General features: G+C 60.7%; 93 protein-coding genes. 39 read left to right on the forward strand and 54 right to left on the reverse strand.

The window, feature by feature from the left end; all coding sequences use genetic code 11:
- Positions 1 to 143: 143 nt before the first annotated feature.
- Together QIW53_RS22355 and QIW53_RS22360 are read right to left on the reverse strand one after the other, a co-directional pair.
- Complete coding sequence (locus QIW53_RS22355) at positions 144 to 839, reverse strand: RES family NAD+ phosphorylase (protein ID WP_371051756.1); 696 nt, start codon at positions 837 to 839, stop codon at positions 144 to 146.
- The gene (locus tag QIW53_RS22360) at positions 833 to 1237 is read right to left on the reverse strand and encodes an antitoxin Xre-like helix-turn-helix domain-containing protein (protein WP_371051757.1); all 405 of its coding nucleotides are present in this window, start codon (positions 1235 to 1237) and stop codon (positions 833 to 835) included. Before QIW53_RS22360 ends, QIW53_RS22355 begins: the two co-directional genes overlap by 7 nt.
- 121 nt (positions 1238 to 1358) lie before the next feature.
- On the opposite strand from QIW53_RS22360, the gene QIW53_RS22365 reads away from it, so the two are divergent.
- Complete coding sequence (locus tag QIW53_RS22365; RefSeq protein ID WP_371051758.1) at positions 1359 to 1748, forward strand: GFA family protein; 390 nt, start codon at positions 1359 to 1361, stop codon at positions 1746 to 1748.
- A 4-nt stretch (positions 1749 to 1752) separates the two neighbouring features.
- Here the strand turns inward: QIW53_RS22365 and QIW53_RS22370 are convergent, their stop codons facing one another.
- Positions 1753 to 2928: a GGDEF domain-containing protein gene (locus tag QIW53_RS22370; RefSeq protein WP_371051759.1), complete on the reverse strand. Its 1176-nt coding sequence runs from the start codon at positions 2926 to 2928 to the stop codon at positions 1753 to 1755.
- 214 nt (positions 2929 to 3142) lie between these two features.
- Between QIW53_RS22370 and QIW53_RS22375 the strand changes: the two genes are divergently transcribed.
- Both QIW53_RS22375 and QIW53_RS22380 read left to right on the forward strand, forming a co-directional pair.
- The gene (locus QIW53_RS22375; RefSeq protein WP_371051760.1) at positions 3143 to 3622 is read left to right on the forward strand and encodes a VOC family protein; all 480 of its coding nucleotides are present in this window, start codon (positions 3143 to 3145) and stop codon (positions 3620 to 3622) included.
- 191 nt (positions 3623 to 3813) lie between these two features.
- Entirely contained in the window at positions 3814 to 6714 is a 2901-nt protein-coding gene (locus QIW53_RS22380) for a sensor domain-containing phosphodiesterase (RefSeq protein WP_371051761.1), read from the forward strand.
- Between the two features lie 89 nt (positions 6715 to 6803).
- Here the strand turns inward: QIW53_RS22380 and yghU are convergent, their stop codons facing one another.
- The 3 genes from yghU to QIW53_RS22395 form a co-directional block, all read right to left on the reverse strand.
- The gene (yghU, locus tag QIW53_RS22385; protein WP_371051762.1) at positions 6804 to 7643 is read right to left on the reverse strand and encodes a glutathione-dependent disulfide-bond oxidoreductase; all 840 of its coding nucleotides are present in this window, start codon (positions 7641 to 7643) and stop codon (positions 6804 to 6806) included.
- A gap of 135 nt (positions 7644 to 7778) precedes the next feature.
- The gene (locus tag QIW53_RS22390) at positions 7779 to 8762 is read right to left on the reverse strand and encodes a quinone oxidoreductase family protein (protein WP_371051763.1); all 984 of its coding nucleotides are present in this window, start codon (positions 8760 to 8762) and stop codon (positions 7779 to 7781) included.
- 38 nt (positions 8763 to 8800) lie between these two features.
- The gene (locus QIW53_RS22395; protein WP_371051764.1) at positions 8801 to 9247 is read right to left on the reverse strand and encodes a hypothetical protein; all 447 of its coding nucleotides are present in this window, start codon (positions 9245 to 9247) and stop codon (positions 8801 to 8803) included.
- Between the two features lie 238 nt (positions 9248 to 9485).
- Between QIW53_RS22395 and QIW53_RS22400 the strand changes: the two genes are divergently transcribed.
- On the forward strand, positions 9486 to 10940 hold the full coding sequence (locus tag QIW53_RS22400; protein WP_371051765.1) for a sensor histidine kinase: 1455 nt from the start codon (positions 9486 to 9488) through the stop codon (positions 10938 to 10940).
- 45 nt (positions 10941 to 10985) lie between these two features.
- Here the strand turns inward: QIW53_RS22400 and QIW53_RS22405 are convergent, their stop codons facing one another.
- Positions 10986 to 11840, reverse strand: a complete 855-nt coding sequence (locus QIW53_RS22405; protein WP_371051766.1) for a hypothetical protein — start codon at positions 11838 to 11840, stop codon at positions 10986 to 10988.
- 297 nt (positions 11841 to 12137) lie between these two features.
- On the opposite strand from QIW53_RS22405, the gene QIW53_RS22410 reads away from it, so the two are divergent.
- Positions 12138 to 12404 (forward strand): ParD-like family protein, encoded by a 267-nt coding sequence (locus QIW53_RS22410; protein ID WP_371051767.1) that lies wholly within the window; start codon positions 12138 to 12140, stop codon positions 12402 to 12404.
- Positions 12401 to 13189, forward strand: coding sequence for a type I methionyl aminopeptidase (gene map / locus QIW53_RS22415; RefSeq protein ID WP_371051768.1), 789 nt, complete (start codon positions 12401 to 12403; stop codon positions 13187 to 13189). The genes QIW53_RS22410 and map overlap by 4 nt, the downstream gene beginning before the upstream one ends.
- On the opposite strand, the gene QIW53_RS22420 is transcribed toward map, so the two are convergent.
- Positions 13182 to 14003: a helix-turn-helix transcriptional regulator gene (locus QIW53_RS22420; RefSeq protein WP_371051840.1), complete on the reverse strand. Its 822-nt coding sequence runs from the start codon at positions 14001 to 14003 to the stop codon at positions 13182 to 13184. The genes map and QIW53_RS22420 overlap by 8 nt on opposite strands.
- A 96-nt stretch (positions 14004 to 14099) precedes the next feature.
- Between QIW53_RS22420 and QIW53_RS22425 the strand changes: the two genes are divergently transcribed.
- The gene (locus QIW53_RS22425; RefSeq protein WP_371051769.1) at positions 14100 to 15056 is read left to right on the forward strand and encodes a threonine dehydratase; all 957 of its coding nucleotides are present in this window, start codon (positions 14100 to 14102) and stop codon (positions 15054 to 15056) included.
- Positions 15057 to 15177: 121 nt separating this feature from the next.
- Here the strand turns inward: QIW53_RS22425 and QIW53_RS22430 are convergent, their stop codons facing one another.
- The 5 genes from QIW53_RS22430 to QIW53_RS22450 all read right to left on the reverse strand — a co-directional run bounded on the left by QIW53_RS22430 (position 15178) and on the right by QIW53_RS22450 (position 19102).
- Positions 15178 to 15513: a hypothetical protein gene (locus QIW53_RS22430; RefSeq protein ID WP_371051770.1), complete on the reverse strand. Its 336-nt coding sequence runs from the start codon at positions 15511 to 15513 to the stop codon at positions 15178 to 15180.
- A 16-nt stretch (positions 15514 to 15529) separates the two neighbouring features.
- Complete coding sequence (locus QIW53_RS22435; RefSeq protein WP_371051771.1) at positions 15530 to 16087, reverse strand: SCO family protein; 558 nt, start codon at positions 16085 to 16087, stop codon at positions 15530 to 15532.
- Positions 16088 to 16090: 3 nt separating this feature from the next.
- Positions 16091 to 17227 (reverse strand): hypothetical protein, encoded by a 1137-nt coding sequence (locus QIW53_RS22440; protein ID WP_371051772.1) that lies wholly within the window; start codon positions 17225 to 17227, stop codon positions 16091 to 16093.
- A gap of 13 nt (positions 17228 to 17240) precedes the next feature.
- Positions 17241 to 18776: a multicopper oxidase family protein gene (locus QIW53_RS22445; RefSeq protein WP_371051773.1), complete on the reverse strand. Its 1536-nt coding sequence runs from the start codon at positions 18774 to 18776 to the stop codon at positions 17241 to 17243.
- A gap of 89 nt (positions 18777 to 18865) precedes the next feature.
- A complete protein-coding gene (locus QIW53_RS22450) occupies positions 18866 to 19102 on the reverse strand; it encodes a hypothetical protein (RefSeq protein WP_371051774.1) in 237 nt (78 codons plus the stop codon).
- 66 nt (positions 19103 to 19168) lie between these two features.
- Between QIW53_RS22450 and QIW53_RS22455 the strand changes: the two genes are divergently transcribed.
- A complete protein-coding gene (locus QIW53_RS22455; protein WP_371051775.1) occupies positions 19169 to 19558 on the forward strand; it encodes a hypothetical protein in 390 nt (129 codons plus the stop codon).
- On the opposite strand, the gene QIW53_RS22460 is transcribed toward QIW53_RS22455, so the two are convergent.
- The 3 genes from QIW53_RS22460 to QIW53_RS22470 form a co-directional block, all read right to left on the reverse strand.
- Complete coding sequence (locus QIW53_RS22460) at positions 19555 to 20010, reverse strand: glycine zipper 2TM domain-containing protein (protein ID WP_371051776.1); 456 nt, start codon at positions 20008 to 20010, stop codon at positions 19555 to 19557. The genes QIW53_RS22455 and QIW53_RS22460 overlap by 4 nt on opposite strands.
- Positions 20011 to 20260: 250 nt before the next feature.
- Positions 20261 to 21259 (reverse strand): NADP-dependent oxidoreductase, encoded by a 999-nt coding sequence (locus tag QIW53_RS22465; RefSeq protein WP_371051777.1) that lies wholly within the window; start codon positions 21257 to 21259, stop codon positions 20261 to 20263.
- Positions 21260 to 21415: 156 nt separating this feature from the next.
- The gene (locus QIW53_RS22470; RefSeq protein WP_371051778.1) at positions 21416 to 22204 is read right to left on the reverse strand and encodes an SDR family NAD(P)-dependent oxidoreductase; all 789 of its coding nucleotides are present in this window, start codon (positions 22202 to 22204) and stop codon (positions 21416 to 21418) included.
- A gap of 207 nt (positions 22205 to 22411) precedes the next feature.
- On the opposite strand from QIW53_RS22470, the gene QIW53_RS22475 reads away from it, so the two are divergent.
- Together QIW53_RS22475 and QIW53_RS22480 are read left to right on the forward strand one after the other, a co-directional pair.
- Positions 22412 to 22999 (forward strand): TetR/AcrR family transcriptional regulator, encoded by a 588-nt coding sequence (locus QIW53_RS22475; RefSeq protein WP_371051779.1) that lies wholly within the window; start codon positions 22412 to 22414, stop codon positions 22997 to 22999.
- A gap of 104 nt (positions 23000 to 23103) precedes the next feature.
- Entirely contained in the window at positions 23104 to 24324 is a 1221-nt protein-coding gene (locus QIW53_RS22480) for an MFS transporter (protein WP_371051780.1), read from the forward strand.
- Between the two features lie 71 nt (positions 24325 to 24395).
- Here QIW53_RS22480 and QIW53_RS22485 read toward each other — a convergent pair whose 3' ends face one another.
- The 4 genes from QIW53_RS22485 to msrA form a co-directional block, all read right to left on the reverse strand.
- The gene (locus QIW53_RS22485) at positions 24396 to 24644 is read right to left on the reverse strand and encodes a hypothetical protein (RefSeq protein WP_192304048.1); all 249 of its coding nucleotides are present in this window, start codon (positions 24642 to 24644) and stop codon (positions 24396 to 24398) included.
- Positions 24645 to 24795: 151 nt separating this feature from the next.
- Complete coding sequence (locus QIW53_RS22490; protein ID WP_371051781.1) at positions 24796 to 25779, reverse strand: quinone oxidoreductase family protein; 984 nt, start codon at positions 25777 to 25779, stop codon at positions 24796 to 24798.
- A gap of 53 nt (positions 25780 to 25832) precedes the next feature.
- Positions 25833 to 26399: a TetR/AcrR family transcriptional regulator gene (locus QIW53_RS22495; protein WP_192304044.1), complete on the reverse strand. Its 567-nt coding sequence runs from the start codon at positions 26397 to 26399 to the stop codon at positions 25833 to 25835.
- A gap of 240 nt (positions 26400 to 26639) precedes the next feature.
- Positions 26640 to 27146 (reverse strand): peptide-methionine (S)-S-oxide reductase MsrA, encoded by a 507-nt coding sequence (msrA, locus tag QIW53_RS22500; RefSeq protein ID WP_371051782.1) that lies wholly within the window; start codon positions 27144 to 27146, stop codon positions 26640 to 26642.
- Positions 27147 to 27285: 139 nt separating this feature from the next.
- Between msrA and QIW53_RS22505 the strand changes: the two genes are divergently transcribed.
- The 3 genes from QIW53_RS22505 to QIW53_RS22515 all read left to right on the forward strand — a co-directional run bounded on the left by QIW53_RS22505 (position 27286) and on the right by QIW53_RS22515 (position 28984).
- Positions 27286 to 27588, forward strand: a complete 303-nt coding sequence (locus tag QIW53_RS22505) for an ArsR/SmtB family transcription factor (protein WP_371051783.1) — start codon at positions 27286 to 27288, stop codon at positions 27586 to 27588.
- 63 nt (positions 27589 to 27651) lie between these two features.
- The gene (locus QIW53_RS22510; protein ID WP_371051784.1) at positions 27652 to 28626 is read left to right on the forward strand and encodes a zinc-dependent alcohol dehydrogenase family protein; all 975 of its coding nucleotides are present in this window, start codon (positions 27652 to 27654) and stop codon (positions 28624 to 28626) included.
- 43 nt (positions 28627 to 28669) lie between these two features.
- Positions 28670 to 28984 (forward strand): antibiotic biosynthesis monooxygenase family protein, encoded by a 315-nt coding sequence (locus tag QIW53_RS22515; protein ID WP_371051785.1) that lies wholly within the window; start codon positions 28670 to 28672, stop codon positions 28982 to 28984.
- Between the two features lie 58 nt (positions 28985 to 29042).
- On the opposite strand, the gene QIW53_RS22520 is transcribed toward QIW53_RS22515, so the two are convergent.
- From QIW53_RS22520 to QIW53_RS22530, 3 genes are read right to left on the reverse strand one after another with little or no spacing between them, the layout of a single operon-like run.
- The gene (locus QIW53_RS22520) at positions 29043 to 30629 is read right to left on the reverse strand and encodes an aldehyde dehydrogenase (NADP(+)) (protein ID WP_371051786.1); all 1587 of its coding nucleotides are present in this window, start codon (positions 30627 to 30629) and stop codon (positions 29043 to 29045) included.
- Between the two features lie 17 nt (positions 30630 to 30646).
- Positions 30647 to 31864 (reverse strand): fumarylacetoacetate hydrolase family protein, encoded by a 1218-nt coding sequence (locus QIW53_RS22525; protein ID WP_192304032.1) that lies wholly within the window; start codon positions 31862 to 31864, stop codon positions 30647 to 30649.
- A gap of 28 nt (positions 31865 to 31892) precedes the next feature.
- Complete coding sequence (locus tag QIW53_RS22530) at positions 31893 to 33677, reverse strand: IlvD/Edd family dehydratase (RefSeq protein WP_371051787.1); 1785 nt, start codon at positions 33675 to 33677, stop codon at positions 31893 to 31895.
- A gap of 246 nt (positions 33678 to 33923) precedes the next feature.
- On the opposite strand from QIW53_RS22530, the gene QIW53_RS22535 reads away from it, so the two are divergent.
- Both QIW53_RS22535 and QIW53_RS22540 read left to right on the forward strand, forming a co-directional pair.
- Positions 33924 to 34961, forward strand: a complete 1038-nt coding sequence (locus QIW53_RS22535; RefSeq protein WP_371051788.1) for a LacI family DNA-binding transcriptional regulator — start codon at positions 33924 to 33926, stop codon at positions 34959 to 34961.
- Between the two features lie 185 nt (positions 34962 to 35146).
- Positions 35147 to 36499, forward strand: coding sequence for an MFS transporter (locus tag QIW53_RS22540; RefSeq protein WP_201190560.1), 1353 nt, complete (start codon positions 35147 to 35149; stop codon positions 36497 to 36499).
- Between the two features lie 96 nt (positions 36500 to 36595).
- On the opposite strand, the gene QIW53_RS22545 is transcribed toward QIW53_RS22540, so the two are convergent.
- Positions 36596 to 36985 (reverse strand): AraC family transcriptional regulator, encoded by a 390-nt coding sequence (locus QIW53_RS22545; protein WP_371051789.1) that lies wholly within the window; start codon positions 36983 to 36985, stop codon positions 36596 to 36598.
- Positions 36986 to 37212: 227 nt separating this feature from the next.
- On the opposite strand from QIW53_RS22545, the gene QIW53_RS22550 reads away from it, so the two are divergent.
- Entirely contained in the window at positions 37213 to 37674 is a 462-nt protein-coding gene (locus QIW53_RS22550; protein WP_371051790.1) for a Rid family hydrolase, read from the forward strand.
- A 20-nt stretch (positions 37675 to 37694) separates the two neighbouring features.
- On the opposite strand, the gene QIW53_RS22555 is transcribed toward QIW53_RS22550, so the two are convergent.
- The 4 genes from QIW53_RS22555 to QIW53_RS22570 all read right to left on the reverse strand — a co-directional run bounded on the left by QIW53_RS22555 (position 37695) and on the right by QIW53_RS22570 (position 40264).
- On the reverse strand, positions 37695 to 38630 hold the full coding sequence (locus QIW53_RS22555; RefSeq protein ID WP_371051841.1) for a LysR family transcriptional regulator: 936 nt from the start codon (positions 38628 to 38630) through the stop codon (positions 37695 to 37697).
- Positions 38631 to 38870: 240 nt separating this feature from the next.
- On the reverse strand, positions 38871 to 39320 hold the full coding sequence (locus QIW53_RS22560) for a carboxymuconolactone decarboxylase family protein (RefSeq protein ID WP_371051791.1): 450 nt from the start codon (positions 39318 to 39320) through the stop codon (positions 38871 to 38873).
- Entirely contained in the window at positions 39269 to 39757 is a 489-nt protein-coding gene (locus tag QIW53_RS22565; protein WP_371051792.1) for a hypothetical protein, read from the reverse strand. The genes QIW53_RS22560 and QIW53_RS22565 overlap by 52 nt, the downstream gene beginning before the upstream one ends.
- Positions 39758 to 39811: 54 nt before the next feature.
- Entirely contained in the window at positions 39812 to 40264 is a 453-nt protein-coding gene (locus QIW53_RS22570; RefSeq protein ID WP_371051842.1) for an FAD-dependent oxidoreductase, read from the reverse strand.
- Positions 40265 to 40383: 119 nt separating this feature from the next.
- On the opposite strand from QIW53_RS22570, the gene QIW53_RS22575 reads away from it, so the two are divergent.
- Positions 40384 to 41874 carry a sensor histidine kinase gene (locus QIW53_RS22575; RefSeq protein WP_371051793.1) on the forward strand — a complete coding sequence of 497 codons (1491 nt, stop codon included), beginning with the start codon at positions 40384 to 40386 and terminating at the stop codon, positions 41872 to 41874.
- Positions 41875 to 41947: 73 nt separating this feature from the next.
- Here QIW53_RS22575 and QIW53_RS22580 read toward each other — a convergent pair whose 3' ends face one another.
- Positions 41948 to 42487, reverse strand: coding sequence for a YbhB/YbcL family Raf kinase inhibitor-like protein (locus QIW53_RS22580; protein WP_371051794.1), 540 nt, complete (start codon positions 42485 to 42487; stop codon positions 41948 to 41950).
- A gap of 544 nt (positions 42488 to 43031) precedes the next feature.
- Between QIW53_RS22580 and QIW53_RS22585 the strand changes: the two genes are divergently transcribed.
- The 3 genes from QIW53_RS22585 to arsH all read left to right on the forward strand — a co-directional run bounded on the left by QIW53_RS22585 (position 43032) and on the right by arsH (position 44653).
- The gene (locus tag QIW53_RS22585) at positions 43032 to 43379 is read left to right on the forward strand and encodes a metalloregulator ArsR/SmtB family transcription factor (protein ID WP_371051795.1); all 348 of its coding nucleotides are present in this window, start codon (positions 43032 to 43034) and stop codon (positions 43377 to 43379) included.
- Between the two features lie 89 nt (positions 43380 to 43468).
- Positions 43469 to 43939 carry an arsenate reductase ArsC gene (locus tag QIW53_RS22590; RefSeq protein ID WP_371051796.1) on the forward strand — a complete coding sequence of 157 codons (471 nt, stop codon included), beginning with the start codon at positions 43469 to 43471 and terminating at the stop codon, positions 43937 to 43939.
- Between the two features lie 12 nt (positions 43940 to 43951).
- On the forward strand, positions 43952 to 44653 hold the full coding sequence (gene arsH / locus QIW53_RS22595) for an arsenical resistance protein ArsH (RefSeq protein ID WP_371051797.1): 702 nt from the start codon (positions 43952 to 43954) through the stop codon (positions 44651 to 44653).
- A 104-nt stretch (positions 44654 to 44757) separates the two neighbouring features.
- On the opposite strand, the gene QIW53_RS22600 is transcribed toward arsH, so the two are convergent.
- Positions 44758 to 45711, reverse strand: coding sequence for an enoyl-CoA hydratase/isomerase family protein (locus QIW53_RS22600; RefSeq protein ID WP_371051798.1), 954 nt, complete (start codon positions 45709 to 45711; stop codon positions 44758 to 44760).
- A gap of 241 nt (positions 45712 to 45952) precedes the next feature.
- On the opposite strand from QIW53_RS22600, the gene QIW53_RS22605 reads away from it, so the two are divergent.
- Positions 45953 to 46339 (forward strand): DUF1254 domain-containing protein, encoded by a 387-nt coding sequence (locus QIW53_RS22605; RefSeq protein WP_371051799.1) that lies wholly within the window; start codon positions 45953 to 45955, stop codon positions 46337 to 46339.
- Positions 46340 to 46718: 379 nt separating this feature from the next.
- Here QIW53_RS22605 and QIW53_RS22610 read toward each other — a convergent pair whose 3' ends face one another.
- The 4 genes from QIW53_RS22610 to QIW53_RS22625 all read right to left on the reverse strand — a co-directional run bounded on the left by QIW53_RS22610 (position 46719) and on the right by QIW53_RS22625 (position 49734).
- On the reverse strand, positions 46719 to 47090 hold the full coding sequence (locus QIW53_RS22610; RefSeq protein ID WP_371051800.1) for a hypothetical protein: 372 nt from the start codon (positions 47088 to 47090) through the stop codon (positions 46719 to 46721).
- 189 nt (positions 47091 to 47279) lie between these two features.
- A complete protein-coding gene (locus QIW53_RS22615; RefSeq protein WP_371051801.1) occupies positions 47280 to 48221 on the reverse strand; it encodes a hypothetical protein in 942 nt (313 codons plus the stop codon).
- Positions 48222 to 48362: 141 nt separating this feature from the next.
- Positions 48363 to 48827, reverse strand: a complete 465-nt coding sequence (locus QIW53_RS22620) for a response regulator transcription factor (RefSeq protein WP_371051802.1) — start codon at positions 48825 to 48827, stop codon at positions 48363 to 48365.
- A 610-nt stretch (positions 48828 to 49437) separates the two neighbouring features.
- Complete coding sequence (locus tag QIW53_RS22625) at positions 49438 to 49734, reverse strand: hypothetical protein (RefSeq protein ID WP_371051803.1); 297 nt, start codon at positions 49732 to 49734, stop codon at positions 49438 to 49440.
- Between the two features lie 151 nt (positions 49735 to 49885).
- Between QIW53_RS22625 and QIW53_RS22630 the strand changes: the two genes are divergently transcribed.
- A complete protein-coding gene (locus QIW53_RS22630; protein WP_371051804.1) occupies positions 49886 to 51631 on the forward strand; it encodes an MOSC domain-containing protein in 1746 nt (581 codons plus the stop codon).
- A gap of 83 nt (positions 51632 to 51714) precedes the next feature.
- Here QIW53_RS22630 and QIW53_RS22635 read toward each other — a convergent pair whose 3' ends face one another.
- Together QIW53_RS22635 and QIW53_RS22640 are read right to left on the reverse strand one after the other, a co-directional pair.
- Positions 51715 to 52056, reverse strand: coding sequence for a hypothetical protein (locus QIW53_RS22635; RefSeq protein WP_371051805.1), 342 nt, complete (start codon positions 52054 to 52056; stop codon positions 51715 to 51717).
- Between the two features lie 285 nt (positions 52057 to 52341).
- Positions 52342 to 53118: a nuclease-related domain-containing protein gene (locus QIW53_RS22640; RefSeq protein ID WP_371051806.1), complete on the reverse strand. Its 777-nt coding sequence runs from the start codon at positions 53116 to 53118 to the stop codon at positions 52342 to 52344.
- 425 nt (positions 53119 to 53543) lie between these two features.
- Between QIW53_RS22640 and QIW53_RS22645 the strand changes: the two genes are divergently transcribed.
- Positions 53544 to 55256 (forward strand): ATP-dependent nuclease, encoded by a 1713-nt coding sequence (locus tag QIW53_RS22645; protein ID WP_371051807.1) that lies wholly within the window; start codon positions 53544 to 53546, stop codon positions 55254 to 55256.
- 235 nt (positions 55257 to 55491) lie between these two features.
- Here QIW53_RS22645 and QIW53_RS22650 read toward each other — a convergent pair whose 3' ends face one another.
- Complete coding sequence (locus QIW53_RS22650; protein ID WP_371051808.1) at positions 55492 to 55764, reverse strand: hypothetical protein; 273 nt, start codon at positions 55762 to 55764, stop codon at positions 55492 to 55494.
- Positions 55765 to 56208: 444 nt separating this feature from the next.
- On the opposite strand from QIW53_RS22650, the gene QIW53_RS22655 reads away from it, so the two are divergent.
- The 7 genes from QIW53_RS22655 to QIW53_RS22685 all read left to right on the forward strand — a co-directional run bounded on the left by QIW53_RS22655 (position 56209) and on the right by QIW53_RS22685 (position 62140).
- Positions 56209 to 57567, forward strand: coding sequence for an MATE family efflux transporter (locus QIW53_RS22655; RefSeq protein ID WP_371051809.1), 1359 nt, complete (start codon positions 56209 to 56211; stop codon positions 57565 to 57567).
- A gap of 136 nt (positions 57568 to 57703) precedes the next feature.
- Positions 57704 to 58675 (forward strand): alpha/beta fold hydrolase, encoded by a 972-nt coding sequence (locus QIW53_RS22660; RefSeq protein WP_371051810.1) that lies wholly within the window; start codon positions 57704 to 57706, stop codon positions 58673 to 58675.
- Positions 58676 to 58848: 173 nt separating this feature from the next.
- Positions 58849 to 59301, forward strand: a complete 453-nt coding sequence (locus tag QIW53_RS22665; RefSeq protein ID WP_371051811.1) for an Ohr family peroxiredoxin — start codon at positions 58849 to 58851, stop codon at positions 59299 to 59301.
- Between the two features lie 171 nt (positions 59302 to 59472).
- Positions 59473 to 59934, forward strand: coding sequence for a MarR family winged helix-turn-helix transcriptional regulator (locus QIW53_RS22670; protein ID WP_192303959.1), 462 nt, complete (start codon positions 59473 to 59475; stop codon positions 59932 to 59934).
- A 42-nt stretch (positions 59935 to 59976) separates the two neighbouring features.
- Positions 59977 to 60546, forward strand: coding sequence for a YceI family protein (locus QIW53_RS22675; RefSeq protein WP_371051812.1), 570 nt, complete (start codon positions 59977 to 59979; stop codon positions 60544 to 60546).
- 95 nt (positions 60547 to 60641) lie between these two features.
- Complete coding sequence (locus tag QIW53_RS22680) at positions 60642 to 61184, forward strand: sigma-70 family RNA polymerase sigma factor (protein ID WP_371051813.1); 543 nt, start codon at positions 60642 to 60644, stop codon at positions 61182 to 61184.
- A 26-nt stretch (positions 61185 to 61210) separates the two neighbouring features.
- Complete coding sequence (locus QIW53_RS22685) at positions 61211 to 62140, forward strand: FecR family protein (RefSeq protein WP_371051843.1); 930 nt, start codon at positions 61211 to 61213, stop codon at positions 62138 to 62140.
- 127 nt (positions 62141 to 62267) lie between these two features.
- Here QIW53_RS22685 and QIW53_RS22690 read toward each other — a convergent pair whose 3' ends face one another.
- The 4 genes from QIW53_RS22690 to QIW53_RS22705 form a co-directional block, all read right to left on the reverse strand.
- Entirely contained in the window at positions 62268 to 63671 is a 1404-nt protein-coding gene (locus tag QIW53_RS22690) for a heavy metal sensor histidine kinase (protein WP_371051814.1), read from the reverse strand.
- Positions 63668 to 64339 (reverse strand): heavy metal response regulator transcription factor, encoded by a 672-nt coding sequence (locus QIW53_RS22695; protein ID WP_371051815.1) that lies wholly within the window; start codon positions 64337 to 64339, stop codon positions 63668 to 63670. Before QIW53_RS22695 ends, QIW53_RS22690 begins: the two co-directional genes overlap by 4 nt.
- Positions 64340 to 64378: 39 nt before the next feature.
- Positions 64379 to 64636: a DUF2790 domain-containing protein gene (locus QIW53_RS22700; RefSeq protein WP_371051816.1), complete on the reverse strand. Its 258-nt coding sequence runs from the start codon at positions 64634 to 64636 to the stop codon at positions 64379 to 64381.
- A gap of 122 nt (positions 64637 to 64758) precedes the next feature.
- Entirely contained in the window at positions 64759 to 65529 is a 771-nt protein-coding gene (locus QIW53_RS22705) for an alpha/beta hydrolase (RefSeq protein WP_371051817.1), read from the reverse strand.
- A gap of 194 nt (positions 65530 to 65723) precedes the next feature.
- Between QIW53_RS22705 and QIW53_RS22710 the strand changes: the two genes are divergently transcribed.
- The gene (locus tag QIW53_RS22710) at positions 65724 to 65945 is read left to right on the forward strand and encodes a hypothetical protein (RefSeq protein ID WP_371051818.1); all 222 of its coding nucleotides are present in this window, start codon (positions 65724 to 65726) and stop codon (positions 65943 to 65945) included.
- A gap of 9 nt (positions 65946 to 65954) precedes the next feature.
- On the opposite strand, the gene chrA is transcribed toward QIW53_RS22710, so the two are convergent.
- Complete coding sequence (gene chrA, locus QIW53_RS22715) at positions 65955 to 67163, reverse strand: chromate efflux transporter (protein WP_371051819.1); 1209 nt, start codon at positions 67161 to 67163, stop codon at positions 65955 to 65957.
- A 371-nt stretch (positions 67164 to 67534) separates the two neighbouring features.
- Here chrA and QIW53_RS22720 point away from each other — a divergent pair, with 371 nt between their 5' ends.
- Positions 67535 to 68533, forward strand: coding sequence for a bile acid:sodium symporter family protein (locus QIW53_RS22720; protein WP_371051820.1), 999 nt, complete (start codon positions 67535 to 67537; stop codon positions 68531 to 68533).
- Between the two features lie 7 nt (positions 68534 to 68540).
- Here QIW53_RS22720 and QIW53_RS22725 read toward each other — a convergent pair whose 3' ends face one another.
- Positions 68541 to 70106, reverse strand: coding sequence for an aldehyde dehydrogenase (NADP(+)) (locus QIW53_RS22725; RefSeq protein ID WP_371051821.1), 1566 nt, complete (start codon positions 70104 to 70106; stop codon positions 68541 to 68543).
- A 4-nt stretch (positions 70107 to 70110) separates the two neighbouring features.
- The gene (locus QIW53_RS22730; RefSeq protein ID WP_371051822.1) at positions 70111 to 70740 is read right to left on the reverse strand and encodes an isochorismatase family cysteine hydrolase; all 630 of its coding nucleotides are present in this window, start codon (positions 70738 to 70740) and stop codon (positions 70111 to 70113) included.
- Positions 70741 to 70840: 100 nt separating this feature from the next.
- Between QIW53_RS22730 and QIW53_RS22735 the strand changes: the two genes are divergently transcribed.
- Both QIW53_RS22735 and QIW53_RS22740 read left to right on the forward strand, forming a co-directional pair.
- The gene (locus tag QIW53_RS22735; protein WP_371051823.1) at positions 70841 to 71362 is read left to right on the forward strand and encodes a winged helix-turn-helix transcriptional regulator; all 522 of its coding nucleotides are present in this window, start codon (positions 70841 to 70843) and stop codon (positions 71360 to 71362) included.
- Between the two features lie 97 nt (positions 71363 to 71459).
- Positions 71460 to 72020: a nucleotidyltransferase family protein gene (locus QIW53_RS22740; protein ID WP_371051824.1), complete on the forward strand. Its 561-nt coding sequence runs from the start codon at positions 71460 to 71462 to the stop codon at positions 72018 to 72020.
- A gap of 48 nt (positions 72021 to 72068) precedes the next feature.
- Here QIW53_RS22740 and QIW53_RS22745 read toward each other — a convergent pair whose 3' ends face one another.
- Complete coding sequence (locus QIW53_RS22745) at positions 72069 to 72500, reverse strand: nuclear transport factor 2 family protein (protein ID WP_371051825.1); 432 nt, start codon at positions 72498 to 72500, stop codon at positions 72069 to 72071.
- 158 nt (positions 72501 to 72658) lie between these two features.
- Here QIW53_RS22745 and QIW53_RS22750 point away from each other — a divergent pair, with 158 nt between their 5' ends.
- Positions 72659 to 73402, forward strand: a complete 744-nt coding sequence (locus tag QIW53_RS22750; protein ID WP_371051826.1) for a DUF72 domain-containing protein — start codon at positions 72659 to 72661, stop codon at positions 73400 to 73402.
- A gap of 10 nt (positions 73403 to 73412) precedes the next feature.
- Here QIW53_RS22750 and ilvD read toward each other — a convergent pair whose 3' ends face one another.
- Positions 73413 to 75095, reverse strand: a complete 1683-nt coding sequence (ilvD, locus tag QIW53_RS22755; protein WP_371051827.1) for a dihydroxy-acid dehydratase — start codon at positions 75093 to 75095, stop codon at positions 73413 to 73415.
- 379 nt (positions 75096 to 75474) lie between these two features.
- Here ilvD and mqo point away from each other — a divergent pair, with 379 nt between their 5' ends.
- From mqo to QIW53_RS22770, 3 genes are all read left to right on the forward strand, one after another.
- Positions 75475 to 77118: a malate dehydrogenase (quinone) gene (mqo, locus tag QIW53_RS22760; protein WP_371051828.1), complete on the forward strand. Its 1644-nt coding sequence runs from the start codon at positions 75475 to 75477 to the stop codon at positions 77116 to 77118.
- Between the two features lie 499 nt (positions 77119 to 77617).
- Positions 77618 to 78772, forward strand: a complete 1155-nt coding sequence (locus QIW53_RS22765) for a hypothetical protein (RefSeq protein ID WP_371051829.1) — start codon at positions 77618 to 77620, stop codon at positions 78770 to 78772.
- Positions 78773 to 78822: 50 nt separating this feature from the next.
- The gene (locus tag QIW53_RS22770; protein ID WP_371051830.1) at positions 78823 to 79941 is read left to right on the forward strand and encodes a glycosyltransferase 61 family protein; all 1119 of its coding nucleotides are present in this window, start codon (positions 78823 to 78825) and stop codon (positions 79939 to 79941) included.
- A gap of 52 nt (positions 79942 to 79993) precedes the next feature.
- Here the strand turns inward: QIW53_RS22770 and QIW53_RS22775 are convergent, their stop codons facing one another.
- The 3 genes from QIW53_RS22775 to QIW53_RS22785 form a co-directional block, all read right to left on the reverse strand.
- Complete coding sequence (locus QIW53_RS22775; RefSeq protein WP_371051831.1) at positions 79994 to 81385, reverse strand: DHA2 family efflux MFS transporter permease subunit; 1392 nt, start codon at positions 81383 to 81385, stop codon at positions 79994 to 79996.
- Between the two features lie 316 nt (positions 81386 to 81701).
- Positions 81702 to 82745 carry an LLM class flavin-dependent oxidoreductase gene (locus tag QIW53_RS22780; protein ID WP_371051832.1) on the reverse strand — a complete coding sequence of 348 codons (1044 nt, stop codon included), beginning with the start codon at positions 82743 to 82745 and terminating at the stop codon, positions 81702 to 81704.
- Between the two features lie 245 nt (positions 82746 to 82990).
- A complete protein-coding gene (locus QIW53_RS22785; protein WP_371051833.1) occupies positions 82991 to 83476 on the reverse strand; it encodes a flavin reductase family protein in 486 nt (161 codons plus the stop codon).
- Between the two features lie 323 nt (positions 83477 to 83799).
- On the opposite strand from QIW53_RS22785, the gene QIW53_RS22790 reads away from it, so the two are divergent.
- Positions 83800 to 85209 (forward strand): purine-cytosine permease family protein, encoded by a 1410-nt coding sequence (locus QIW53_RS22790; protein WP_371051834.1) that lies wholly within the window; start codon positions 83800 to 83802, stop codon positions 85207 to 85209.
- A gap of 6 nt (positions 85210 to 85215) precedes the next feature.
- Here the strand turns inward: QIW53_RS22790 and QIW53_RS22795 are convergent, their stop codons facing one another.
- The 5 genes from QIW53_RS22795 to QIW53_RS22815 form a co-directional block, all read right to left on the reverse strand.
- Positions 85216 to 86193 carry a TerC family protein gene (locus QIW53_RS22795; RefSeq protein WP_371051835.1) on the reverse strand — a complete coding sequence of 326 codons (978 nt, stop codon included), beginning with the start codon at positions 86191 to 86193 and terminating at the stop codon, positions 85216 to 85218.
- A gap of 296 nt (positions 86194 to 86489) precedes the next feature.
- Positions 86490 to 87644 (reverse strand): ABC transporter ATP-binding protein, encoded by a 1155-nt coding sequence (locus QIW53_RS22800; protein WP_371051836.1) that lies wholly within the window; start codon positions 87642 to 87644, stop codon positions 86490 to 86492.
- A gap of 16 nt (positions 87645 to 87660) precedes the next feature.
- The gene (locus QIW53_RS22805; protein ID WP_371051837.1) at positions 87661 to 88470 is read right to left on the reverse strand and encodes an ABC transporter permease; all 810 of its coding nucleotides are present in this window, start codon (positions 88468 to 88470) and stop codon (positions 87661 to 87663) included.
- Positions 88471 to 88476: 6 nt separating this feature from the next.
- Entirely contained in the window at positions 88477 to 89415 is a 939-nt protein-coding gene (locus tag QIW53_RS22810) for an ABC transporter permease (RefSeq protein ID WP_371051838.1), read from the reverse strand.
- The gene (locus tag QIW53_RS22815) at positions 89412 to 90437 is read right to left on the reverse strand and encodes an ABC transporter substrate-binding protein (protein WP_371051839.1); all 1026 of its coding nucleotides are present in this window, start codon (positions 90435 to 90437) and stop codon (positions 89412 to 89414) included. Before QIW53_RS22815 ends, QIW53_RS22810 begins: the two co-directional genes overlap by 4 nt.
- Positions 90438 to 90710: the final 273 nt, after the last annotated feature.

Here is a 90710-nt window from a genome sequence, read left to right on the forward strand (position 1 = left end):
GGATGATTTGGCGTTTCATGGTGGTGTGCTCCGGGGTGTTATTGGTTGGTATGGGTGTGATGTTACGCCCCGGAATTATTAAGAGAACTTCATTGAACTGATGGTGACTATCGATGGCGGTAATGTCGCTCGCTCCTACAGGATCAATGTGCTTCGCTGATCTGGCTCACGCTGGTCATCTGCCCGTTCCAGACCATCTCGTAATGTGCCGCCTGGATAACCGACACCACCGGCCGGGGCGTCATCAGCGCCCAGCAATGACGGCCGGCGTTGCGCACCGAGTGGTAGCGCAGACCCGGACACTTGGCCTCCCTGACTTTTTTCCCCAGACGCCGGGCAGCGGTGTAGTCGTCGGGATCGTAAACCGGATCGCTCAGGGCAATCCCGGTCGCGTCTTTCATCCCGGCCTGGATGAACGAGCAGGACAGCCCACGAAAGACGAACCGCTCGTAGTTCAGGCGCGGGACTTTCGACCAGTACAGGCTCTGGTGATGTTTCACCTCGGCCAGCGCGGTTTCCAGGGTGTCCGCCAGGTACAGCACGCCAAAGCTGCCATCGCTGAAGCGCGAACCCGCCGGGTTGACGTGGGTAAAGGGCGCTGTCGCGTAGGAACAGCCGGGAATGCCGAAGGGGATCTCACTGCGCCGGATCAACTCCAGTCGACCGACCTCGTTTTCCAGCCTGGGGTTGGTCAGTGCCTGGATCTGGTACAGCACCTCGAAGGCGTCGGCGTCCGCCACATCGTCGAACAACGCCACCGGCGGGAATTTCGAGTTGACCAGTCGGTAGGCCTGCAATGTCTGGTCGGGCAGGGCTGGCAGCTCGCCCAGCTTCACCATTGCGCGCCCCGCAGCACGTCGATGCGGCGGAAGGTTTCGTACAGCGAAATCATGTCGCCCTGGGCCATGATCTCGAGTGGTGAGCGACCATTGAAGAATTCGTTGTCGTTGGCCATCGACGGGAAGCCGTAGACGTTTTCCGGGTTGTCGAACACCAGTCGCAGGGCGGCGTGGATGTTCAGCACGAAACTGATGCGCTGCATCTGGTCGGCGTCCAGTGCTACGGCCCAATCGGGATCCTGCTGACGCGCGCGGGTGTAGGTGCTGCGGGAAATGCGCAGGATGCGGCAGGCCTGCTCACTGGAGGCGCGCCATTTGTCGAGGATGCCAACGGCAGCCCGCAGGCCCGTGACGCACTGGCTTTTACTGAACGCAGAGGGTTGGAGGGCAACGGCCATGTCTGAACCTCAATTTGAGTCTGTAGATTCAAATTAAGTCATACAGTGTCTGTAGATCAAGTTCGTTCGACCAACGGACGGCGGCTATGGTTAAACTGTCCAATGTCAAAGGAGGTGCGTCATGCAACGGTTCACCGGCGGGTGCCTGTGCGGCAATGTGCGGATCCAGGCCTCGGGGCCACCTTATCGAGTCGGGTTGTGCCACTGCCTCGATTGCCGCAAGCACCACGGCGCGCTGTTTCACGCGTCGGCGATTTTCCCGCAGGCGGCGGTGACGATCCAGGGCGAAACGCACGACTACGCCGGGCGCTTCTTTTGTCCGCGCTGTGGCTCATCGGTGTTCTCGCGCACCGATGACGAAGTCGAAGTGAACCTGGGAAGCCTGGACGCCCCTGACCAACTGACGCCGACCTACGAAAGCTGGATCAGCCGTCGCGAAACCTGGCTGCCGCCGTTTGCGCTCAGCCGTCGCTACGAGCACGACCGTGAGGGCAAGGGCCGCGAGGAGTAGGGCGTCAGTGGCGCTGCAGTTCGGCGCCGGCCAGGGTCCGATCCACCAGACTCAGGCTGTCACGGCCGCCCCGTTTGGATTCGTAGAGTGCCGCATCGCTCTGCTCGATCAGGGCTGCAAGGCTCGCCGGCGGGTGGTTGAACAGGTTGGCGCCGATGCTCAGGGTGACCGGCTCCGGCGTGACGAACGCCTGCGCGGCTGCTCGATGAAAGCTTTCACGCAAGGTGCTGGCCAGCCTGATGATGCACGCATTGGAGGCGTTGTTGAGCAGGATCACGAACTCGTCACCGCCCAGGCGAGCTGCCAGCGCGCCCTCGGGCAATTCCAAGCGGATCATTTCGCTCAGCGAGATCAGCAACCGGTCGCCGGCGGTATGGCCGTACAGGTCGTTGACCAGTTTGAAGTTGTCGATATCGATCAGCAGCAGCGCTCCGGGTCGCACGCTCGACACCTCCTCCAGCAGGCGCGGTGCCCGCACCTCGAGGGCACGACGGTTGTACAGGGCGGTCAGCGGATCGCGTGCGGCCAGTCGCGCGATGCGTTTTTCCCGACGGTAGCGCTCGGTGCCGGTCATCGACAGGGCGATCAGCATGACCGCCATCGCGCCCTCGACCAGCGAGATCTGAATGATTTCGCCACGCAAGGACGCCAGATCGATCAGCGTGCCGGGAATCACCACCGAGATCGCCTTGGCCGTATAGAACGCGCCGTGGGTCAGCAGCACGAACCGCAGTTGCACCGCGCCCACGCTCAGGGAGCGGCCATGGGGGCGCAGCAGGAAGCTGGCCCTGAGGGTCGGCAGGGCCACCAGCAGAGAGTTGGCCACCAGCATGATCTTCGACCACGACGGTTCATCCGGCAGCAACAACATGGCCGCCCAGGCAACGAACATCAGATACCAGCCCCGGGACAGGCGCACCTCGGTAAACCGCGCCACCCCGAGCAGGAACAGGAAGTGGGCGGTGATCAGCAGGCCGTTGGCGAACCAGATGCCGATCAGCAACATGCCGCTGACCCGCAGCAGGGCGAGGGTCGAACCCACGGAAATGGTCGCAAACCCTGCGCTCCAGAACAGCAGTGAAGGTTCACGGACGCTGCGCCACTCGATCGCCAGGTACAGGGCGGCCGCCGCTGCGAGGGCGACGGTGATGGTCAACATCGTTATAGGGTCGAGCGCCATAAACTGCTGGTATACCTGAATGGGTCAAAAAGGGGGGATTGTAAGGGTTCGCAACGATTTTTCGCAGCGCTGGTCATCGGTTGTTGCAATGTAGCGGGGTCAGCTGTCGCCACGCTGTCGCAACCTTCGCAAACAACTGAATGCGACCTTGGGCGCTCGCCGGCTCCAGCCCTTGGCTAGACTCAAGGGTTCAACCCATGGCCGGAGAATTGCCATGCAGCCCAGGAACACGATTTGCTTGTGGTACGAGCGCGATGCACTCGATGCCGCGACCTTTTACGCCAACACCTTCCCTGACAGCTCGGTGGACGCCGTGCACCAGGCGCCCGGCGATTATCCTGCGGGCAAACAGGGCGATGTGCTGACGGTGGAGTTCACCGTGATGGGCCTTCCCTGTCTCGGTTTGAACGGCGGACCCGGAACCCCGCACAACGGCGCGTTTTCATTCCAGGTGGCGACAGACGATCAGCAGGAGACGGACCGTTTATGGGACGCCATTGTCAACAATGGAGGCCAGGCCATTGCCTGCGGCTGGTGCCGGGATAAATGGGGTTTGTCGTGGCAGATCACGCCGCGCGTGCTTTCGGCGGCGATCATCGATCCCGACCCTGCGGCGGCCAAACGCGCGTTCGAGGCCATGATGACCATGGTCAAGATCGACATCGCCGCCATCGAGAAGGCCGTGAAGGGTTGAGGCGAAATTTTGCGGGAACCGTGGCCGATCTGGGCGATGCTCCACAAATAACAGGTTCAACGCGGCGTGCTAAATGGCAAAGCGAATAAAACCATTGATAAAACCACCGATAACCTTTAAACGGAAAGCTCACCGGCACTTCGCTGGCATCCGGTAAGTGGGTATCGCCAGTTTTGGCTCAGGGAGGGCAGATGAGTTTTCGTCCATTGACCGGCATCCCTCTGCAATCCGATGGCGGCGACGTCGCAGCCTCGGCGTTGGAAGGGGATTCGGATAGCGTCGGCAAGGCCCGCGCTGGCAACCAGGACAGGATCGAGCATTTGCTGGACGCGGCGCGCCGCTGGCCTCATACCACCGCGTGGGTGGTGTACCGTGCCGGAGAACAAATGCACCTGGTCGGGCAGGGCGATCCCCGGGTGCATTGGCCCTCCAGCGTGGCCAATGAAGACTTCGACGCCTTTTGCCGGGATTGGCGCCTGCAACGCTGGCCGACCGGCAGGGGCGAAAGTGAGCTGGGTTGGCTGCTCGCGCCCTGCGATGACGTCGCAGCCCCGGCGCTTGCGGAGTTTGCCCAGCGCCTGGGCATGCAGTTGCAGGCCGACACCCTGGCCCGGGCACAGAATACTCAGCGGGTGCTGTACGAAATAACCTACCTGGCCAGTTCGACCCGCGACCGTTCGGTGTTTCTGGTCGGGGTGCACCAACTGCTGGCCAGCCTGATCGACGCCGAGAACTTCTACCTCGCGCTGTACGACCCGCACACTCATAAAATCGACTACCCCTATTACGTCGACATCATCGACGTCGATGCGCTGGAGTCGGAGAACTACGAATACCTCGATCCCTCGCACCTGTCGTTGACCGGCCAGGTGTTGACGTCCGGCCAACCGCTACTGATCGATGCCGCCGGGATTCTTGCGGCGCAAGCCGAGGGACGCTTCTTCTGCGTGGGTGACCGTCCGGAATTCTGGATGGGTGCTCCGCTGAAAAATGCCTCCGATGAAGTGTTCGGCATGCTCGCCATGCAGGTCTACGATGTATCAAGGACCTACAGCGCCGAAGACCGCGCCTTGTTCCTGGTGGTGGCGCGTCACGTGGCGATGGCGCTGGACCGGCTCCTGCACCGCGAGGATCTGGAGCAGACGGTGATGCGCCGGACCCTGGAGCTGTCGGCGGTCAACGATGCCCTGCGCCAGGAAGTGGCGGATCGCGAGCGCGCCGAACATCTGCAGAGCGCGCTGTTCCAGATCGCCGAACTGTCGAGCCAACCCGGCGACATGGCCGAGTTTTTCCAGACCCTGCACGGTATCGTCGGTGATCTGCTGTTTGCCCAGAACTTCTACATTGCGCTGTTCGACGACGCGACCACGCAGGTGACCTTTCCGTATTACGTCGACGAGCGTCAGACCACGTGCCCGCTGCCCAGGCGTGGGCGCCGGGGCTTCACCGAATACGTGATCCGCCAGCGTCGTCCCTGCCTGATCGACTCCGACGATGCCGACCGACTGGCGGCGCAGGGTGAAATCGAGATCGATGAGTCGGTTCGATCCCATTCGTGGCTCGGCATTCCGCTGTTCGATGGTGACCTGGTGCGCGGCGTGCTGGCGGTGCAGAGCTACACCTCGAGGGTCAGCTACACCCAGCGCGATCAGGAACTGCTGACGTTCGTCTCGCGGCACATCGACACCGCGTTGTCGCGTCGCACCGCCGCCGAAGCGATCCACTCCGCCAACCTCAAACTGGAGGCACGGGTGCAGAGCCGCACCCGTGAGCTCGACCACGCGAATGCCAAGCTTCAACACGAAAACTCCCACGATGCGCTGACCGGGCTGCCCAACCGCACCTACCTGCAACAGCGCCTCAACCTGGCCTGGACGCGGTTCGACCGCGAAGGCGGGCACCTGGCGGTGATGTTCATCGACCTCGATCGTTTCAAGATGGTCAACGACAGCCTGGGGCACCATTTTGGCGACCTGCTGCTGATGCAGGCGGCTCACCGTTTGCGCAGTTGCCTGCGTGAAGCCGACATGCTCGCGCGTCTGGGCGGCGACGAATTCGCGGTGCTCGCCCCGGAAGCGCCGCTGGAGGTGGTGAGCGAAATCGCCGAGCGGATCCTGCTGGCGTTCGACCTGCCGTTCTTCATCAACGGCCATGAGGTGTTTTCCTCTTGCAGCATCGGCATTGTCAGCGCCGACAGCCAGTTTCATCTCGAACCCGCCGACCTGTTGCGCGATGCCGATGCGGCGATGTACCGGGTCAAGAGCGCCGGCCGTGACAGCTATGCGGTTTTCAACCAGGAAGTGCGCCGTGAGGTCTCGGACCTGGTGGAGCGCGAAGGAGCCTTGCGCAACGCGCTCAAGCGCACCGACGAACTGCTGCCGTACTTCCAGCCGATCGTCAGCGTCGACACGGGTGAACTGCTGGCGCTCGAAGCGTTGATTCGCTGGCATCAGCCGGGTGGTCGAGTGATCGCGCCCGGCGAGTTCCTGCCGGATGTCGAGGGCCTGCGCCTGATCGGGCGCCTGGACCTGTACATGCTCACCAGCATTGCCCTGATCCTTGCCCAGCCCGAGCATGCCCATTGGCCGCCGGTGCACGTCAACTGCTCCAGCTACAGCATGACCCGCCCGGATTTCGCCCGGGATGTGCTGGCCCTGCTGGCCCAGCACGGGGTCGAGCCGTCGCGGATCTGCCTGGAATTGACCGAGGGTGCCCTGGTGGCCGAGCCAGCCATTGCCCGACTGACCATGCAGCAACTGGCGGACAACGGCATGTCGGTGGTGCTCGATGATTTCGGCGCCGGGTTCTCGTCCCTGAGTTACGTGCACCAATACCGTTTCAGCGGCTTGAAGATCGACAAGTCGTTCATCCTGGAACTGACCACCAGCGCCCGCAGCCGCGCCATCGTCCGGGCGATCGTGCGCATGGCCGAATCCCTGGACCTGAGCGTGGTGGCCGAAGGTGTCGAGGATGAAGAAAGCCTGATCCTGCTACGCGAAATGGGCGCCGGGCAGGCACAGGGTTATTACTTCTCCAAGCCGATGGGGCTGGAGGCGCTGATGGCCACGTCGTTGTTGAGTGGACGCTGTTGAACAGCGTCCGACACCATTCCCTGTAGGAGCGAGCATGCTCGCGATGGAGGCAGGCGCACCACGGAGAGTCAGGCCGCCCTCCAAAGCGGTCAATCCAGATCCTGCGCCTGATGCCGCTCAGGCACCTGGCTGGCCTCGTCGCCCCAGGTGCGGTTGACCCGCTGGCCCCGGATGACGGCGGGCCGCTGGGCAATGTCCTCGGCCCAGCGCTGCACATGCGTGTACTCGTGGGCCGCGAGGAATTCGGCGGCCGAGTAGACGTTGTTGCGCACCAGTTGGCCGTACCACGGCCAGACCGCGATGTCGGCGATGGTGTAGCGGTCACCGGCCAGGTAACGGCTTTCTGCCAGGCGCCGGTCGAGCACGTCCAGCTGACGTTTGGCCTCCATGGTGAAGCGATTGATTGCGTATTCGAATTTCTCCGGCGCGTAGGCGTAGAAATGGCCGAAGCCGCCGCCCAGGTAGGGCGCCGAACCCATTTGCCAGAACAGCCAGTTCAGGGTTTCGGTGCGCCCGGCAGGATCGGTCGGCAGCAAGGCGCCGAATTTTTCCGCCAGGTACAGCAGGATCGAGCCGGACTCGAACACCCGGACGGGTGGCTCCACGCTACGGTCCAGCAATGCCGGAATTTTCGAGTTGGGGTTGATCTCGACGAAACCACTGGAGAACTGGTCGCCTTCGCCAATGCGGATCAGCCACGCATCGTATTCGGCGTCGCTGTGCCCAAGCGCCAGCAGCTCTTCCAGCATGATGGTGACTTTCACGCCATTGGGCGTCGCCAGTGAATAGAGTTGCAACGGCTGTTTGCCGATCGGCAATGACTTGTCATGCGTAGGGCCGGCAGTCGGCCGGTTGATGCTGGCGAACTGGCCGCCGGAAGGTGCTTCGTGTTTCCAGACCTTGGGAGGATCGTAGGGCACTTTGCTCATGAACAGACCTCATCGTTAGCGGGTTGCGATTGGTTGGACCGCAAAGGACAACGGATGACTTCATGATGACACAAGGCATGACGGCGGGGCGATGGCGACACCGGGTACACCGGGGTCGCCGCCGGGCGCGTGCTGTCAGATGACCAGCACGGCGGCCCCTGTGGTGCGACGTTCTTCAAGATCGCGATGGGCCTGGACCAGTTGCTCGAACGGATAAACCTTGTCCGGTTCAACAGCGATCACACCTGTCTCGATGGCGTGGAACAAATCGGCAGCGGCGCTCGCCAGTTCCGGTGCGGTGGCGACGAAGACCGGCAGCACGGGCCAGGTCAGCTTCAGGGAGCGGGGGGCCAGTTCGAAGGGGTCGACCAGTGGCGGGTTGCCGGATGCCTTGCCGAACACCACCAATGTTCCTTTGGGCTGCAGAACCGCCAGAGAGTCCACGAACGTGTCCTTTCCGACCGAATCGAACACGGCCTTGACGCCGACCCCGCCGGTCATTTCCATCACGCGATCCTTGAAGTTCTCGTGCCGGTAGTTGATCACGTACTTGCATCCCGCCGCGCGAGCCACCTCGGCTTTTTCATCGGTCGAGACCGTTCCGATCACCTGGATGCCCAAGGCCTTGGCCCATTGGCTGAAAATCTTGCCGACGCCACCGGCCGCCGCGTGGTACAGCACGGTGTCACCAGGTGACAAATCAATGATTTCCTTGAGCAGATAACGTGCGGTCAGGCCCTTGAGGAAACTCGCGGCGGCCTGCTGGTCGGTGATCGAATCCGGAATCACCGCTACCCGGTCGGCCTGGTACAGGGTGTGGGTCGCGTAGGCGCCCTGGACGTCATCGGAATACACCACTCGATCGCCGACTTTCAGTCCGGTCACCTGGCTGCCAACCGCTGCGATGACCCCAGCGGCCTCATTGCCCAATGTCGCTGGAAATGCCGGCACGGGAAAGGTCCCGCGCCGGTAGTAAACTTCAACAAAGTTGAGGCCGATCACCGTGTTGCGGATCAATACCTGATCCGCCGCCGGCGCTGGAATCGTAACGTCTTCAAAAACCAGAACTTCCGGTGTGCCGTAAGTGTGAATGCGTGCTGCTCGGGCAAGTTGAGTCATTCAAGTAATCCTTTAATCAAGATGGAAATAAGGTGGACTTAGCGGCACGGTCCGCAAAAGTACGAAGTGACGGGTTGATCGAATTCCGGATAACCCGAATCCGCCACGCGGACCAGGTCCGAGCGATAACTGCCGTCGGCAACGCGTTTTCGGGTGCCCACATAATCGGCGCCGTCAGCGGCGTAGCGATTCGCGCCGACATGATCGGCTCCATCCGAGGCGAAACGATTCATCCCGACACGGTCCGAGCCATCGGCCGCCAGGCGGTTGACCCCGACGTGGTCGGCACCGTCCGATGCGACGGCGTCCAGCACCTGCGGCTGCGGGCCAGGTTGCTGGACGTCGGCTGCGGCACCATGACCGCCCACAGGAGCGTGCAGCCCGGCAGGGGGCGGCGCGACGCCCTCCAGTGCCCAACTGGTCACGGCGAATGTTCCACAAGCGGTTGAGGCAACCAGGCTGAAAAACATGGGTAGTAGTTTCATTGTTTATCTCCGATATATAAGAGCGTGCAAATCAACGGTCAATCAACACGCCCTCAGTATTCTCGGTATTGTTCAACGACTCACTTCTACGAACAGTTAGCTATTTAGTCAGCTCGTGTGGGCCATTCATACTTAGGTGTCAGTGCAAATGCCGACTTGATGGCATCTACTTCATTCACTCGGTGCGGGCTGGAAAACCGCTGCGGGTAACTTCGTTAATACGTAGCCCGGACCGACCATGACCCCTATATCCCTGAAAAAAGAGTATTGGCAGACCGATGCCGTGGCGTTGCTCACTGCGCTGCTGGTCGCCGCTTTTGTCGTCGTTTTCAAGTTCTTCACCAACCTGAGCGTGGCGACGACCGTGCTCTACGTCACCCTGGTGTTGATGTCCGCCAACGTGTTTTCGGTGCGGCTGGTGATCACCGTGTCGTTATCGTGCCTGTCGGTGCTGACCGTGATCTTCATCGTCGAACGCGACTACCAGAGCACCGAAGCCATCGGCGCTTATGTGCGTTGCATCGTTTCCTTGTCCGCCATCACCTTTCTGGCGTTGCGCAGCAAACATCTCTCCGACGTCCTGCGCCGCAACGAGATGTTCCTGGTCGGCGCCCAGCGTCTGAGCCGGGTCGGCAGCGTGGGGTTTTGTGTGGATCGCTCGGAGATTTTCTGGTCCGAGGAAACGGCGCGGATCTTCGAATACCCGGCGAAGGAAAAGCCGACCATGCTCAAGGTCCTGGCCCGCACGCACCCGGATGACCGTGAGCGAGTCGAAAGCATTTTCGATCAGCTCTCACGCTACGAACCGCGCCTGGAGCTCGAGCATCGCCTGCTGATGCCGGACGGCCGAATCAAATACATTCACCTGGTCGCGCATCCGTTGCCGGTCCAGCACAACGGTTTCGAGTATGTCGGTGCGGTGATGGACGTCACGGCAGCCCGAGAGTCCAAGGACGCGTTGTTCCAATCGCAGTCGCAACTGGCGCACGTGACGCGCGTCACCTCGCTCGGCGAACTGGCGGCCTCCATCGCCCACGAGGTCAACCAGCCGCTTGCCGCCATCAGGACCAGTGGCGAGGCCTGTCATCGCTGGCTCGACCGCAGCGAGCCGGACCTGGGGGAAGTGCGCACGTCGCTGGACCGCATGATCAGCAGCTCGGAACGTGCCAGCGAAGTCATCCGGCGAATTCGAACCCTGTCGCGCAATGGTGACCCGGAGCGTCGTCGCGAGTCGTTCAACGAGATCGTCAGTGACACGCTGACGCTGGTGCAATATGAGATGAGCCGCAACCATGTGAAGTTGCGTGTGGAACTGGGCAGCTTGCCGGCTTCCATCAGTGCAGACCGGGTGCAACTGCAGCAGGTCATTCTCAACCTGATCATCAATGCCTGCCAGGCGATGACCGAAGTGGATCCGCGTAATCGGGAATTGAAAATTCGCACCTGGGTGTATCAGGGCGAGGCGCTCCTGGAAGTGCGCGACTCGGGCACCGGCATCAGTGCCGAAGCATTGCCGGCGCTGTTCAATCCGTTCTTCACCACCAAGGCGGAAGGGCTGGGGATGGGGCTTGCGATCTGCCGCTCCATCGTCGAGTTTCACGAAGGCAGGATCTGGGCCACCAGCAACCAGGGTGAAGGCGCGGTGTTCTCGATTGCGCTGCCGGTGCTGGACAGGTCGACGGTTGCTGCTTGAGGACATCGCGCAGCCCGGTCACCCGGGCTGCGTTGCATCACTGAATCAGGGCACCAGCGATTCAAGCTTTTTCAGGATCTGCGCCGACGGGTCGCCAAAGCGCGACTGGCTGGATTGCTCTTCTTCAGATTGCGTTACGGCACCCGACAGGATTTCCGCCAGGTTGGGGAAATGCCCGCTCTTTTTCTTGTCGGGGTTCAGGCCGGCGTTGTCGCTCTGGTTCAACGCGGCTTCCAGCGACAGGCGCTGCGACAACCACTCCGGCTTGGCTTTTTCTTCGGGGCTCATGTTGTTCATGAAGTCCAGCGCCGCTTTCGCCCGGCCATAAGGGTCGTTGGCAAAGGGGTCTTTCCAGTTTTTCTGCTGGTCCGCCGGGCCGCTGTAGTAACCGGTGGCGAGGCGCCCCTGTTGACGCATCAGGGCCTGTGCCGAGGCCTGTTCCTCGGCGGTGAACAGACCGCCCTCGTTGGTCGCCACTGCGTTCAGCGAGCGCCGGTCCAGATCGCCCATCAGTGCGTTACGGTCTTCATCGGAATTGGTGTAGGGCTTGCCGCTGTCTTTCATCAGCGCATATTTTTCATCCATGCGCTTGCGGGCGTCGGTGGCCACTTCGGAAAACGTCTTGTCCTTGGAGCTCGAGACCGCACCGGGATTGGCGACGCCCAACACCAGTGCGTCGGCATTCATGCCTTCGCGGACCGGGAAGTAGGGGGCGTTGTCCTTGATCGATTTGCTGTAGTCAGTCGACTTGTCGGAGAGCGCCACCGAGTCAGTGCTGTTGGTTCTACCCGCCTGGGAGCTGCCCTGCGGGACGCGCCCTTGCGAAGCGGTGGCGGAGGCTGCGCCGGCGGAAGCGCTGTAGGTCGACATCGCATGCGATGACGTTGAGCTGGTGATCATTGTTCGTCCTTGGCGAGAAGCTCGCAGCATGGAGCAAGGGGAGAGGGTGCACAGTTCGCTACTAGATCATGCTTTGGAAAGCGTCGCCATCATCCATAGGTTTACTCGAATACCGACACGAACTATCCACAGATTGAGTGGGTATTCCTGTGGATAATATCCTGAGAAGCAGAGCGTGCGTGGGCTGTCACGTATTGTTCATTAATTGAGCATGGTCGCGATTTTCGGCGCGAAGGTTTGAATTTCCGGAGGCTTCACTTAAGATATGAAACATATACATTTCATATAGTGAAGCCCATGGGTATCGTCAAGATTTCCGAAGAACTGCATGAGCACCTGCGCGTTGCCAGCAATGCGCTGAGTCGCTCGATCAACGCCCAGGCCGAGCACTGGATGCGCATCGGCATGCTCGCCGAGCTGCACCCCAACCTCGATCACGCCGACATCTGCCGCCTGCTGGTGCGTGCAGAACTGGAAGGTGGCCTGGAGCTGAAACAGCTCTGCGGCCTGGTTGCGAGTGCGCAGGGCCGTGAGGTCAAGACCGCAGGGGGCGCCGGCCAATGAGGGCGAATGTACGCATCAACACCCCGGCTGAAATCGCCAGGTCACGCACGGCGGGCATGCTCGCGGCCGAAGTGCTGGCAATGATTGGACCCCATGTGAAAGCCGGGGTCACCACCGACGAACTCGATCGCCTGTGCCACGACTACATCGTCAACGTGCAGAAGGCCATTCCCGGCAATGTCGGTTATCTCGGCTACCCGAAAACCATCCTCACCTCGGTCAACCAGGTGGTCTGCCATGGCCTGCCCTCGGGGACCGTGCTCAAGGATGGCGACATCGTCAACATCGACATCGCGGTGAAAAAGGACGGTTGGTATGGCGACACCAGCCGCATGTATTTCGTCGGCGAGCCCGAGCCTGAGGCTTACCGTCTGGTCAAGACCACCTATGACGTACTCTGCGCCGGCATTCGGCTGGTGCGCCCCGGTGCCACGCTCGGCGACATCGGTCATGCCATTCAGGCGCATGCCGAAAACGCCGGCTTCAGTGTGGTGCGCGAGTATTGCGGCCACGGGATCGGCAAGGTCTATCACGATGAGCCGCAGGTCCTGCATTACGGCTATCCGGGCCAGGGCCTGAAGTTGAAAACCGGGATGATCTTCACCATCGAACCGATGCTCAACGCCGGCAAGCGCCAGGTGCGCACCTTGGCGGATGGCTGGACCGTGGTCACCCGGGACGGTTCTCTGTCGGCCCAGTGGGAACACATGGTCGCGGTGACCGACGAGGGTTTCCAGGTGCTGTCGCCCTGGCCTGACCGCGTCGAGGGTTTTGCGGCTATCTGATCGTCGGTTGCGCCGCTTGGCGCAATTGCACCGGGCTGATGCCCAGGCGCTGCCTGAACACGGTCGCCATGTGCGCCTGGGAGTTGAAGCCGCAGGCGAGGGCGATGTCGGCGAGGGTGGCGCTTGAATCGAGCAGGCGAGCGCGGGCGCTGGTCAGGCGCCTGTCGATCAGGTAGCTGTGGGGGCTTTTGCCCATGGCCTGCTTGAACGCCCGGATGAAAAAGCCTTCCGAGAGCCCCAGCAACTGCGCCATCGCCTGCACACTCAGCGGCCCGCCGAGGCCTGCGTCAATGAACTCGTCGAGCAGGCGCATCCGGCTGCCAGTGAGGGAGCCGCGCAGCGGTGCCGCCGACGCCTCCTGCCCCTGCGCCCGCTCCGTCAGGGCGAGTGCCCAGTCTTCCCAATCGTCATCCACCGAGGCGCGCAACAAGGCGTTGCGCATGCGTTGCGCGAGGCTGATGGCCTGGGGGTCAATGCGATTGTTGAAGGCATGCTCGCCCATGCAGGCCAAGCCCTGGGCGTGCACCACCCTCAGGTATTCACCGCCGTGGGGGGACTCGGACAGCACGTCACAACCGGCCGGCACGAACGCCAGGCTGTTGGGCGTGGCCACGAAGGGTTGCACGCGGTCGCTGCCGATGGCATGCAGGCCTCGCTGGGTATCGAAGGCAAAGCCAATTGCTGATTGACTCGCGACATACCGCGCCGAATAGGCCGAGCCCGGCAACAACTCGATCGCCCACGGGCCGGCCTCGATACGGCGGACCGGTTCGGTGGCGGGCGAAGGGCGTTTTGACGGGTTCATGCACTGCATAGTAGTGAAGAGCAGGGACAAAAGTCAGGTCAGTTTTTTGAAAGCCGTCGAATGGCGTCCGAGCCTAGACTGAACGAAATTCTTCGGAGGCTGCTCATGTCCACACTGACACGCGACGATATCGAACAGGCGGCCCGCCACGTCTACCAGGTCATGCCTGCCACTGCCCAGTACGCCTGGCCGTTGCTGGCCGAGCGTCTGGGCTGCACGGTGTGGATCAAGCATGAAAACCACACCCCGACCGGCGCCTTCAAGGTGCGCGGCGGCATTACCTTCATGCACTGGCTCAAACGCACGCATCCCGAGGTGAAGGGCATTGTGTCCGCGACCCGGGGCAACCATGGCCAGAGCCTGGCGCTGGCCGCCAGTGCCGCGGGCTTGCGCGCCTTGATCGTCGTGCCCCAGGGCAACTCGGTGGAAAAGAACAACGCCATGCGCGGTTTCGGCGGTGAGGTCGTCGAGTTCGGCCGTGATTTCGACGAAGCCCGTGAGGAGGCCGCACGCCTGGCGCAGGCGCAGGGTCTGTACCTGGTGCCGCCGTTCCACCGCGAGCTGGTCAAGGGCGTGGCTACCTATGCGCTGGAGCTGTTCACCGCTGTGCCGGACCTGGACACCGTCTACGTGCCGATTGGTTGCGGCTCGGGGATCTGCGCGGTGCTCGCCGCCCGCGATGCATTGGGCCTGGACACCCGAGTGGTGGGCGTGGTGTCCACCGAAGCGGCGGCGGCCAAGTTGTCGTTCGAGTCAGGGAAGCTGTGTGAAACCGCCTCGGCCAACACCTTCGCCGACGGTCTGGCGGTGCGCAAACCGATTCCCGAGGCTTTCGATATCTACGGCGCCGCCGCGTCGCGCATGGTGGCCGTCGACGATGACCAGATTGCCGAGGCCATGCGCGTGTATTACACCGACACCCACAACCTCGCCGAAGGCGCCGGCGCGGCGGCGTTGGCCGCGCTGATGCAGGAGCGTGACGCGATGGCGGGGAAAAAGGTCGGGGTGATTCTGTCCGGGGGCAATGTGGACAGGTCGGTCTACGCCAACATCATCGCCTGACGTGTTCTATGTTGGAGCGAGCTTGCTCGCGATGGAGGTCAACGATGACGCTGGCTGTCTGAATGTCTACGGTGCGGCGGCATCCTTCGCGAGCATGCTCGCTCCTACAGGAAGGCTGCGGTTATGTGAAGGTAATCGCCCACGTAATAAACCCAGCAATCCCCGTGGTGCAGGTCAGGGCGATCAGGAAAAGGCCGTCGATCAGCTTTTCCATGAAGTGATTGCGCTGGAACTGCCGGGTGCGCAGCGACCAGTAGGACAGCAGGGTGGTGATCAGATAGAGGATGGCGTTGATTGCCAACAGGTCGTCACCGATCGAGTCGGCACTCTTCAGGGTGCCGACCACCTGAAAAATCCCGATCACCGTAATGCACACACCGACCATCGCCGCCGAGGCGGTGAACACATGAACGCAGATGTCTTCGTTCAAGGTGACGGGCGTTTTGTTGTCGCTCATGTCGTTTTCCACTGGCTCAGGCCGGTGCGTCAGCCAACGCCGCGACGACCTGTTTCTCGATCTCCTTTTCGTCCATCCCTCGCCCGAAATGCTTGAGGTAGCGTCCCTGGCTGTCGATCAGGAACAGAAGGGTCGAGTGGTCCATCATGTACTGGTCCGGTCGATCGCCGGACGGCACCTTCTTGTAATACACGTGATAGGCGTCGGTGATGCGCACGATGTCCTGCGTCGATCCCGTCAGGCCGACGAAATCACTGGCGAAGTAGTTCACGTACGTCTTGAGTTTCTTCGGTGTGTCCCGTTCCGGATCGATGGTGACGAAGACCGGCCGGACGCTGATGCCCTGTTGTTTCAACTGGCGGCTGATGCGCGCCATTTTCGCAAGGTCGGTCGGGCAGATGGCCGGGCAGGTCATGAAGCCGAAGTACAGCAAGGCCGGCTCGCCGAAACTGCGTTCGGTGACGCGCTGGCCATTCTGGTCGGTCAGTTGAAACGGTCCGCCGACATCGGTGCGGATCGCTGCGGTGGTATGGGCGGCCAAGCCCGCCAGCAGGAGCGCCATCAACCACTTCATCGCTCAATACCCTCCGGAATAGGTCAGTGCCAGGCCCACCAGTTCAGACATCTGCCCGTCCTCCTTCTGTGTGCCGGCGGACAGGCCAAGTTTGAGCTGGCCGGTGATGTTGTAGGTCAGGCTCAACTCGTTGAGGTAGTCCTGATGATCGGCGCTACCGCTGGACTGGCGATGCTTGTCGGTGCGGGTCGCGCCCAGGCTCCAGTCGCCGAAATCGAAGGTCAGCGAGGTGGTCAGGTAGCGCGTGTCATTGCCCTTGATGCCGTCTTCGTTATCGACGTCGGCGAACTCGATGAAGGGCACGATATCGAAGTAGCGGCCGGCCAGGGTCGGTTCGAGGTCGGTGCTCGGTTCGTAGGCCCAGATGTAGCGCGCCGAGGCGATCTTGATGGTCTCATCGTCCTCGCCCGGAGGATTGGCTTGCGTCTCGTCCTCGGCCTGCTTGTTGGACATGAAGCCGGCCTGCAGTTCCAGATAGGGCACCGCCGGAATCGCCAGCCAGTTCACCGTCACCGCGTAGGAGTCGAGCTTGCCGGTGTTGGACGGGCCGCCATCGCTGCGGCGCAGCTTTTCGCCATGGCGCAGGTAGGGGCGGCCGAGGAAGGAATTGTCGGCCGTGTAGAGGCTGAGATTGGGTTCGATCATCCCCCATTGCTGGTCGAAAAAACGGTACGCCACGGTGCCGCCGAGCATGCCGTCCAGGTCATAGGTGGCGACGAAGTCTTCGGTGTAGAGCCCAGGCGCCTGATCCTGGGCGCGCCCGAACGGTACGTGATACTTGCCGACACTGAACGCCGAGTTGGCGTTGTTCTGGTAATAGTTGAGGTCGTTGATCACCAGCCCCACGTCCTCGAAAAAACGCTTCTGCCCGGGTTCGGGCCCGTCGATGGGGTTGATCTCGGTGGAGAATTGAATCTGCTGGTCGTGGCTGAAGCGGTAGTAGAAGGTGGCGTTGATGTCGGGGTAGGCGTCGGTGCTGTTGCGATTGCCGCCCTGGGGCGAGTCGGCATGCACGTGGTCATATTGAAACGTCGCGTCGTAGTCCATGCCGACGTTGGGGTATTGCCCGTCATCGGCCAGCGGCGATTCCAGTGCGTACACCGACCCCATCAACAACACAGCCAAGCGATAGTTATACATGGCGTGCCCCCGTTTACTTGATCAGTGGGCTGGACGCTTTCGGGTCCTGTCCGGTGTTGCGCAGGTAAGAGCACAACTGGTTGTTTTCCCCGTACAGCCCGCCCAGGGGTTCGAGCTTGACCGCCTGCTCGTAGTCTTCTGGCTTGACCACCTGAATGGCCTGCATCATGCCGCCGTCCTCGTGTTCGAGGATGTGGCAGTGGTAGACGAACTTGCCGAGGATCACCGGGTCGCGAAACGGAATGCGCACCGTGATCGAACCTGTGGCCGGGATGAACACGTTGTCGCGATAGCCGCTGAATGCCACGCGCTTGCCGTTGATCTCGGTGACCTGGAAATCCACCTGGTGGATGTGGAACTGGTGCAGTTCCTGGGACGGATTGAACAGCCGCCACTCTTCGACATCGCCCAGTTTGACCGTGGTGTTGACCCGGTCCAGTTCAAAGCGGGTGCCGTTGATCAGGAACGCGTTGGGGTCGGTGTCCGAGTCCTGGAAGGCGAACTGGCGGGTCTTGTTCACCGCTATCTTGCTGAAGTCCTCGGCGACGGGGTAAGCGCTGGTGATCTGCCGGGTGGCCACCTGTGCGCCGCTGGAGCGCAGCACCGCCAGTTTCGCCGCCGGGTACTGATCACCCGCCGGCCCGGTGTTGCCGGCACCCGCTTCGATTTCATAGGTGCCGGCGGGCGGCCCGACCACCAGCACACTGAAGCGTGCCGACGGACCGATCAGCACCTGGTCGGTGTCGACCCGCCGGGTAACGGTGTTGCCGTCGCGGGACAACACCTGCATCGAGTGGCCGTCCTTGATGCGAATCCGGAAGTACTGGTTGGCGGCAATGTTGATGAAGTGCCAGAGCTGGGTTTCCCCGGGCTTGATGTCGATGATCGGCACTTGCTGGCCATTGATCGTGCGAATTGACGGCGCGCTGGTGATGATCTCGCTGGCGACCTTGCCGGTCAGGGTTTTCTGGAAGTTGCGCAGTACCAGCACCTGCTCCTTGATGCCCTTGAGTTCGGGAAACGGATCGAGCATGCCGTCGACCAGGATCGGTCCGGCAATCCCCGCCGACACCTGACGCTGCGAACCCCCGTGGAAATGGCTGTGATACCAGTAGGCGCCGGGGCTGTGTTCAGGCGGCAGCTTGACGTTGTACTCGCCCACCTGATGGGGCTGGGTCATGCGAAAGATATTGTCGCCCTGATCGAGGGGCGACACCTGCATGCCGTGGAAATGCAGGTTGGTGATCTCGTCCATGCGATTGTCCAGACGGATCGCCATGGTGCCGCCCGGACGCGTGCGAATCAGCGGCGAATCATAATCGCCGTTGAACACCAGTGACACGTAGCGCTCATTGCCCACGTTCACCTGCTGTTCGGCAGCGGTGAGGGTGGCATGGGTCACACCGCTGGCGTCGTAGGTGAATTCGGGGTTCTGGCGCAGCGGCTGGGAGGCGGGTTCATTGGCGGGCTGGGTGGCACAACCGCTCAAGGCAAGCACAACGACGCTCGCGCAGCGTGCAAGGAAGCGGACGCTTGAGGCTCTGGGCATGATCGCAACCTTTGGTGGCAGGGCTGGGTATGACAGCTGTCATTCAATACATCCGCACGGCAGGTTCCAGATGCATCAACGGCGGCACATCAAAGGTGTTTCTTCTCTTCCTTATCCAGGTGGCGATCTTCTTTATGCCGCTCTTTGTCCAGTTTCTTGGCCTCTTCATCGATGTCTTTGCCGTCGCGCTCGACATCTTTATCCACGTCCCGAACGCCATCCCTGACGTCTTTGGCAATATCGCCTTCGGCATGGACGATAGTCGCAGGGGCAATCAAGCCTGCGGTTAACAGCGATGCAATGCACAGTACTTTCAGAGTTCGCATTGGATAACTCCCTTAATGGCCAACGCCCAGACGACTGAAAAATAAAAATAGTCAGCGTTTTTGCAAATGAGTCGAATTTCAGACAAGCGGCAGAAGGAATTCGTTAATCCGCGCAAGAGGCTGAAAGTTGACCGATTTACTTGGGTTTTTGTTTTCCGGGCTTTATTTCGTCTGGCAATAGCTGCAAGTGCGATAAAGCAGTTTTATTTGAAATCCGATGTCGTTTTAATTGGCGGTCGTAACGCAGAAGTCAAGCTCATCATCAACTGTTTCATTAATGAAGAGAGGGTCGGACATGGTCAAGAAATGGATGCTGGGTGGCGACTGGTGGGGGAGGCCCAGCGTGACAATGACTCACGCCTTGGCGGCCACGCGGCCCGGGCAAAGGATCTGCTCAGCCAGGCCAACGACGAGCTGCGCCTGGCGGCTGACACGGCGAACGAAAACGAGCGTTAACCCTGCGGCACCACTTTGGCTTCGCTGCCCGATCCTTCGACATACACGTTCATCCCTTTGGTCAGCGAAGGATTGACGGGTTGGGTCACCGAGACCAATACACCACTGTTCGTACGGACGATGATCTGCTGTGCGTCCCTGGGTTGATCGTATTGTTTCTTCTCCGCGTAGTTACCGCCCACCGCACCCGCCAGAGCACCGGCCACCATCGCAACATCCCGGCCGGTGCCACGGCCGATCAAACTTCCAATGCCTAAACCACCCACACCGCCCAGTATCGCGCCAATACCGCTATCGTGATTGGTCTGCATCTGGGTCTGGGTGATTTGTTCAATCTTCCCGGATCGAATCTCCATCTCGCCGGCTCCACCGCTGCCGGCATCGAAGGGTACACAGGCGCCAAGCAACAGACTTGTAAACATTATCGGGAGCCAGCAAGCGATGGTTTTCATAATTGAACTCCAATAGTGGAAGTGGGGGCAGGCAAGGCACCCATTCACGTTAGACGAAAATTATGCAGTCATGAGGAAACTTGGCGACGACCAACTCATGTTGTTAGTTGGCTTGCTATATAAAGCAACTTTGTGGGAGTGAGCCTGCTCGCGAAAAACGCTCAGGCAACACGGGCGCTCCTGCGGTTCAGGTGCCGGCGTCTGTCGATCGGCCGCCTTTACGTTATCGACTGACATGTTCACAGGGCGCTTACTTGATTGTGATGGACACTTTGCCTTTTGATCTGCCCTGTTCGACATACCTCAACGCATCGGCTGCCGATTCAACCGGGAAGGTACGGTCGATGACCGGTTTGATGGCGCCTGCGTCGATGAGCGCGGTGATTTCCTGCAACTGTGCGCCATTGGCGCGCATGAACAAAAAGGTGTAGCGGACACCGCGCTTGCGTGCCTTGCTTCGAATCCGGCGGCTGAGCAGGCGCATGACGGCTCGCAGCCACCAGGGCAAGCCCTGTTCCTGGGCGAATTGCGCGGTCGGCGGGCCGGAAATGGAAATGAGCTGACCGCCAGGCTTGAGCACTTCGATCGACTTCTCCAGGACATCGTTGCCGAGGCTGTTCAACACCACGTCATAATCATGCAGCTCATGCTCGAAATGCTGCTGTGTGTAATCGATGACCACATCCGCGCCGAGTGTTTTCATCCACTGGACATTCGCCGTGCTGGTGGTGGTCGCCACATAGGCGCCGAGGTGTTTGGCAAGCTGGACGGCCAGCGTCCCGACGCCGCCGGAGCCGGCGTGAATCAACACCTTCTGGCCTTTTTTCAGCCGAGCGGTCTCAACCAGCACTTGCCAGGCCGTCAGGGCGGCCAAAGGGATGCAGGCGGCTTCGGCCATGTCCAGACGGGTGGGTTTGAGCGCGAGCGCGTTTTCGTTGACGGCGATCAGTTCGGCAAAGGTCCCGATACGGTCCTCGGGAGGGCGCGCATAGACTTCGTCGCCGGGCTTGAATCGTTTCACCGCCGAGCCCGTGCGCACCACGACGCCCGCCAGGTCATTGCCCAGAACCAAGGGGAACGAGTAGGGCAGGATCAGTTTGAACTCACCCGTTCTGATCTTCGAATCCAACGGGTTCACACTGGTGGCGTGCACCTGGACCAGGACGTCATGCACACCGACCGCCGGGTCAGGCACTTCGCCAATCGTCCCGTTCTGTTTGCCGTAGTGGTCGATAAAAAATGCCTTCATGGTTCGGGTGCTCGAGTCAGTGGGAATGAAAAAAACGGGGCAGGCCCCCGACAGCGCAGTGCTGTCGAGGCGCCAAGGCTGCCAAGCGTCGAGAAATGCCTGCGTCTTGGCGGCAACCTCCGCGTCGGCATCGTTACTGCGTGCGGAGTGAAAACGTCACGCCTTGGTCTGGTAGCGTTGCGCAACAACGGACTGCTTGAGCTCCGACAGCAGACCCTGACGCGCGGTTTGCAGGACGTCCCAGCGTTCGGCTTCCTGCAGGGGCGGAATGGACACCGGCTCGCGACGGTCGAAGCCCACCAGGGCGGCATCGACCAGATCCCCCACTTCCATGATCTCGTTCAGGGTATTGATGTCGATACCGGCACGGTCCCAGATTTCCGTGCGGGTGGCTGCGGGCAGCACGGCCTGCACATAAACGCCCTGGGGTGAAAGCTCCAGGCTGAGGCCTTGGGAAAGGAACAGCACGAACGCCTTGGTCGCGCCGTAGACCGACATGCCGAACTCCGGCGCCAGGCCGACGACCGAGCCGATGTTGATAATGGCGCCGTTGCCCGCTTTGGCCAGGCGTGGAGCGACAGCACTGGCCAGGCGGACCAGCGCCGTTGTGTTGAGGGCGACCAGGTGCGCGACGCTGTCGGTGCTTTGTTCGATGAACGTGCCCGACTGCGCGGCGCCCGCGTTATTGACCAGGATGCCGATGCTGGCGTCGTCACGCAGGCGCGCTTCGACCTTCACCAGGTCGCTGAGTTGGGTCAAGTCCGCTTGAAGCACATCGATAGCGACGCTGTGTTCGCTGCGCAACTTCGTGGCCAGTGTCTGCAGGCGAACATGGTCGCGCGCCACCAGGACCAGATCGTGCCCGCGTTGGGCGAAACGCTCGGCATATACCGCGCCGATGCCGGTGGAAGCGCCAGTGATGAGAACGGTAGGACGGTTGTTCATGGGGTTATCTCTTGCTCGGGAACAGTGATAGGGGTTGAGCGCGAAAACGCGGCGCTTGATCGGTCATACCGGGTGAGAAGCGGTGTTGGGAGTCAGGCCGCTTGTCATTAGGATGATGATCGAAATCTAAACTGTCAACGAATATGATTATGATCGACATCTATGTATCATTGACCCAGGATTTTGAGCACACACGAGGTGATGCACGTGAGAGTCAGCAAAGCTCAGGCCCAGGCCAATCGGGAACACATCGTCGAAACGGCCTCAGCGGTGTTTCGCGAGCAAGGTTTTGACGGCATAGGCGTGGCGGATCTTATGGCGGCGGCGGGATTCACCCATGGAGGTTTCTACAAGCACTTCGGTTCGAAGGCTGACTTGATGGTCGAGGCGTGTGCCGGCAGCCTTTCCCGGTCGCTGGCCGGTGCCGAAGTGATTGATGTCCAGGCGTTCATCGACGCCTACGTGTCGAGGGATCACCGCGACGGCCGTGGCAGCGGCTGCACGATGGCGGCCTTGTGCGGCGACGCGGCGCGCCAGTCCGATCACCTGAAGGCGACGTTCGCCGAAGGCATAGAGCGCACGTTACAAACGCTGGGGGACAAGTACCCGTCGGGACTCGATGCGCCGCCGGGAGAGGGTAGAAAGAAGATGATAGAAATACTGGCCCAGGCTGTCGGTGCGATCATGTTGTCGCGGGCGTGTCCGGATGATTCTGCGCTGGCCGATGAAATACTTGAGGTCTGCCATGCTCGAATGACGGCATCATTGCCTGCCCGGCCCCCGGTTGAATCGTAGAAGGGCCGCAGGGATGCCTCGCAACGCCTGATAACCAGGGTGCGTCATTCCTGAAATTGACCCGATTGCATTCGACGCGACCCGCTTATCGACAGGAAGTCACCATGCGCAAGGATTACCTGGCTTTTTTCATTTCGCTGTTTCTGTCCAGGCTGGCCGATCAGATCCTGCTGTTCATTGTGCCGCTGGTGGTGTTTCAGACCACCAGCAGTGCCTCCTGGGCCGGGCTGGCATTTTTCGTCGAATCGTTGCCGCGCTTTCTCGCATTTCCGGTGTGCGGGGCCTTGTGCGACAAGTTCTCGCCCATACGGATTCTGCACATCAGCCAGGTTTACCGGGCACTTCTCTGTGGGCTGGCGGTGGCGCTGTATGTACTCTTCGGCGGTATCGCCTGGCTGGTGGCGCTCTCGGCGTTGTGCGGGGTGCTGACCACCCAGGGCATCATGGCCCGGGAAGTGCTGATGCCGCACATCTTCCAGCACTACAGCTACACCAGGACCTTGTCGTACTCACAGATCGCCGACCAGACCGGGTTGGTCCTCGGGCCACTGGCGGCGGCACTCCTGCTGGAGGTCTGGGCCTGGCATTGGGTGGTGCTGTGGATCGCGGGGCTGTTTCTGCTCGCGGACCTGGCCATGCGGGTGTGGCAACGCTTCAGTCGTATCACCCTGGAGGTGTTCGAGCAGCATCGGGACATCTGGTTGCAGCCCCTGCGCATTGCCTTCGGGCATATCCGTGAACAACCGGAACTGAAAAAGATCATCATTCTGGCCGTGGGCGTCAACCTGATCGTCGGGGTCACCCTGGCCACCTCCGCGGCGATGGTGATCGGTCAGTTCAGCGCCTCCAAGGACGTCTACGCCGGGCTGCAGGCCGCCGGTGCGGTGATCACCATCATGATTTTGTTCTTCCTCGCCCGGGTGGTGCTGCCCCTGCGGGTACTGGGTGGCGTCGCCTATCCGATGATCGCCGCCGGCGCGTTCATCTGTGCGCTGGGCTCAAGCCTGGGCACCTATGTAGCGGGTTTCCTGCTGATCGTCGGCTTCGACAAGATGTTCAACGTCTACATGCGCAGCATCCGCCAGCGGGTGATCGCGCCCCGGGATTTTGGCAAGACCGTTGGCGTGATCACCTTGCTCAACAACCTGTCGCAACCCCTGGCCGGTTTGCTGGTGGCGCTGCTGGCCGCACCGCTGGGGGCGCAACGGGTGATTCTGCTCCTAGCCGTGCTGACCACGGTGCTGGGGGTGGTGGCCGTGTGCTGGTTCGGCAAGGCAGCTAAATGGCGGCCTTGGAAAAACACCAGACTTCGAAACGTCCGCTGAACGAGTCAGCCAATTTGCTGCATCGACCGCATGATGCTGCCAGGGCGTAAAGCCCTGGCAGACAGCAGAGGTCACTTTTTCTTTTTCGCCGGCTTGTCTGCTTTTTCTGATTTCTTGGCCTTTTCTGGCTTGCTATCAGCTTTTTTTGCAGACTTCTTGGGTTCGGCATCTTTCTTCTTGTCTTTCTTTTCGGAAGATTTGGAAAGAGCCGATGCCGCGGCTGCTTTCTTGGTCGGTGATGATTTTTTGTCTTTCAATTCCTTGCTGGCTTTTGAAGACTCGCCTTTGCTTTTCTTCTCGTCTTTAGCCACGTTGACCACCTCTCGGAGTGTGCCGGTATTGACACAGTGCCTGTGGGATTATCCACACGCTGATCTTTAGGCGAGCGCGTTCCGAAGCGGTTCAAATATTTTGAGGGGCCGAGATGGCGTCTGGGGGGGTTACCAATGGAAATACCTCGATAGCCCGTACTCAGTCGTCCAGCCGCGACGGAATCAACAGCAATTTGCCTGTCGTGTTTCTGCTTTCCATATCGGCGTGAGCGTTTGCCGCTTGCGCCAAGGGATACTCTGCGCCGATCCGGACATTGAGTTGGCCGGTCGAAATCAGCTCGAAGAGTCTGGCTGCTCGGGACCGCAGCAGTTGCGGAGTCCGAACATGGTGCATGAAGGCCGCGTAACCGATCTTGATACTCTTGGGCAGGCTCATGATGTCCAACGGTGCCGGCGCGCCCAGTACCGGGCCGTACCAGCAGAACGTGCCTGATATCCGCAACGAATCGAGCGAACCTTGAAAGGTCTTCGGGCCGGAGCCGTCATAGACCACATGGACGCCTTCGCCGTCGGTAAGGCGCAGCACCTCTTCAGCGAAGTTCCCTTGCGAATCCACGATCACATGGTCCGCTCCCGCTTGCCTGGCAACCGCGATCTTGTCAGCGGAAGAGACGCGTCCAATGACCTGTCCTCCCCTGAGTTTGATCATCTGCGTCAGCAGCAGCCCCAGGCCGCCCGCCGCGGCGTGAACCAACGCAATGTCACCGGGTTGAACAGGGTAGAAGTCGGTCGCGAAGTGGCTGGCCGTCAGTCCTTGCATCATTACGGCAGCGGCGGTGCGGTCATCGATGTCGTCGGGCACCGGCACCAGAGCGGATGCGCTGATGACGATCTGCTCGGCATAGCTGCCGGGGGCGTACACCCAGGCGACGCGTCGTCCGGGCGAGAGGCCCTCGACCCCTTCACCCACTGCGAGTACCCGGCCGGCGCCTTCCACCCCGAGGAGCCTGGGGCAGGGCATGTAGTGCCAGAGAGTGCCCTGCCTGGCACCGATGTCCATGAAGTTGACGCCTGCGGCGGCCACCGCAACGAGTGCCTGGCCCTCACCTGGTACGGGTGTTGGAAGGTCAACGTATTTGATGACTTCGCAGCCACCCGGTTGGGTCATGACAATGGCTTTCATGTTTTGAACCTCGTTATTGAACGATCATTCCAGAATCAGGCAAAAAAAGGGGCTCATTTCAGAGCCTTGATAGCGAGGCGAGCCAAGGCGCGCAATTCGGCCGGTTCCGCGCCGCCCCGCGCCGCAAGGCGAATCGCGGCCACGTTGGCCAATACAAACGCGACGGCATGATCCGGATCGAGGTCGGCCGCCAGATCGCCGGCCTCTTTCGCTTCGCCGATGCAATTCAACAATGCCGTACGCAACGCCCGGCCAGCAGCTTTGCGGATCTTGATCAGTTCTTCCTGCTGATCGCCGAACTCGTTGATGGAACTGACGCCCAGACACGGTCGCCGGGCTTGTTCCACCACACGTTCGAGCATCCGCTCCAGACCTTCGAGAGCGCTGGGGCTGCCTTCAAGCCTGGCGACATGCTCAGCCGTTTCAGCGGCGCCATATTTTTCCAGGGCCGAGCAGTACAACGGCCACTTTCCACCAAATGTGTCGTAGAGGCTTTGTTTGCCGATGCGCATGGCGGTGGTCAGCATTTGTGCCGAGGTACCGGCGAAACCATGCTCGCGAAATACTTCGACCGCTGCGTCGAGGGCTACATCAATGTCGAATTCTTTAGGTCTGGCCATTTGCGGATCATAAAAATATTGGAATGATCGGTCAATAATCAGATCGAGTTTTCTTTTCAGGCTTCACACAGGCTTGAAGCTGCCACGCATATCGTTCAGCGCAAAGACCACGGCTGTCGGTTTCTCAGCCCCGCCGACAGCAAAGGCCGAGAAAGGGGAAAAGCAGCCTGCCAATAGGCTGCTTTCGGGCACAAGCACTCACCTCAACGCCGCACCCGCGTGAAGCGGGGCGCCCGAGACTCAGGCGCGCTTGGGCAGTTTCCAGTTCGGGCGGATGAAGTGGCAGGTGTAGCCATTCGGGATGCGCTCCAGGTAATCCTGGTGCTCCGGCTCCGCTTCCCAGAACGGCCCGGCCGGTTCGATCTCGGTGACCACGCGGCCTGGCCACAGCTTGGACGCATCGACGTCGGCAGCGGTGTCCTCGGCGATATCACGTTGCGCCTCGCTCAGGTAATAGATCGCCGAACGATAGCTCGGGCCCAGATCGTTGCCCTGGCGGTTGGGCGTGCTCGGGTCGTGGATCTGGAAGAAGAACTCGAGGATCTGCCGGTAGCTGATCACGGCAGGGTCGAAGACGATCTCGATCGCTTCGGCGTGGTTGCCATGGTTGCGATACGTGGCGTTGGGTACATCGCCGCCGGTGTAGCCGACTCGCGTGTGCAGCACGCCGGGATAACGCCGCAGCAGATCCTGCATGCCCCAGAAGCAGCCGCCGGCGAGAAGGGCGGTTTCGGTTTGAGCGGTCATGAGCTGTCGTTCCTCTTGGGGACGGTGGGTGTGTTCATCGTTATGAGGGCGCGCGGGTCAATTCCAAGTTTTCCGGCAAACAGAATTTGAATGGCGACGTTCGTATTGACATATCTAAAAATCTCGATATCCTCGGCGTATGGAATTACTCGAAATCTTCAAAGCCCTCTCGAATCCGACACGCCTTCAAATCCTGAAAGGCCTGAAGGATCCCGTAAAGAATTTCCCTCCACAGGATGAAGGTGACGTTCTCACGGTGGGCGTCTGCGTCAGCAGTATCCAGGAGGGTATCGGGCTCTCGCAGTCCACGGTGTCAGGTTATCTGGCAACACTGCAACGGGTAGGCCTGGTCGAAGTCAGGCGCATCGGTCAGTGGACCTACTACAAGCGCAACGAAGCAACCATCAGTGCACTGGCCGAGATCATAGGGAAAGATCTGTAAATTTTTTGCCCCAGGATATCGAAATATCTCGATATCCCTTTTTATCGATACGAGGATTTTGCAATGAAAGCGATGATGCTCAACTCATTTGGTGGCCCGGAATCTTTCGAGCTTTGCGAGGTGCCCAAGCCAGTGGCGGGTGCCGGACAAGTCCTGGTGCGGGTCCATGCGACCTCCATCAACCCCCTGGATTATCAGGTACGACGCGGCGACTACGCGGACCTGGTGCCGCTGCCGGCCATCACCGGCCATGACGTATCGGGTGTGGTCGAAGCCGTCGGGCCGGGTGTGAAGAGCTTCGTCCCGGGGGATGAAGTCTGGTACACGCCGCAAATCTTCGACGGGCCAGGCAGCTATGCCGAGTACCACGTGGCAGACGAGAGCATCATCGGCCGCAAGCCGCCGTCACTCAGCCACCTGGAGGCGGCAAGTCTGACCCTGGTGGGCGGGACGGTGTGGGAAGCCCTGACCGTGCGTGCCGCGCTCAAAGTGGGGGAAAGCATCCTCATCCACGGCGGCGCGGGAGGCGTCGGTCATGTCGCGATCCAGTTGGCAAAAGCCATCGGGGCGCGGGTGTTCACGACCGTGCGCGAAGCGAACGCCGAGTTCGCACGCAGCCTGGGTGCCGATGTGCTCATCGACTACGAACAGGAGGATTACGTTGACGCCATCCTGCGCGAAACCGGCGGCCGAGGCGTGGATGTGGTGTTCGACACCATCGGCGGCGACACCTTGTCGCGCAGCCCCGACGTGCTGGCTCAACTGGGCCGCGTGGTCTCGATCGTGGACATTGCCAAGCCGCAGAACCTGGTTCAGGCCTGGGGCAAGAACGCGAGTTATCACTTCGTGTTTACTCGGCAGAACCGCGGCAAGCTGGATGAACTGAGCGCGTTGGTCGAGCGTGGTCAACTGCGGCCCCACGTCGGCGCGGTCTATTCGCTGGCCGACCTGGCGCTCGCCCACGCTCGGTTGGAGAGCCCCAACAACGGCCTTCAGGGAAAAATCGCGATTGCAGTCGAGCCGTCGCTCATCCCGTAAGCGCGGGCTTTCAACCGTTCAAGTCCTGTCAGAGGAAAACGCCATGATTTATGAAATTGCGCTGCTGCCGGTACACAAGGAGCGCGTCGATCAGTTCAGACGCGCCTTCGCCGAGGTCGCACCGTTACTCACTCGCGCAAAGGGCTACGGCGGTCATATGCTCGCGCAAGGGATTGAAAACCCCCAGCTGTTCAACCTGATCGTGCGCTGGGCCTCACTGGAGGATCACACGCCGGGCTTCGAAGAGAGTGAAGACCACCGGCAGTTCATGATGGGCCTGGAGAACTATTTCTCGGAGGAACCGCAGGTCTATCACATCGAAGGGGATGTTTTTCCGGCTGGCGAGTTTCAAGGCTGAAATCAAAACGGGCGCCTTGGCGCCCGTTGTCATTCACGTCTTCGTCTGGCCCGTCGCCTCATTCACTCAGGCTTTCGTGGGTACTGACGCCGTCTACCAGGCGCAGAATCCCCAGAGGATTGGCGTTTTTCAAGGCGTCCGGGAGCAAGCGGTCAGGGTAGTTCTGGAAGCAGATCGGCCGCAGGAAACGGTTGATCGACAGCGTTCCCACCGACGAGCCTCGGGCATCCGAGGTGGCCGGGTAGGGCCCGCCATGAACCATCGCATCGCACACCTCGACACCGGTCGGGTAGCCGTTGATCAACAGGCGACCGGCCTTCAGTTCCAGCACGGGAATCAATTCGGCAAAGGCGTCCAGGTCCGCAGGCTCGGCAATCAAGGTTGCCGTCAGTTGCCCCTGCAAACCGTGCAGCGCTTGCTGCAGGTGCTGCCGATCATCGACCGCCACCACGACCACCACCGGGCCAAACACTTCATGCTGCAGCAACTCGTCACGGTCGATCAGCAGTTGGGCATCCGCTTCGAACAACTGCGGACAAGACTGACCTCCGACTTGCGGTTGTCCCGCCCGATGATGGATTTGCGGATGATGATGCAAGTGCGCCAGACCGTCAGCGTAATTGCACAGGCCGCCGGCGTTGAGCATGGTGTGGGTCGGCTGCGCGTTGATCTGCCGGGCGAGCTCATCGACGAACGCGTCGAACTCGGGTGAGCGTATGCCGATCACCATGCCCGGTTTGGTACAGAACTGTCCGGCCCCTTGAACCACCGAGGCGCAGAGCTCGGCCGCCACCTTTGCACCCCGGTTTTTCAGGGCCTGGGGCAGTACCAGCAGCGGATTGACACTCGACATTTCGGCGAACACCGGAATCGGTTCGGGTCGTGCCGCCGCCATGTCGCACAGTGCCCGGCCTCCCTTGAGCGACCCGGTGAAGCCTACCGCCTTGATCGCCGGATGCTGCACCAGCCAGGCGCCGACCGTACCGCCGTAAATCATGTTGAAGACACCGGCCGGCATGTCCGTCTGTTCGGCGGCGCGGATGATTGCCAGGGCGACCCACTCGGCCGTGGCCATGTGGCCGGGGTGGGCCTTGAAGACCACGGGGCAACCCGCCGCCAGCGCGGCGGCGGTATCGCCGCCGGCGGTGGAGAAGGCCAGGGGGAAATTGCTGGCGCCGAATACGGCGACCGGGCCGATCCCGATGTGGTACTGGCGCAGATCGGGGCGGGGCAGGGGTTGGCGATCGGGCAGGGCACGGTCGATGCGTGCACCGTAGAAATCACCCCGTCGCAGCACCTTGGCAAACAGGCGCATCTGACCACTGGTGCGGGCGCGCTCCCCTTGAATGCGCCCGGCCGGCAAAGCCGTTTCGCGGCAGACCGTCGCAATGAATTCGTCACCCAGGGCGTCGAGCTCATCGGCGATCGCATCGAGAAAGGCCGCGCGTCGACTGGCCGGCAAGGCACGGTAAGCCGGGTAAGCCGTTGCCGCCGCCTGGGCGGCAGCGTCCACTTCCTCTTGCGTGGCTTCACTGAAGAAACCCGGCAGTTCCTGACCCGTGTTGGCGTCGAAACTGTGCAGGCGCGACTGTCCCTTGGCGCTGCGCGCGCCATTGATGAAGTTGTGTCCGGTGTAGGCGTTCATGGGCATTCTCGTCTTGACTAGCGGGGCTTGATCGCGGCAGCCACCAGGCCACGGCCGTGCAGGTTGTCGAGCAGGGCGCGATAACCCATCTGCCAGGCCGGCGCGCGGTCACTGGTGGTTACCCGGTTGACCAGCGTGCCGAGCTTGGCGCTGCTGATGGCGACCAGGTCACCCTCTTTATGGGTAAAGCCTCCACCGGGCAGATCGCGGTCCTGCTTGGGGGCAAACAGGGTGCCGAGGAACAGCACGAAGCCATCCGGGTATTGATGGTTCTCGTTGAGTGTTTGCGCCACCAGGTCCAGCGGGTCGCGGCTGATCTGGTTCATGGAGCTGCTGCCGTCCATGATGAACCCTTCCTTGCCCACCACACGCAGTGCGACCTCCGCCGAGCGCACGTCCTCGATTCCGAAGGTTTCATCGAACAGCCGGATAAAGGGGCCAAGTGCGGTCGACGCGTTGTTGTCCTTGGCCTTGGACAGCAACAACGCGCTGCGCCCCTCGAAATCGCGCAGGTTGACGTCATTGCCCAGCGTCGCCCCCTGAACCTGGCCACGGCTGTTCACCGCCAGCACCACTTCCGGCTCGGGGTTGTTCCAGCTGGACTTCGGATGAATACCGATGTCCGCTCCGTAGCCCATCGCGGACAACGGCTGGGCCTTGGTGAATATCTCGGCATCCGGGCCGATGCCCACTTCGAGGTACTGCGACCACATGCCCTGGCTGATCAGCACTTCCTTGAGCGCGGCAGCCTGGGAGGATCCCGGCACGATGTCGCCGAGGTCAGCGCCGATACTCTCGGTCAGGGTGGCACGAATGCTGTCGGCCTTGGCCGGGTCGCCCTTGGCCTGCTCTTCGACCACGCGCTCGAGCATGCTGGTGGCGAAAGTCACCCCGGCGGCTTTCACCGCTTGCAGGTCGATCGGCGCCAACAGCCACGGCCGTGTGTCGTCGCGAACGGCCGCATCGCTGTTGATCAGCAGGTCGTCAAAACCGATCAACGGCGCCTGCAACGGCAAGCTGCGCAGGTAAGCCACCGGATCATCCAGTTCGAGCAGTGCCGAAACGGTCGCCACCCGGGCACTGATGTCATGGACTTGCCCGTCCTTGAGCAGGACGACGGCGGGCCCTGCATGGGCACCGGGAATCCAGGCGCGACTGATCCAGGTGCCTTGAGCGAGGTCTTGAGCCGGCACGTTCAACGCCGACAGGGTCGATACAGCGGAAGGTTGGGACATGGACAAAAACCTTTGCAAAAGTGGCGGATCAGTGGGAGTGACGTGGATTGCCGCTGCGCGCGATGACCCGCAGGTGCAGGGTCGCGGGCTCCAGGCAGCCACCGGTCGAGAGCTGGCCAACCTGCTGCCGGTAGATTTCCTGCCACGGTGTTTGCGACGCGGGAACGGTCGGTTTGAACGCGGCCTGGCGGCGGGCCATTTCGCTTTCATCCACCAGCAGATCGACCCGGCGCGCATTCAAATCGATGCGCAGCCGGTCGTTGGTTTCCAGCAGACCGATACCGCCGCCCACCGCCGCTTCAGGAGACATGTTGAGAATCGACGGGCTGGCCGAAGTGCCGCTCTGACGCCCGTCACCCAGGCAGGGCAGGGAGTCGATGCCGCGTTTGATCAGCTCGGCAGGCGGGGCCATGTTGACCACCTCGGCGCTGCCGGGATAACCCACGGTGCCGCAGCCCCGGATGACCAGAATGCAGCGCTCGTCGATGTCCAGCGCGGGGTCGTTGATGCGCGCGTGATAATCCTCGGGTCCCTCGAACACGATGGCCCTGGCCTCGAAACTGTTTTCCGCGCCGGGTTCGGACAAATAGGTTTTACGGAAGGCCTCGCCGACCACCGACATCTTCATGATCGCGCTGTCGAAGAAATTGCCGCTCAACACGATGAACCCGGCGCGTTGAATCAACGGATCTTCGTAGGCGTGGATGACATCCGGGTCGCTGGCGGCGGCGTTGCTGACGATCTCGCCAATGGTATTGCCCGAGACGGTGGCGCAGGCTTCATGCAGCCGCCCGGCGTTCTTCAGTTCGTGCATCACAGCGGGTACGCCGCCGGCGCGGTGGAAGCCTTCGCCGAGGTATTTGCCGGCGGGCATGCAGTTGACCAGCAGGGGCACGTCTTCGCCGATGCGTTGCCAGTCTTGCAGGCTGAGGTCGATGCCGGTGTGCCGTGCGATCGCGATCAGGTGCGGCGGGCAATTGGTCGAGGCTCCCAGCGCCGAGGCCACGGCGATGGCATTCTCGAAGGCTTCGCGGGTCATGATCTGCGACGGGCGAATGTCCTGGCGGACCATGTCGACGATGCGCTTGCCCGTGGCATAGGCCATCTGCCCGCGTTCACGGTAGGCCGCCGGAATGCTCGCGCAGCCGGGCAGCGACATGCCCAGGGCCTCGGCCAGCGCGTTCATCGACAACGCGGTGCCCATGGTGTTGCAGTGCCCAATCGAAGGCGAGGCCGCCGTGGTCATTTCCATGAAACCTTCGTAGTCGATCTCACCGCTGGACAGCAGGTTGCGCGCATGCCACAGCACCGTGCCAGAGCCTATCAACTGGCCTTTGTGGTGACCGTCGAGCATCGGCCCGCCCGACAGCACAATCGCCGGTATATCCACCGTCGCCGCCGCCATGAGGCAGGCGGGCGTGGTCTTGTCGCAGCCCGTGGTCAGCACCACGCCATCGAGCGGGAAGCCATGAAGAATCTCCACCAGGCCCAGGTAAGCCAGGTTGCGGTCCAGTGCGGCAGTAGGGCGGCGGGTCTGTTCGGCCATCGGGTGCACGGGGAACTCCATCGGAATGCCCCCGGCATCGCGAATGCCCGCCTTGGTGCGCTGCGAGAGTTCGAGGTGATGGCGGTTGCACGGTGCCAGATCGCTGCCGGTTTGGGCGATGCCGATGATGGGCCGGCCCGACTGCAACTCCTCGCGCGTCATGCCGTAGTTCATGAAGCGTTCGACGTAGAGCGCAGTCATGTCGGCATGATCGGGATCGTCAAACCATTGTTGGCTGCGCAGGGGCCGAAGCGTGTTGTCAGGCATGATTTTATCTCTTGTTAGAAGCGTATCGACGGAAAGTGAATCACCCCAGCGGGTGTTCGAATGATTTGATGTTACCGGTAACATTTTCTTTTTGTAAAGCGCCAATATCGTGCTTGAAGGCGCGTGGAGCTCCCTTGCAACGAGCAGAGGTAGGCCCGTCGGCGCCCATGTATAATCAGCGCCCATCCGTGTTGGTGGCGTTGATTTCCAGGGTCCGCCGGTCATTTTCAGGAAGACAGGACGTTCATGAGTTACGAGGATTCAGGCAAAACCACCACGCCGCCGCGCATGGCCGACGTCGCCAAACTGGCCGGTGTCTCGAAGATGACGGTGTCCCGGGTCCTGGCCGGTCGCGATGTGTCGGAGCGCACGCAAAAGCTTGTCCACGAGGCGATTGAAACCCTCGGTTATCTGCCTGATGCCTCGGCGGGCACCCTGGCCACCGGGCGCTCGGAATTCATCGTGGCGCTGGTGCCGTCGTTGGCGAGCTCGAACTTTGCCGACACCGTGCGCGGTCTCAATGATGCCGTCAGCGAACACGGCCTGTGCCTGCTGTTGGGGGACACCGATTACCACCTGGAGCAGGAAGCCTTGCTGGTCCGCACGCTGTTGCGCCATCGGCCGGTGGGGGTGATGCTGACCGGCAGCGCGCACCTGGACGAAACCCGCAAACTGCTGCGCCAGGCACAAGTGCCCGTGGTCGAGACCTGGGACATTCCAGAGGACCCTATCGAGCAATCGGTGGGGTTCAGCAACGTGGCCGCCGCCGCCGCACTCTACGAACACCTGCATCGGCAAGGCTACCGGCGCATTGGCTACATCGGCGGTGCCTCGGTACTCGACCACCGTGGCCAGCAACGTCAGCAAGGCTACCTCCAGGCGGTCGCGGCATTGGGGGCAGGGGAGCCTCGGGTGATGGAGTATGGCGAGTCGCCCATCACCATGAGCCATGGTGGCGAGTCGGTGAAACGGCTGCTGGAAAAGTGGCCGGACACCGAGGCGGTCATGTGCGTCAGTGACCTGTCGGCGTTCGGCGCCATCATGGAGTGCCATCGACAGGGGCGACGCGTCCCCGATGACATCGCGATCGCCGGTTTCGGTGATTTCGAAGTCTCGCGCTATTGCACGCCGACCATCACCACCGTCTCGGTCGATCCCTATCGCATCGGCCGGCGCGCCGGTGAATTGCTGGTGGCCAGTGCCGACGCACAGCGCCTTGGACTGCCACGTCCGCGGGCGTCCGACGTCGTCGAATTCAAAATCCTGGCGCGCGAAAGCACCTGAATTTTTTTAACCGGGGCGGCTTGCTTTGCCCCGGAACTAATGGCTAAATTAAAAATGTTACCGGTAACAGGCTAACTTGCAGATTCCTTTTATCCCTGCCGATGGGCTCAGGTCACTCCAGGGAACTCAAGGTCGCAAGCCAAAACAAAAACAATCGGCATGACGACATGCCTTGAGGTCAACACATGGAATCAGTATCTCAGCGTCCTCTCGCAGGAGAGGGCTCGGCGGAGCTTACCTCCGAGGATCGTACCTACCGCAAGGTCATCCTGCGCATCCTGCCGATCCTGCTGTTCTGCTACATGGCGGCGTACCTGGATCGGGTCAACATCGGCTTTGCCAAGCTCGACATGCTCAACGACCTGCAATTCAGCAACACCGTCTACGCCCTGGGTGCGAGCATTTTCTTCTGGGGTTATTTCCTCTTCGAAGTCCCCAGCAACCTGTTCCTGCATCGCTTTGGCGCGCGGCTCTGGATCGCCCGCATCATGATCAGCTGGAGCATCGTCTCCATGGCCGTCGCGTTTACCGTGCCGCTGGCCAAGTTCTTCCACATCGAATCGGAAACCATGTTCTACGTGCTGCGCTTCCTGCTGGGGATCTGCGAAGCCGGTTTCTTCCCGGGGGTGATTCTCTACCTCAACTACTGGTTCCCGACGCACCGTCAGAGCCGGGTCATGGCGGGCTTCCTGATGGCCATGCCGATCAGCCTGACCCTGGGCGGGATTCTGTCCGGGTGGTTGATGGGGGCGATGCAGGGTGTGCACGGCATGGCCGGCTGGCAGTGGATGCTGATCATCGAAGGCATCCCGTCGCTGATCATGGCCGTCATCGTGGTGACCTTGCTGGTCGACAAGATCGACAACGCCAAGTGGCTGACGGCCGCTGAAAAGAACATGCTCAAGAACAACCTCGACCGCGATAACACTTCGAAGGCCTCCAGCCTTCGGGACGTGATTTTCAACGGGCGCGTGTGGTTGCTGGTGCTGATCCTGCTGACCTTCAACACCGGTTTCTACGGGTTGGCGTTCTGGATGCCGACCATCATCAAGGCCACGGGTATCTCCAACACCCTGCACATCGGTTTGCTGACGGCGATTCCGTACGCCACGGCCATCGTCGCCATGACCCTCAACGCCTGGCACTCCAACAAAACCGGCGAGCGCCGCTACCACGCGGCCATTCCAGCGTTCATCGGCGGGATCGGCCTGATCTGCAGCGCGATTTTCGCCCACAACCTGCCGGTGTCGATCTTCTTCCTCAGCGTGTCCGCCTCCGGCCTGCTGAGCCTGATGCCGATCTTCTGGACATTGCCGGGCACCGTGCTGTCGGGCGTGGCCGCCGCGGCGGGCATTGGCATGATCAACGCCATCGGCAACCTCTCGGGGTTCACCGGTTCCATGATCACCGCCACGGCCGAAACACTGACCGGCGACATCAACAACGGCACCTATGTGCTGGGGGCCTGCCTGCTGGTGAGCTGTGCGCTGATCCTGCTGATTCCGAAAGCGATGCTGGCCAAGGACGGCCAGGCTTGAAGGGCAATGGGTGAGGGGAGCGCCTCATCCATCACATGAAAACGGGCGCCTCGGCGCCCGTTTTTCATACCGCTGTTCTTCGGGCGATCCTCAAGCTCAGGCCACCGCCAGCCTCCTGCGTTGCCAGTTCAGCGGCGTCATCCCCTCGGCCTGGGAGAAGATCCGGCAGAAGTGCGATTGATCACAGAATCCGCATTCCAGGGCGATCTGCGTCAGCAGCATCGTCGAGGATTGCAGCAGTTGCTTGCTCCGTCTGATCCGCTGTTGACGCAGCCATTGCGTGGGCGGCACCTGCGTGCTTTGCCTGAACTTGCGGGTGAAATGACTGCGCGACAATGCGCAGGCCTCCGCAAGTCGGGTGACCGAAATACCCGTGTCCAGGTGGTCCAGCATCAATCGCTTGGCCTTTCTTTCCTGCCAGGGTTTCAGCGGGCCGGTGGCCGTGGACAGGGCATTGATGGGCGCAGCGCATGTGTCACTCTTCATCGTGATTCCCTTGTTCGACATGAAGAATTGGCGAGGTCGGCCACCACCTGCCGGGGTGTCGGCCGAGTCACAAATTAACGGATCAGCCGTTCACTATTTGGCGCATAAATGCGCCAAGACAGGCGCAAAAATGCGAGCATCGAAATCGATTCGCGCTGCTAGTCTCTGCCTCACCAACCACTTGGGCTGTCGTCAACAGGCAGTCTGACAAGCGTCAGGAGAGTGCTATGTCAGCTTCACAACCGTTCAATGAAAAGACCGCTTACTGGGGCGTGCCATGGGAGGAAAGCTATGGCTATCCGCAGGCGAGAAGGGTGGGGAACGAGATCTACATTTCCGGCCAGTTCAACCACGATGAAGACGGCAACCTGGTCGCTCCTGCGCCGCTGGATGAGAACGGCAAGCCGAGCGATTTCTCCGTGATGGGGGAACAGATGCGCGTGTCTTACGACAACATTTCAAAGTTGCTGGCGCTTTACGGGGCAACACTGCAGGACGTCGTTGAAGAGACCCTTTACGTGCTGGACATGGACGCGGCATTTGCCGTGGTCGGGCCCGTGCGCAAGGCGGCCTTCGCCAGCGAACGACCCCAATGCGCCAGCAACATCATCGGCGTGTCGAGGCTGGCGCAGCGCTCACAGCTGATTGAAATCGTCTGCAAGGCGGTCATTGGCGCGAAAGCCGACTGAGCAGGGCTCCCGGTTGCGCTTCAGGTGACCGGGAGACTCAACTGGCCTTCGACCAAGGGCTTGCGTTCGGCGACTGCGGCGGTGCAAAACCTCATGAACGCCTTGACCCGGCCCGATTTGCGAATGTCCTGATGGGTGAGCAGCCACAGCTCGTCCTGAAGCTCCGGCACAACCGGGCCGACGCGCACCAGCCCGGGCGTGATATCACCCAGCATGCAAGGCAGAAACCCGAACCCCAGGCCGGCGGCGATCGCAACGCTCGCCGCCGCGACCGAATCGGTGCGGTAGGAAATGCAGTGGGGTTCGACTCGGTTGTCGACGTAGGGCGTTGCCTTCAGACCCTCCAAGGCGGAGGAGTAGGACACCCACGGCTGGCCTTCGGCAAAAGGCTGCGCAGCGGGCGCGATCCTTGTGCTGCCGTAGGCCGCCCAGGCGATGTTCGCGAGCTTGCGTCCCACCAGGCTTTCCGAGGGTTTTCTGGTTGCCCTGATGGCGATGTCTGATTCGTCGCGGGCGAGGCTCAAGGTCTGGTTGCCCACCAGCACCTCGATGGTGATCCCTTCGTTCTGCGCCTTGAAATCCGCAATGATCGGGGTGAGGAAGTACAGCAGCAGCGAATCACTGGTGGTGATGCGCAGTTTGCCCAGCGGCCCCTGATCGGTACGCGATACACGCCGGGCAACGCTGACGATATCAAGCTCCACGCGCTCGGCCAGCGCCCGCAGCTCCGCGCCTTCAGCGGTGAGCATGTAGCCGGAGCGACGATGATCGAACAGCGTCACCCCCAGCGTCTTCTCGACCTGAGCCACCCGGCGCGAGACGGTCGACACATTGATACCGAGTTTCTTCGCGGTGTCGGCGCGGTTGCCGCAATCACTGAGCGTCTTGACGATGCGCAGATCGTCCCACGAGAGCCGGCTGACTGCGTCGCTCAGGCTGCCCTTGCTGCCACCCATCGGCGCGGGAGTTGGGGTCGCACTTTTCGGTGAGGGGCTCACGACTGGACATTCCACGATAGCGGGGGCTGTCAATCATACGAAAAGGTTATCAGTGAGCCAAGGCGATGCGTGAATGAGCGCGTGGAGGCAGCCATTCATTGCGCTGAATGGGTGTTCGACGGTGGCCAACACCTGCCGCAGTCACCCCACTACAAAACGGTGGGGCGGCTGGGTGAGGATGGGACACCATCAGGAGCATCAGGCTTTGGCGGCAGGCTTCAACCGGAACGTGATGCCCATTCGATTGAAGGCATTCATGGCGGCGATGGTCGCCGTGAGGTCCACCAGATCCCGGGGTTCGAAGACGGCCGAGGCCGCCGCATAGGCTTCGTCGGACACGTGGGTTTCTCCCACCCGCGTGACTTCTTCTGCAAAAGCCAAGGCGGCGCGTTCCTGATCGGAGAACAGATACGCCGCTTCGTGCCAGGCCGGTACCAACAGCACCTTGTCTACCGACATGTACTCTTTGATCAGGTCTCGGGAATGCAGGTCGATGCAATAGGCGCAGCCGTTGATTTGCGATACCCGCAGAAAGACCAGATGGATCAACGAGGGCGGCAGGTTCGTGCCAGTGGTGATGTAGTTGTGCAGACCCATCATGGCTTTCGCCGCGCCCGGGGATACTTCAAACCAATTTGCACGAGACATGGAGGCTCCTTAGGGACGAAAAAGGGGATGGCCTCAAATTGGTGGAAGCGGCTCATCCTGACGGTGACCGAGTCTAGAGCCGCGGTGGGGCACGGTCTTGATCCACTAGTCTGGTTTTTCATTGGTCCACTTCGTGCCGAGCGAAGGGGGGCGTTGCGCAGCATGACGAGCCCGGTCGTTGCCATCGGCTTGAGTTGCGGTGGACGTTGCAGGTCGAGGTTTGCTGCAGCCAATATTTGCTCCCGTCCACCTTGGCGAGGCGGGTAAATCCGCTGGCGGTTGATCACTGATTTGGTGTTTTTGGCTTGCTCGACTTCTGCAACAACCTCTCGATCCCAACCCTGTGTATAGACGGCGCCCCAGGGACCCAGGTCGACGATGTTGGTGTACCAGTCGATGCACAGCGGTTGCATGGGCAGGCCGAACAGTTCGTTCACCGCGTTATGTCCGGCGAAGCGGCCCATGGGGCGTGCATGCTGGCAGGACATCACCTAAGGACGTTCGCCATCGATCAAGGCGTTGGCAACATCGCCCGCACAGAACAGGTGATCGATGCCGGGCACGCGCATGTACTCATCGACGTTGAGCCGACCCTGACTGTCATGACTTGCCTCTGCGCAGTGTGTCAGTTCATTGGCCCTCAGGCCCGCACACCAAATGACCGTTGAAGCCTCTATGCGGCGCCCGTCCACCAGGGTTGCACCGTTGCTGTCCACCGAGGCGAGGTCGAAGTCTGTCATCAATTCGATGCCCAGTTCGCGGCATGCGCGCTCGATGACGGGTTGGCCACCGCCCAGGCCACGAGCAATCTGCGGGCCGCGATCCGCCAGGATAACCCGCACCGGGTCAACGATTCCCGAACCATCGCAGCTGTCAGCCACGGCACGCAGCCGAGCGGGAAGTTCGCAGGCGACCTCCACTCCCGTCGCCCCTGAACCGACCACCAGCGCAGTGAAGCGACCGGGCGTAACAGGTGCTACCAACCTATGTATGAGTATCTAATGGCGCAGGTGGGCTGTTAAATTCCCGCCCTGAGCTAGGCCTACAAGCAGGTGAAAAGAATATGGCCCCATTGGTATCGCCCATGCATCGCTCCACGATCAATACGGCCCCGTATGTCTGGATGCTCAGGCTTGGAGCGATCACGCTCACGCTGGTTATTTTTCTGGTCGACTGGTTAAGCTCGCTGGATGTGGCGATCGCCGTGCTGTACGTCGCCGTGATATTGATTTCCAGCGACCTGTTTTCTTACCGAGGCATGCAGGCCGTCTCGTTGGCTTGCGCTTTGCTGACGCTGGCCGCGTTTGTGTTTTCCCACGACGATGCATGGCTGGCCGCGCCTTTTGCACGTTGCCTGGTGAGTCTGGCCGCGATCACCATCAGCGCCATCCTGGCGTTGAAGAACAAGGCATCCAGAGAAGCTCTGCAGCAACAGGTGCAGTTGCTGCACCGTAGCAAGGCATTTTTGGCCGGGGCCCAGCGCCTGAGCCGCACCGGTAGCGTGGCGCTGAAGATGCCCAAAGCGGAACTGGACTGGTCTGAAGAGGCTCGGCGGATATTCGAGTTCGACGAGCCCCGGCAGCCGACCTTGCAGCAGATGATCTCGCGCACCCATCCCAGCGACATGGGCGACCTGGAAAACCTGATGCAGGGGATTTGTGACCGACATGCCTGCCTGGAAACGGAGTTCAGGTTGGTGATGCCCGATGGACGCTGCAAGAATGTGCGCCTGCTGGCACAGCTCACAGGTGACTGCTCCGGTGATTGCGAGTACCTCGGTGCGCTGATGGATGTCACCGAAGCCAAAAGAGCGGAAGAGGCGCTTCATCAGGCACAGTCCCAGTTGGCACACGCCACCCGCGTCACGATCCTGGGCGAAATGGCGGCGTCCATCGCCCATGAAGTCAATCAGCCACTCTCTGCGGTGTCGAGCAGCGCTGAGGCCGGCTTGCGGTGGCTCAACCGCGAAGAACCCAACTTCGTCGAGGTATCCGGCTCTCTCCATCGCATCACGAAAGAAGCTCATCGCGCGTGTGAAGTCATCCGCCGAATTCGAGCGCTGGCGCGAAAATCCGAACCCCAATACCTGTCGATAGATCTCCAGGAGATGGTGCACGAAGCGCTGCTGCTCACTCGCCGGGAGATAAAGCGACATAAGGTCAGCATCGACATCAAGCCCCGTAGTGAGGGCTTGTGGGTCCACGGCGATCGCATTCAGTTGCAGCAGGTCATCATCAACCTGCTGTTGAATGCTTTGCAGGCATTGTCGTGCATCCAGTCAAGTGGGCGAAGACTTTCGATCCTGCTGGAAACCGCGCCGAGTCATGCCGTGTTGTTGCGAATCCAGGACAACGGTCCTGGGATCCCCCCGCAGAACCTGCCCAAACTGTTCCATCCCTTTTTCACCACCAAACCCGAAGGTATGGGCATGGGGCTGTCGATATGTCGCTCGATCATCGAGGCGCATGGAGGGCGCATCTGGGCTGAAAGCGAACCGGGACAAGGCGCAAGCCTGTGCTTCTCGCTGCCAGGCTATGCGCCCGCCTCATCATGAGGCGAGCCCCCGGCCCGCCGGGTCGAAATCGAGCTCAGGAATGGGTGTGGCCAGCGCAGCAGGCCACTCATTGTCATCGCTGGTAGGTGGGTGTGATCGTCGCCTTGGCCAACACATTGGCATTGAGCAAATACCCCACCAGCGCCCCGCTGGCCTGTGCGTCCAGTGGCAACGTCTCGGCCCTCAAAGCCCACACCGTAAATTGGTAGTGATGGGGTTTGTCACCGGCTGGGGGACAAACGCCGCCAAACCCGGGTTGACCATAATCGGTGCGCCCCTGCACCGCCCCAGAGGGCAGGTTTGAACCTACGCCTCGCGGCAGGCTTGTGATCGAAACGGGCAAATTGACCACTGTCCAGTGCCACCAGCCGCTGCCAGTGGGGGCATCAGGATCGAATACAGTGATGGCGTAGCTTTTGGTTCCCAAAGGTGCGTCGCGCCAGGAGAGCTGGGGGGACACATTGTCTCCATCGCAACCAAAACCCTTGAAAACCTCACGACGGGTCAGCGGCTGATCCTGAGCAATATCAGTGCTGGAAAGGGAAAATTGCGCCGCGTTCGCGATGCAGGATGCGCCGAGGGAAATCGTGCACAAAAGCTGTTTGATTTTCATGGCAACCTCATGGTGGTGACAGTCTTCAACCCACTTTAAATCGCGGGTCAGAGGCTGACACTCATACCTCGAAGCAGTCTTTTAACGCCTTGGTATGATCCAGCGCCTGGATGCGGATCGTCGCCAGGCGAATGGGTGGCCGTTGTGCGCAGGTTGGCGAACCGGTACGAGTGACCCGGCAGACCCGAAGGACTCCCGCGCACAACCGCCATGGTGCAGCGGTTTTGCGGAGGCGATGGGCCTGCAAATGAGCAGTCCGCCCCCGCACTCGTATCCCGGGTCGCCAAACCCGAATCGCCTTTCGGGGCGATGGGGTGGACTTTAACTGTCATTGGCGGGGCAGGGTAGGTGATGGATTCTGAGGTTTTTGTAGGATGATTTATAACGTCCTAGGACCTTGGGATGAAGGTGTTCAGCCCACCCCCTTGCCTGGCACGGCGTTGACTGGGCGGGTAACTCTAACAAGGGCGCCGTCTCAAAATGATTTGCCTTGAATATATGGATATCCGTATATTCGGCTATTCATATGTGCCTGGTAGCGGAAATGATCACTCCTCCCGAAGTATTCAAGAGCCTGGCTGATGAAACCCGCGCCCGCGCCACCTTGCTGATCGCCCATCAGGGTGAGCTATGCGTATGCGAACTGATGTGCGCCCTCGATGATAGTCAACCGAAGATCAGCCGCCACCTTGCCCAGTTACGTAGCAACGGCCTGCTGCTGGATCGCCGCCAGGGGCAGTGGGTCTATTACCGCCTCAACCCGGATCTTCCCGCGTGGGTACACGAAATGCTGCAAGTCACGTTGCACGCCAATGCGCAGTGGCTGCAACACAATGCTTCGCGCTTGCAGACCATGGACGGGCGTCCTGTGCGCGATATGGCCTGTTGCTGATCCCCTGAGCGTGCGGTCCTGTTGATGACCTTTTCGGCGCTGGCACGGCGCCTGAGCTTTTGAAGTCCGCTAGGCGGAAGGAGCTATTCATGCGAGTCCTGTTCATGTGCACGGCCAACAGCTGCCGCAGCATCCTCTCGGAAGCCATGTTCAACCACCTCGCGCCGCAAGGATTCGAAGCGGTGAGTTCCGGCAGCTTTCCAAAAGGGCAAGTGTTGCCTCGAAGCCTGACCACGCTGCAGCAGGCCGGCATTTCCACAGAGGGTTTGAGCAGCAAGGGCAATGACGCTTTCGCGAACAACCTGCCAGATATCGTCATCACCGTGTGCGACAAGGCCGCCGGTGAAAGCTGCCCCGTGTATTTCGGGCCGGCGCTGAAATCCCATTGGGGGCTGGAGGACCCCTCCAACGTCGTGGGCGACGAAGCTGCCGTCGACAGCGCTTTCCGCGCCACGCTGGCGCGTATTGAATCACGCTGCAAAGCCTTTCTCGATCTTCCCTTCCACAGCCTCAGTCGCGATGAATTCAAGCGCGAGCTGGACAGCATCGGTGCGCTTTGAGCAGGAGCAGATATGACAGACCACCTACCCAACCTTGACCACTTGCTGTTCGACGACGCGCAAGCCAGGCCGGGCGTGAGCGAGCACAAGCCACGCATCCTGCTGATCTATGGGTCAACCCGCGAGCGCTCGTTCAGTCGGCTGCTGGTGGAAGAAGCCGCGCGGCTGCTGGAGCACTTCGGCGCAGAAACCCGCGTTTTCGACCCCTCGGGATTGCCGCTGCCCGACGACGTTCCGGTGGATCATCCCAAGGTGCAGCAATTGCGCGATCTGGTGCTGTGGTCGGAGGGGCAGGTGTGGTGCTCGCCAGAACGGCATGGCGCAATGTCGGCCGTGTTCAAGGCGCAGATCGACTGGATTCCCCTGGCGCTTGGCGCCGTTCGCCCCACCCAGGGCAAGACACTGGCGGTGATGCAGGTCTGCGGGGGTTCGCAGTCCTTCAACGTGGTCAACCAACTGCGGGTTCTGGGACGCTGGATGCGCATGTTCACCATCCCCAATCAGTCTTCGGTACCAAAGGCCTACATGGAGTTTGACGAAGCCGGGCGGATGAAACCCTCGCCGTTCTATGACCGGGTGGTTGATGTCATGGAGGAGTTGGTGAAGTTCACGCTATTGCTGCGCGACCACAAGGACGTGCTGGTCGACCGATACTCCGAGCGCAAGGAAAGTGCGGAACAGCTCATGGCTCGCGTGAATCAGCGTTCAATCTGAGGTGGGCATGTTGATCGAAATCAGAGTGGTACAGCTTGGTGGAATAAAGGGCCAAGCTTGGCTCGGCCCTCGTCACATCGAGCAATGTTGCAGTCCTCTGCGCCTTAGTTTTTCTCGGCACTGACCTGGCCGGTGTACTTGGGCAGATTGATTTCCACATCAGCTTTTTGTTGCAGGCCTAGTTGCATCAGGCGACCGATATGGTGTTGGGCGGCAGGGCGTCGAACCGAGTTGAGAAAGGCAGGCCATTCCTTCCCGATGTCTTCGTTCGAGGGGAGGGAGGCGACATTCACCAGTTCCTTGATCTCGCCCAGCGATTGCTTGTCGAAGGTGGCGATGCGGCGGGCCAGAGCATCGACGAAGCTGTTCAGCTCGTTTTCGGGAAAGCTGCGGTTCACGTAACCATAACGCTCGGCCAGCTTGCCGTCGATGTCGTGACCGCCAAGCAGGACTTCCAATGCACGGCCTCGGCCGATAAGGCGTGGCAGGCGCGCCATTGGGCCTCCGCCGGGGACAAAGCCGGCGCCAATCTCAAATTGGGACAGCACGGCCTTGTCGCTGGCAAAACGCATATCGCTGGCCAGCGCCAGTTCGCTGCCCACGCCGGAGGCGCGACCGTTGATCATCGCGATGGAAACCACCGGGGACTTGCTCAGGCGTACCAGCATGTCCGGAAGGGGCGGCAGGCCGGTCTTCCCGTTGGGCATTTCCAGGGTCCGCTCCAGAGGCTCCGCGAAGTCGTAGTGGGTCAGGAAAAAGCCAGGCACCTTGCTTTCAAACACCACCACCTTGAGTTTGGAATCGTCTTCTATCGCGCTGACCACCTTCTCGAACTGTAAGGTCGAATCCGGACCATAGATGTTGAAAGGCGGGTTGTTGATCTGCACTCGCCAGTATTCTGGACTGACCTTGTCGATGAGAAATTGGTTGGAGGAAGAACTGGCAGATTTCGGAGCGCTGGCAGCCGTGTCGGCGGCAAGGGCTTGACCCGCTAGGGTACTTACGCCCAACAGCATGCTAAAGGCGAGAGTGGCGCTTACGATATGTCGAGATTTCATGATGGCGTGACTCCAACGTTATGGAAAGTTGAACTTGGCTCTTCTTTTGAAGAGCGATGGAGTCAATATATTTATGATGATCATCTAGATAAACGGGCGATCTGAAACATCAGTTAATACATGGCGTAACTAATCAACTAAACATCAGGAGGGATGGCTATCGAATCCGAAGTGGCGATTGGGGAGTCCTCCACGTGCGTCGAGGACCAGTCGCCAGCCTGCCTCCATCGATCATCAAACGGTGATTCGGCTCAATCGCGACACGCTCTACACCTCAGCGGTCTTCGATCTTGACGCCGGGCCGGTCGACATCACACTGCCCGACTCGGGCAAACGCTTCATGTCGTTGCAGGTCATCAAGCAGGACCATTACACCTCCAACGTCTTCTACGGTGCGGGATCTCACACACTGAGCCGCGAAAACGTGGGGACACGCTACGTGCTCATCGCCATCCGCACGCTGGTGGACCCCAATAACCCCGACGACATCAAGCAAGTATACGCCTTGCAGGATGCCGTCAGTGCCGTCCAGAAGAGTGCCGGTGTCCTGGAGCTTCCACACCGTGAACAACCTCACGGGCAAGAAGTCGGACGACGGTGCGATCACCGTTCAATTCGGAGAGTGTAACGTGAAGACTACGCTTGCCGATTATGAAGGGCTGGAACTATACGGTTCGGCTTTATCGGCCGAGGGCGGACGTGCTTGCCAATAGCTGGAAGTTTCCGGATCCGCAGGCCATCGAGTAAGGCGTTGTGCAACTGGCGTATCAGTGCGGTTTTTTGCCAGCGGCAGTCGGCCAGAAGCGATCGTTCACTCGCGATCGGTGAACTAATCACTGTGCAACAACGGGAGAGTATCTCTTGTGGGACGATACTCTCCCGATTGTCGCTGGTCATAGCATCGTTGAGAAATGTGTGGAGACCACGCTCTGCATCGACGTCGTTCGTTTGCACCACAGGTCAGGGCCGCCAATTGAAGTCAACCGGTGGTCAGGTACTTCGACGGCTTAACGGACGATAGCCGGCAGTAGCTTTTTGGTCTTGATGTACGTGTCACTGTCGCACCAAGTGAAAAGCACTTGCCCTTCTTCATCATGCTTCTTGTAGTTGATTTTTGAGTCATCCGGGCCGTCGACCTCCACCATGGTGGCACCTGGAAAAAAATGTGCAACTTCCAATGATTTGCGCAACTCGTCCTCATCGAATTTCCGGTCAAACTCGCCGTCTGTGTTCCCGTGGAAACCGTAATAGACCGTTATCGCCCCGGCTTTTTTGATCTGTTCCTTGACTTTTTCCAGCTTTGGCATGAACCCATCAACGTCAGTTTGGCCGTCGTTGGTGAAAACGTTTTTCGCGTATTGGACAATTTCATCTGTCATGACAAACTCCTTGGCTTAGCATTTCTATGAAATCATTTGACCCGTGGACTCTTGAGTTATTACGGGCTCTAGAGCGCCCCGGTAATCGGCCAGCTTTCCATAACTCACCGCTCCTCACGTGTTGAAAGAAAAGGAATCGCTCCCAGGTTTTGAGTCAACTTGAAGGGCGGTTCATTCACTGGAGCACCTCTACAACATGACCAACTCTTTACGTTTTTCCCGCACAAGTGCGGCGTTATTTTCCGTCTTCAAAAGCTTCTTCTGATTGATCAGTTCGGCGGTTTCGGAGATTTTCGTGTTGATCTCTTTGATCAATTCTTCGAGGGCGATGAAGTCGGATTTGTAATCCGCGATAGCAGCCTTCAGATCCCCCTTGTGCTTTGTCTTATAGTCAGAAAGCTTCAAGTCATGAACTTGCTGGCTCAGATCTCCGACCGCCTCTTCGAGGTCAGTTTGCTGGGAAATAAGGCCATTGATTCTGTCAAAGTTGGCAAGTGCACGGGCTCGATCGGCCGACATCCGAACATCGTAGATGTAGAAGTTTTGAACGATGATTTCACTATTGAAGAATTCTTTGCTGCTGAACTTGTTCTCCATCACGCAAACGAACATGCTCATCCCGGGGATGATGTCCTTTTGCACAATCTGCTTGGACAAGTCGGTCTCCGTCCCGGTCTTGATGGCGGACAGAATTCCTGTGATGGCCTGAAAGGCTGCATTGGCGATGATTGCTTCGGTTCCGGCCATCATTGTCAGAAGCTTTTGCGTGGTCGGCGAGATGGCGCTCCCCTTGGCAGCGGTAGCTGTAGGGACCTTGTCGTCCTTTTCGCCAGTCGTCGGCGGCATCTCTATGGCTTTGCCTCCAAAGACTGCCTTGCGAACGTTCTCGATCATGTCGACCACGTTGTTGAGCGACCACGTCGAAGCGGTAGCCAGGTGTTGGTACGACCCGCTTGCCAGAGGTTGGGCATCGTCCCATTTTCCGTCTGCGTAGAATTTCTTGATTTGCAAATCCAAAACTTTTTGGGCTTCTGCCGCGGTTTTGTCCAGTTCTGTGTTTCTTTCATCGATGTATGTTTGAAATGCCGTGTTGTCTTTGCCTATTGCTTTGATGTCTGTTGAATGTCCCATTTGAACCTAGCCTCTCTGCGAGTCATTGATAAGTAAATGGTGAACCCCTGATTGCGTCGCGAAACCCAACGGGTCCAGCAACGCACTTTCAATCTATAAGACGATAGCGAGAGTTCAAATACCTCCGATGTCGTAGGTGGCTTACTCGTAAAGCGCAACAAGCTGCCCGATGCTGCGAAGGTTTAGCTTGCGCAACAGATTCTCGCGGTGCTTGCGAACAGTGAGGTCGGCGATTTCAAGGTGTCTTGAGATGTGCTTGCTTGTGTGTCCCTGAATTACCAGTTTCATCACCTGCAGTTCCCTTGCCGAAAGGACATCGTACAATGGGCGTTCAACCAACTTCGGCAAGTAGTTCTGCTGCCTGGCGTGTTCAATCAATTGCCTGGCATTCTGGAATCCCGCTTTGCGAAGCATGTTGCGACGATGGGTCTTGACTGTAAACGCACTGATGGCAAGCTCGGATGCGATTTCCCGGCAAGACAAGCCCCTTGCCATCAAGTTGAGGATTTCCATCTCGCGCCTTGTCAGGGGTGGCCGCTGGTCATCCATCGCCGGGATCTGCCAGTACCCGAATTGCCGCGGCATCACCAAGTTGAATAGTTTCAAACAGGCTTGTTGCCGAGACGAAACGCGACGCCAGCGCTGGCTCAGGCGTTACGCAAGCACGCCACTGCGCATCGGCCAAGGCAAGAAGAGCTGATCCTCCCTTACGATTCAGGAGGGGTTCGAGAAATGCTTTTCCATGCACTGAAGAAGCTCCCTGCCTCCAGATGTTTTTTATCCCGAGCTATCGCCTAGTGTTGGCTCGTACGGGTGATCTCGGCTGGACGCGACGTTTGAGCCTCCCCAGAAAATGCACGGCAAGCTGCGTCCGCGAGGCAGTGACCAGAGGGTTTGGCCGCTCGGGTACTGACCATGGGGCAAGACGAAGTCCGTGGTTCGAAAAAACCTGAAAAGGGCTACGGGGCGTGTATGCGGGCGCATTGCGGTGCCTGCGCGGGGAACGACATTTTCAGGGTGCATTGAGCTGTCTTACGCCCCAGAAACGTTGCCACTTGCGCTCAAAATGTTTAGCTTCATGCGGTCTCGATGGACCCAACCGTCCGCAAGGCAGCATGCATGGCAATCTTCTGAGGAAAAGCGCCCCAAACCACTGCGAGTCCTAACGCTAGCAGCCCATTCCAGATCTGCATGGCAACACTGAGGAATCTGCAGTTCAGCTAAGTTCAGCCTGGGAAAACGCCTTTACCAAGGTGCTGAAAAAGGGAATGAGGCATGCCCAACAACTCACCCTTCGAGGATTCGCCTGTTCAATCTCACCAGCGTCTAACACGCCCTTGGCAACATGGATAATCAGCGCATCAAGGTGTCTCGCTTTGCTGACCTGTATGATCCATTGGAACTGCTTGCGGCTAACTTCGAAGAACACATGACGCGCGAGGTCGTAAGGAACTGGGACGCTTTTTCCTGACAATCCCTCCAACCATTCCCATACAAAATCCCAAATCACCACGCCCCCTCACCTCACCCCACGTCGCATTCCGACGCCCCCGCGACGACCCCGGACATTTACCTCTCGCACAGACCTGCCAGTATTCGACGGCTATGGCGCCTGCTTGCCTTGCGTGCCAGTCAGCGAAACGGTCTTTCAAGGAGTATCGCCAATGGGTCACGTCGTTTCGCTTCATCGCTACCCCATCAAGGGATTTCAGGGGAAAACGCTGGACCGCGTCACCTTGACCTGCGGCGCAGGCGTGCCCGGTGACCGGGTCGCCGGTATCTCGCGAGGCCCGGTGGCCAGGAATGCCGCGCCGTTTTATCAACTGACCACCCACGAAAGCCTGGTGCACTTTCGCTCCGGGAACCACGCCGGTGCGCTGACTTTGCACGCGCGGGCGTCGGGCGACAGCGGCGACCTGCTAAGTGACCCGGCGCGTCTGCGTGAGGCGTTCGGCGCGCAGGCCGGGGTCGTTCAGCGTGAAGATGGCCTGGGGCATTGGGATTTCGATGACTCGATACTGTCGATCATCAACGTCAATACGGTCAAGGCCCTGGCGGACAAGATGGGCGTGCCCGTGGACCCCATGCGTTTTCGCGGCAACCTCTACATCGAAGCCGAGCCGTTCTCTGAGTTTGACTGGCTCGGCCGGGGCGTGCAGTTTGGCGAGACCTGCCTGTCGATCATCCGGCCGATCAAGCGGTGCCGGGCCACTTCGGTGAACCCGCAATCGGGGGAGGTGGACATGAACACCCCCGCGCAACTGAACCGGCACTTCGGGCACCTGTATTGCGGGGTGTACGCCCAGGTCGAGCGCGGCGGCACCCTCACGCCGGGCGATTGCGTGAAGCTCACCTCCGAGCGTTTCCCCGGAAAGCTGGCGATTGCGACCACAGTGCCGAAGGCGCCGGCGGTGGTGTCGTGGCCGCGACCGGCGAGGGTGGTTGACGTGATCGAAGAGGCCACAGGCATTCGTTCGATCTGGCTGGAAGATTCCCTCGCCGCGCTGGGCTCGCTCGATGACATCAAGGCCGGCCAGCACATCGCCCTTCATGGCCTGACCGACACCGGTCTTTGGCGCCGCTATACCGTGTCGGGCCGCGAAGGTGATCGCTTGCGGATTACCGTCAAGCGCGAGACGGGTGAGGGCTCCCGGGCGATTCACGGGTTCAAGGTCGGTCAGTCGGTACGCCTCAGCGGGCCTTTTGGCCCCGACACCCTCGACCTCGACAGCCCCGCGATACTCATTCTAAGTGCCGGTATCGGCATCACCCCCACGACCACCAAGCTCAAGGCGCTCGCCGACGCCCGCTACCACAAACCGGTGCGCATCGTGCACAGCGTGCGTTTCGGCCATGAGCTGGCGCTGTGGGGCGAGGTGGGCGCCATCGCCCAGCGGCTGGGCGATGTGTCGACCGTGCTGCACGTCACCCAGGATCAGGATGCCGTCGAAAACGCCGTCGCGGGCCGACCCGACATCGCCGCGCTGATCACCGAAGCCGCCCGCATGAACGCCGCCATTCACGTCTGCGGTTCCGAAGGGTTCCAGGCCCAAGTGCTGGCCATCGCCACCCAAGCCGGCGTCGCGGACCGCCTGCACATGGACAGCTTCGCCACCCCCGACACCGCGGTGGACATGCGACCGATCCCCGACAGCGGCCCGTTCACGGTCACGTTCAAGCGCTCAGGCATCGTGGCCACCTGGCAACCCAAGGATGGCCCCTTGCTCCATTTCGCCGAGTCGAAAGGGCTGGTGGTGCCGGCGCATTGCCGGGCGGGGTTGTGCCAGACGTGCGAGTGCGCCGTGGTTGAAGGGGGTGTTTATTCGCTGTCCGAAGCTTCTCGGACCCGAAAGGGGCACGCACTGTTGTGCGCGGCAGTGCCTGTTGGGGATGTGGTGCTGGATTGTTGAAACGGTGCGGTCAGGGATGAGAGGCATCCGGCCTTGACGGTCGGCGATGCCTCTGTGTTTCCCTTGGCGGGGCATTTAGAGCATCACTCGGAAGCCAACACCTTCGCCTCATCATAGTGAGCAGCTTGCTTCGCAGGCCCATGGACTTTGCCGTGAACGCCGCTGGAGGGTTTGCCCAGTGCGGTCGCCAAAAAGTTTCGGTCTTCCGGAGAATACTCGGGCCCCAAGGTGTAACCGCCATGCTTGCGCACCGCCTCCACGATCAAACCGGAAGGCAATTTCACCAGCACATAGGGCTTCGCCGGTGGCGCCGGCAGGCATCGCGCAAAATTATTCTGGTCGGCCAGCGCCTCGGCGGCGGCCGTCTTGCACTCGTCCAGCGTCAACCCACTTTGAACGGGCAACTCCTTGTTGACGTTGATCACCGTCGAAATCAGTAGTGTGTACAAGTCCATGACGTTCCTCGCTGACAACAGTTCGACCGACCGCAGCGCTGCTGTGGCGCTTGGCCTGTGGGATAAGGTTGACTCACTGGACGACGCAGGCTTGCCTCCCTGTAAGCGGGACAAACCTTCACTCAGCTGCTCATTCTTCGCTCAATTCCCCGACCTGTCCTGATCCACTTGGTCGATTTTTGATTAGTCCACTTTGCGGGCACGCGAACCTTGGGCGTGCAAGCACGGCGCGGCACGCTGACAGTGCGTGTCGTGTCAGCCATCCAAAGGCTGCATCGTCCGGCATTTGGGAAACGTACTGCATCCCCGGAACCGTTCACCGGCCTTGCTACCGCTTTTAACCGTGCGCACCACCAACGCACTGCCGCAACGCGGGCACAGCCGCGCCGCCGACGGATCGCTGCGCTGCTTCAACCGCTGCACATGCTCGCGCCGAGTCGCGAGCGTCGGTGCCAAGCGCCCGGATTGCAAGGCGGTAACCATCGCCACCACCTGCGCCTGACTGAACACCGGCTGCTGAAACGACTTGATGTAACGCACCAGCCCCATGCCCTGGGTGACGTTGGCCGGCATCTCGGTCTTGAACGTGCTGCCGCCGACAAAGGCAATCACCGAGTGCACATGCTCTGGTCCGATGTCCAACACGGCTTGCAGGGCTTTGAGGTGTTTGTAGTTCTGGTGCGTCGGGTTCTGGAATTTGAAGCGCTTACCGGGGAACTGCTGCGTCCACTGCGGCTGCCGCTCGCCACCGAAAATCCAGCCACTCATGTTCTTTGTCTCCAGCACGAAAATACCGAAGGGCGAGACGAAGACGTGGTCGATTTGCGTGGTGCCGTCTGGGGTGGTGAGCGTCAGGTCGTGCAGGCGGCGGTAGGTTTGGCGGTCCAGGAGGAAGTGCGTGGACAGGCGGACGAGTTGTTCGCCGAGCCAGCCTTTGATGAAGCGGGTTTTTAGAAGGGTGAGGAGTAGGGCGAGAGGCAGGAGCCAGGTGAGGATGTTGAGGAAGGGTTGGAGGAGGAGGGTGGTGTTCATTTCGCATTCCTTTGCGGTGGGGTGTTGTGCTTGGCTTTGTCCGTTTAGAACGTCGTTTGACCAGTGCATCAATTAGAGAACATCAGCTGTGATCAGGATCCTTTCTGACGTGGTCGAGCGAACTGGAAAGGGTAGCAATGGCACCAAATCGAGGAGCCATCGTTGCCGGTATTGGCCAAGAGCAGCCGTTTCTCTTCGACCATTTATGATCGATGGAGGCTGGCACTTCATAAGGCTGATTTGTGCGTGGCCCCACCCACTGTTGCAAAAAAAGATGACAGCAGAAGATATCCATTCCATTGGTAGACGCCTATCCATGTTTATGGCAAATTGCCATGCTTTAGGGGCGGGATTCTTACATTCTCAAATTGAGGCAAGAGCATGCAAGGGACGCGGCAGAAATCATTACTAATGAAAACAATATCATGATTATTGAAAGCATCAAGATTAAGAATTTTCGGACGCTGGTTTCTGATACCACTGTTGTGTTTGCGAATGGCACCACTATTGTTGGGCCTAATAGCAGTGGAAAAACGAATATCTTAAAAGCTATAGAGATGCTGTTTACAGGTTTTGATAATAAGAAAAATTATTCGGCTGATCGAGATTTCCCGGCGGGGCTGGAAAGCGGACTCAGTTCTCTAACCGCAACGTTCATCCTCGAGGCGGAAGATGAGATCGCTCTGGAGTATTATCGACTTCTAAACTCTTGTTTGGATCAGCCAAAACAATTAACGGATAAGGTTACGATTTATCTGACATTTACAAAGTCGGGCAACCCGTCATATCGCCTGTTCGTAGGTGAAAAATATAATGAAGATATGAGGGGCAGGTTCAATTCTTATCAAAAAACGTTATTGGAAATATTATTTGGATCGTTTGAGTGCCATTATGTGGCGTCAAGTAAGAATATTGATGACCTTTATTCCGAGTTGCTTCTTCCTTACGTCCGCCGTTCTATTTCCTCACAGTTAGGTGGGATCGTATCTGAAATCGAGAATGGGTTAGGGCAAATTTCAGAAATTATTGACTCTCAGCTGTCCTCCGTTGGGATGGGGAACATAAAAACTCACTTTCGAATCCCCAATAACTCTTTAGAAAGCTTATTGAGTGGGTTCGAGCTTCATCTTTCAGATCCAATAGTCACAGAAATTCACAGAAAAGGAATGGGAATACAGTCTGCCTCGATGCTGGCTTCGTTTGTTTGGATAGCACGTCAGGAAAAAAGCTCAGGAAAAACACCGATTTGGCTGATTGAGGAACCTGAGTCATACCTACATCCAGAGTTGGCGGAAAGTTGCTGCCAGATACTAAGGGACTTAGGAGAGATTTCTCACGTTATAGTAACTACACATAGTCTTGGCTTTGTGCCGAAAGATCCTAGGTGCGTAATTAGGACTGAGATCGAGGAAGGGGTTACGAAAATCAGCGCGTGCCCCACGTATATAGAGGCTACGAGGGCCATTAGAAACTCCTTGGGTGTCAAATTCAGTGATTTTTGCAATTTGGGTTTGCTAAATGTTTTTGTGGAGGGTAAGACTGATAGAGAGATGTTTAAGTGGGCGTTATCGAGGATCAATGTTAAAGCCACCGGAAAGCATGGGTGGGATAATGTTAGACGTGCTGAGTTTTTAGATTTTGGTGGAGTGGGGGCCCTTGAAGGTTTTGTCAAAGCTTCTTGGGAGTATATTCACAAAGAACGGCCTGTGGTATGTGTGTTAGATGGGGATGACGCAGGGGACAAAACTAGGAGAAACTTGCAAGGATTTTTGGGGAAGAAAAATCTCCCATTTGAGCACAATAAGAACTTCGTTATTTTACCAACAGGATTTGCCTTGGAAGGACTTTTCCCAAAAGAATGGATAGTTCAAGCGCATAGTGATCATGGCGGCTGGTTCAAAATATTTTCATGCGATCTAGAAGGAAATTTGCTTCCTTTTGAATGTGCTAGTGACGGAGCAAAAGAAAAACTTCGTGAGTATCTAAAGCGAAAAGCTGAGGATGTTAATGATGACTCGTGGATAGGCCGTTTTGAAAAACTGTTTGATGTGGTTGATGAGGCCTTAGAATTTCAGGTCAGAAAAATATATGGCCCACATAGCAATACTCAAAGCGAGAAAAATATTGTGAGCGTTTAAAAAAACGGAAGGATGAGTATCCTTTCTCAGCTGGGTTACACGCGACTGATATGCTATTCCGGGAATCATAGTGGACGCCAGCAGCGAAGAGGCGTACGGATTGCAGTCGTTATCCTCTTCCTGATGACGAATGCGTCGTTTGATTGGTGATCTACAATTTTTTTTCGAACGGCTGGCAATAGCCGAAAGTAGACCCCGTCCAGAAAAAACGGGCGCCTCGGCGCCCGTTATCTCCTCACCCCTCAACCTGCTCCCGCAACCGCCGCCCAACCACATCCATCAAATCACACCCATCCCGCAACGGAATGGCCAGCAGCTGACAAAAGTCCTTCAACACCACCGTGTCGCAACCGAGCTCAGCTCGAAACGCGATGTTTTCCAGGACTTGCGTGACGGTGCGAATGCGGTAATCAGCGGCAGCTTGCAGAACGTCGAGGGGCGCTTGGGTATCTATCAGCAGAGAGGCCGGGATCAGGTCGATTCCGGTGAGGGGCATGTATCTTTCCATGAGTAAATCTCCGATCAAGGCAAAGTAGGACTGTCCCTCAATCGTCGCCAAGCGAATGGGTGACAGCTGTACGCGGGTTGGCGAGCCGGGGATCGGGATTCCGGCAGACCCGAGGGTCTCCCGCGCACAACTGCCATAAAGACAGCTTTGCGGGTATGCAAAAGCGCGTGCATTAAAGCACAGCGCTTGTGCATCCGATCCATCGAGTCGCCAAACCCGAATCGCCATTCAGGGCGACGGAACCGACTTTAAGCTTCATCGGAACAGCAGGGTAGGTGACGGATTCCTAGATTTTTGTAGGACCCTTTATAACGTCCTAGGACTTTCGCATCACCCGGCTGACAACCTTCAAACTCGCCTGGAATCCTGCCTTTCAAATTGTTCATCGCCGCTGACGCTATCCTCTAGAATCCCACCCTCGCCATCGAGCCGGACTCGCACCCCATGCACACCACCACCACCCAACGTCCCCTCTGGAAAACTTATCTGTTTTTCCTCGGCCCCATGGTCCTGTCCAATTTCCTGCAATCCATGACGGGCACGGTCAACAGCATCTACATCGGCCAGATGCTCGGCACCCAGGCGCTGGCGGCGGTGTCGGGGATGTTTCCCATCGTGTTCTTTTTCATCGCCTTGGTGATTGGCCTCGGCGCGGGGGCGGGGGTGTTGATCGGGCAGGCGTGGGGCGCTCGTGAAACCCATCTGGTGAAGGCCATTGCCGCTGCCACGTTGCTGCTGGGGGCCATCATCGGTCTGGTCGCGGCGGTGCTGGGCACGTTGTTCGCGCGGACGGCCTTGCAGGGGTTGGGCACACCCGCGGATGTGCTGGATGACGCGGTGGCGTATGCCCATGTGATGTTGTGGATCATGCCGTCGCTGCTGGTCTACGTGCTGTTCACCCAGTTGCTGCGCGGGGTGAGCGATACGCTGTCGCCGTTGATGGCGTTGCTGGTGTCGACGTTGATCGGTCTGGCGCTGACGCCGGCCTTGATTCGCGGCTGGTTCGGGTTGCCGATGATGGGGATCCAGAGCGCGGCGTACGCGGGGCTGGTGGGCAACCTGGCGGCGATGGGCTGGTTGGCGTGGCGGTTGATTCGGCGCGGGCATCCGTTGGCGCCGGACCGCGAGATGTTCGCCGCGATGCGCCTTGACCGGGTGATCCTCGGCAAGGTGTTGCGCATCGGTTTGCCCACGGGGTTGCAGATGGTGGTGTTGTCGTTGTCGGAGCTGGTGATTCTGGCGCTGGTGAACCAGCACGGTTCGCAGGCGACGGCGGCCTATGGCGCCGTGACCCAGATCGTCAATTACGTGCAGTTCCCGGCGTTGTCGATTGCGATCACCGCCTCGATCCTCGGCGCGCAGGCGATTGGCGCGGCGCAGGTCGAGCGGATGGGGCCGATTCTGCGCACGGGGCTGTGGATCAACGTGTGCCTGACCGGCGGCCTGGTGCTGCTGGGGTATGTGTTGTCGCACTGGTTGCTGGGGTTGTTCCTCACCGAAGACGCCACCCGCACGATGGCCGAGCACTTGCTGCACATCATGCTCTGGAGCCTGCTGGTGTTCGGCTTCCAGGCGATCATCGGCGGCATCATGCGCGCCAGCGGTTCGGTGCTGGTGCCGATGGCGATTTCCATCGTCTGCGTGCTCGGGGTGCAGTTGCCGGTGGCGTACGTGCTGGACGGGCACTTCGGGTTGCAGGGGGTGTGGATGGCGTTTCCGGTGGCGTACCTGGGGATGCTGCTGTTGCAGACGCTGTATTACAAGTTGGTGTGGCAGCATCAGAAGATCGAGCGGTTGGTGTAGGGGTATTCCGGGCGGGACTGTATCGCTGTGTAAGTTCGCGGACGAACATACAGGCGATTACAAATCCCGCACTTGAGGGATACATCGAGGTGGCACTGTTTGCGCCACTTCCTTGCCCCTTCAGTCGGAGCCCCCGATGAACAAATTGTTGTCTGCCCTGGCGCTGGGTTGCGCCCTGGGCCTGTCGTTGACCCACTCTGTTTCTGCCGCCGAATCGGCGGGTTATGCGTCGAATCAGCCGGCGGTGGCTTACCGCAGCATCAAGGTCGATGGCCTGAATATTTTCTATCGTGAAGCGGGCCGTGCCGAGGCACCGACCTTGTTGCTGCTGCACGGTTTCCCCAGTTCTTCGCGCATGTATGACCCGCTATTGGCGCGGCTGGCGCAGCACTACCATTTGGTGGCGCCGGACTACCTGGGGTTTGGTCATAGCGATGCGCCGGACGCCAAGGCCTTTGCCTACACCTTCGATCATCTGGCCAGCGTGATGACGCATTTCACCGAGGCCCTCGGCCTGAATCGTTACGCGCTGTACGTGCAGGATTACGGCGGCCCTGTGGGGATGCGCATGATCCTTGCCCACCCCGAACGCTTGCAGGCGCTGATTGTTCAGAATGCGGTGTCCCACGAAGACGGCCTGGGGCCGCTGTGGCAAAAGCGTCGGGAATTCTGGGCCGATCGGGCGGCGAACGAGGCGGGGTTGCGGGCGAGCTTCTTCTCGCTGGCGACCACCCGGCAGCGCCATGTCGGCGCCAACCCGCAGGTCGAGGTCTTCAACCCGGACCTGTGGACCGACGAATTCAGTTTCCTCAACCAGCCCGGCCAGGCCGACATCCAGAGCGATCTGTTCTACGACTACCGCAACAACGTCGCCAGCTATCCGAAGTGGCAGGCGTGGTTGCGCGCGCACCAACCGCCGACGCTGGTGGTGTGGGGCAAGTTCGACCCATCTTTCGACGTGGCTGAAGTCGAGGCTTATCGGCGAGATTTGCCGAACGCGGAAATCCACGTGCTGGAGGCGGGGCATTTTGCGCTGGATGAGCAGCCCGATGCGATTGCGCAATACGTCGGGGGCTTTCTGGGCAGGACCTTGAAGTCGGGGCAGTAGGGCGGTTGCGACGGATGCTCGCATCCCGATGTGGGCATCGTCACTGTTCGTCGACTGAATGACATCAGACCTATTGACACCCAGGCGGCACTGAGTAAATATTAATACGTCGCATGCGATCAAATCGAATACGCCAACAAATCCAAACCTACGCACCCCAGAGGATTCACCCCATGAGCAAGATCGAAAAAGTCCTGGCCACCGGCAAGACCCACACCACCCACAGCGCCGCCGGCACCACGTCTCGCGGCCACAATGGCACCCTCGACATCACCCTGTCGTCGCCGGGCACTGCCAAGCCTGCTCATGTGTTTGCTGCCACCCAGCCACACCCGACCGCCGAGCAACTGTTCGCCGGTGCCTGGTCGGCGTGCTACACCGCTGCGGTCGGTCTGGTGGCCAATGACTTGAACGTGGTGCTGCCGGGGGATCTGTCGGTCGACATCGAAGTCGATCTGGGGCAGGGCGGCAAGGAGTACTTCCTGCAAGCGCGCCTGACCCTGCGGGTGCCGGGCCTGTCCCACGAAGTGGCGACCCGGCTGGCGCACACCGCTGACCAGATCTGCCCGTACTCGAAAGCCACCCGTGGCAACATCGATGTCGAGTTGAATGTGCTGACCGCGTGATTTTTCGAGGTTAAATATCGCATGCGATAAAGGCGTATGTGATTTTAAATCCAACGGCATGGGCCGGTTCGATCCAAGGGGTCGAGCCGGCCGCGTCGTTCGCGCACTTCCGACACTGTCGTGTACGACGTATAGTCGAACCCACGCGAGTATCCGTTATCGAGGACGTACATGAACGCCACCGCCAAGGTAGACCCGGACGACCTGAAGCTCTCCGAATTCCTGTGTTTTGCGGTCTATTCCACCAACCTGGCGTTCGGCAAGGCCTACAAGCCCTTGCTCGAGCAGTTGGGGCTGACCTACACGCAATACATCACCCTTGTCGCACTCTGGGAGACTGACGATCAGACCGTCGGCAGCCTCGGCGAAAAGCTGTTTCTGGAATCCAATACGCTCACGCCGATCCTGAAGAAACTCGAGGCAATGGGCTATCTGCAACGCCAGCGCGACCCCGAGGACGAGCGGCAAGTGCGGATCAAACTGACCAGACAAGGCCGCGCACTGCGGGAAAACCAGCCGGAAAGCGGCCTGTCCGAGGCGACCGGGCTGACGACGCAGGAGTTCACGCAGTTGCAGCAGTCGGTGGTGAAACTGCGCAACAACCTGATCAAGTCAATGCGCTCGACGGACTGACCCATGCCGGCGCAGGCACACTGCGCAAGGCCGGAGAATCCCATGAAGGCTCGATCTCCCTCCGCCATCGCCTGGGTGGCAGCACTGACCTTCGGCGTGCTCTCCGGCGCCTACGCCGTGGAATACAAGCAGGTCAATGCCGCCGCCAGCACGCTGTCCTTCACGTACAACCAGTTCACGTCGCGGGTCTACGGGACGTTCAGCCGTTTCCAGGGCACGCTGGATTTCGACACCCTCAACCCCTCGGTAGCCCGAGCGGGGCTGACCATCGACCTCGACAGCATCGATGCCGGCAGCCGTGACGCCAATGAAGAACTGAAAAAACCGGCCTGGTTCGACACGCTCAATTCACCGGTGGCGACCTTTGCCTCCACCGCCGTGCAGGCGCTGGGTGACCACCGTTATCTGTTCACCGGCACGCTCACGCTGCGGGGCATCACTCAAGTGGTGGAGGTGCCGGTGCTGCTCAAGGCCGATCGGGCCATTGGCATCTTCGATGGTCAGCTGACGCTCAAGCGCAGCGATTTCAGAATCGGTGAGGGCGAGTTCGCGGACACCGTGGTGTCCGACGATATCCATATCCGTTTTCGCATGGTGGCGCCGCAACAATAGTGTTCGTGTCATTGATCTGGGCGCTTGCCCTGCCATGATTTTGCTGTCATCGTTCACGCGACTGGTAATCTTTCTTATTTGAGAAATTTTTTCGTATGCACGATGTTTCCGTGGCTGATGACGATGTGGCTCTGCGTCAGCGCACCTTCACCGACCTCTACAGCGCTCACCATTCCTGGTTGCACAGTTGGCTACGGAAAAAACTCGGCTGCTCACAACGGGCGGCCGATCTGGCCCATGACGCGTTCATTCGCGTGCTCAGCCTGACTGAACCTCACACCATCAAGGAGCCTCGGGCGTTTCTGGCGACGACGGCGGGGCGCCTGTTGATCGATGGCGCGCGGCGTCGACGCATCGAGCAGGCCTACCTGGAAGCGCTGGCCGTCCAGGCGCAGGATGCCGGCATGCCGGACACCGAAGCGGTGCATGTGGCGCTGGAGGCCCTGGAGAAAATCGCCGTGATGCTTGCCGGGCTGCCGGCCAAAGCTCGGGAGGCATTTTTGCTCAGCCGCCTGGATGGCCTGACCTACAGCGAGATTGCCCTGCAATTGAATGTCTCGGCCAGCACGGTCAAGAACTACGTCGCGAGCGCGCTGGTGCACTGCTACACCACCCTGTACGGCGCGGACCAACCTTGAACGCTTTCGAACAACCCTCCGAGCGCATGATCCACGCGGCGGCCCACTGGTTGACCCTGCTGGACGACGAGGTGTCGACGCCGGCCGATCGCGAGGCGTTCGAGCGCTGGTGCGAAGCCGACCCGCGCCACGCGGTGGCGGTGGCGCGCATGCGTGGCTTGTTGGGGGATCTGCAGGCGCTTCCCGCCGCACCGACGCGCGTGGCCCTCAAGCAAGCCTTTGCCCGGCCACGGCCGACGATGGCGGGGCGCAGTGCCCAGGCCCTCGCGTTGGCGGGAGTGTTGATCTGCGGCTGGTTCGGGCTGGACAACCTGCCGATCTGGATGGCGGATCAGCGCACCGGCGTCGGTGAGCGACGCGAGGTGGTGCTGTCCGATGGCAGTCATCTGCAGCTCAACAGCCAGTCGGCGCTGGACGTGAAATTCGACGGGCAGCAGCGAGTCATCGAATTGCTCGCCGGGGAGTTGTGGGTCGAGGTGGCCAAGGACGCCCGGCGACCGTTTGTGGTGCGCACCGACCAGGGCACGGCGACGGCATTGGGCACGCGGTATCTGGTGAAGCGTGCGGACGATGGTTCGACGGTGGTCAGCGTGCTGGAATCGGTGGTCGCGGCCAAACCCGATTCAGGAGAGACGGTGAACGTTGTAGCGGGCGAACAAACCATCCTGCGGGAGGGTCGCGCGCAACCGCCGCGCCCGCTCGGCGACACCAGCCCGGACGCCTGGACCCGAGGCCTGCTCAAGGTCAACGATCGCCCCTTGAGCGAAGTGCTCGAGGCCCTGGCGAGCAATCGACACGGCCTGGTGCGCTTCGACGAACAGGCGCTGAAGGGCTTGCGCGTGTCCGGCGTGTTCCGCCTGGACGACACCGACGCCGCCCTGGCCACCCTGGCAGACAACCTGCCGATCAAGGTGGAGCACTTCACCGATTGGCTGGTGGTGGTGAAGCCGCGCTGATGACCAGCCCGGTGCCTGACACACCGCCATCGCGAGCAGGCTCGCTCCCACAGGTTTTGCGGCGTTTACAAGTGTTGTGAACACCCCAAATCACTGTGGGAGCGAGCCTGCTCGCGATGGCAGCCTTCTATTCACCTTGCCGTCGAGCCGGGAAAACCAGTTCGAAACGCGTGACCCCGTCGTGGCTGCTGGCGCTGCAGGTGCCGTTGTGCAACTGCATGATCGTCGCCACGATCGACAGGCCCAGGCCATTGGAGTTGGCCGAGCGTTCGCGGGATTCGTCGACGCGGTAGAAACGTTCGAACAGTCGGGGCAGGTGTTCGGCCGGGATGGTCGGGCCGTGATTGCGCACGCTCAGGCGAATGCCCTCGGCGCACGGCGCGGCGTCGATGACCAGCTCGGAGTGGGGCGCGCCGTATTTGATCGCGTTGGCGCAGAGGTTGGCCAGGGCCCGGCGCAGCAGCATGGGTTCGGCCCAGATCACGCTGCTGCCCCCGGCCCGGATGTGGATGCCGACATCGGCCGCCGGCCCTTCGAAATAGTCGGCCATGCGCTGCATTTCGTCGGCGGCGTCCAGCTCCTGGCGTTGTTTCAGGGCACTGGACGGGTCGGTGCGGGCCAGGAACAGCATGTTGTCGAGCATGCGCGCCAGGCGCTCGAGTTCTTCGACATTGGAGGCCAGCAGTTGCTGATAGGCTTCGATGCTGCGGTTCTGCTGCAGGGCCACCTGGGTTTCGCCGAGCAGGTTGTTGATCGGCGTGCGCAGTTCGTGCGCCATGTCGGTGGACACCTGGCCCAATTGCACAAAGCCTTTGCCGAGGCGATCCAGCATGGCATTGAATGCCTCGATCATCGGCAACAGCTCCCGGGGCGCGCCGTGGCTGTCGAGGCGCTCGCCGAGGTTGCCGACGCCGATGCCCTGGGCGTGCCGCGCCAGGCGTCGCACGGGCAGCAGACCACGGTGCACCAGCAGGTAACCGGACAGCGCCAGCAGAATCGCCGCGACGCTGGCGAACAGGTAGACGTTGAGCCGGTAGCTGGCGAGCACGGCGGTGCGCTCGGTCATCAGGCGTCCGGTGAGCACCTGCAGGCTGCCCATGTCGCCTGAATCGATGGTCGCCGCAACGGCCGCGAACGGTATGCCTTGCACACCGGGGTAGTGCTGGACATCAGCCAGGCTCAACGCATGATCCATCGACACCGGGGCCAGCGACGGCAGCGGCAGGTTGCCGGGGTTGACCACCAGCAAGGGCTTTTGCCCCGCCGACGTGATCGTCAGCAGGGCTTCGCGGTTGCCCAGCATGTTCTGGAACAGCGCCGGCTTGCTCTTGATCAGCTCCAGCGCGTTGCTGTCGTTGAGGAAGGTGCGCAACTGGTCGATGCGGGTGACCAGGGCGGCGTCGTCACGGCGGATCAGTTCGCGCTCCAGATCGCGGTACAGCGCCACGCCCAGCAGGGTCAGCGAGACGAACGCGAGCAAGGCGAACACCAGCGCCAGGCGCAGGGTCAGGGAGTGGCGCAGGCCGTTCATGGCTGGGTATCGAAGCGGTAGCCGATACCGCGCACGCTGTGGATCAGCTTGAGCTGGAACGGGTCGTCGATCTTCAGGCGCAAGCGGCGCACGGCGACATCGACGACGTTGGTGTCACTGTCGAAATTCATGTCCCAGACCCGTGAAGCAATCATCGAGCGCGACAGCACCTGGCCCTGATGTGTGGCGAACAGATGCAGCAGGGCAAACTCCTTGTTGGTCAGGGTGATGCGCACGCCGGCGCGGGTGATGCGTCGCTTGAGCACGTCGATCTGCAGGTCGTCCACCTGCAGTTGTTCTTCCTCACGGGTCGGGCCCCGGCGGGTCAGGGTGCGCAGCCGCGCCACCAGTTCGGCGAAGGAGAAGGGCTTGATCAGGTAATCGTCGGCGCCCAGTTCCAGGCCCTTGATGCGATCGGCGATGTCATCCCGGGCGGTGAGGAACAGCACCGGCGTATCGGCTTCCTTGCGCAGGCGGCGCAGGACTTCCCAGCCGTCCATTTTCGGCATCATCACGTCCAGCACGATGACGTCGAAGTCATGCTCCAGCGCCTGGTGCAACCCGTCGGCGCCATCGCGGGCGAGGGTGACGCCGTAGCCCAGTTCCTGCAGGCCATTGAGCAGGTAATTGCCCGCCTTGGGTTCGTCTTCCACTACAAGGATGTTCATGCCAGTGCGCCTCAGACCAGGGGTGCCAGTTTAGCCGGATCAATGGTCATTGGTGCAGCCCGAGCCGTTGACCTGGTAATCCAGCACGTGTTGCCGGCCCATGGAGTCCAGGTAGTCCAGTCGCGCCGGAACCACGCCGCATTGCTGCGAAATGTCTGTACTGGACAGGACCTTGGCGACATCCAGGTGGACGAAGAAGCCGGGCTTGTCGTGGATCACCGATGCGGTGTCCGGCGTGTCGGCAAATGCCGAGCCGGCAGCGAGCAGGGCGGCGAAACCGAAGATGAAGCTTTTCATGATGAGTCTCTCTCTACAGGTTGTGGTGGCTGCCGGTGGGTGACCTGACAGTGACTTCAGGTTAATCAGGCAATCCGGACAGCCGACCAACAGAACAATGACAAAGCTGTAATCCAGCGCGATCAGGGCTGGCGGCCCGAGGCTTCAAGGATCAGGTCGGCGATTTCCTTGGCATGGGACACCAGCGACAGGTGGCTCGAGGGCAGCTCGATGGTGCTGGCGTTCATGCGTTTGGCGAGGAAACGTTCCAGGTCCGGGTTGATGGTCTGGTCGAGGCTGGACACCGCGTACCACGACGGTTTGCTGTGCCAGGCGGCGGCGGTGGTGCGCTCGCCGAACAGGGTCTTGGCGATCGGTTGTTGCACAGCGAACAGTTGCATGGCCTTGGCGTGGGGCACGTCGCTGGCGAAGTATTTGAGGAAGGCATCCTGTTTGAGGCTGACGAAGCCGTCATGTTCTTCGGTGCCGGCGCGCACGGGCATGGTCGGGTAGCGGGCCGAGAGCGCGACGAAGTCCTCACCGGCGTCCGGGGCGCGAGCGGCGACGTACACCAGTGAGCTGACCTTCGGATCGACCCCGGCTTCACTGACCACGGTGCCGGCGTACGAGTGACCGACCAGCACGGTCGGGCCATCCTGTTGATCGAGGATGCGTTGGGTGGCGGCGACGTCAGCGGCGACCGATGTCAGCGGGTTCTGCACGGCGGTGACATGCAGTCCAGCGGCTTGCAGTCGCGTAATGACGTCCGCCCAGCTCGAGCCGTCAGCCCAGGAACCGTGCACCAGCACGACGTTGTTGGCCTTGACCGGCGCAATGTCCGCCGCCATGGCGGAACCGGTGCCCAGCAGCATCAGGCTGGCAGCGATCAGGCAGAGTTTTCTCAATGGTTTCATGGTATCGACCCTTGTCATCAGTGGGAGGTGTCACCCGATGTGGGTGAGCGACGGCGCCACTGTAGAAAACGAGGGTGCTGGCGATGCTGACAACTCGATGACAAGTTTGTAATGCGAGGCCTGCCGTATGTCGGGCGTCAGGAACGGTCATGGATGCGCAACTTCCAAATCAGCATAACGACGGGAGATCCATCATGACTTATGACCGACGACGTGAGGCTCTGGCCGCCTGGTATCACCTGCTTGCGCACCCGCAAATTCGCATGGATGTGGAAGAGCAATATGACGAGTTGCTCAAGGCCGCGGATGAGATGGAGCAGGCATCGCTGATCAGTGACTCGGAGTGGCGAAGCCTGGTGCGCAAGGCCGGCGAGGCGTTTGCCCATGCGACCGAAGGCGTGGGGGGCGGGACCTAGGAGCAACGATCAGATCGCGATGCTCAGCAGCCACCCTGACACGCCACCACCCATCACCACCAGCCAGGGCGGCAGTTTCCAGACCATCAACGCCACCAGGGCCAGCAGCGCCAGGCCGAAGTCTTGAGGCCGACCGATGGCACTGGTCCAGACCGGTTGATAGAGCGCGGCCAGCAACAGTCCGACCACCGCTGCATTGACCCCGATGAGTGCGGCTTGAATCCGGGGGCTGCGGCGCAGCGCTTCCCAGAAAGGCAGGGCACCCAGGATCAGCAGGAAAGACGGTGCGAAGATCGCCAGCAGCGCGATCAAACCGCCGCTGATGCCGGTGGGCGCCTGGTTCATGGCGGCGCCGAGAAACGCCGCGAACGTGAACAGCGGCCCCGGCATCGCCTGCGTGGCGCCGTAGCCGGCGAGAAAGGTCTGGCCGTCGACCCAGCCCGGCTGCACCACCTCGCCTTGCAGCAGTGGCAGCACGACGTGGCCGCCGCCGAATACCAGGGAACCGCTGCGGTAGAAGGCGTCGACCATCGCCAAGGTTTGATCCGCTATCAGTTCATGGGCCAGGGGCAGCCCCACCAGCAAGGCCAGAAACAGCGCGAGCCAGCCCGCGCCGGCCCGTCGACCGAGCGAGATGGGCAGTGGGTCGTGAGCGTCCGTCTGTGCCGGTTTGAACAGCAGCAGGCCCGCCAGACCCGCCGCTGCCATCACGCCGACCTGCGCCCAGGCGGAGGTTTGCAGCAGGACGACACAGGCCGCCAGCACCATGATCGTGATGCGCAAGGTGTCAGTGCACAGGTTGCGCGCCATGCCCCACACGGCTTGCGCCACCACCGCCACGGCCACCACCTTGAGACCGTGCAATGCGCCGAGGGGAAGCAGCGAACCGTAGTGGGTGAGGCCCAGGGCAAACAGGATCAGCAAGGCGGCAGAGGGCAGGGTGAACCCGGTCCAGGCCGCCAGTGCGCCCCCGTAACCTGCCCGCGACAGGCCCAGCGCGATGCCCACCTGACTGCTGGCCGGCCCCGGCAGGAACTGACACAACGCCACCAGATCGGCGTAGCTGCGCTCGCTCAGCCAGCCCCGGCGGCTGACAAACTCCGCACGAAAATACCCCAGATGCGCAACCGGCCCCCCGAAAGAGGTCAACCCCAGGCGCAGGAAGATAAGAAACACCGACCACGCGCTGGTGCGTATCTGTAGACGGGAATCGGTCATGCGGGTGGTGTCCTGAGGTCATTGGCGCGCGGAGGGTGAGGGCTATTCTATAAGCGGTGTCTGACACACTGCCATCGCTGGCAAGCCAGCTCCCACAGTGATTTGAGGTGTTCAAAAAATTCGCAAACGCCGCAGAACCTGTGGGAGCGGGCTTGCCCGCGAAGGGGCCAGCACAGCCATCATCCCTGGCGCCTGACCCACCGCCATCGCTGGCAAGCCAACTCCCACAGTGATTTAGGGTGTTCACAAGATTTGCAGACCCCGCAGAACCTGTGTCCCTTTGGCGATATCTACTGGCTTGTTAGCGTTAGCCGGCAATCAGCGGGCAGGTTAAAGTCGATGCCCTGTTCCTCGCGTTCCGGACGATACCCATGACTCGCCCCCGTTTTCTGCCCGACAACTTCACCCTGACCCTGATAGGCGTGGTCATTCTCGCCAGTCTGCTGCCCGCCAGTGGTCAGGTGGCGGTCGGGTTTGGCTGGCTGACCAACCTGGCCATTGCCCTGCTGTTTTTCCTGCATGGCGCCAAACTGTCCCGCGAGTCGATCATCGCCGGGGCCGGCCACTGGCGTCTGCATTTGCTGGTGTTCAGCCTGACGTTCATCCTGTTCCCACTGATCGGTCTCGCACTGAAACCCTTGCTCTCGCCGCTGATTGGCGACGACTTGTACCTGGGCATGCTCTACCTGTGCGCATTGCCGGCCACGGTGCAGTCGGCGATCGCCTTCACGTCCCTGGCGCGCGGCAACATTCCGGCCGCGATCTGCAGTGCGGCGGCGTCCAGCCTGTTCGGGATTTTCCTCACGCCGTTGCTGGTGACCTTGCTGCTCAACGTCCACGGTGATGGCGGCTCGACGCTGGATGCGATCGTGAAGATCAGCGTGCAATTGCTGCTGCCCTTCATCGGCGGCCAGATTGCCCGGCGCTGGATCGGTGCCTGGGTCGGGCGCAACAAGAACTGGCTTAAATTCGTCGACCAGGGTTCGATCCTGCTGGTGGTCTACGGCGCCTTCAGCGAAGCGGTGAACGAGGGCATCTGGCATCAGATCCCGCTCTGGGAGCTGGCGGGCCTGGTGGTCGCCTGCTGCATCGTGCTGGCGCTGGTCCTGCTGGCGTCCAGCGTGCTCGGCAAGGTCTTCGGGTTCAACCAGGAAGACCGCATCACCATCCTGTTCTGCGGTTCGAAGAAAAGCCTGGCGACCGGTGTGCCGATGGCCCAGGTGTTGTTCGCCGGCAGCACCATCGGCGTGCTGATCCTGCCGCTGATGCTGTTTCACCAGATTCAGTTGATGGTCTGCGCGGTCCTTGCGCAGCGTTATGCCAAACGTCCGGAAAGCGTTCCGGAGTTGATGGCTCACGTCGATCCCTGAGGCCGGTTTACTGGCCGTCCACCGAGCGCGGCAATTGCAGCGGGTTGAAGTCGCGCAGCGCCTCGGGCAGCAGCGCCTGGGGGAAGCCCTGATAGGCGACCGGGCGCAGGAAACGTTCGATCGAGGTCATGCCCACTGACGTGAAGCGGCTGTCGGACGTCGCCGGGAACGGTCCGCCGTGCACCGTGGCGTGGGTCACTTCCTGCGGGTGGGCAAAGGCGTTGACCACGATGCGCCCGGTGCGCCGCTCCAGCACCGGCAACAGACGCCGGGCCAGCGGCAGGTCCTGCTCTTCAAGGTGCAGGGTGGCGCTCAGTTGGCCTTCGAGTGAGCGCGCAACGGCCTGAAAGCGGGCTTCATCTTCGACGGTCACCAGCAGGGCCGAGGGCCCGAACACTTCCTGCGACAACAGCGGTTCGCTGAGAAAACGCTGGCCGCTGACCTCAAGCAGGGCCGACTGGCCATCGAAGGCAGCCGCGCTGGCCAAGCCTTCGGCAATGCGCCGTGCGCCGGCGGTTTCCAGGGCCGCCAGGCCGTTGCGGTAGGACGCATGAATCCCCGGCGTCAACATCGTCCGCGCCGGCGCTTCACTCACGCGTTTCACCATGGCTTCGCGCAACGCCTGCAGGCCGGCCCCTTCGATGGCGATCAACAGGGCAGGGCGCAGGCAGGCTTGCCCCACGTTGACCAGCATGCGCTCGATGAAACCATCGCCGATCTGCGCGCCGCGTTCGGCCAGGGCGGCGGGCAGGATGAACGTGGGGTTGATGCTGGTCATTTCGGTAAAGACCGGAATCGGATCAGGCCGCCGTTGCGCCCTGCGATACAGTGCCATGCCGCCCTGTTCCGAGCCGGTGAAGGTCACTGCCTTGATCAGCGGATGATCCACCAGCGCTTCACCGATGGCGTTGCCGCTACCGCGCACCATCGAGAACACGCCCTCGTGCAGACCGTGATCCTGCACCGCCTGTTGAATCGCTCGCGCCTGGATTTCCGAGGCGCCGGGGTGGGCGTTGTGCGCCTTGAGGATGACGGTGGCCCCTGCCGCCAGGGCTGACGCGGTGTCACCGCCGGCCACCGAATAGGAGATCGGAAAGTTGCTCGCGCCGAAAATGGCCACCGGGCCGAGGGCGATTTTCTGCAGGCGATGATCCATGCGCGGGCGTGGCTGGCGCTCGGGCTGAGCCGGGTCGATGGCCAGTTGCAGGAAGCGGCCCTTGCGCACCACCTCGGCGAACTGGCGGAACTGCGTGGCGGCGCGACCCACTTCCCCCTCGAGCTGCGCTTGCGGCAGCCCCGTTTCGAGCGCGGCCCGCTCGGCCAATGGACCGCGAACGGCCTCGAGGTTGTCGGCGATGCTCTCAAGAAACGCCGCGCGCTGGGTGAGCGAGGTGTGGCTGTAACTGTCGAATGCTTCGTCGGCGAGGACGGCGGCCTGATGCACCTGCGCTGCGCCGCCCAAGGCGAAATCGGTGTCGAGCCATTGCTGGGTGGCAGGGTTGAGCGCTTTCATCGTCCCTTCGCTGGCCGGGACATCGTTGGCACCGATCAACAGGTTTCCTGTCAGTTTCATCGCTTCACTCCTGCCCGGCGAGGGCGGTGACGAGTTCGTTGGTCGTCACGATCGAATGGGCGAAGGTCGGGCCGTTCAGCTCATGGGCGGCGTGCATCATTTCCGGGCGGAAGGCGGCGGTTGCATCACGCACCAGGGTGACGTGGTAACCCATTTCCGAGGCGTAACGGGCGGTCGCTTCGATGCAGGTATTGGCCAGCAGGCCGACGATGATCACGTGGGTGATGCCTTGCTGCTTTAGGCGAAAATCCAGGTCGGTGTTGGCGAAACCACTGGAGCCCCAGTGTTCCTGGACAACGATGTCGCCGTCCTTCGGCGCAAAATCGGGGTGCCATTCACCGCCCCATTCGCCCCGGGCGAAGTGGTGCATGTGCATGATCTTGCATTGGGTCGGCGTCGGGTGGTCCCAGTTTTCGTAGTCGCCATGTTCCCAGCGGTGGTGCGGTACGATGACCACCTGAATGCCCCGGGCACGCACGGCGCGGTCGAGGGCGCGCAGGTTGTCGAGCAGACCGACCTGCTCGGCGATCGGTTTGATCAGGGGGAAGACCTTGCCTTCTTCGGACAGGAAGTCGTTGTACGGATCGACCAGCAGGTAGGCGGTGCGATCGAGCGGATAAAGGGCGTTCGCCATGACGATGTTCTCCACGAAAAGATGAGTGACAGGTGCCCGGGGTTGCCCGTGCAGCTTGATGATATGATAATCATAGTAACTAGGAAGGAGGCAAGTATCCATGTCGACAAATACGTCGATAAACACCGCTGTTCCCGACACCCTGTGCCCGATCGCACGGGCCGAAGCCGTCGTGGGAGACCGCTGGACCGTGCTGGTGCTGCGGGAGTTGTTCATGGGCAGTCATCGCTACGACGAGATCCAGGCGCAGACCGGCGGCACCCCGCAGATGGTTGCCACTCGCCTGAAAAATCTCGAGGCCGACGGGATGATCGAACGCCGCCTCTACAACGAACGACCGCCACGCTACGAATATCACCTTAGCGAAAAAGGCCGGGCTTTCTACTCGGTGGTGCTGGCATTGCGCGCCTGGGGCGAAACCTGGTGCAAGTCACCGCAAGAGGGGTTGGCGGTGCTCTACACCCACAAGACCTGCGGCGAGCCCGCCGGCCTGGGGCCGGTTTGTGCCCACTGCGGTGAGCTGCTGCGCCGTGATGAGCTGATCAGCGAGCCAAGCGCGGCCTACAGCGCTGAACGGCAAGCTCGGCGCGAGGCGTTCAAGAGCGGTCGCAGCGCGCAGTAGCGCAGACCGGGTTTTTCATCGTGCAGCAAGGCTGGCGGCCGGCGATTTGAGGTATCGTTCGGCCCCAAGGATTTTCGCCAGCGCGCAGGGAGCCCGCATGCCTTTGACTGCCGAAACACTGATCGACATCGCCATGACCAACCCGGCCAATGCCGAGATTGTCCGACGCCTGCCGCAGCTCGGGTTGCGCCAGTGCATGCTGACCGCAGGCTGCCTGTTTCAGGCGGTGTGGAATCATCAGTCTGGCCGGCCTGCCGAGTGGGGCATCAAGGACTACGACGTTTTCTACTTCGATGAAGATCAATCCTGGGAGGCGGAAAACCGTGTAATCCTGGCCGCCAAGGCGCTTTTTCAGGACCTGGACGCCAACCTTGAATTCAAGAACCAGGCACGGGTTCACCGTTGGTACAAACAGCGATTCGGTCGCGACTACCCGAAGTTGCAGTCGGCGAAGGAGGGCATCGACCGCTATCTGGTGGCGGGCACTTGCATTGGCCTGGACGTGGCGAGCGGAGAACTGCATGCGACCTACGGCCTGAGCGACATCGAGCAGGGGTTGTTACGGATCAATCCGCTCAACCACCAACCGGACCTGTTTGTGCAGAAGGCCGAAAGCTACCGGGCGCGCTGGCCTTTTCTGCGCCTGGTCGAGGCCTGAATGCCAAAAGGGGACATCGCGCCAGGATGCCCCCCTTGAGTCATGGCATCAGAACTTGAACGCCTGACGCCCTACCAGCAGCCACTGGCCTTTCTGCTTCTGCCAGATCTGGAAGTTCTCGATCTCGGTCGGAATCACTTCGGTGCCCTTGAGCGCCTGCGCCGAGAAATGATTGCGCACCAGCGCGACGTCGCCGGACAGGTTGATGGTCTGGTTCTGCATTTCCAGGGTCTTGAAAGCACTGCGGCCGGTTTCGATGTCGGCGATGTATTCCTGCTTGTTCTGGATCTTGCCGCTGGAATGCCCGTAGGTCAGGTTCTCGGCGGTCAGCGCATTCAGTTCGGGGATGTTCTTTTTCAGCATGGCCTGGGTCAGCTTGTCGACCGCCTTGGCCACATCGGCCTCGCCCGCAGAAGGGGCGGCGGCGATGTAGCCGCTGAACAGGCAGAGAAAACCAACCAGCACTTTCACTCTTTTCATGGGTATTTCCTTGTTGTTGTAGGTGAGCGATCGATGAGCTGTGAGCACAATTCATCAGTCGTCGTACAACCTAGCATGCGCCACGGAAAAAACGAACTTGCGGGGTGCAGTTTTCTCGAAGGCAGGAACGGGATCACATTGTGAATGGGGGGAGGCGCATGAACGAGGCAAATCCACTCTATATCGGTTGCGCCGGCTGGAGCCTGCCGCGCCAGGAGTGGCCGCGGTTCGCGGCGCACGGAACGCACCTGCAGCGTTACGCCTCGCGCTTGAACGCCGTTGAAATCAACATCTCGTTCTACCGTCCTCATCGGCGACAAACCTATGAGCGTTGGGCGCAGTCGGTGCCGGCGGCTCTGCGATTTTCGGTGAAGATGCCCAAGACCATCACCCATGTTCAGCGCCTGCACGACTGCGAGCCGTTGCTGGACGCGTTTCTTTCCCAATGCACGGGGCTGGGCGATGCCCTGGGCTGTGTGCTGGTGCAACTGCCGCCGTCACTCCTCTTTGAAGAGGACAACGCGACGGCGTTTTTCCGGGCTCTGCGCGAGCGCTTTGCGGGGCACGTGGTGCTTGAACCACGGCATGCGAGCTGGCTGGGCGCGGAGGCGATGTTGATCGAGCATGAAGTCGGTCGGGTAGCGGCGGATCCCTCGCCGATTCCCGGTGGGGATACGCCGGGTGGATGGCCGGGCATTCGTTACTGGCGCTGGCATGGTTCGCCGCGCATTTATCACAGTGACTACGACCGAAGCCGGTTGCAGGCGCTGGCCGGGCAGGTCCAAGGCGCGGCGGGGGCGGGTGGGGCCTGTTGGTGCATTTTTGACAACACGGCCAGTGGCTTTGCCCTGGGCAATGCGTTGACCTTGGGTGAGTTGCTGGGATGTCGGTCGGGTTTATAGGGCCCATCGCCTAGAGATACTTGTCCGTCACCGCCCCCTCCGACGCGCTGGACACGGTCTTCGCGTACTTGGCCAGCACCCCGCGTTTGTACTTCGGTTCCGGCCGCACCCAGCGCGCCTTGCGTTCGGTCAGCACGGCGTCGGACACCGCCACCGTGATCTGCCGGGTTTGTGCGTCGATGGTGATCCGGTCGCCGTCTTCGATCAACGCGATCGGCCCGCCCTCGAAGGCTTCCGGGGTGATGTGGCCGACCACAAAACCATGGGAGCCGCCCGAGAAGCGCCCGTCGGTGATCAGCGCCACGTCCTTGCCCAGGCCCTTGCCCATCACCGCCGAGGTCGGCGACAGCATTTCGCGCATGCCGGGACCGCCCCTCGGCCCTTCGTAGCGAATCACGATCACCTCGCCGGCTTTCACTTCACCGTTGAGAATGCCGGCCAGGGCGCCTTCCTCGCCGTGATAGACCCGCGCCGTGCCTTCAAAGCGCAGGCCTTCCTTGCCGGTGATCTTGGCGACCGAGCCGCTGGGCGCGAGGTTGCCGTGCAGCACCACCAGGTGCGAATCCTTCTTGATCGGTTGGTCGAAGGGCAGGATCACGTCCTGGCCGTCAGGGTAGTCCGCCACGTCTTGCAGGTTCTGCGCGAGGGTCTTGCCCGTGACGGTCATGACATCGCCGTGGAGCATGCCGGCGGCGAGCATGCGTTTCATCAACGGCTGGATACCGCCGATGTCCACCAGTTCGCTCATCATGTAGCGGCCGCTGGGGCGCAGGTCGGCCACCACCGGCGAGACCTTGCCCAGCTCGACGAAGTCGTCCAGGCTCAGTTCGACATCCACCGCGTGGGCCATGGCCAGCAGATGCAGGACCGCATTGGTCGAGCCGGCAAGGGCGATCACCACGCGGATGGCGTTTTCGAAGGCCTGGCGGGTCATGATGTCCCGGGGCTTGAGGTCTAGCTTGAGCAGCTCCATGACCTGCTCCCCGGCGCGCCGACAGTCCGAGGCCTTGTCGCCGCCGACGGCGTCCTGGGAACTCGAGCCGGGCAGGCTCATGCCCAATGCCTCGATGGCCGAGGCCATGGTGTTGGCGGTGTACATGCCGCCGCACGAACCGGGGCCGGGGATCGCCACTTCCTCGATCTGCTTGACCTGGATTTCGTTGATGTCGCCGCGCGCGTTCCGGCCCACGGCTTCGAACACGGAAATGATGTCGGTGTGCCCTGCACCCGGGCGGATGGTGCCGCCGTAGACGAAGATGGAAGGGCGGTTCAGCCGCGCCATGCCGATCAGGCATCCCGGCATGTTCTTGTCGCAACCGCCCACGGTCACCAGCCCGTCGAAGCCTTCGCAACCGGCCACGGTTTCGATGGAGTCGGCGATCACCTCACGCGAGACCAGCGAATACTTCATGCCTTCGGTGCCGTTGGCGATGCCGTCGGAGATGGTGATGGTGTTGAAAATCACGCCCTTGGCCCCGGCCGCGTTCGCGCCTTTTTCCACTTCCAGAGCCAGCTTGTCGATGTGCATGTTGCACGGCGTGACCATCGCCCAGGTCGAGGCGATGCCGACCTGCGGCTTCTTGAAGTCCTCGTCGGTAAACCCCACCGCTCGCAGCATCGAACGGCCGGGTGCGCGCTCCACGCCATCGACCACTTGAGAGGAATATTTGCGCAAATCGTCTTTATCGCTCATCACGGCTCCTCGCCAGGGCACCTGGAAAAATCAGGATCAGTATAGTGGCCCGGGAAGGCGCGCCCGGACTATCGAGTCAGGAACAGACGCGCGGGTTTGCCGGGTCGTGGTATTCTTTACCCACTTGATTTGATCCATTGCGCTTTCCTGTCCCGGCGACAGGCGAGCGGAATCACTGTCGCTCAAGTAGCTGAAGCCAAAAAAGATAAAAAGTCAGTTCGGTAGGGACATATAACTGAGGTCGATGCCTGTAATCGGCCTTGTGTGCCCGCCCTGCAATTCCATGCGCGAGTACCGGGGACAGTCGGCCTGTCTGTCGTGATCGGGGACTCGCAAGCAGGAAGGCAGGGTGGATGACGTTTTATCATAGGTGCTACAGATGTTTAAGAAAGTGAACACGGCCCTGCTGGGTCTGGCTTTGTCGTTGGGGATGACGACTGCCCAGGCCGAGGAAGCCAAGAAGGTCGATGTGCTGCTGATCGGCGGCGGCATCATGAGCGCCACCCTCGGCGTCTGGCTGAACGAGCTGGAACCCGGCACCTCGATGGAAATGATCGAGCGCCTTGACGGCGTGGCCCTGGAAAGCTCCAACGGCTGGAACAACGCCGGCACCGGCCACTCTGCCCTGGCCGAGCTGAACTACACCCCGGAAGATGACAAAGGCAACGTCACGATCCCGAAAGCCGTTGAAATCAACGAAGCCTTTCAGGTGTCCCGTCAGTTCTGGGCCTGGCAGGTTCAGCAAGGTGTGCTGAAGAACCCGCGTTCGTTCATCAACACCACGCCGCACATGAGCTTCGTGTGGGGCGATGACAACATCAAGTTCCTGAAAAAACGCTACGAAGCGCTCAAAGCCAGCCCGCTGTTCGCCGGCATGCAGTACTCCGAAGACCCGGCTGTGATCAAGCAGTGGGTCCCGCTGATGATGGAAGGGCGTGACCCGAACCAGAAAATCGCGGCCACCTGGAGCCCGCTGGGTACCGACATGAACTTCGGCGAGATCACCCGCCAGTTCGTTGCGCACCTGCAGACCACGCCGAAATTCGACCTGAAGCTGTCCAGCGAAGTGCAGGACATCACGCGCAACGAAGACGGCACCTGGCGCGTCAGCTACAAGAACCTGAAAGACGGCAGCAAATTCGCCACCGACGCCAAGTTCGTGTTCATCGGCGCTGGCGGCGGTGCCTTGCACCTGCTGCAGAAGTCCGGCATCCCGGAAGCGCGTGAATACGCAGGCTTCCCGGTGGGCGGTTCGTTCCTGGTCACCGAAAACCCGGCCATCGCCGAGCAACACCTGGCCAAGGCCTACGGCAAGGCTTCAGTGGGGGCACCGCCGATGTCGGTTCCGCACCTGGACACCCGCGTCCTGGACGGCAAGCGCGTGATCCTGTTTGGCCCATTCGCGACCTTCAGCACCAAGTTCCTCAAGGAAGGTTCGTACCTGGACCTGCTGACGACCACTACCACCCACAACGTGTGGCCAATGACCAAGGTCGGCATCAAGGAATACCCGCTGGTGGAATACCTCGCCGGTCAGTTGATGCTGTCGGATGAAGACCGCCTCAACGCCCTGAAGGAATACTTCCCGAACGCCAAGGCTGAAGACTGGCGTCTGTGGCAGGCCGGTCAGCGCGTGCAGATCATCAAGCGTGACGAAGCCGCCGGTGGCGTGCTGAAACTGGGCACCGAGATCGTCGCTTCGGCTGACGGCTCGATCGCCGGCCTGCTGGGCGCCTCGCCAGGCGCTTCGACCGCTGCACCGATCATGCTCTCGGTGATCCAGAAGGTGTTCAAGGACAAGGTCGCGACCCCTGAGTGGCAGGCCAAGCTGCACCAGATCGTGCCGAGCTACGGCACCCAGCTGAACAGTGATCCGGCCAAAGTGGCCGAGGAGTGGGCCTACACCGCCAAGGTCCTGCAATTGCCGACTCCACCGGTGATTGGTCAGGCGGCGGCACCGGCTGCGCCGACGACGCCGGCTGAAGCACCAAAGCCTGAGGCTGCACGGGACATGGCTCTGTAATAAAGAGCCTTGTTCGAAAAGCCCACTGAACCGGTACCGGTCAGTGGGCTTTTTTGTGAGTGGCGTTTGAGTCGTCAATTTACCGTCAGTCAAGTCTATGGAGCCGGATTTCCGTCAAATATGTTTCAAGATGTAAAAACAGACCCCGTTCAAAATCCCTTCCGTATCAAGGCTTAAGCGTGTCGTGTGGCGCCAGGTCTGGACGCAGTGCGCGGACTGAGTGGGCTTGGCAAGTGTTATAAAACTCATATTAATCAATGTATTGAGCATTAGTGGCGGCCCGTTTTGGACGGTCTGGCAGAGGCTGTTTGTTCCGATATCCAGCCAGCATCGTTCTGGAAAGCCGCTTGCAAAGTCCGGGGTTTTTTTCTTAACTGTTACTTAATGTAAAAAAATAGTTTTATGAAAAAACTCGTTAAATCAAGGTTTTAGTGCGGCTGTTGGTGCCGCCGGATGTTTCTTTGACCTTTTCTCGGCATTGTTCAAGGGAGATGACGCAATGAAGGAAAAATTGGCGGCACTGGCCAGAAAATGGGTTTCGCCTTCGATGCGCTATGAGCTTCGAAGCCTGGCGCACCGGCTGCACGGTTTGCTGGAGCAAGCCTGCCTCTGGCGTTGGGAGATTGCCCGATTCCGGCTGCAGCATGAAAGTCCGTACGAAGTCCTCTATGTCGGGCGCAAGAATCGCCGGGACATGGCCAAGCTGCTGATCGGCGGCAAATCACTGATCGACAGCGGTGTGCAAGTTGATCCAGCCCAGCCCGCCGCCTCGCAGCACGTGGTGGTGATCAGTGAAATGCCGACCAGCGGCGCGTTGAACGTGCCGGTCTACCTGAGTGCCGTCGTGCCATTGGGGCGATCACTGGAGGACATCACCGCTCGGTACGACAGCGAATTGCGCCGCAGCATTCGCAAGAACCGTCCGCTCTATCAGATGCGCCAGGCACTGCTGGATGAAGACATCGAACGGGCGGACCGGGACATGCTGCGCCCCTATGCCGTGGCCCGTCAGGGCAGCCATGCGGCTCAGTTCGACACCCGGGAAGTCTTCAGGATCGCCAGGACGACCGGTCGGCTGGACCTCATCGAGCTCAACGGCGAGGTGGTGGCCTGCCACCTGGGTTGCGTCATCACCCGCAACGGCAAGCGTTACTGGAGCACCTTGCGCTTCGGTTACACCGAGGCGGTGTTTTCCGATGCGAAGAAGCTGCGTGAAGTCAATTCGATGACCACCTACATGGCCCTCGAATGGGCCATCGCCCATGGCTTCGATTACTACGACATCGGCCTGTGCGTCGCCCGGCCCGATGACGGGTTGCTGAAGTGGAAAAGACGACGCGGTGGCGACGTGGATTCGCTGGGTAACGATTCCTACCTGTTCGTGCGCCTGCCGAAGACCGGCGCAGCCCGCTTCCTGTGGGAAACGCCGTTGTTCGCCTTCGAGGGCAAGGCATTGACCCTGCACTTGGGTTTGCCCGATGGCCAAAGCGGCGAGGAGGCGGCTGCCCGTTACCACGAGATGGTTTTCGGTGGAGTGGACAGGATTTACCTGCATTGCGCAGAAAAATCCGGCGAACAGTTCCTCGAAACCTTGCGCAGCCGCTACGCTGGTTTGCAGGCCACACCAATTTTACAAATGGTTACATCTACCTGAGGTTCGGCCGAAACCGTTCAGTGGCGTTAGCACCTTGCGGGAGGACTTTCATGGAAAGCGATGTTTCGCAGCTGGGCGCCTCGCGCGCCGGCCGCCGAAAAAAGTGGACGCTGGCGGCTTATCGGCACCTGGCGAGGAAGAAGCTTGCGCACCAGGCAGAAATCAACCTGAAGAACCTGGCGGTAAAAAGCTGGGACATCGCCCCGAGCGAGGTCACCCATTCGCCACCGGCATTCTTCCTGCCCGGCCAGATGGAGCGCGTGACAGGCTGGGAGGCCAAGCGTTTTTATCCCTACGAGCATCCATCGCGCACCATGGAAGGGCTGGGTGATGTCGTGCAGGGGCCGACACGCGGTTACCTGCTCAAGGATGTCTGGCTGATCGATGGCGTGCTCTACAAGGGCAAGGCCAGTCTGTGGCTGTCGCTCAAGCCCGCGCGATTTCCACACATTGTCGTTGAGCGCGAAATTCAGCGTGCGGCAGTGTATTGCACACAAAACGGCAACACCTGGTTCGGCACCTGGTTGATGGAAGACTGCCCGACCTACGCCCTGGCGCGCGAAGAGGGTTTGCCGGTGACCACCGCACCGTCCGCACGGTTCCCGCTGTTCACCCAGGCGCCCGCGTACGAAGATTGGTTGGACATGCGCCCGACGCGCCTGCACACGGCGTTTTTCCGCGAACTGGTGCTGTTCGACGATCAGAGCCAGAACAGCAGCCGCCATCGGCGCTACCAGGCCATGGGTGAAAAGCTCTTGTCCCACGTGGACCCTGCGCCACACCCCGGCGTGTTCATCCTGCGGGGCGGCGCTGGCGATCTGCGCTTGTTGCGCAACGAGCTGGACGTCGCGGAACACCTGCACAAGACCCGCGGCTTTCGCATTCTCGATCCCTTGAAAAGCGACGTCCCGACCATCGTAGCCGCCTGCGCCGGCGCGCAGACGGTGATCGGCGTCGAAGGCAGCCAGCTGGTGCATGGGGTGAATGTGCTGAAGCCGGGCGGCTCGGTGCTGACGTTGCAGCCCCCGAACCGCTTTGTCAGTTACTACAAGTACCTGACGGATCGGGATCGGCAGAACTTCGGGTTTGTGGTCGGCAGGCCCGAGGGCGATGGCTTCACCATTGAAATCGACGAGGTGGACCGGACACTGGATCTGTTTCCTTCGTAAGGCACAGCGGCCTGCCGGGGATGGATCATCCCGGCAAGCCGGCTGCGGCCCCTCAGGCCCGTTTCAACACGCTGTCCCCCGCATCCTCAGGCAACCTGAGCACATCCACCAAGGCCAGCAGCCCCAACACGGCAACCCCGAGAAACGCCAGCCGAAAGTCCACGACCTGCGCCTGCAGTTCATGGCCTTGCAGCGACATCGAGGCGCGCAGCAACAATGCGGCGATCGCGACGCCCATGCCCATGGCCAATTGGAAAAACAGGCTGAACAGCGCCGATGATTCGCTCATGCGTGACTTGGGGACGTCGGCGAAGCCGATGGAGTTGTAACAGGTGAATTGCATGGACCGCGACAAACCGCCAATGAACAGCACGACCGCGATCAAGGCCAACGGCGTGTGTGCGGTGAACAGCGCGCAGGCCGCGATGGACAGGACGCCAATGACGCCGTTGACCAGCAGCACCTTGCGAAAGCCGTAGCGTTGCATGATCGCCGTGGTGAACGGCTTCATGGCCAGGTTGCCGGCAAAGACCGCGAGCACCAGCAGGCCGGCATCCACCGGGGACAGGCCGAAGCCGACCTGAAACAACAGTGGCAGCAGGAACGGCAGGGCGCTGATGGCCAGGCGAAACAGCGAGCCGCCGACAATGCAGACGCGGAACGTGTTGAGGGCCAGCGTACCGAGGGGCAGCAACGGGTGGCTGTGGTGTCGGCTGTGCTGCACGGCCCACACGGCCAACATCGCCCCAGCCAGCACTGTCGCGCTCCCATACGACAGGGCGTTGCCGTGCTGGCTGCCAAGCCATTCCAGCCCGCCCAGCAGCAAAACGCACGCGCCGGCCAGCAGCACAAACCCCTTGCTGTCGAAGGGACGAACGCTGGCTTCATGACCCGCGGGCACCAGCTTGAGCGCGGCCAGCAACGCCAGGGCGCCGAGCGGCACATTGACGTAGAAGATCCACGGCCATGCAGCGTGCGTGACGATCAGGCCACCCACCACGGGGCCGAGAATGGGCGCGACCAGGCCGGGCCAGGTAATCACCGCGATCATGTTCACCAGGTCTTTCTTGTCGGTGTTGCGCAAGACCGCGAGGCGTCCGACCGGCACCATGAGTGCTCCGCCAATGCCTTGCAGCACGCGGGCGAACACGAACATCTCGAGATTCTGGCTCAACCCGCAGAGCAGTGATGCCAGGGTGAACAGGATGATTGCGCCGGCGAACACCCGACGAGCGCCATACCGATCGGCGATCCAGCTCGACAAGGGGATGAAAATGGCCACTGCAAGGATGTAGGCGGTGATGCCAATGTTCATGTCGACCGGGGTGACACCAAACGCGCCGGCCATGGTCGGCAGCGCGGTGGCGATGACCGTCGCGTCGAGGTTTTCCATGAAGAACGTCACGGCCACCACCCACGCAATCAGGCGGGTTTGCACACGCATGCCGGGCTCGGCCGGGGTGTTTGAATCCGGTATGGCGCGTGACTTCACCGTTTAATCCTTTCCCGAAGGCTGGAACAGAAAACCTGGCGATGAGTTTTACCATCCAGCGCCGGTTCGCAGAAGAGCCGTCACCCGTCATCCACAAGGTTGATCGTTCAGAGGATCGATTGGCCAGAAGCCGTTCTGCTTGGCGCAAACGCTGGCGGGCAGGCGCCGGAGGGCAGGGCGGGTGATGGGAGGCGGCTAGGGGGCGTGGCAGATAGCGCCACACATCGATCCACCCCCCGGGCTTCGCGTCCGGGGGCCGGTCGTGAACTCAGCGGAAGGCCGGAACCACGTGTTTGATGAACAGCTCCAGGGACTTTTTCTTTTCCGCGTGGGGCAGGCTGTTGTCGCACCAGAAGCTGAACTCGTCGACCCCCAGTTCCTGGTAGTACTTGATGCGCGGAATGATTTCGTCCGGGGTGCCGATCATGGCGGTCTTGTGCAGGCTGTCCAGTTCGAACTCCGGACGGCCGGCGAATTTCTCTTCCGGGCTCGGGGCGAGGAAGCCGTTGACCGGCGTTTGCTTGTTGCCGAACCAGGCATCGAAGGTGCGGTAGAACTTCGAAATCGCCTTGGCGCCCACCTTCCAGCCTTCGGGATCGTTGGCTTCATGGACGTGGGTGTGACGCAGCACCATCAGTTGCGGGCGCGGCACGCCGGGGTTGTTGTCCAGCGCAGCCTGGAACTTGTTCTTGAGGTCCAGCACTTCCTCGTCGCCTTTCATCAGCGGCGTGACCATCACGTTGCAACCGTTGGCCACGGCGAAGTTGTGCGAATCCGGGTCGCGGGCGGCGATCCACATCGGCGGGTTCGGCTGCTGGATCGGTTTCGGCACGCTGGTGGAGGTCGGGAATTTCCAGATGTCGCCGTCATGGGCGTAGTCGCCTTGCCACAGGGCACGCACCACCGGAACCATCTCGCGCAGGGCCTGGCCACCGCTCGAGGCGGGCATGCCGCCGGCCATGCGGTCGAACTCGACCTGGTAGGCACCACGGGCCAGACCGACTTCCATGCGCCCGTTGCTGATGACGTCGAGCAGCGCGCACTCGCCGGCGACCCGCAGCGGATGCCAGAACGGCGCGATGATGGTGCCGGCGCCCAGGTGAATGGTGGTGGTCTTGGCGGCCAGGTAGGCCAGCAGCGGCATCGGGCTTGGCGAGATGGTGTATTCCATGGCGTGGTGTTCGCCGATCCACACGGTGCTGAAGCCCCCGGCCTCGGCCATCAGGGTCAGTTCGGTCAGGTCCTCGAACAACTGGCGGTGGCTGACGCTTTCGTCCCAACGTTCCATGTGGATGAACAGGGAAAATTTCATGACGCTACCTCGAATCTCTTGTGGTCGACCCGTCGACTGCGGGGCTGTTGATTATTGGTATACCATAATACCAAGTGACTGCAAATTGTTTAGATGCTGCCCGCTCTATCTTTAACTGTAGGAGCGAGCATGCTCGCGATGGAGGCCCAGGCGACGCGGGCGAATCAGGTAGCCAACATTATCGTTGACGACCATCGTCGGAACGCCGCCCGGAGCATGCTCGCTCCTACAGGGGATGGGGGGAGTCAAGCAAGAACGGGCAGGGCGCCCATCTTGCCTTGGCAGTACACCAGCGGGCTGGCGCTGTGCGTCGGCACGATCAGGTTCTTCACTGCGCCGACCATGATGGCGTGGTCGCCTCCTTCGTATTCGCGCCACAACTCGCACTCGATCACCGCCGTCGCGTTGGCCAGGATCGGGTTGCCCAGTTCGCTCAACGTCCATTCGATGCCCTGTGCCTTGTCCTTGCCCTTGCGCGCGAAGGCATAGGCCTCGCTTTGCTGACCACCGGACAACACATGAATGGCGAAACGTTTGTTCCGGATCAGCACCGGATAGGAGTCGGAACTGTAGTTGGGGCAGAACAGCACCAGGGCCGGGTCCATGGACAGCGAACTGAAGGCGCTGGCGGTGAGGCCGACGATTTGCCCGTCGTCATCAAGGGTGGTGATCACGGTGACCCCGGACGGAAACGAACCCATTACTTGTTTGTAGATGGCGGCATCGATCATGGGACGGTCCTCTGGCGTTGAAGCGGGTTTTTATGAATTTGTAGGTATGATGGTATACCGTAATACATTGTTTGCAAGCGCTTTTTCAGGTCTACCGATAAACGTATGTTTTCGCCGTTTCGCCCAATGATTACGGGGTTTTCGTCACATTTAACGCGCCGGTCATTCGTCAGGAAAGCGTATCAGAGGGGGTTTTAAAGGCCGGATCAGTCTTGTCAAAAGTTTGGAATACCATAATATGGCTCGCATCTGAGGGGGGCCAGAGAGCACCCCCGGTTTGGCTTCGTACAACTATAAGATCAGACAAACTCGAGTTCATGCACATGTCCCAGATGTCCCGGCAAGACCCCCTGATCGAGAATCACACGGTCGATTACGTCCCACTCGCGGAACGCCATGGGAAGGCCCGCGACCTGTTCACCTTATGGTTCAGCACCAACATTGCGCCACTGCCCATCGTCACCGGCGCCATGGTGGTCCAGGTGTTCCATCTCGACCTGTTCTGGGGGTTGCTGGCGATTGCCCTGGGGCACATGGTCGGCGGTCTGGTGATCGCCCTGGCGTCGGCGCAAGGTCCGCGCATGGGCATTCCGCAGATGGTGCAGAGCCGTGGCCAGTTCGGTCGCTACGGCGCGCTGCTGATCGTGTTCTTCGCGGCGATCATCTACATTGGCTTCTTCATTTCCAACATCGTGCTGGCCGGCAAGTCGATCGTCGGCATCGCGCCGTCGGTCCCGGTGCCGGCGAGCATCCTGATCGGCGCGCTCAGCGCCACGGCGATCGGGGTGATCGGTTATCGCTTCATCCACACCCTCAACCGCATCGGCACCTGGGTCATGGGCAGCGCCTTGCTCGCCGGGTTCCTCTACATCTTTGCCCATGATCTGCCGGCGGACTTCTTCACCCGTGGCGGTTTCAACCTCTCGGGCTGGCTGGCGACGGTGTCGCTGGGGATCATCTGGCAGATCAGCTTCTCGCCATACGTGTCGGACTATTCACGATACCTGCCGGCTGATATCGGCATTGCCCGCCCGTTTCTGGCCACGTACCTGGGCGCGACCCTGGGCACCATCCTGTCGTTCGCCTTTGGCGCGGTGGCCGTGCTGGCGACCCCGGAAGGCACCGAGGCGATGGCGGCGGTCAAGCAGTCGACCGGCTGGCTGGGGCCGATCCTGATGGTCCTGTTCCTGCTCAATATCATCAGCCACAACGCCTTGAATCTGTATGGCGCGGTGTTGTCGATCATCACCTCGATCCAGACCTTCGCCAGCCAATGGACCCCGAGCATCAAGGTGCGCGTGGTGCTGTCGAGCGTGGTGCTGGCCGGCTGCTGCCTGGTGGCGCTGGGTGCGACGGCAGACTTCATCTCGCAATTCATCGGCCTGATCCTGGCCCTGCTGCTGGTGTTGGTGCCGTGGGCGTCGATCAACCTGATCGACTTCTACCTGATCAAGCGCGGCTGCTACGACATCGCGTCGATCTTCCGCGCTGATGGCGGGATCTACGGTCGCTTCAACCTGCATGCGATCGTGGCCTATTTCATCGGCATCATCGTGCAGTTGCCGTTCGCCAACACTTCGCTGTACGTCGGTCCCTACGCCAACCTGGTGGAGGGGGCGGACCTGTCCTGGCTGGTCGGCCTGATCGTGACCTGCCCGCTGTATTACTGCCTGGCGACGCGGGGCAAGAGTCAGCCAATCCGCAAGTCGGCGCGCCTGGGTTACACCGACTGATCGCACTTACTGGGGTTGGGTGTGGTTCTCCTTGCGGGTGAGGATCAGGCTCAACACCACCGACCCCAGAATCACCACGCCCACCACCGCCAGCGACCACTCCACGGGCATGTGGAACCATGGCATCAACGTCATCTTGCCGCCGATGAACACCAGCACCAGGGCCAGACCGTACTTGAGCAAGTGAAAGCGGTCGGCCATGTCGGCGAGCAGAAAGTACAGGGCGCGCAGGCCCATGATCGCGAAGATGTTCGACGTGAAAATGATGAACGGGTCGGTGGTGACGGCGAAGATCGCCGGAATGCTGTCGACCGCGAACATCAGGTCGCTGGCCTCGATCAGCACCAGCACAAGGAACATCGGCGTCGCCCAGCGCACACCGTTGAGCACCACGAAAAAGCGTTCGCCGTGAAAGTCCTGGGTGATGCGCATGTGGCCGCGTATCCAGCGCAGCAGCGGGTTGTTGTCCAGGTCCGGTTGCTTGTCGGCGAACATCAGCATCTTGATTCCGGTGATGATCAGGAACACACCGAACACGTACAGCAGCCAGGTGAACTGCGACACCAGCCAGACGCCGGCGAAGATCATCGCCGCGCGCATCACGATCGCCCCGAGCACGCCGTACAGCAGCACTCGACGCTGCAACTGCGGCGGCACCGCAAAGTAGCTGAAGATCATCACGAACACGAACATGTTGTCGATCGACAGCGATTGTTCGATCAGATAGCCCGTGAGGAATTCGAGGGTCTTGTCGCGGGCAATCTCGGCGCCGAACTCGCCGTTCAGGTACCACCAGAGCAAGCCGGCAAACGCCAGCGCCAGCAGGCACCAGGCAATCACCCAGGCCCCGGCTTCGCGAACCGACACCCGATGGGCCTTGCGGCCACCGAAGACGAACAGATCCAGGGCCAGCATCGCCAGTACAAAGACGATGAAGGCGCCCCACATCCAGGGTTCACCGATATTGATGTGCGTGGCTGGCATGGGGCTCTCCCTGTCTGAACGTGTGGGTAGATGGAGGCCATGCTAGCGAAGGGTGTGTGGAAGAGAAAAATCGTTTATTTCGTCAAGATGGTTCAGTTTTTCCGAAGTATCGAAGTTCCCCCAGACCCTGTGGGAGCGAGCTTGCTCGCGATGACGCCCTGTCAGCCAACATCGATGCCGCTTGATCCACCGCCATCGCGAGCAAGCTCGCTCCTACAGGGGGAGGGGATAAAAACGGGGGCAAAAAAAGGCCGCCACAACCCGACGTTGTGGCGGCCCGAGGGTGACTCTTGGGGTCAGTGCGCGCCGGCGGCCTTGTTCAGGTCGCTTTCGGCCCACTCGGTGTACACGCAGGCATCGGCGGTGGCCCAGCGCACGCGGACCGGGTCGCCGGTCTTGAGCGGCATGCCCGCCGCCGACAGCGCCTTGACCGTCATCGAGGTGCCGCCCAGGGTTTTCACGGTGCAGGTCTGGCTTTCGCCGAGAAACAGCACCTCGCCGACAATTGCCGACACTTCGTTCCAGCCCGCTGCCAGTGGTTCCTGAGCCGCTTGCTCGACACTCAGCGCCAGCGCCTTTTCCGGGCGCACCATCAGCAGCACATCCTGATCGGTCTGCAGCCCGGACGTCAGGCGGATGGACAGCGACTGGCCTTCGAACGATGCCACGGCATTGCCCTGGGCCTTGAGCTTGAGGAAGTTCGAGTTGCCCAGGAACGACGCCACAAACGCATTCGGCGGGTTCTGGTACAGGTCATAGCCACTGCCCAGGCCGACGATCTTGCCGTGGCTGAAAATGGCGATGCGCTGGGACAGGCGCATGGCTTCTTCCTGGTCGTGGGTCACGTAGACGATGGTGATGCCAAGTCGCCGGTGCAACTGACGCAATTCGTCCTGCAGGTCTTCACGCAACTTCTTGTCGAGCGCACCGAGCGGTTCGTCCATCAGCAGGATGCGTGGCTCATAAACCAGCGCCCGGGCGATGGCGACGCGTTGCTGCTGGCCGCCGGACAATTGCGAAGGGCGGCGATGGGCGAAGGGTTCGAGTTGCACCAGCTTGAGCATGGCATCGACCCGGCGCTCGCGTTCGGCGCTGTCCAGCTTGCGGATCGCCAGCGGGAAGGCGATGTTGTCGCGCACCGACAGGTGCGGGAACAACGAATAACGCTGGAACACCATGCCGATGTCGCGCTTGTGCGGCGGCACGTTGACCAGGGATTTGCCGTCGACCAGGATTTCGCCGCTGCTGGGCGTTTCGAAGCCGGCGAGCATCGACAGGGTGGTACTTTTGCCCGAGCCGCTTGAGCCGAGGAAGGTCAGGAATTCACCCTCCTTGATGTCCAGCGCGATGTTGTCCACGGCGGCGAATTCGCCGTAGTACTTGTTCAGGTTGCGCAGGCTTACCAGGGGTTGGTCATTTTGCTGCGCGGCTTCTTTGATCACTGCACTCATGTCGTTCTCCTGGCGCTCAAGCGCTGATTTCATTGCGCCGGCGAAGGGCGGCGGCGATCACCATGACCAGGACCGAGAGGCCGATCAGCAGCGTCGAGGCGACGGCGATCACAGGCGTCAGGTCCTGGCGCAGGGTGGTCCACATTTTCACGGGAAGGGTTTGCAGGGTCGGGCTGGCCATCATCACGCTCAGCACCACTTCGTCCCACGAAACGAGGAAGGCGAAGAGGGCGCCGGCCACCATGCCCGGACGGATCGCCGGAAAGGTCACCTTGAACACCGCTTGCAGGCGCGAGGCGCCGCAGATCACCGCCGCATCCTCGATGGACTGGTCGAACAGCTTCAGCGAGTTGATGATCGAGATGATGGTGAATGGCAGCGCCACGATCACATGGCTGACCACGAAGGCGAACATGGTCCCGGTGTAACCCAGTTTGAGGAACAGCGCGTACACGGCCACCGCAATGATCACCAGCGGCACGATCATCGGCAGGGTGAACAGGCCGTAGAGCATTTCCCGTCCGGGGAAGCGCCCGCGCACCAGGGCGAACGCGGTCGGCAGGCCGAGGGCCACGGCGAAGAACGTGGTCAGCACCGCGACCTTGAGGCTGGCCATGGCCGCGTTCATCCAGTCGGCATTGGAAAAGAACTGGCCGTACCATTTCAGCGTCCAGCCCGGTGGCGGGAACACCAGCCACTGGGAGGAACCGAACGACAGCAGCACGATGAACACGATCGGCAACAGCAGGAACAGCGCGATCAGGCCCGTGGTGGCATAAAGGCCAAGGCGCATGCGCCGGCTCATCGCATTGGGGGTCAGGAGCATGACGGCTTACCTCGCGTTGCTGGCGCCAACCGGGGATTCCGGCTGAAGCTTCAGGTAGAAGTAGAACAGCACCAGCGTGATCACGATCAGCAACGCGGCGCCGGCGCTGGCCAGGCCCCAGTTGAGGAACGATTGCACCTGCTGAATGATGAACTCGGGCAGCATCATGTTCTGCGCCCCGCCCAGCAATGCCGGGGTGACGTAGTAACCGAGCGACATCACGAACACCATCAGCCCACCGGAGAACAGCCCCGGCCGGCACAGCGGCAGGAACACCCGGAAGAAGTTGGTCCACGGGCTGGCGCCGCAGATCGAGCCGGCCTGCAGGATCATCGGGTCGATGGCCTGCATGGTCGCCTGCAGGGGCAGTACGATGAACGGGATCATGATGTAGCTCATGCCGATCACTACGCCGGTCAGGTTGTGCACCATCTCCAGCGGTTGATCGATGATGCCCATCGCCATCAACGCCTTGTTGATCACCCCGGAGGCTTGCAGCAGCACCAGCCAGGAATAGGTGCGGGCGAGCAGGCTGGTCCACATCGACAGCAGCACGATGTTGAGGATCCAGCGCCCCCAGCCACGGGGCACGAGGGTGATGGCCCAGGCCAGCGGAAAGCCCAGCAGCAGGCTGAACAGGGTCACCAGCCCGGCCACGGAAAAGGTATTGATCAATACCCGGGCATACGCGGAGTTGGCGAACAGTTGTTCATAGTTGCCCAGGCCCGGCACCGGTTCGAGCACGCCGCGCAGCAGCAGGCCGATCAGCGGCGCGAGGAAGAACAGACCGAGGAACAGCAGGGCGGGGATCAGGTTGCTCGATCCGCGCCAGCGCCGGGCCAGGCTTGGGGTTTGATTGGCCGCTTTGCCAGGTGCCGCCCCGAGGGCGCCGGAGGCGCTCCCGGTCGGCGAGGATTGACGAGGCGCGGTTGCCGTCATTTTCATTTGACCAGCCATTCGTTCCACCGTGTCGCGATGGCTTGACCGTTCTTGGCCCAGTACGCGAAATCGAGAGTGATTTGATCCTTGGCATAAGCGGTCGGCAGGTTAGGGGCCAGCACCGAATCCAGGCGCGCCACGCTGTCGACGTTGACCGGGGCATAGGCGGTCAGGTTTGAAAAGTCGGCCTGCCCTTTGGCACTGCTGGCGTTGGCCAGGAATTTCATGGCCGCGTCCTTGTTCTTCGAGCCCTTGGGCACGACCAGAATGTCGGCCATGACCAGGTTCTGTTTCCAGCTCACGCCCACCGGCGCGCCATCTTCCTGCAAGGCGTGGATGCGGCCGTTCCAGAACTGGCCCATGCTCGCTTCGCCCGAGGCCAGCAGTTGTTGCGACTGCGCGCCGCCGCCCCACCAGACGATGTCTTTCTTGATGGTGTCGAGTTTCTTGAAGGCGCGGTCCAGGTCCAGCGGATAGAGCTTGTCGGCGGCGACGCCGTCGGCCAGCAGCGCCAGTTCCAGCACGCCAGGGCTTGGCCATTTGTAGAGGGCGCGCTTGCCGGGGTAGGTCTTGGTGTCGAACAGCGCGGACCAGTCCTGGGGTTTGCTGGCGCCGAGCTTGCCTTCGTTGTAGCCGAGGACGAAGGAGAAGAAGAACGAGCCGACGCCGTGGTCGGAAACGAATCGTGGATCGATCTTGTCGCGCTGGATGACAGAAAAGTCGAGGGGTTCGAGCAGGCCTTCGGCGGCGGCGCGCAGGGCGAAGTCGGCTTCGACGTCCACCACGTCCCACTGCACGTTGCCGCTTTCGACCATGGCTTTGAGTTTGCCGTAGTCGGTCGGGCCATCCTGGACCACGGTGATGCCGGTGGCCTTGCTGAACGGGTCGGCCCAGGCCTGCTTCTGCGCATCCTGGGTGCTACCGCCCCAGCTGACGAAGTTGACGCTTTCGGCCGCCATCGACGTCAGGCTGGTCACGCTCAGCAGTCCCGCAAAAAAGACTGCGGTTGCACGTTTGTTCAACACCATTTTCACGCCCTCATTGTTGTGTTTATGAGCGGGGCTTTTATGCCCGCCTATCGGGAGCAGTAGGTCCGTGCGGCCCCTGAAGGTCGTCCGGTCTATGGAATATCATATTATGGTATTCCAAACTTTGTGCAAGCATTTTGCCGTACCGGCTATCTGCTGAGCCTGATTTTTTTGTTTGAACTGTATTGCCTTTCAAACACACCATTACCCCTTGTGGGAGCGGGCTTGCTCGCGAATGCGGTGTGTCAGTAAAAAATTCACCGACTGATACGC

Source organism: Pseudomonas fluorescens (genome assembly GCF_041354075.1).
GTDB lineage: Bacteria > Pseudomonadota > Gammaproteobacteria > Pseudomonadales > Pseudomonadaceae > Aquipseudomonas > Aquipseudomonas fluorescens_CE.

Bases quoted from the DNA above. Each gene is read 5' to 3' on its own strand.
- QIW53_RS22355 (WP_371051756.1), bottom strand. From the start codon at position 839: ATGGTGAAGCTGGGCGAGCTGCCAGCCCTGCCCGACCAGACATTGCAG.
- QIW53_RS22360 (WP_371051757.1), bottom strand. From the start codon at position 1,237: ATGGCCGTTGCCCTCCAACCCTCTGCGTTCAGTAAAAGCCAGTGCGTC.
- QIW53_RS22365 (WP_371051758.1), top strand. From the start codon at position 1,359: ATGCAACGGTTCACCGGCGGGTGCCTGTGCGGCAATGTGCGGATCCAG.
- QIW53_RS22370 (WP_371051759.1), bottom strand. From the start codon at position 2,928: ATGGCGCTCGACCCTATAACGATGTTGACCATCACCGTCGCCCTCGCA.
- QIW53_RS22375 (WP_371051760.1), top strand. From the start codon at position 3,143: ATGCAGCCCAGGAACACGATTTGCTTGTGGTACGAGCGCGATGCACTC.
- QIW53_RS22380 (WP_371051761.1), top strand. From the start codon at position 3,814: ATGAGTTTTCGTCCATTGACCGGCATCCCTCTGCAATCCGATGGCGGC.
- yghU (WP_371051762.1), bottom strand. From the start codon at position 7,643: ATGAGCAAAGTGCCCTACGATCCTCCCAAGGTCTGGAAACACGAAGCA.
- QIW53_RS22390 (WP_371051763.1), bottom strand. From the start codon at position 8,762: ATGACTCAACTTGCCCGAGCAGCACGCATTCACACTTACGGCACACCG.
- QIW53_RS22395 (WP_371051764.1), bottom strand. From the start codon at position 9,247: ATGAAACTACTACCCATGTTTTTCAGCCTGGTTGCCTCAACCGCTTGT.
- QIW53_RS22400 (WP_371051765.1), top strand. From the start codon at position 9,486: ATGACCCCTATATCCCTGAAAAAAGAGTATTGGCAGACCGATGCCGTG.
- QIW53_RS22405 (WP_371051766.1), bottom strand. From the start codon at position 11,840: ATGATCACCAGCTCAACGTCATCGCATGCGATGTCGACCTACAGCGCT.
- QIW53_RS22410 (WP_371051767.1), top strand. From the start codon at position 12,138: ATGGGTATCGTCAAGATTTCCGAAGAACTGCATGAGCACCTGCGCGTT.
- map (WP_371051768.1), top strand. From the start codon at position 12,401: ATGAGGGCGAATGTACGCATCAACACCCCGGCTGAAATCGCCAGGTCA.
- QIW53_RS22420 (WP_371051840.1), bottom strand. From the start codon at position 14,003: ATGCAGTGCATGAACCCGTCAAAACGCCCTTCGCCCGCCACCGAACCG.
- QIW53_RS22425 (WP_371051769.1), top strand. From the start codon at position 14,100: ATGTCCACACTGACACGCGACGATATCGAACAGGCGGCCCGCCACGTC.
- QIW53_RS22430 (WP_371051770.1), bottom strand. From the start codon at position 15,513: ATGAGCGACAACAAAACGCCCGTCACCTTGAACGAAGACATCTGCGTT.
- QIW53_RS22435 (WP_371051771.1), bottom strand. From the start codon at position 16,087: ATGAAGTGGTTGATGGCGCTCCTGCTGGCGGGCTTGGCCGCCCATACC.
- QIW53_RS22440 (WP_371051772.1), bottom strand. From the start codon at position 17,227: ATGTATAACTATCGCTTGGCTGTGTTGTTGATGGGGTCGGTGTACGCA.
- QIW53_RS22445 (WP_371051773.1), bottom strand. From the start codon at position 18,776: ATGCCCAGAGCCTCAAGCGTCCGCTTCCTTGCACGCTGCGCGAGCGTC.
- QIW53_RS22450 (WP_371051774.1), bottom strand. From the start codon at position 19,102: ATGCGAACTCTGAAAGTACTGTGCATTGCATCGCTGTTAACCGCAGGC.
- QIW53_RS22455 (WP_371051775.1), top strand. From the start codon at position 19,169: ATGAGTCGAATTTCAGACAAGCGGCAGAAGGAATTCGTTAATCCGCGC.
- QIW53_RS22460 (WP_371051776.1), bottom strand. From the start codon at position 20,010: ATGAAAACCATCGCTTGCTGGCTCCCGATAATGTTTACAAGTCTGTTG.
- QIW53_RS22465 (WP_371051777.1), bottom strand. From the start codon at position 21,259: ATGAAGGCATTTTTTATCGACCACTACGGCAAACAGAACGGGACGATT.
- QIW53_RS22470 (WP_371051778.1), bottom strand. From the start codon at position 22,204: ATGAACAACCGTCCTACCGTTCTCATCACTGGCGCTTCCACCGGCATC.
- QIW53_RS22480 (WP_371051780.1), top strand. From the start codon at position 23,104: ATGCGCAAGGATTACCTGGCTTTTTTCATTTCGCTGTTTCTGTCCAGG.
- QIW53_RS22490 (WP_371051781.1), bottom strand. From the start codon at position 25,779: ATGAAAGCCATTGTCATGACCCAACCGGGTGGCTGCGAAGTCATCAAA.
- QIW53_RS22495 (WP_192304044.1), bottom strand. From the start codon at position 26,399: ATGGCCAGACCTAAAGAATTCGACATTGATGTAGCCCTCGACGCAGCG.
- msrA (WP_371051782.1), bottom strand. From the start codon at position 27,146: ATGACCGCTCAAACCGAAACCGCCCTTCTCGCCGGCGGCTGCTTCTGG.
- QIW53_RS22505 (WP_371051783.1), top strand. From the start codon at position 27,286: ATGGAATTACTCGAAATCTTCAAAGCCCTCTCGAATCCGACACGCCTT.
- QIW53_RS22510 (WP_371051784.1), top strand. From the start codon at position 27,652: ATGAAAGCGATGATGCTCAACTCATTTGGTGGCCCGGAATCTTTCGAG.
- QIW53_RS22515 (WP_371051785.1), top strand. From the start codon at position 28,670: ATGATTTATGAAATTGCGCTGCTGCCGGTACACAAGGAGCGCGTCGAT.
- QIW53_RS22520 (WP_371051786.1), bottom strand. From the start codon at position 30,629: ATGAACGCCTACACCGGACACAACTTCATCAATGGCGCGCGCAGCGCC.
- QIW53_RS22525 (WP_192304032.1), bottom strand. From the start codon at position 31,864: ATGTCCCAACCTTCCGCTGTATCGACCCTGTCGGCGTTGAACGTGCCG.
- QIW53_RS22530 (WP_371051787.1), bottom strand. From the start codon at position 33,677: ATGCCTGACAACACGCTTCGGCCCCTGCGCAGCCAACAATGGTTTGAC.
- QIW53_RS22535 (WP_371051788.1), top strand. From the start codon at position 33,924: ATGAGTTACGAGGATTCAGGCAAAACCACCACGCCGCCGCGCATGGCC.
- QIW53_RS22540 (WP_201190560.1), top strand. From the start codon at position 35,147: ATGGAATCAGTATCTCAGCGTCCTCTCGCAGGAGAGGGCTCGGCGGAG.
- QIW53_RS22545 (WP_371051789.1), bottom strand. From the start codon at position 36,985: ATGAAGAGTGACACATGCGCTGCGCCCATCAATGCCCTGTCCACGGCC.
- QIW53_RS22550 (WP_371051790.1), top strand. From the start codon at position 37,213: ATGTCAGCTTCACAACCGTTCAATGAAAAGACCGCTTACTGGGGCGTG.
- QIW53_RS22555 (WP_371051841.1), bottom strand. From the start codon at position 38,630: ATGGGTGGCAGCAAGGGCAGCCTGAGCGACGCAGTCAGCCGGCTCTCG.
- QIW53_RS22560 (WP_371051791.1), bottom strand. From the start codon at position 39,320: ATGTCTCGTGCAAATTGGTTTGAAGTATCCCCGGGCGCGGCGAAAGCC.
- QIW53_RS22575 (WP_371051793.1), top strand. From the start codon at position 40,384: ATGGCCCCATTGGTATCGCCCATGCATCGCTCCACGATCAATACGGCC.
- QIW53_RS22580 (WP_371051794.1), bottom strand. From the start codon at position 42,487: ATGAAAATCAAACAGCTTTTGTGCACGATTTCCCTCGGCGCATCCTGC.
- QIW53_RS22585 (WP_371051795.1), top strand. From the start codon at position 43,032: ATGATCACTCCTCCCGAAGTATTCAAGAGCCTGGCTGATGAAACCCGC.
- QIW53_RS22590 (WP_371051796.1), top strand. From the start codon at position 43,469: ATGCGAGTCCTGTTCATGTGCACGGCCAACAGCTGCCGCAGCATCCTC.
- arsH (WP_371051797.1), top strand. From the start codon at position 43,952: ATGACAGACCACCTACCCAACCTTGACCACTTGCTGTTCGACGACGCG.
- QIW53_RS22600 (WP_371051798.1), bottom strand. From the start codon at position 45,711: ATGAAATCTCGACATATCGTAAGCGCCACTCTCGCCTTTAGCATGCTG.
- QIW53_RS22610 (WP_371051800.1), bottom strand. From the start codon at position 47,090: ATGACAGATGAAATTGTCCAATACGCGAAAAACGTTTTCACCAACGAC.
- QIW53_RS22615 (WP_371051801.1), bottom strand. From the start codon at position 48,221: ATGGGACATTCAACAGACATCAAAGCAATAGGCAAAGACAACACGGCA.
- QIW53_RS22630 (WP_371051804.1), top strand. From the start codon at position 49,886: ATGGGTCACGTCGTTTCGCTTCATCGCTACCCCATCAAGGGATTTCAG.
- QIW53_RS22640 (WP_371051806.1), bottom strand. From the start codon at position 53,118: ATGAACACCACCCTCCTCCTCCAACCCTTCCTCAACATCCTCACCTGG.
- QIW53_RS22645 (WP_371051807.1), top strand. From the start codon at position 53,544: ATGATTATTGAAAGCATCAAGATTAAGAATTTTCGGACGCTGGTTTCT.
- QIW53_RS22650 (WP_371051808.1), bottom strand. From the start codon at position 55,764: ATGGAAAGATACATGCCCCTCACCGGAATCGACCTGATCCCGGCCTCT.
- QIW53_RS22655 (WP_371051809.1), top strand. From the start codon at position 56,209: ATGCACACCACCACCACCCAACGTCCCCTCTGGAAAACTTATCTGTTT.
- QIW53_RS22660 (WP_371051810.1), top strand. From the start codon at position 57,704: ATGAACAAATTGTTGTCTGCCCTGGCGCTGGGTTGCGCCCTGGGCCTG.
- QIW53_RS22665 (WP_371051811.1), top strand. From the start codon at position 58,849: ATGAGCAAGATCGAAAAAGTCCTGGCCACCGGCAAGACCCACACCACC.
- QIW53_RS22670 (WP_192303959.1), top strand. From the start codon at position 59,473: ATGAACGCCACCGCCAAGGTAGACCCGGACGACCTGAAGCTCTCCGAA.
- QIW53_RS22675 (WP_371051812.1), top strand. From the start codon at position 59,977: ATGAAGGCTCGATCTCCCTCCGCCATCGCCTGGGTGGCAGCACTGACC.
- QIW53_RS22680 (WP_371051813.1), top strand. From the start codon at position 60,642: ATGCACGATGTTTCCGTGGCTGATGACGATGTGGCTCTGCGTCAGCGC.
- QIW53_RS22685 (WP_371051843.1), top strand. From the start codon at position 61,211: ATGATCCACGCGGCGGCCCACTGGTTGACCCTGCTGGACGACGAGGTG.
- QIW53_RS22690 (WP_371051814.1), bottom strand. From the start codon at position 63,671: ATGAACGGCCTGCGCCACTCCCTGACCCTGCGCCTGGCGCTGGTGTTC.
- QIW53_RS22695 (WP_371051815.1), bottom strand. From the start codon at position 64,339: ATGAACATCCTTGTAGTGGAAGACGAACCCAAGGCGGGCAATTACCTG.
- QIW53_RS22700 (WP_371051816.1), bottom strand. From the start codon at position 64,636: ATGAAAAGCTTCATCTTCGGTTTCGCCGCCCTGCTCGCTGCCGGCTCG.
- QIW53_RS22705 (WP_371051817.1), bottom strand. From the start codon at position 65,529: ATGAAACCATTGAGAAAACTCTGCCTGATCGCTGCCAGCCTGATGCTG.
- QIW53_RS22710 (WP_371051818.1), top strand. From the start codon at position 65,724: ATGACTTATGACCGACGACGTGAGGCTCTGGCCGCCTGGTATCACCTG.
- chrA (WP_371051819.1), bottom strand. From the start codon at position 67,163: ATGACCGATTCCCGTCTACAGATACGCACCAGCGCGTGGTCGGTGTTT.
- QIW53_RS22720 (WP_371051820.1), top strand. From the start codon at position 67,535: ATGACTCGCCCCCGTTTTCTGCCCGACAACTTCACCCTGACCCTGATA.
- QIW53_RS22725 (WP_371051821.1), bottom strand. From the start codon at position 70,106: ATGAAACTGACAGGAAACCTGTTGATCGGTGCCAACGATGTCCCGGCC.
- QIW53_RS22730 (WP_371051822.1), bottom strand. From the start codon at position 70,740: ATGGCGAACGCCCTTTATCCGCTCGATCGCACCGCCTACCTGCTGGTC.
- QIW53_RS22735 (WP_371051823.1), top strand. From the start codon at position 70,841: ATGTCGACAAATACGTCGATAAACACCGCTGTTCCCGACACCCTGTGC.
- QIW53_RS22740 (WP_371051824.1), top strand. From the start codon at position 71,460: ATGCCTTTGACTGCCGAAACACTGATCGACATCGCCATGACCAACCCG.
- QIW53_RS22745 (WP_371051825.1), bottom strand. From the start codon at position 72,500: ATGAAAAGAGTGAAAGTGCTGGTTGGTTTTCTCTGCCTGTTCAGCGGC.
- QIW53_RS22750 (WP_371051826.1), top strand. From the start codon at position 72,659: ATGAACGAGGCAAATCCACTCTATATCGGTTGCGCCGGCTGGAGCCTG.
- ilvD (WP_371051827.1), bottom strand. From the start codon at position 75,095: ATGAGCGATAAAGACGATTTGCGCAAATATTCCTCTCAAGTGGTCGAT.
- mqo (WP_371051828.1), top strand. From the start codon at position 75,475: ATGTTTAAGAAAGTGAACACGGCCCTGCTGGGTCTGGCTTTGTCGTTG.
- QIW53_RS22765 (WP_371051829.1), top strand. From the start codon at position 77,618: ATGAAGGAAAAATTGGCGGCACTGGCCAGAAAATGGGTTTCGCCTTCG.
- QIW53_RS22770 (WP_371051830.1), top strand. From the start codon at position 78,823: ATGGAAAGCGATGTTTCGCAGCTGGGCGCCTCGCGCGCCGGCCGCCGA.
- QIW53_RS22775 (WP_371051831.1), bottom strand. From the start codon at position 81,385: ATGCGTGTGCAAACCCGCCTGATTGCGTGGGTGGTGGCCGTGACGTTC.
- QIW53_RS22780 (WP_371051832.1), bottom strand. From the start codon at position 82,745: ATGAAATTTTCCCTGTTCATCCACATGGAACGTTGGGACGAAAGCGTC.
- QIW53_RS22785 (WP_371051833.1), bottom strand. From the start codon at position 83,476: ATGATCGATGCCGCCATCTACAAACAAGTAATGGGTTCGTTTCCGTCC.
- QIW53_RS22790 (WP_371051834.1), top strand. From the start codon at position 83,800: ATGTCCCAGATGTCCCGGCAAGACCCCCTGATCGAGAATCACACGGTC.
- QIW53_RS22795 (WP_371051835.1), bottom strand. From the start codon at position 86,193: ATGCCAGCCACGCACATCAATATCGGTGAACCCTGGATGTGGGGCGCC.
- QIW53_RS22800 (WP_371051836.1), bottom strand. From the start codon at position 87,644: ATGAGTGCAGTGATCAAAGAAGCCGCGCAGCAAAATGACCAACCCCTG.
- QIW53_RS22805 (WP_371051837.1), bottom strand. From the start codon at position 88,470: ATGCTCCTGACCCCCAATGCGATGAGCCGGCGCATGCGCCTTGGCCTT.
- QIW53_RS22810 (WP_371051838.1), bottom strand. From the start codon at position 89,415: ATGAAAATGACGGCAACCGCGCCTCGTCAATCCTCGCCGACCGGGAGC.
- QIW53_RS22815 (WP_371051839.1), bottom strand. From the start codon at position 90,437: ATGGTGTTGAACAAACGTGCAACCGCAGTCTTTTTTGCGGGACTGCTG.